This is a genomic window from Blautia faecis (assembly GCF_020554845.1).
GTDB lineage: Bacteria > Bacillota > Clostridia > Lachnospirales > Lachnospiraceae > Blautia_A > Blautia_A faecis.
Window position 1 is genome coordinate 1 of sequence record NZ_JAJCIA010000008.1, and the last position, 115,343, is coordinate 115,343.

General features: G+C 42.2%; 91 protein-coding genes and 5 pseudogenes (1 of these 96 running past the window's edge). 77 read left to right on the forward strand and 19 right to left on the reverse strand.

Annotation, left to right across the window (positions count from 1 at the left end):
• Positions 1–41: 41 nt before the first annotated feature.
• The 19 genes from LIZ66_RS19090 (at position 42) to LIZ66_RS05875 (ending at position 33,307) form a co-directional block, all read left to right on the forward strand.
• On the forward strand, positions 42–128 hold the full coding sequence (locus LIZ66_RS19090) for a Maff2 family mobile element protein (RefSeq protein WP_264467156.1): 87 nt from the start codon (positions 42–44) through the stop codon (positions 126–128).
• 3 nt (positions 129–131) lie between these two features.
• Positions 132–1,004 carry a VirB6/TrbL-like conjugal transfer protein, CD1112 family gene (locus LIZ66_RS05785; protein ID WP_227200665.1) on the forward strand — a complete coding sequence of 291 codons (873 nt, stop codon included), beginning with the start codon at positions 132–134 and terminating at the stop codon, positions 1,002–1,004.
• 63 nt (positions 1,005–1,067) lie between these two features.
• A complete protein-coding gene (locus LIZ66_RS05790) occupies positions 1,068–1,463 on the forward strand; it encodes a PrgI family protein (protein ID WP_227200664.1) in 396 nt (131 codons plus the stop codon).
• Positions 1,423–3,873, forward strand: coding sequence for a VirB4-like conjugal transfer ATPase, CD1110 family (locus LIZ66_RS05795; protein WP_227200663.1), 2,451 nt, complete (start codon positions 1,423–1,425; stop codon positions 3,871–3,873). The genes LIZ66_RS05790 and LIZ66_RS05795 overlap by 41 nt, the downstream gene beginning before the upstream one ends.
• Positions 3,873–6,461, forward strand: a complete 2,589-nt coding sequence (locus LIZ66_RS05800) for a CD1108 family mobile element protein (RefSeq protein WP_227200662.1) — start codon at positions 3,873–3,875, stop codon at positions 6,459–6,461. The genes LIZ66_RS05795 and LIZ66_RS05800 overlap by 1 nt, the downstream gene beginning before the upstream one ends.
• A gap of 21 nt (positions 6,462–6,482) precedes the next feature.
• A complete protein-coding gene (locus LIZ66_RS05805; protein WP_002596357.1) occupies positions 6,483–6,767 on the forward strand; it encodes a hypothetical protein in 285 nt (94 codons plus the stop codon).
• Entirely contained in the window at positions 6,742–8,454 is a 1,713-nt protein-coding gene (locus tag LIZ66_RS05810; RefSeq protein ID WP_227200661.1) for a CD1107 family mobile element protein, read from the forward strand. Before LIZ66_RS05805 ends, LIZ66_RS05810 begins: the two co-directional genes overlap by 26 nt.
• A gap of 3 nt (positions 8,455–8,457) precedes the next feature.
• On the forward strand, positions 8,458–10,557 hold the full coding sequence (locus LIZ66_RS05815) for a type IA DNA topoisomerase (RefSeq protein ID WP_227200660.1): 2,100 nt from the start codon (positions 8,458–8,460) through the stop codon (positions 10,555–10,557).
• Positions 10,558–10,572: 15 nt separating this feature from the next.
• Positions 10,573–10,935, forward strand: a complete 363-nt coding sequence (locus LIZ66_RS05820; protein ID WP_227200659.1) for a helix-turn-helix domain-containing protein — start codon at positions 10,573–10,575, stop codon at positions 10,933–10,935.
• Positions 10,936–10,977: 42 nt separating this feature from the next.
• A complete protein-coding gene (locus tag LIZ66_RS05830) occupies positions 10,978–19,671 on the forward strand; it encodes a DUF3849 domain-containing protein (RefSeq protein WP_456298626.1) in 8,694 nt (2,897 codons plus the stop codon).
• Positions 19,672–19,837: 166 nt separating this feature from the next.
• Entirely contained in the window at positions 19,838–20,866 is a 1,029-nt protein-coding gene (locus LIZ66_RS05835; RefSeq protein ID WP_002596362.1) for a PDDEXK nuclease domain-containing protein, read from the forward strand.
• 104 nt (positions 20,867–20,970) lie between these two features.
• A complete protein-coding gene (locus LIZ66_RS05840; RefSeq protein WP_227200657.1) occupies positions 20,971–24,999 on the forward strand; it encodes a YodL domain-containing protein in 4,029 nt (1,342 codons plus the stop codon).
• A complete protein-coding gene (locus tag LIZ66_RS05845; protein ID WP_227200656.1) occupies positions 25,000–25,230 on the forward strand; it encodes a transposon-transfer assisting family protein in 231 nt (76 codons plus the stop codon).
• A 185-nt stretch (positions 25,231–25,415) separates the two neighbouring features.
• Positions 25,416–27,530 carry a penicillin-binding transpeptidase domain-containing protein gene (locus LIZ66_RS05850; protein ID WP_227200655.1) on the forward strand — a complete coding sequence of 705 codons (2,115 nt, stop codon included), beginning with the start codon at positions 25,416–25,418 and terminating at the stop codon, positions 27,528–27,530.
• On the forward strand, positions 27,478–28,719 hold the full coding sequence (locus LIZ66_RS05855; protein WP_227200654.1) for a DUF6070 family protein: 1,242 nt from the start codon (positions 27,478–27,480) through the stop codon (positions 28,717–28,719). Before LIZ66_RS05850 ends, LIZ66_RS05855 begins: the two co-directional genes overlap by 53 nt.
• Entirely contained in the window at positions 28,719–29,990 is a 1,272-nt protein-coding gene (locus tag LIZ66_RS05860) for a DUF6070 family protein (RefSeq protein ID WP_227200653.1), read from the forward strand. Before LIZ66_RS05855 ends, LIZ66_RS05860 begins: the two co-directional genes overlap by 1 nt.
• Before the next feature lie 27 nt (positions 29,991–30,017).
• The gene (locus LIZ66_RS05865) at positions 30,018–31,283 is read left to right on the forward strand and encodes a DUF6070 family protein (RefSeq protein ID WP_227200652.1); all 1,266 of its coding nucleotides are present in this window, start codon (positions 30,018–30,020) and stop codon (positions 31,281–31,283) included.
• 54 nt (positions 31,284–31,337) lie between these two features.
• The gene (locus tag LIZ66_RS05870) at positions 31,338–31,778 is read left to right on the forward strand and encodes a hypothetical protein (RefSeq protein WP_118672913.1); all 441 of its coding nucleotides are present in this window, start codon (positions 31,338–31,340) and stop codon (positions 31,776–31,778) included.
• Positions 31,779–31,798: 20 nt separating this feature from the next.
• A complete protein-coding gene (locus LIZ66_RS05875) occupies positions 31,799–33,307 on the forward strand; it encodes a WD40/YVTN/BNR-like repeat-containing protein (protein ID WP_118672914.1) in 1,509 nt (502 codons plus the stop codon).
• 90 nt (positions 33,308–33,397) lie between these two features.
• Here LIZ66_RS05875 and LIZ66_RS05880 read toward each other — a convergent pair whose 3' ends face one another.
• The 5 genes from LIZ66_RS05880 to LIZ66_RS19095 form a co-directional block, all read right to left on the reverse strand.
• Positions 33,398–35,194, reverse strand: a complete 1,797-nt coding sequence (locus LIZ66_RS05880; RefSeq protein ID WP_227200651.1) for a BlaR1 family beta-lactam sensor/signal transducer — start codon at positions 35,192–35,194, stop codon at positions 33,398–33,400.
• A 1-nt stretch (position 35,195) separates the two neighbouring features.
• Entirely contained in the window at positions 35,196–35,582 is a 387-nt protein-coding gene (locus LIZ66_RS05885) for a BlaI/MecI/CopY family transcriptional regulator (protein WP_002596372.1), read from the reverse strand.
• Between the two features lie 231 nt (positions 35,583–35,813).
• Positions 35,814–36,161 (reverse strand): helix-turn-helix domain-containing protein, encoded by a 348-nt coding sequence (locus tag LIZ66_RS05890; RefSeq protein ID WP_014081116.1) that lies wholly within the window; start codon positions 36,159–36,161, stop codon positions 35,814–35,816.
• Positions 36,162–36,378: 217 nt separating this feature from the next.
• Entirely contained in the window at positions 36,379–37,782 is a 1,404-nt protein-coding gene (locus LIZ66_RS05895) for a relaxase/mobilization nuclease domain-containing protein (RefSeq protein ID WP_118672916.1), read from the reverse strand.
• On the reverse strand, positions 37,731–38,072 hold the full coding sequence (locus LIZ66_RS19095; RefSeq protein WP_227200666.1) for a MobC family plasmid mobilization relaxosome protein: 342 nt from the start codon (positions 38,070–38,072) through the stop codon (positions 37,731–37,733). Before LIZ66_RS19095 ends, LIZ66_RS05895 begins: the two co-directional genes overlap by 52 nt.
• Positions 38,073–38,458: 386 nt before the next feature.
• Between LIZ66_RS19095 and LIZ66_RS05905 the strand changes: the two genes are divergently transcribed.
• Together LIZ66_RS05905 and LIZ66_RS05910 are read left to right on the forward strand one after the other, a co-directional pair.
• Entirely contained in the window at positions 38,459–38,620 is a 162-nt protein-coding gene (locus LIZ66_RS05905) for a hypothetical protein (RefSeq protein WP_014081113.1), read from the forward strand.
• 3 nt (positions 38,621–38,623) lie between these two features.
• Positions 38,624–38,953 carry a helix-turn-helix transcriptional regulator gene (locus LIZ66_RS05910; RefSeq protein WP_002596376.1) on the forward strand — a complete coding sequence of 110 codons (330 nt, stop codon included), beginning with the start codon at positions 38,624–38,626 and terminating at the stop codon, positions 38,951–38,953.
• 267 nt (positions 38,954–39,220) lie between these two features.
• Here LIZ66_RS05910 and LIZ66_RS05915 read toward each other — a convergent pair whose 3' ends face one another.
• Positions 39,221–39,406 (reverse strand): hypothetical protein, encoded by a 186-nt coding sequence (locus LIZ66_RS05915; RefSeq protein WP_136017837.1) that lies wholly within the window; start codon positions 39,404–39,406, stop codon positions 39,221–39,223.
• A gap of 88 nt (positions 39,407–39,494) precedes the next feature.
• Here LIZ66_RS05915 and LIZ66_RS05920 point away from each other — a divergent pair, with 88 nt between their 5' ends.
• The 10 genes and pseudogenes from LIZ66_RS05920 to LIZ66_RS05965 all read left to right on the forward strand — a co-directional run bounded on the left by LIZ66_RS05920 (position 39,495) and on the right by LIZ66_RS05965 (position 47,397).
• Positions 39,495–39,677: a DUF6462 family protein gene (locus LIZ66_RS05920; protein WP_002596377.1), complete on the forward strand. Its 183-nt coding sequence runs from the start codon at positions 39,495–39,497 to the stop codon at positions 39,675–39,677.
• Positions 39,678–39,784: 107 nt separating this feature from the next.
• Positions 39,785–39,967, forward strand: coding sequence for a hypothetical protein (locus LIZ66_RS05925; RefSeq protein ID WP_002596378.1), 183 nt, complete (start codon positions 39,785–39,787; stop codon positions 39,965–39,967).
• A 46-nt stretch (positions 39,968–40,013) separates the two neighbouring features.
• Positions 40,014–41,246 carry a site-specific integrase gene (locus LIZ66_RS05930; RefSeq protein WP_002596379.1) on the forward strand — a complete coding sequence of 411 codons (1,233 nt, stop codon included), beginning with the start codon at positions 40,014–40,016 and terminating at the stop codon, positions 41,244–41,246.
• A gap of 311 nt (positions 41,247–41,557) precedes the next feature.
• Positions 41,558–41,950, forward strand: a pseudogene (locus LIZ66_RS19100) (methionine--tRNA ligase subunit beta); the annotation flags it as partial.
• 125 nt (positions 41,951–42,075) lie between these two features.
• A complete protein-coding gene (locus LIZ66_RS05940) occupies positions 42,076–42,516 on the forward strand; it encodes a DUF4869 domain-containing protein (RefSeq protein ID WP_195478644.1) in 441 nt (146 codons plus the stop codon).
• A gap of 665 nt (positions 42,517–43,181) precedes the next feature.
• Positions 43,182–44,171: a helix-turn-helix transcriptional regulator gene (locus tag LIZ66_RS05945; protein WP_227200649.1), complete on the forward strand. Its 990-nt coding sequence runs from the start codon at positions 43,182–43,184 to the stop codon at positions 44,169–44,171.
• 97 nt (positions 44,172–44,268) lie between these two features.
• The gene (locus LIZ66_RS05950) at positions 44,269–45,423 is read left to right on the forward strand and encodes an AAA family ATPase (protein ID WP_227200648.1); all 1,155 of its coding nucleotides are present in this window, start codon (positions 44,269–44,271) and stop codon (positions 45,421–45,423) included.
• Between the two features lie 8 nt (positions 45,424–45,431).
• A complete protein-coding gene (locus LIZ66_RS05955; RefSeq protein WP_227227635.1) occupies positions 45,432–46,766 on the forward strand; it encodes an IS1634 family transposase in 1,335 nt (444 codons plus the stop codon).
• 23 nt (positions 46,767–46,789) lie between these two features.
• Positions 46,790–47,044: an ErpK protein gene (locus LIZ66_RS05960; protein WP_117688670.1), complete on the forward strand. Its 255-nt coding sequence runs from the start codon at positions 46,790–46,792 to the stop codon at positions 47,042–47,044.
• A 92-nt stretch (positions 47,045–47,136) separates the two neighbouring features.
• The gene (locus LIZ66_RS05965) at positions 47,137–47,397 is read left to right on the forward strand and encodes a hypothetical protein (RefSeq protein ID WP_227200645.1); all 261 of its coding nucleotides are present in this window, start codon (positions 47,137–47,139) and stop codon (positions 47,395–47,397) included.
• A 124-nt stretch (positions 47,398–47,521) separates the two neighbouring features.
• Here the strand turns inward: LIZ66_RS05965 and LIZ66_RS05970 are convergent, their stop codons facing one another.
• Positions 47,522–47,842, reverse strand: a complete 321-nt coding sequence (locus LIZ66_RS05970; RefSeq protein ID WP_227200644.1) for a winged helix-turn-helix transcriptional regulator — start codon at positions 47,840–47,842, stop codon at positions 47,522–47,524.
• A 362-nt stretch (positions 47,843–48,204) separates the two neighbouring features.
• Between LIZ66_RS05970 and acgA the strand changes: the two genes are divergently transcribed.
• The 9 genes from acgA (at position 48,205) to LIZ66_RS06015 (ending at position 56,838) form a co-directional block, all read left to right on the forward strand.
• Positions 48,205–48,498 (forward strand): ACGX-repeat peptide, encoded by a 294-nt coding sequence (gene acgA / locus LIZ66_RS05975; RefSeq protein ID WP_227200642.1) that lies wholly within the window; start codon positions 48,205–48,207, stop codon positions 48,496–48,498.
• Between the two features lie 27 nt (positions 48,499–48,525).
• Positions 48,526–49,590: a radical SAM/SPASM domain protein, ACGX system gene (gene acgM, locus LIZ66_RS05980; protein ID WP_227200641.1), complete on the forward strand. Its 1,065-nt coding sequence runs from the start codon at positions 48,526–48,528 to the stop codon at positions 49,588–49,590.
• Position 49,591: 1 nt separating this feature from the next.
• Positions 49,592–50,203, forward strand: coding sequence for a 4Fe-4S binding protein (locus LIZ66_RS05985; protein ID WP_227200639.1), 612 nt, complete (start codon positions 49,592–49,594; stop codon positions 50,201–50,203).
• Positions 50,200–50,973 carry a protein-ADP-ribose hydrolase gene (locus LIZ66_RS05990; protein ID WP_227200637.1) on the forward strand — a complete coding sequence of 258 codons (774 nt, stop codon included), beginning with the start codon at positions 50,200–50,202 and terminating at the stop codon, positions 50,971–50,973. Before LIZ66_RS05985 ends, LIZ66_RS05990 begins: the two co-directional genes overlap by 4 nt.
• Entirely contained in the window at positions 50,924–51,838 is a 915-nt protein-coding gene (locus LIZ66_RS05995; RefSeq protein ID WP_334301198.1) for an SIR2 family NAD-dependent protein deacylase, read from the forward strand. The genes LIZ66_RS05990 and LIZ66_RS05995 overlap by 50 nt, the downstream gene beginning before the upstream one ends.
• Before the next feature lie 174 nt (positions 51,839–52,012).
• Positions 52,013–52,984: an alpha/beta hydrolase gene (locus LIZ66_RS06000; RefSeq protein ID WP_227200635.1), complete on the forward strand. Its 972-nt coding sequence runs from the start codon at positions 52,013–52,015 to the stop codon at positions 52,982–52,984.
• A 396-nt stretch (positions 52,985–53,380) separates the two neighbouring features.
• Complete coding sequence (locus tag LIZ66_RS06005) at positions 53,381–54,769, forward strand: condensation domain-containing protein (RefSeq protein ID WP_173718648.1); 1,389 nt, start codon at positions 53,381–53,383, stop codon at positions 54,767–54,769.
• A gap of 248 nt (positions 54,770–55,017) precedes the next feature.
• A complete protein-coding gene (locus tag LIZ66_RS06010; RefSeq protein WP_118577685.1) occupies positions 55,018–55,248 on the forward strand; it encodes an acyl carrier protein in 231 nt (76 codons plus the stop codon).
• 45 nt (positions 55,249–55,293) lie between these two features.
• Positions 55,294–56,838 carry an AMP-binding protein gene (locus tag LIZ66_RS06015; protein ID WP_173718647.1) on the forward strand — a complete coding sequence of 515 codons (1,545 nt, stop codon included), beginning with the start codon at positions 55,294–55,296 and terminating at the stop codon, positions 56,836–56,838.
• Here LIZ66_RS06015 and LIZ66_RS19855 read toward each other — a convergent pair.
• The 4 genes from LIZ66_RS19855 to LIZ66_RS06030 all read right to left on the reverse strand — a co-directional run bounded on the left by LIZ66_RS19855 (position 56,798) and on the right by LIZ66_RS06030 (position 59,749).
• Entirely contained in the window at positions 56,798–56,935 is a 138-nt protein-coding gene (locus tag LIZ66_RS19855; protein ID WP_408611506.1) for a DUF6783 domain-containing protein, read from the reverse strand. The genes LIZ66_RS06015 and LIZ66_RS19855 overlap by 41 nt on opposite strands.
• A 12-nt stretch (positions 56,936–56,947) precedes the next feature.
• Positions 56,948–57,526 (reverse strand): TetR/AcrR family transcriptional regulator, encoded by a 579-nt coding sequence (locus LIZ66_RS06020; RefSeq protein WP_158432696.1) that lies wholly within the window; start codon positions 57,524–57,526, stop codon positions 56,948–56,950.
• A gap of 101 nt (positions 57,527–57,627) precedes the next feature.
• Positions 57,628–58,329 carry a hypothetical protein gene (locus LIZ66_RS06025; protein WP_173718646.1) on the reverse strand — a complete coding sequence of 234 codons (702 nt, stop codon included), beginning with the start codon at positions 58,327–58,329 and terminating at the stop codon, positions 57,628–57,630.
• Positions 58,330–58,741: 412 nt separating this feature from the next.
• A complete protein-coding gene (locus LIZ66_RS06030; protein WP_173769386.1) occupies positions 58,742–59,749 on the reverse strand; it encodes a LacI family DNA-binding transcriptional regulator in 1,008 nt (335 codons plus the stop codon).
• 348 nt (positions 59,750–60,097) lie between these two features.
• On the opposite strand from LIZ66_RS06030, the gene LIZ66_RS06035 reads away from it, so the two are divergent.
• The 11 genes from LIZ66_RS06035 (at position 60,098) to LIZ66_RS06085 (ending at position 73,493) form a co-directional block, all read left to right on the forward strand.
• On the forward strand, positions 60,098–61,498 hold the full coding sequence (locus tag LIZ66_RS06035; protein ID WP_195392104.1) for an L-fucose/L-arabinose isomerase family protein: 1,401 nt from the start codon (positions 60,098–60,100) through the stop codon (positions 61,496–61,498).
• A 2-nt stretch (positions 61,499–61,500) separates the two neighbouring features.
• Positions 61,501–62,334, forward strand: coding sequence for a transketolase (locus LIZ66_RS06040; protein ID WP_173715704.1), 834 nt, complete (start codon positions 61,501–61,503; stop codon positions 62,332–62,334).
• Complete coding sequence (locus LIZ66_RS06045; protein ID WP_195392105.1) at positions 62,327–63,259, forward strand: transketolase family protein; 933 nt, start codon at positions 62,327–62,329, stop codon at positions 63,257–63,259. The genes LIZ66_RS06040 and LIZ66_RS06045 overlap by 8 nt, the downstream gene beginning before the upstream one ends.
• A 199-nt stretch (positions 63,260–63,458) precedes the next feature.
• Entirely contained in the window at positions 63,459–64,934 is a 1,476-nt protein-coding gene (locus tag LIZ66_RS06050) for an FGGY-family carbohydrate kinase (protein WP_173770811.1), read from the forward strand.
• A gap of 109 nt (positions 64,935–65,043) precedes the next feature.
• Entirely contained in the window at positions 65,044–66,507 is a 1,464-nt protein-coding gene (locus tag LIZ66_RS06055; RefSeq protein WP_173715707.1) for a sialate O-acetylesterase, read from the forward strand.
• A gap of 135 nt (positions 66,508–66,642) precedes the next feature.
• Positions 66,643–67,308, forward strand: coding sequence for an aspartate/glutamate racemase family protein (locus LIZ66_RS06060; RefSeq protein ID WP_173715708.1), 666 nt, complete (start codon positions 66,643–66,645; stop codon positions 67,306–67,308).
• Positions 67,309–67,559: 251 nt separating this feature from the next.
• Positions 67,560–68,840 carry an ABC transporter substrate-binding protein gene (locus LIZ66_RS06065; protein WP_173770810.1) on the forward strand — a complete coding sequence of 427 codons (1,281 nt, stop codon included), beginning with the start codon at positions 67,560–67,562 and terminating at the stop codon, positions 68,838–68,840.
• Positions 68,841–68,945: 105 nt separating this feature from the next.
• Complete coding sequence (locus LIZ66_RS06070; protein WP_173715710.1) at positions 68,946–69,830, forward strand: carbohydrate ABC transporter permease; 885 nt, start codon at positions 68,946–68,948, stop codon at positions 69,828–69,830.
• A gap of 91 nt (positions 69,831–69,921) precedes the next feature.
• Entirely contained in the window at positions 69,922–70,638 is a 717-nt protein-coding gene (locus tag LIZ66_RS06075; RefSeq protein ID WP_306797069.1) for a carbohydrate ABC transporter permease, read from the forward strand.
• A 21-nt stretch (positions 70,639–70,659) separates the two neighbouring features.
• The gene (locus LIZ66_RS06080; protein ID WP_227200634.1) at positions 70,660–72,663 is read left to right on the forward strand and encodes a beta-galactosidase; all 2,004 of its coding nucleotides are present in this window, start codon (positions 70,660–70,662) and stop codon (positions 72,661–72,663) included.
• Between the two features lie 113 nt (positions 72,664–72,776).
• The gene (locus LIZ66_RS06085) at positions 72,777–73,493 is read left to right on the forward strand and encodes a FadR/GntR family transcriptional regulator (protein WP_227200632.1); all 717 of its coding nucleotides are present in this window, start codon (positions 72,777–72,779) and stop codon (positions 73,491–73,493) included.
• Here LIZ66_RS06085 and LIZ66_RS19105 read toward each other — a convergent pair.
• Positions 73,414–73,584 (reverse strand): annotated as a pseudogene (locus LIZ66_RS19105) (DUF6783 domain-containing protein); the annotation flags it as partial. The gene LIZ66_RS06085 and the pseudogene LIZ66_RS19105 sit on opposite strands and share 80 nt — an antisense overlap.
• Between LIZ66_RS19105 and LIZ66_RS19110 the strand changes: the two are divergent.
• The 14 genes and pseudogenes from LIZ66_RS19110 to LIZ66_RS06150 all read left to right on the forward strand — a co-directional run bounded on the left by LIZ66_RS19110 (position 73,522) and on the right by LIZ66_RS06150 (position 93,931).
• A pseudogene (locus tag LIZ66_RS19110) lies at positions 73,522–73,680 on the forward strand (DUF6783 domain-containing protein). The pseudogenes LIZ66_RS19105 and LIZ66_RS19110 sit on opposite strands and share 63 nt — an antisense overlap.
• Before the next feature lie 112 nt (positions 73,681–73,792).
• Entirely contained in the window at positions 73,793–75,754 is a 1,962-nt protein-coding gene (locus LIZ66_RS06090) for a glycoside hydrolase family 127 protein (protein ID WP_173770807.1), read from the forward strand.
• Positions 75,755–75,887: 133 nt separating this feature from the next.
• Complete coding sequence (locus LIZ66_RS06095; RefSeq protein WP_195392106.1) at positions 75,888–77,315, forward strand: four-carbon acid sugar kinase family protein; 1,428 nt, start codon at positions 75,888–75,890, stop codon at positions 77,313–77,315.
• Positions 77,316–77,330: 15 nt separating this feature from the next.
• Positions 77,331–78,131: a beta-keto acid cleavage family enzyme gene (locus LIZ66_RS06100; RefSeq protein ID WP_195392107.1), complete on the forward strand. Its 801-nt coding sequence runs from the start codon at positions 77,331–77,333 to the stop codon at positions 78,129–78,131.
• Between the two features lie 160 nt (positions 78,132–78,291).
• Positions 78,292–80,937, forward strand: coding sequence for an alpha-L-rhamnosidase (locus LIZ66_RS06105; RefSeq protein ID WP_227227636.1), 2,646 nt, complete (start codon positions 78,292–78,294; stop codon positions 80,935–80,937).
• A gap of 33 nt (positions 80,938–80,970) precedes the next feature.
• Complete coding sequence (locus LIZ66_RS06110) at positions 80,971–82,704, forward strand: sensor histidine kinase (protein WP_227227637.1); 1,734 nt, start codon at positions 80,971–80,973, stop codon at positions 82,702–82,704.
• 34 nt (positions 82,705–82,738) lie between these two features.
• On the forward strand, positions 82,739–83,809 hold the full coding sequence (locus tag LIZ66_RS06115; protein WP_173715718.1) for a response regulator: 1,071 nt from the start codon (positions 82,739–82,741) through the stop codon (positions 83,807–83,809).
• Between the two features lie 298 nt (positions 83,810–84,107).
• Positions 84,108–85,412: an ABC transporter substrate-binding protein gene (locus LIZ66_RS06120; protein ID WP_118577669.1), complete on the forward strand. Its 1,305-nt coding sequence runs from the start codon at positions 84,108–84,110 to the stop codon at positions 85,410–85,412.
• A 122-nt stretch (positions 85,413–85,534) separates the two neighbouring features.
• The gene (locus LIZ66_RS06125; protein WP_173734799.1) at positions 85,535–86,413 is read left to right on the forward strand and encodes a carbohydrate ABC transporter permease; all 879 of its coding nucleotides are present in this window, start codon (positions 85,535–85,537) and stop codon (positions 86,411–86,413) included.
• Positions 86,414–86,427: 14 nt separating this feature from the next.
• Entirely contained in the window at positions 86,428–87,255 is an 828-nt protein-coding gene (locus LIZ66_RS06130; RefSeq protein ID WP_227200628.1) for a carbohydrate ABC transporter permease, read from the forward strand.
• Between the two features lie 4 nt (positions 87,256–87,259).
• Positions 87,260–88,570, forward strand: a complete 1,311-nt coding sequence (locus tag LIZ66_RS06135) for an MGH1-like glycoside hydrolase domain-containing protein (RefSeq protein WP_204454624.1) — start codon at positions 87,260–87,262, stop codon at positions 88,568–88,570.
• 197 nt (positions 88,571–88,767) lie between these two features.
• A complete protein-coding gene (locus tag LIZ66_RS06140; protein WP_204454623.1) occupies positions 88,768–90,513 on the forward strand; it encodes a glycoside hydrolase family 43 protein in 1,746 nt (581 codons plus the stop codon).
• 281 nt (positions 90,514–90,794) lie between these two features.
• Entirely contained in the window at positions 90,795–92,411 is a 1,617-nt protein-coding gene (locus LIZ66_RS06145) for a DUF5605 domain-containing protein (RefSeq protein WP_226837473.1), read from the forward strand.
• 149 nt (positions 92,412–92,560) lie between these two features.
• Positions 92,561–93,931, forward strand: coding sequence for an MATE family efflux transporter (locus tag LIZ66_RS06150; RefSeq protein WP_226837471.1), 1,371 nt, complete (start codon positions 92,561–92,563; stop codon positions 93,929–93,931).
• A 63-nt stretch (positions 93,932–93,994) separates the two neighbouring features.
• Here LIZ66_RS06150 and LIZ66_RS19860 read toward each other — a convergent pair whose 3' ends face one another.
• From LIZ66_RS19860 to LIZ66_RS06165, 4 genes are all read right to left on the reverse strand, one after another.
• A complete protein-coding gene (locus tag LIZ66_RS19860; RefSeq protein WP_408611507.1) occupies positions 93,995–94,093 on the reverse strand; it encodes a DUF6783 domain-containing protein in 99 nt (32 codons plus the stop codon).
• Positions 94,081–96,024, reverse strand: coding sequence for a GGDEF domain-containing phosphodiesterase (locus LIZ66_RS06155; protein ID WP_173715724.1), 1,944 nt, complete (start codon positions 96,022–96,024; stop codon positions 94,081–94,083). The genes LIZ66_RS19860 and LIZ66_RS06155 overlap by 13 nt, the downstream gene beginning before the upstream one ends.
• A gap of 111 nt (positions 96,025–96,135) precedes the next feature.
• A complete protein-coding gene (locus LIZ66_RS06160) occupies positions 96,136–96,354 on the reverse strand; it encodes a FeoA family protein (RefSeq protein WP_118577646.1) in 219 nt (72 codons plus the stop codon).
• Positions 96,355–96,829: 475 nt separating this feature from the next.
• Positions 96,830–97,672, reverse strand: a complete 843-nt coding sequence (locus LIZ66_RS06165; protein WP_173715725.1) for a DUF134 domain-containing protein — start codon at positions 97,670–97,672, stop codon at positions 96,830–96,832.
• Positions 97,673–97,868: 196 nt separating this feature from the next.
• Here LIZ66_RS06165 and LIZ66_RS06170 point away from each other — a divergent pair, with 196 nt between their 5' ends.
• On the forward strand, positions 97,869–98,600 hold the full coding sequence (locus LIZ66_RS06170) for an ABC transporter ATP-binding protein (RefSeq protein WP_173718622.1): 732 nt from the start codon (positions 97,869–97,871) through the stop codon (positions 98,598–98,600).
• Positions 98,600–99,523: a SufB/SufD family protein gene (locus tag LIZ66_RS06175; protein WP_173715727.1), complete on the forward strand. Its 924-nt coding sequence runs from the start codon at positions 98,600–98,602 to the stop codon at positions 99,521–99,523. The genes LIZ66_RS06170 and LIZ66_RS06175 overlap by 1 nt, the downstream gene beginning before the upstream one ends.
• 174 nt (positions 99,524–99,697) lie before the next feature.
• Here the strand turns inward: LIZ66_RS06175 and LIZ66_RS06180 are convergent, their stop codons facing one another.
• The gene (locus LIZ66_RS06180; RefSeq protein ID WP_227200625.1) at positions 99,698–103,813 is read right to left on the reverse strand and encodes a fibronectin type III domain-containing protein; all 4,116 of its coding nucleotides are present in this window, start codon (positions 103,811–103,813) and stop codon (positions 99,698–99,700) included.
• Positions 103,814–103,880: 67 nt separating this feature from the next.
• On the opposite strand from LIZ66_RS06180, the gene LIZ66_RS06185 reads away from it, so the two are divergent.
• The 5 genes and pseudogenes from LIZ66_RS06185 to LIZ66_RS19870 all read left to right on the forward strand — a co-directional run.
• On the forward strand, positions 103,881–104,093 hold the full coding sequence (locus tag LIZ66_RS06185) for a hypothetical protein (protein ID WP_173715729.1): 213 nt from the start codon (positions 103,881–103,883) through the stop codon (positions 104,091–104,093).
• A 239-nt stretch (positions 104,094–104,332) separates the two neighbouring features.
• The gene (locus LIZ66_RS06190) at positions 104,333–104,692 is read left to right on the forward strand and encodes a TnpV protein (RefSeq protein ID WP_173715781.1); all 360 of its coding nucleotides are present in this window, start codon (positions 104,333–104,335) and stop codon (positions 104,690–104,692) included.
• 156 nt (positions 104,693–104,848) lie between these two features.
• Entirely contained in the window at positions 104,849–105,898 is a 1,050-nt protein-coding gene (locus LIZ66_RS06195) for a PDDEXK nuclease domain-containing protein (RefSeq protein WP_173718620.1), read from the forward strand.
• A 93-nt stretch (positions 105,899–105,991) separates the two neighbouring features.
• A pseudogene (locus tag LIZ66_RS19865) lies at positions 105,992–106,171 on the forward strand (helix-turn-helix domain-containing protein); the annotation flags it as partial.
• A gap of 159 nt (positions 106,172–106,330) precedes the next feature.
• A pseudogene (locus tag LIZ66_RS19870) lies at positions 106,331–106,720 on the forward strand (conjugal transfer protein); the annotation flags it as partial.
• A 48-nt stretch (positions 106,721–106,768) separates the two neighbouring features.
• On the opposite strand, the gene LIZ66_RS06205 reads toward LIZ66_RS19870, so the two are convergent.
• Positions 106,769–107,074, reverse strand: a complete 306-nt coding sequence (locus LIZ66_RS06205; RefSeq protein ID WP_173715731.1) for a winged helix-turn-helix transcriptional regulator — start codon at positions 107,072–107,074, stop codon at positions 106,769–106,771.
• A 134-nt stretch (positions 107,075–107,208) separates the two neighbouring features.
• On the opposite strand from LIZ66_RS06205, the gene LIZ66_RS06210 reads away from it, so the two are divergent.
• The 4 genes from LIZ66_RS06210 (at position 107,209) to LIZ66_RS06220 (ending at position 110,637) form a co-directional block, all read left to right on the forward strand.
• A complete protein-coding gene (locus LIZ66_RS06210; protein ID WP_173734793.1) occupies positions 107,209–107,643 on the forward strand; it encodes an Hsp20/alpha crystallin family protein in 435 nt (144 codons plus the stop codon).
• Between the two features lie 455 nt (positions 107,644–108,098).
• Positions 108,099–108,182, forward strand: coding sequence for a DUF6783 domain-containing protein (locus LIZ66_RS19875; RefSeq protein WP_368356867.1), 84 nt, complete (start codon positions 108,099–108,101; stop codon positions 108,180–108,182).
• A gap of 96 nt (positions 108,183–108,278) precedes the next feature.
• Complete coding sequence (locus LIZ66_RS06215) at positions 108,279–109,229, forward strand: 3'-5' exonuclease (RefSeq protein ID WP_173715733.1); 951 nt, start codon at positions 108,279–108,281, stop codon at positions 109,227–109,229.
• A 124-nt stretch (positions 109,230–109,353) separates the two neighbouring features.
• A complete protein-coding gene (locus LIZ66_RS06220; protein ID WP_227200624.1) occupies positions 109,354–110,637 on the forward strand; it encodes a hypothetical protein in 1,284 nt (427 codons plus the stop codon).
• A 131-nt stretch (positions 110,638–110,768) separates the two neighbouring features.
• Here the strand turns inward: LIZ66_RS06220 and LIZ66_RS06225 are convergent, their stop codons facing one another.
• Positions 110,769–112,001, reverse strand: a complete 1,233-nt coding sequence (locus LIZ66_RS06225; protein WP_227200623.1) for a D-alanyl-D-alanine carboxypeptidase family protein — start codon at positions 111,999–112,001, stop codon at positions 110,769–110,771.
• A gap of 617 nt (positions 112,002–112,618) precedes the next feature.
• Here LIZ66_RS06225 and ileS point away from each other — a divergent pair.
• Positions 112,619–115,343: the 5' portion of an isoleucine--tRNA ligase gene (ileS, locus tag LIZ66_RS06230; RefSeq protein WP_195379570.1), read on the forward strand. Its footprint extends 428 nt past the window's final position; only the first 2,725 of its 3,153 coding nucleotides appear in the window; its start codon is at positions 112,619–112,621; the stop codon falls past the right edge of the window.

The window sequence follows — 115,343 nt, forward strand, 5'->3', positions numbered from 1 at the left end:
TGTACGCCGCCGCCCGCCATCGAGCAGAGTTTTACACCTAATTGGGGATAAAACAACTTATGAGTGGAGGTGGCATTGTCATTGTGGCACAGACGGTAATTCCACAGCTTACAAGCCTGTTCTCATAATTCATGGGTGCGATTCTTGACAAGATAACTGAATTTATAAAGGAAATGCTGCAAGGGTGGGTTTTGGACAACCTCTCCACGATGTTTACGGACGTGAATGATAAGGTCGGGACAATCGCCGGAGAGGTTGGGAAAACACCCAGCACATGGAACTCCGGCATTTTTTCTATGGTGGAGAGCCTGTCGGAAAATGTGATGATACCCATAGCCGGCATGATTATCAGTGCCATACTCTGCTATGAGCTGATCACGATGGTCATGGATAAGAACAATATGCATGAAGTAGGAAGCGAGTTCTTTTTTCGTTACCTTATCAAAGCCTGTATCGCTGTGCTGCTTCTTAGCTACACCTTTGACATCACAATGGCGATTTTTGATGTGGGAAACCATATCGTGACCAGAGCAGGCGGTATTGTTTCGGGTTCCACTACCATTGATGTGACGGATACCCTTAAAACCATGTTTGACAGTCAGATTGATACAATGGGCATTGGCGAGCTGATCGGGCTTGGTATCGAAACCATGATTGTCAGCTTATGTATGAAAATCATCTCCCTGCTCATTACCGTCATGCTTTTCGGGAGAATGATTGAAATCTACCTTTATATTTCAGTAGCTCCGGTTCCCTTTGCCACATTCAGCAACCGGGAATGGGGCGGTATCGGAAACAATTATATCAAGGGGTTGTGTTCACTGGCGTTTCAGGGATTTTTCATTATGGTATGCGTGGCAATCTATGCGGTGCTGGTATCCGGCATTGCGGTTGCAGACAATCTGCACACAGCACTGTGGTCGGTGGCAGCTTATACCGTTGTCCTGTGCTTCAGCCTGTTCAAGACAGGTTCCCTTGCGAAATCAATCTGGAATGCCCATTAGAACACATTTCAAGGAAAGGAGGGAACAGCCGGGGCTTGCAGTATCAGTTCCGGCTGTGATGTTATGGCAATATCCGTAGCAGTGCCAAAGAATTTAAGCGGCATAAAGACAAAAGTAGCATTAAATCTGACGAAACGCCAGCTTATCTGCTTCAGCGGTGCAGGTGCGGTGGGGATTCCCTTTTACATATTTACAAAGGGGATCATCGGCACACAGGCATCGGCACTTTTGATGGTAGCGGTCATGCTGCCTTTTTTCTTTCTGGCAATGTATGAAAGGGACGGATTTCCGGCAGAGAAGATTCTGTATTTTATGATAAGGCAGAAATTCCTCACACCGGGGATTCGTCCCTACAAATCAGAAAATATTTACAGAAGATTAGAAGAAACAGAGCGTATAAAAGAGGAGGTGCGTGAACTTGAAGAAAAAGCAGGCGGCAGAAAAGCCGGACAGACATAAGAAAAAAGGGAAATCGAAGCCGGGGCTGACATTTGCGGAGCGGAGAAGTCTTGCGGAGTTAAAGCACAGACTTGCCGGAACGAATAAAAACGCAGAAAAGCCCACCACAGCACAGAAGACCATTACATTTCAGAAAATGTACCGGGACGGTATCTGTCAGGTCACTTCTGGCTTTTATACAAAAATGGTGGAGTTTTACGATATAAACTATGATCTGCTGGAAGTTGAGGACAAAGGGGAAATACTGGAGGAATACAGCAGGCTGATTAACTATTTTGACCCGTCCATTAAATTTGAATTGTTTTTGTTTAACAGACAGGTCAACGAGCAGACCTTAATCGACCAGTTTGATATTCCCCTGCAGGGCGATGATTTTGATGATATTCGTGAGGAATACACGCAGATGTTAAAGAAACAGGCTGCAAAGGGAAACAACGGTATTATCAAATCCAAATATCTGATTTTCGGGATTGAGAGCAAAGGCTTTAAGGAAGCGAGGTCAAAACTTACCAACATCGAAGCCGATGTGATTAAAAACTTCACAAATCTTGGCACATATGCCAAGAGCCTTGACGGAAAGGAACGTCTGCGTATCCTGCATGAGTATTTTAACCAGGATACAATGGAGCCTTTCCGTTTTTCATTTAAAGAACTGGCGGAGTCCGGCAAAAGCGTGAAAGATTATGTTGCCCCACCGGGTTTTGATTTCCGCTATCCCAGCCGATTTAAGGCAGGGAAGATGTATGGCAGCGTTCATTATCTGGATATTATTGCCCCTAAATTTGATGATGAGCTGTTAAAAAAGCTTCTTGATCTGGATGCGAACCTTACCATTACCATGCATATGCAGACAATGGACCCGGTCAAGGCTATCAAGATGTTAAAGGGAGCATTGACGAATATCCAGAAAATGAAGATTGAGGAGCAGAAAAAGGCGGTAAGGTCAGGGTACGACATGGATATTCTTCCCACGGACATTATCACTTATGAAAAAGATACCCTCGACCTTTTGGACGATTTAAACAGCAGCAATCAGAAAATGGTCAAAATGACATTTCTCCTGACCTGCTATGGCAGAAACAAGCGGGAGCTGGAAAATATCACACAGAGGGTGTCCGGCATTATCCAACAGGCAAACTGCAATCTCAGATGTATGCAGTATTTACAGGAGCAGGGACTGATGGCATCGGCACCAATCGGATGCAACGATACGGGAATTGAACGGGATTTGACAACAAAGAGTACCGCTATCTTAGTACCGTTCTGTACGCAGGAATTATTTATGCCAGCTCCGGCTATTTATTATGGTTTAAATGCCCTTTCCAACAACATGATTATGGCAGACCGGAAGCGGCTTCGTACACCAAATGGTGTGATTCTTGGTACGCCGGGAAGTGGTAAATCTTTTAGTGCAAAGCGTGAGATTCTATCCTGCTTCCTGATGACAAAGGATGATATTGTGGTCTGCGATCCGGAGGGCGAATATTTTGCCCTTGTGGGAGCGTTGCACGGACAGGTGGTAAGGCTGGCAACCAATTCCAAAGATTATCTGAATCCGATGGATATTCAGTTGAGCCATAAGGGGGATAAGGAAGCCTTGAAGCTGAAATCCGATTTTGTCATTACCCTTTGTGATTTGATTGCCGGAGGAAAAGACGGTCTGGAAAACGATGAAAAAGGTATCATTGATGAGTGTATCCGCCATATTTATGAAGCCTATTTTGAAAATCCGGTGCCGGAGAATATGCCGATTCTGGAAGATTTGTATAATGCCCTGTTGAAGCACAAGAACAAAAAGGCGGAGCGTATTGCAAACTCCCTTGTCCTGTATGTGCATGGTTCGCAGAATTATTTTAACCACAGGACAAATGTGGACAGTAAAAACCGGATTATGTGTTTTGATATTCGGGATTTGGGAAATCAGCTAAAGGAACTTGGAATGTTAATCGTGCAGGATGCGGTGTGGAATCGGGTATCACAGAACCGGGAACGTAAGATTGCTACCCGCTATTATTGTGATGAGTTCCACCTTTTGCTGAAGGAGAAGCAGACCGCTATTTATTCGGTGGAAATCTGGAAGCGTTTCCGTAAGTGGGGCGGTATTCCTACGGGACTGACGCAGAACGTAGGCGATTTTTTGAAGTCAGAGGAAATCGAGGGAATCCTCGGCAATTCCGATTTTGTATATCTCCTGAATCAAAATGCAAAGGATCAGGCAATCCTTGCGGATAAGCTGGGATTATCAGAAAAACAGCTTGCCCATGTAACCAATTCCGAGCCGGGGTGCGGACTGATTCTGTTTGATAACGTGGTTATTCCGTTCGTGGATAAATATCCGGCAGATACCAAGACCTTTGCGGTTATGAATACCAAACCGGAGGAAAGTGTAAGGCAGGAGGTAAATGAGTAGTGGCGGAGAAAAAGAAGCAGAAATCGGCTGGATTTGCACAGGAAAAAAACACCTTTACCGGAGAAATTCCAAAGAAAGCAAGTGAGGGTAAAAATAAAAAATCCGTAGCATATCAGCCGAGAGATGCAGATACCACTTCTGGACACGATGTCCAGAGGTCGAAAAATACAAAGAAGTATCAGAAAGCAGATGCTTCTGGACAGAATGTCCAAAAGTCCAAGGGAGCAGAAGCCGGAGAGAAGTCCAAACGTGATTTTACACAGCCGGACAGCACTTTTTCGGAGGAAGCAGGAGAGGAACAGGGCAAAAAATATTCCAGCGACGATTACCGCCACAGGGACACCTATCATCCGTCACAGAAAAAGGGCAGGTATCAAAGGCGGGAGATAAAGAGCCGGGAACGAGTGAAGCAATCTGATTTTGAACAGGATTTCCAGACAAAGGACACTACCTTTACCGGAGAGGCGGAACCGGAATTTCATGGGAGTAAAAAGTTAGACCGACTGCAAAAGAAAGCGGAGAAAGCCGGAAAAAAGACGGAAGCTGCAAGGAAGAAGATTCCTAAGAAAACGGAGTATTCTCTGGAGCGTGTTTTTGATGAAAAGACGGGCAGAACAAAATATGTATTGACTTCTGTAAAAAAAGAAAAACCATTCAAATCGGACAGTCCTGTAAAAAGAGCTGCTGGCAAGGTGGGAATGGAATCTTCTAATTTTGCCCACAGTAAGGTTGCCGAAGTGGAGAAAGAAAATTCCGGTGTGGAGGCTGCCCATAAGACGGAGCAGAGCGGGGAAGATGTTTACCGCTTTTTCAAAGGGCATTACAAAGGGAAAACGGAAAGACGGAGAGCGAAAGCTGCAAAGCTGGAGAAAAAGCAGATGCAGAAAGAGGTCAATTTCCGTTATCAGAAGTTCTTGGAAGAAAATCCGGAAATGCAGGAAAAGACCATTCAGAAGCAGTTGCAGAAAAGACTGCAAAAGCAGCGTATCAAACGGGAATATGCAAAAGCAAGACGGGCGGGACAGACAGCGAAAGCCGCAAAGGAAACAGCGGCGAAGTCCGGGAATCTTTTTACAGCGGCAGCCAGAAAGATACAGGAGATTGCATCAAAAAATGTTTCGCTTCTGCTTGCCATAGGAGCCTTTGCGGTGCTTCTTGTGATGATTATGACAGCAGTATCTTCCTGTGGGGCGATGTTTGCCGGAGGAATCAGTACCACGCTGGCAGGAAGTTATATGAGCGTTCCGGCAGAAATAGATGCGGCAGATTTAGCTTTTTCTGAACTGGAAAAAGAATTGCAGGCAGAGATTGATGCCATAGAAACCACTTATCCGGATTATGATGAGTACCGTTATAATCTGGCATCTATCGGGCATGACCCATTTGCACTGATCAGCTATCTGTCGGCAGTCCATACGGAATTTACTGCAAGTGAGGTACAGGCAGAAATAGAATATCTGTTTGATGAAATGTATGAGCTGACACTAAATCCTACAGAGGAAACGAGGACAAGGACGGTAACAAAAACAGGCACTCATACGGTAACAGACCCGGTTACGGGGGAAACAACAGAAGAGGAATACGAGTATGAAGTGGAAGAGGAATATACCGTAACCATTCTGGAAGTGACCTTGACAGCAAAAGATTTAAACGTAGTAGTTGCCGGACGCATGAATGAGGAGCAGAGAGAAATCTATGCTTTTTATAACCAGACCCACGGGCTGACACAGCAGTTTTATAAGCCCCTTGATTTATATTGGTACAACTATGTGAGCAGTTATTATGGCTGGCGTATCAATCCAGTCACAGGGCAGGAACAGTTACATCGGGGCGTAGATATTGCAGTACCTACCGGAACAACCGTATATGCGGCGATGGACGGGACAGTAACTACCGCAACTTATGACAGCTATTACGGAAATTATGTAGTGATTGAAGATGAAAAAGGCTACTGCACAAAATATGCCCACATGGATACCTTAAATGTCCGGGCAGGGCAGAGCGTGACGCATGGAGATGTGATCGGAACAACAGGGAATACGGGAAGCAGTACCGGAAGTCATTTACATATCGAATGTCTGTATCAGGGGGAATATTATAACCCTCTTTTTTATTTTGAAGCAGGCACGGATACGCTGTATGGCGAAACGCCGGGCAGCGGAAGCGGCGGAGGAAATGTGATACCGCCGGATTCCTATGACGATGCAACCGTGCAGGCACTTATGGAAGAAGCGGCGAGATATTTAGGCTATCCCTATGTATGGGGAGGCTCCAGTCCGTCCACCAGCTTTGACTGTTCCGGTTTTGTCTGCTGGGTATTTACAAACAGCGGTGTCCATAACCTGCCACGAACCACAGCACAGGGCATTTATAACCAGTGTACGCCTGTGTCGGCGGCAGATGCAAAGGCGGGGGATATTATCTTTTTTACAGGTACATACAATTCGGGCGTACCAGTCAGCCATGTGGGGATTTACTGCGGAAACGGGGTCATGATTCATTGCGGAGATCCAATCAGTTACGCTTCAATCAATTCGTCCTATTGGCAGAGCCATTTTTATGCGTTTGGAAGATTATCAGGAAATTAAAATAACGGGAAGTGAGGAACGATGACGAAAGAGAGAATTGTAAAGGAGCTTTCCAAAGTCCGGGAACAGCTTGCGGGATTGCAGGCGAGGGAGAGGGACTTGGCGGAACAGCTTCAGATGGCGGAGGATGCGGAGAAGATGAAATTCATTGAAAAGAATAAAATCTCTCTGGATCGGCTGATTCTGTTAAATAAGGTCAGCGAAGAAGAAATTATGCGTCTGCTGAAAGAAAAAGAGCAGAAAGAAGCAGCACAATCAGAAGAAAGGGAGGCTTACAGCCATGAAGAACAGGAAGTTATCATCTAGGGCGGTCATATCTCTTGTATTATCCGCTGTGTTATTTACCATGCCTGCGATGGCATTTTCCGTGAATGGAAACTACGCACTCAGTGCTTTTGCAGAAGAAACAAAAGAAACCGAAGAATCCAAACCGGAGGAGAGTATGGAGCAGACACCCGGCGAAAGTGAAACCGAGGGCAGTACGGAGGAAAATACAGAAAATAGCACCGAGAGAAGCACCGAAGAAACTACGGAAGGTAGTACGGAGGGAAGCACCGAAGAAAATACAGAAGGCAGTACCGACGAAAGCACCGGGGATGGCACTGTATCGGGAAATGATAAGCCGGAGCCTGTATGCAACTGCGAAGATCAATGCGGTGCGTATGAGTATGATAAAAACTGTCCGGTCTGTGTTACAGATTATAAGCTCTGTGCCTATAAAAAACCGAATGTCAGTATCAAGATCAGACAGCCGGAGGAGTGGCATAATGACGCTGTTTCCGTTTCTTTCAGTGTAAAAGATACCGCAGATACGGGAAATTTTGAAATCGCAAAAATAGAGGCAAAGGTAGGGCAGAATGGAAGCTGGACAGATGTTACGGAGGAAAAGAAATTAAGGATTTCCGAGAACTGTACCGTGTATGTGCTTGTCACAGACCAGAAAGGCAATACCTATGAGAAGAACCGTGCCATAAAGTGCTTTGATACCGTAAAACCGACTTTAAATGCGGCAGTCAGTGACGGACTTTTAAGCATACAGGTACATGATACGGATTCCGGTGCAAAGGCGGTATATGTCAATGGATATGAGTTTACAGATCTGACGGGCGGCACGTTGAATATCCGCCTCCAGCAGTTTGACGCAGGGTATGAATATTTTACCATTTCTGCAATGGACAATGCCGGAAATATGTCAGAGGTTTATAAGACGAAAAATCCGTACTATAAAGACCCTGCCGATACCAGTGACGGGAATCCGGCGGAGCAGCTCCCGGAGAGTGCGAACCCGACGAAACCGGGGAGTGCTACGGGAACCGTGACGGAGCATACCAAAACAGACAGTAACGGAAATACCACATCACATACAAGTCCTGCCGAACAGAAAAAGCAGGCAATGAAAGAAGCTGCGGAGGCAGAAAGCGGGAAAACAGAAAGTACGGAAAAATCCGGTCAGGGCAAGGAGTTTTATACTATTCAGACCGCCACGGAGAAAGTTTTCTATCTGATTATTGACCGGGACGGAGAGGAAGAAATGGTATATTTTTTGACTGAGGTTACGGAAAATGACCTGTTAAATGCAACTTCCGATAACAGTGAAACCTTGCCGAAAAATTCCGCTGCGTTGGAATCTGCAATTCCGAATGGGGAGAGTGCATTGCCAAACAACAACGGAGAGCAGGCAGATACAGAGGGAAAGGAAACGGAAACAGAAAAAGGTACGGAAGGTGCAGAGAGTACGGAAAATACAGAGGAAACCGAACCGGAGCCGGAAGTGAAAGAAGCACCGAATCCGATGATTTCGTATGTGCTGATTGGTGGTCTTGCCTTAATCGTTATCGGAGCTGCTTATTATTTTAAGGTTGTCCGCAAGAAAAAAGAGGACTTTATCGAGGACGAAGATGAAGATGAGGAAGATAACGAGGAGTATGAAAACGAAGATGAGGAATCGGAGGAAGATACGGAAGAAGATTTCTTTGACGAACAGGAGGAATAAGGTATGCAGTTGGTGGTTACAGAGAAGCCCAGCGTAGCACAGGCAATTTCCCATGTGATCGGGGCGAAAGAGAGAAAAGACGGTTACATGGAGGGAAACGGATTTCTCGTTTCATGGTGTGTAGGACATCTGGTAGAGCTGGCACAGCCGGAGATGTATTCAGAAGCGTGGAAAAAATGGAGCTATGAGAGCCTGCCCATGATACCGGAGCAGTGGCAGCATGAAGTGAAAAAGGAAACAGCAACGCAGTATAAAATCTTGAAAAATCTGATGCACGATACAAGAGTTGAAAGTGTGGTGTGTGCCACCGATGCCGGACGGGAGGGAGAACTTATCTTTCGTCTGGTATATGAACAGGCAGGCTGCTGGAAACCGATGAAACGCCTGTGGATCTCATCAATGGAGGAAAGTGCGATTCGTGACGGATTTGAAAACTTAAAGCCGGGAAGCGATTATGACAGTCTGTATCAGTCTGCACTTTGCAGACAGCAGGCGGACTGGCTGGTGGGATTAAATGGTACGAGATTATTTACCGTACTGTATGGTGGCAAGGTATTAAAGGTAGGCAGGGTACAGACACCCACCCTTACCATGCTGGTAGACCGTGAAGTGAAGATTATGAATTTTGAAAAAGAACAGTATTACATGGCTCATATTCTGATGGATGGGATAGATGCCATGACAGAACGGATTGACGATAAGGCAAGGGCAGAAAGTATTGCTGCAGCGTGTGAAAGTCAGAGTGGAGTGGTTCGTTCCGTTATAAAGGAAAATAAAAGCGTTGCACCACCAAAACTTTATGACCTTACCACGCTTCAGCGGGATGCCAACCGTATCTTTGGTTTTACTGCAAAGCAGACATTGGAGTACACCCAGAGCCTTTATGAGAAAAAGCTGGTCACTTATCCGAGAACGGACAGCCAGTATTTATCCGATGATATGGAAGAAACTGCAAAAGCGGTAATCGGGGCAGTTTATCAGGCGATTCTCTTTGAGGAACAGACCGGAGCAGAGCCGGATATAAAAAGAGTGCTGAACAGTAAAAAAGTGACCGATCACCATGCAATCATTCCTACCATAGAGATTGCAAAGACAGAACTTTCTACTGTGCCGGAGGGAGAAATGAAAATCTTGTCCCTTACTGCTAACCGTCTGTTATGTGCAACCGGGGAAAAGCAGTTGTATGAAACGGTAAAAGCAGAGTTTTCCTGCGGTGGTTACAGCTTTCATTTATCCGGAAAAACGGTTCTGCAGAACGGGTGGAAAGAATTTGAAGCAGCATTGAAACGTACCTACCGGGTAGAAAAAACAGATGAGGATAAGGAAGAGAAGAAACTGCCGGAGCTTTCTGAAGGCATGACGTTTCCAGTTATCCAGACAAAGGTAACAGAGCATTTCACGCAGCCTCCCAAACATTTTACCGAGGACAGCCTGCTTTCTGCGATGGAACGTGCCGGAGCAGAGGATATGGGCGATGAGGTGGAACGCAAAGGACTTGGCACACCTGCCACCAGAGCTGACATTATTGAAAAGCTGGTCAAAGACGGTTTTGTGAAACGGGAGAAAAAGCAGATGCTTCCCACCGAGGACGGGATGAAGCTCATTACTGTTCTGCCGGATTTGGTAAAATCCCCGAAGCTTACAGCAGATTGGGAGAATACGCTGACTTTGGTAGCAAAAGGCGAATACACCATGCAGGAGTTTATGGATGGCATTGAAGGTATGGTGCGGGAGCTGGTGCAGACCTATCACAGTATCAGTGACGATCAGAAGTCTTTGTTTGGAACGATGCAGGAAGTGCTTGGAAAATGCCCGAAATGCGGCAGCGATGTAGTAAAAGGAAAATTCGGTGCTTCCTGCAAACAAAAATGCGGCATGAATGTGGGTAGGGCAATGGGAGCAACGCTTTCCGATACACAGATGAAAAGTCTGCTTGAAGGGAAAAAGACCCTTGTGAGAGGATTAAAAGGGAAAAAGGGAAGCTACGATGCGTACCTGATTCCGGAGGGAATTGAGGATTATTCTTATATCAAAGACGGAAAGGAAATCAAAGGTTCGCAGTACAAATTCAAGATGGAATTTCCACCGAGAAAAAGCAAGTGAAAAGGAGACAGAAAAATGAATACAGAAATGAAAAAGACCGTTGTTTACAGCACCGGAGATAAAATTTTAAACATTATGAAAGAGCAGGATATGGATATTCCAGAACTTTCTTTGCGGTGCGGTGTCAGGGAAGATGTATTGATGGATATTCTGGCAGGTATCCGGGAAGCAGATATAAGTACGCTCTGCAAAATTGCAGACGGACTGGAGATTTGTGTACGGGAGCTTTGCCCTGATGAAGAAAGCTATGTCGTTCCGGTGGAAAAAGATACCCTTGCAAAGCTCATTGTGATCAGCGAGCTGAAGGAGATGGAATTGGAGGAGCTGATTGGCACAATTCTGGAAAACGGTATCGAAGAACACGGTTTTTATGAATAAGGCGGCGGGGGTTATCCCCTCCGTCATTTTGGAGGAATGCTTATGGTAACAAAATATCAGATGATTTCCTATCTGGCGGAGGATACCGCAAAAGAGATAGCGAAAAACGGGCAGGAGTGGACAAGGTATCTGACTACCGCTGCAAGGCTTTATAAATATCCGTTCAATGAACAGATACTTATTTTTGCACAACGACCGGATGCAACAGCCTGTGCGTCCCTTGAACTATGGAATGAGAAGATGAATTGCTGGGTAAACCGTGGAGCAAAGGGAATTGCCCTGCTGGATACGGAAAATTCCTATACAAGATTGAAATATGTTTTCGATGTGTCCGACGTACATAAGGCAAGGCGGATAGGACGTGATCCGAATTTGTGGGAGTTGCGTGAGGAGCATAAAGAAACAGTCCTGGCACAGCTTGAAAAGACATACGGGGAAACAGATAAAAACAGCTCCTTTGAACAGCGGATAATGGAAATATCCAATCGGATTGCTTTGGATTATTATGAAGAACTTCTGCCGGAAATCGAATATGTGAAAGAGGGCAGCTTTTTAGAGGAACTGGACGAGTTAAATGTAGGTGTCAGGCTTCGTGATACGCTTTCTTCCAGTATTGCTTACACCATACTGTCACGATGCGGTGCAGATATGGAACTGTGGAACGACGAGCTGGGATTTGAATATATCAGCGACTTTAATACGATGAAAACCCTGTCTGTTGTTGGTACAGCCACCACAGATATGTGCAAGCCGCTTTTAATGGAGATAGGCAGAACCATAGGAGCGTATGACCGCCAGATTGCCCGCAGGAAGGCACAGGAAAAAGCTAATGCAGGACGCACACAAACTTCTTTGGAAAATACGGAGAAAGTGCTTGCAAATGAAGCAGATACATACTATAATGCTTTAAAGCGTGAAAGCGAAAAGGAACTACAAAACAATCAGGAGATAGAAATACAGAGCAAAAAGGAGGATGCGGCACATGAAACTGACATACGAAAAGAACGGGGATTATCTGATTCCGAACCTGACAGCGAACGAGGAACCGGAGGGAACGCTGACGAAGTACGGTCTGATGCGGAAGAACTTCTTACAGGAACACCGGAAAGGGATTTATCAGGGCATGATACTGGCGGGCGAGCTGAAAGCACACTGTCTGGAGATACAGGAGCAGGCAGAGCAGAGAATGGAAGCCCTGAGCGAACAGATGGCGAAAGCAGAGGGAGTGAACGAGGAACTGAAAGCAGCCGATCAGATGAAGTGGGTAGCGAAGATGAACAACATCAGACATTCAGCGGAGGAGATCGTGCTGACGGAACTGATTTACAGTTAGAAAATGACATACAGGAAGAAGAAATACCAGAACCGGATAGTGGAGAACATTCATTATCCGGTTCTTTTTTTCCGAAGCTGTCTGAAACAGAGCAGGGGGAGGACTTACAGCGTGGTATTTTATGCAGTGATGAGTTCCTGAAGCATAAAAGACCGGAAATAGCTGGGTATTTTCAGATAGAGCAGGATGCAAAGATTCAGGCGGATTATCTGAGAAATTCGTTCCGCATGGAAGAATACACCGAGTTCAATATCGGGGAAATGCGGGGCGGCTACCGTGCCGATGAGGACGGTATTACCTTATGGAAAGACAATTATCTGACCCGTGAAGCGGAAAGCAGGCTGTCATGGGAGGAAGCACGTTTTCTTGTCAATTCCTATATGGAGGACGGAGTATATCTTCTTCCAGGAGAAACCGCAGAGCGGATTGAAACAGCGGGAATGTACCAGCAGCTTGACTTATTTTCCATGTTTACGGAGCAGGCTGGCAATCTTGCCATGAAACAGGCGGAAACAGTGACACCGATACGGTCAGAAACAAAGATACCGCCGGAGCAGATAGCGGATATTCTGCGGAGCGGCGGAGGCAGGGATAACAGCAGAAAGCGTATCTACATCAAATATCAGCAGGGAAAGACACCGGAGGAGATGGCTGCTTTCTTACAGAAAGAGTATGGAACAACCGGAAAGGGCTTTGAATTTGACGGAAAGCAGTTAGCGGTATGGTTCAATGAGGATGGGATGCGTGTCGGATATGGCACATCGACAGAGCGTCCGGTGCTTCAGATGAACTGGCAGGAGGTGGAAGCAAAAATCCGCTCACAGGTAGTAAACGGTACCTATATGGGAGCAAATGAAGCTTATCTGACTGACGAAGCAGAACGTGACCGGATTGCAGGGCATCTCTTTTTCTTTTTCCGGGATGGCATGGGAGAACTGCCGGAGGAGCTTGGGCTAAAAGCAGGAAATTATCCGGAGGCTCATGCAAGAATGATAGAATACCTTTCTACGAAAGAAGGAGTTGAGCTTGTGGCTTCCCACATGGATCAGGCACTTCATCAGCTTGAAACCGGAGAGAAAAAGCTACGTTTCCGTTCAGTTATGCCAAAAGAGGAGCTTCGGGAGGAACTTGACAATCTGCTGATAGAAAAACAAATCTTTCCAACCGCAGACCATGTGGAAATAAAAAGGGAGGATTTTATTACTCAGGACGAGATAGACCATAATCTTGGCAGGGGAAGTGGATATTCACATGGTTCTTTCCGCATCTATGATTATTTTCAGGAAAAGCATGACAGCAAAGAAGCAGCGGAATTTCTGAAAAAAGAATATGGCATTGGAGGCGGCTCTCATGCACTTGCAGGAGCAGACCATAGCTGGCAAGACCACAACTTTAAAGGGATTGAATTAAAAAAGGGAAATATCTGCGAACCTTATGCGAAAGTGCTGCTGTCTTGGAAAGTAGTCGAAAAGCGTATCCGAAAGCTGGTGGCGGAAGATAAGTATTTATCTCCGGCAGGGAAAGAAGCCTATGCCCGGTACAAAGAGGAAGAAGCACAGAAAGCGCTGGAAAAAGCACAGGCGGTAATAGAACGGAAAGCGAAGGTTGCCTGTAAAGAAGCCATTGAACGGACGATTTCGGAAAAATTTGACGGGTATCGTCTGCCGAAAGATACACCGGATGAAGTAATCCGAAAATATGGTAGCGAGCGTGTCAGCTATGTACTTGCCAATACTGTCATGCACCTGACGCACGATGGCAGATTTTCTCCCGACAATAAGGCATGGGCAAAAGAAATAGAACCGTATGCCAAGTATGAGAACCGTGATTTGATTGTTTCTTCCCACCCGGCGGTCTTAAATGGATTTATCAATCAGACAAGACGGTATATGGAGCAGGAGCTTGCAACAAAGCAGATTACCATTGACGGACAGTTATGTATGAAAGTAGATGAATGGGAAGCTGACGGAGCTGCATTTTTACTGGGCAATTCTATGGAAGATAAGAATTTCTTTTATGCGTCGGTTAATGAAAGCTTTCATTACGAGTATGATTATATGCCGGACAGAGAAGAGGTAGAGGATGACTACATAAATAGTATTGCAATGGAAGATATAGACCGACACGAAGCGGAGGTGTTTTCACGCATTGAGGGAACGGAAGATGTAGCGGAAACAGAATCACGATTCTCAGTTGAGGAAATCAGCGATGCCTTTGAGCCGGGACAGGATTTTGCAGTATGGGATCATGGCAGGGAAGATTATTATATAAAAGAGGACGGTACAATTCCCACCTTTGAAACAAAAGAGGAAGCGGAACACTATCTGCAAAGCATGGAACCGGACACTTCTGGACACGATGTCCAAAAGTCAGTGGAAGAACCTGCCATAGAAAAGCCTGTGAAGCAGTCTGCACCAAAGATTGATAAATCCAATGCGGTCAATTTCCATATCACGGACGATGCGTTAGGAGTAGGCAGTGCGAAAGAGAAATTCAGACGAAATATAGAAGCAATCCGTACTTTGGAAAAGGTGGAGAGCGAGAAGCGTATCGCCACATCGGAAGAACAGCAGATTTTATCACAGTATGTTGGCTGGGGCGGGCTTGCCGATGCCTTTGATGAAAGCAAATCTGCATGGGCGGGAGAATATCAGCAGTTAAAGGAATTGTTATCGTCGCAGGAGTACGCTTCTGCAAGGGAAAGCACCTTAAATGCCCACTATACCAGTCCTGCCATTATCCGCAGTATTTATGATACCTTAGACCGTATGGGATTTGAAAAGGGGAATGTATTAGAGCCTGCAATGGGTATCGGAAATTTCTTCGGAATGCTGCCGGAGAAGATGCAGGAAAGCCGACTTTATGGTGTGGAGCTGGATGGTATTACGGGCAGGATTGCAAGACAGCTCTATCCGAAAGCGGATATTAAAATATCCGGTTTTGAAAAAACAGACTATCCGAATGATTTTTTTGATGTAGCAGTCGGCAACGTGCCATTCGGACAGTATAAGGTAGCGGATAAACAATATGATAAAAATAATTTCCTGATTCATGATTATTTCTTTGCAAAGACATTAGATAAAGTCCGTCCCGGCGGTGTGGTTGCTTTTGTTACCAGTAAGGGAACAATGGATAAAAAAAGTCCGGAGGTCAGAAAGTATCTGGCTCAGCGAGCGGAGCTTATGGGGGCGGTCAGACTTCCGAATACAGCATTTAAGGAAAATGCAGGGACAGAAGTCACTTCGGATATTTTGTTTTTTAAGAAGCGTGACCGTGTGATGGACATAGAACCGGATTGGGTACATTTATCAGAAGATGCAAACGGTATCGCCATGAATACCTACTTTGCGGAACACCCGGAAATGATTGTTGGGAAAATGGAAATGGTCAGCGGTCCCTATGGCATGGAAAGCACCTGCCAACCGGATGCCACAAGACCGTTTGCAGAGCAGTTAATGGATGCGGTCAGCCGGATTGACGGGGAAATCGAAGCAGTGGAGACGGACGAGCTTGCGGATGAGCTGGCAGATGCCACCATTCCGGCAGACCCGGACGTAAAGAATTACAGCTACACACTGGTGGAAGATAAGGTATATTACCGTGAAAATTCCATTATGAAGCCTGTGGATATGTCAGAATCCATGCAGGAACGCATAAAAGGCATGGTAGGAATCCGAAACTGTACGCAAGAGCTTATCAATTTGCAGTTGGAAGAATATCCGGATACTGTGATTAAGGAAAAGCAGAAAGAATTGAATACCCTTTATGATACGTTCAGCAGAAAATACGGTTTAATCAATTCCCAGACCAACAAAAGAGCCTTTAATCAGGACAGCAGCTATTGTCTGTTATGTTCTCTGGAAAAGCTGGATGACGAGGGAAATTTCAAAGGCAAAGCGGATATGTTCACGAAACGTACCATTAAGAAAGCGGAAGTGGTTACAAGCGTGGATACAGCAACGGAAGCTCTGGCAGTATCTTTATCAGAAAAAGCAAAAGTTGACCTTTCTTATATGGCGGAGCTGACCGGAAAAGAGATTGATACAATCAAAGAAGAACTGACGGGCATTATCTTTCAGAATCCGGTCACAGACAGGTGGGAAGCAGCGGACGAGTATTTAAGCGGCAATGTCCGGGATAAGTTGCAAACAGCGAAGATTTACGCCGAAAACCACCCGGAATACAACATAAATGTGCAGGCACTTACACAGGTGCAGCCCACAGAACTGGATGCCAGCGAGATTGAGGTGCGTATCGGTGCCACATGGGTTGAACCGAAATATATTGAAGATTTCATGCGTGATGTTTTTGAAACACCGCAGCATCTTTTCAACCGGAATACAATGGGGATTCAGTATTCCGATGTGACAGGACAGTGGAATGTAAAAGGAAAAAGTGCGGATTACGGAAACAGTCTTGTAAATATGACTTATGGTACAAACCGGAGAAATGCTTATCAGATTTTAGAGGATTCTCTGAATTTAAAGGACAGCCGGGTGTACGATACCGTGATAGAGGACGGAAAGGAAACGAGAGTCCTGAATAAAAAGGAAACCATGATTGCCAGTCAGAAACAGGAGGCAGTCCGGGAAGCCTTTAAGAACTGGGTATTTGAAGATCAGGAACGTAGACAGGACTTGGTGGCGAAATATAACAAGCTCTTTAATTCTACCAGACCAAGAGAATATGACGGTTCCCATTTGAAATTCCCTGGCATGACACCGGACATCGACCTTAGACCGCACCAGTTAAATGCGGTGGCACACCAGCTTTACGGGGACAATACCCTGCTTGCTCATTGTGTGGGAGCAGGAAAGACCTTTGAAATGATTGCTGCAGCAATGGAAAGCAAGCGGTTAGGGTTATGCCAAAAGAGCCTGTTCGTTGTTCCCAATCATTTGACGGAACAGTGGGCGAGTGACTTTTTGCGGTTATATCCCGGAGCAAATATTTTAGCGGCAACGAAGAAAGATTTTGAGCCAGCCAACCGGAAGAAATTCTGTTCCAGAATCGCCACCGGAGATTATGATGCTGTCATTATCGGGCATAGCCAGTTTGAAAAAATCCCGTTGTCGCAGGAAAGACAGATAGGCATTATCGAAAGACAGATTGATGAGATTGAGCTTGCCATAGAGCAGGCGAAAGCAGATAACGGGGAGCGTTACACCATTAAGCAGATGGAAAAGTCCAGAAAATCCCTTATGACAAGACTGGAAAAACTCAACGATACTTCCCGGAAAGATAATGTTGTAACCTTTGAGCAGTTAGGTGTGGACAGGCTGTTTGTAGATGAAAGTCACAATTATAAGAACCTTTTTCTATACACGAAAATGCGGAATGTGGCGGGCATTGCACAGACGGAAGCACAGAAGTCCTCCGATATGTTTGCTAAGTGCCAGTACCTTGATGAGCTGACTGGCGGAAAGGGCATTACGTTTGCTACGGGTACGCCGATCAGCAACAGTATGACGGAGCTTTACACCAATATGCGGTATCTTCAGTATGGTACGCTTCAGAAGATGGGATTAGGGCATTTTGACAGTTGGGCAGCTTCTTTTGGAGAAACACAGACCGCCATTGAGCTGGCACCGGAGGGAACAGGATACCGGGCAAAGACAAGATTTGCAAAATTCTTCAATCTGCCGGAGCTGATTGCACTTTTCAAGGAGAGTGCGGATATCCAGACACCGGATATGTTAAAGCTGCCTGTGCCGGAAGCAGAATATGAGAACGTGGTGCTGAAACCCAGCGAATATCAGAAAGAGATGGTAACATCGCTGGCAGACCGGGCGGAGGCAGTGCGTAACAGACTGGTAGAGCCGCATCAGGATAATATGCTCAAGATTACCAACGATGGAAGAAAACTGGCACTCGACCAGCGTCTGATCAACGATATGCTCCCCGATGAGGAACATTCCAAAGCAAAAACCTGTGTGGATAAGGCATTTGAGATTTGGGAAGATACCAAAGGGGAGAAATCAGCACAGCTTATTTTCTGTGATTTATCGACACCGAAAGGAGATGGTACATTTAATGTCTATGAGGATATAAGAAATAAACTGATGGAAAAAGGTGTTCCCGCAGAAGAAATCGCCTTTATACATCAGGCAAATACGGAGCTTAGGAAAGCGGAGCTGTTCAGTAAGGTAAGAAGCGGACAGGTTCGTTTTTTATTGGGTTCTACTGCAAAAATGGGAGCTGGGACAAACGTGCAGGACAGACTGATTGCGCTGCACCACCTCGATGTACCGTGGCGTCCGTCTGATATTGAACAGCAGGAGGGGCGTATTTTGCGGCAGGGCAACAGGAATCCAAAGGTTAAGATTTTCCGGTATGTGACAGAGGGAACATTTGACAGCTACTCATGGCAGCTCATCGAGAATAAGCAGAAATTTATCGGTCAGATTATGACAAGCAAATCTCCGGTGCGAAGCTGTGAGGATGTGGATGAAGCGGCACTTTCCTATGCAGAGGTTAAGGCTCTGGCAACGGGGAATCCCTACATAAAAGAAAAGATGGATTTGGATATTCAGGTCAGCAAGCTGAAACTGATGAAAGCCAACCACACCAGTCAGAAATACCGTCTGGAGGACAACATTGCAAAGCATTATCCACAGCAGATAACTATTCTGAAGGAACGGATCAGCGGCTTGCAGGCAGATATTCAGACTGCAAAAGCCAATCTCCCGGCAGATAAGGAGCTTTTCTCTATGAAGGTTGGGAATAAGGTCTATACGGATAAAAAAGAAGCCGGAACTGCACTTGTGGAGATGTGCAAAGAAATCAAGAGCGTTAATGCTCCGGCAGCCATTGGAGAGTATGCAGGCTTTAAAATGGCGGTGTCCTTTGATTCCTTTAACCATAAATTCGTTATGAACATCAAAGGGCAGCTCAGTCATAATCTGGAGATTGGTGTTGACCCGTTGGGTAACATTTCCCGTATCAACCATGCGTTGGAAGCCATGACAAAGGAACTGGCAGAAGCATCCACAAAGCTGGAGAATGTGGAGCGTCAGCTTGAAACAGCGAAGGTAGAGGTTACAAAGCCATTTGCACAGGAAGCAGAGCTTTCAGAGAAGTTAGACCGCCTTTCTGCCTTAAATGCCCTGCTCAATATGGACGAAAAGGGAGATGACGGAATAGGTATGGAAGATGATAAATCGGAACTGGGTACTGAGCAGGTGGCAGATACCAGAAAACCGTATCCCATAGAAAATACCCGACATAATTATGCTGTGGAGAATGGAAATCCGCAGGGAATGAGGCTCACAGCAGCGATGGCGGATAAGCCGGCACAGAGGGTATCCTTGAAAGAAAAGCTTGAGACTATGAAAGTAAAGGCTGCGGGGAATAATATAGAAAATTCCGTGCAAAGAGATAAGGGGAAGGAGGAGTATTTGTAATTATTATATTTCTTTTTATGCAAATATGAAATATAATATTAGTTCAAGGGAAATATAGTGATAGAGCGATTTGGAAAAAGCTAAAGAGAAATGGAGACAACGTAATACATAAAAATGAAAATTGAATTTGTCAGACACTGTCTGACAAATTCGGAAAGGATATATTATGAATGATTTAGAGCAGACAAATATGCTTCAGCCATTGGTGGATGAGATTGAAACAGCAGTTTCAAATGCCAAAAAAGAGATAGCTGAAAAAGTAAACAGTGTAATTACAGAGACGTATTGGAAAATCGGAAAATATATTGTTGAGTTTGAGCAGGATGGAAATGTTAAAGCAGCATACGGTTCAAAATTATTAACAACACTCTCGCATCAATTAACTTTGCGATTGGGACGAGGATACAGCCGCCCAAACCTCAACAATATGCGGAAGTTTTATCTTTGTTATGAGAATTGTCAGACGGTGTCTGACAAATTGACATGGTCGCATATTTGTGAGCTGATAAAGATTGATGATGAATTAGAAAGAAGTTTTTACGAAAAAGAATGTTATAAGGAAAAGTGGGATGTAAGAACACTCAGGCGACAGATGGATTCCGCTTTGTTTCTTAGATTAGCTACAAGCAGAGATAAAGAAGGAATTCTGGCACTTGCCAGAGAGGGAATTACTTATGACAAGCCAGAGGATGTTATCAAGGATACTTACACATTAGAATTTTTGGGACTTCCGGAGAAAGAGCGTTATAGTGAGGAAGACTTGGAGCAGAAAATAATAGATAATCTCCAAAAATTCTTGTTGGAATTAGGAAAAGGATTTACCTTTGTGGGCAGGCAGTATCCCTTAACTGTAAACAATATTCATTACCATGTGGACTTGGTATTTTACCACAGAATTTTGAAATGCTTTGTGCTGATTGATTTAAAGAAAAATTCCGTCCAGCATATAGACATCGGTCAGATGAATATGTATATGGGGTATTTCGCAAAAGAAGAAAATATGGCAGATGATAACCCACCGATTGGCATTATCCTGAGTCATAACAAAGATGAACTGCTTGTAGAATATGCAACTTACGGTATGGACAGCAATTTATTTGTTTCAAAATATGAATTGTATCTGCCAAATCGCAATGAACTCCAAAAATTAGTGAACAATATTTTAGAGAAGGATACAGAAAAGAAAGAAGAGTAATAAAAAAGCAATCTAAGAAAGATGCAAATTGAATAGGCATATCGAAAAAGACAATCAGAGATGGTTGTCTTTTTTGCGTGGAAAAAAGAAAGGATAATCGAATTATGGCAGATAAAAATACAGTTTATATGAGTGAAAAACAAAAAGTCAAAGAGATCACGGATAAGCTGGAAGCTGGCTTGAAAGAGCTTTTTGAAAGTGAAAAATATAAAAGCTATCTCAGCACCATGTCAAAATTTCATAATTACAGTTTTAACAATACGCTGCTGATTGCCATGCAGAAGCCGGAAGCTACGCTGGTGGCAGGCTATCAGGCGTGGCAGAAGAACTTTGAGCGGCACGTCAATAAAGGAGAAAAGGCAATCCGTATTCTTGCACCAGCTCCTTATAAAATCAAAGAGGAACGTGATAAGTTAGACCCTGTAACGGGAGAAATGATGTTTGATGAAAACGGTATGCCGCAGAAAGAGGAAACAGAGGTTACCATTCCTGCCTTTCGTGCGGTATCTGTTTTTGATGTATCGCAGACGGATGGCAAGCCTATTCCGGAACTGGAAGTGAATGAGCTGTTATCTACGGTGGAGGGATATGAGGATTTTGTCCAGGCGCTTATGAATATTTCTCCTGTTCCGATTGCATTTGAAGATATTCCCGGCGATTCCAAAGGGTATTTCAGTACAGCAGAAAAACGGATTGCTGTTCAGGAAAATATGAGCGAAAGCCAGACTTTGAAAACAATGGTGCATGAGGTGGTTCATTCCATGCTGCATGATAAAGAAGTTAATCAGAGCATGGATATTCCGGTAAAGGACAGGAATACAAAGGAAGTGGAAGCGGAGAGTGTGGCTTTTACAGTGTGCCAGCATTTCGGTATAGATACATCCGATTATTCCTTTGGATATATCGCAGGCTGGAGCAGCGGCAGGAATATGAAAGAGCTGAAATCTTCCCTTGATACAATCCGAAAGACAGCTTCAGAACTGATTACAGGCATTGAGGGGGCAATGCAGGAGCTTCAGCTTAACCGGGAGATGGAGCAGGAACATGGAAAGGAAAGCATTCTGCTGGTACATAACGAGGATTTTTCAGAATACAATCTTGTCAGTGTCCGTGGAATGGACAGTGCAGAACTTATATCCGCCCTTTCTACCATGAATGAAGAGGACAAATCGAATATACCGTCTTATCTTGAAAGTAAAGGGGCATGGACTACCGAACTTGCTGATGAGCAGACAGAAGAAGCGGAGGAATATCATATTGATGTCCGCTATAACATGGATACAGACGAGCTTATTGATGTAAAGGAAAGAATGGAACAACCCATTGATACTAATTTATCTGTCATGGGGCAGGCAGAACAACTTATCAATCAGTTGGAAGCAGAAAAAAATATTTTCACGTCTGAGGAGCGAAATCTGATTGTAAATTATGCCTATAAACTTGATGATATGAATAAAACAAGGGAACTTGCAGAGAAACTGGCATATAGGGAGCAGTATGCCCAACAGGATGTGGCATTGACCATAATTGATGCAAAGGCGGAGATTGATGCCCTGCCTGATCCGATGATTGGTTTGTCGGAAATGAGGGAATATGGCTATCAATGGGATGAAATGCTGCCATTAACACAAGAGAAAGCATTGGAATTATTTGAACATGATTTGCCTGTATATTTGCTTCATACTGACGGTGCGGAATCATTGGCAGAAAGCAGGGAGCGTATAGAAGAGCATGAAGGTATCTTTGGGGTTGAAAAGGAAACATGGAATAAAGCATTGAAACAGCAGACTAAGATTACACTTATCTTAATGGACGAACAGGAGCGAGAATATACATACCCGTATCCAGTTGTGGCTGTCGATATAGAAGAAATGGGTGGGGATAGAACTGCGGTATTCAAGACCTCAGAGCCTATTTCAGATACTGATGTGGCAGAAATTCATAATGCTTTTTATGGAACTGATTTGGAATTTGAAATAGAAAAAGAATTAGGTATCACATGGGTGGAATCTATTAACTATGAGGACGGATCTGTTATTACACCTGAAATGGCAAGAAAAGAGCAGCTCCTATATGCTAGTACTGATAAATATGGAATTTATCAATTAAAGCCTAATCCGGAATTAGATTCCTTACGTTTTGAGGGGACGGAATCCTTAAAGCGTATGGGCATTACAAAAGATAATTTTGATGCAATTAAACCAGAGAATTATACACTTTTATATGTGGGCGAATTATCTGAACTGCAAAAAGAGACGCAGGGGGCAACTTTAGAGGCAATCTTTGAAAAATTCAACCTTGACCACCCAGAAGATTTCAGAGGACATTCGCTATCTGTCAGCGATATAGTGGTGCTTCATCAGAACGGACAGAATACGGCTCATTTTGTGGATTCTTTTGGATATACGGAAATACCGGATTTTTTACGGGAGCAGACACCGGAAAAGGAAGAAATGCAGGACACTTCTGGACACAATGTCCAAAAGACAGAACCGGAAATAGATGGAGATGAAATCATTGATCTTGGCGATGAAACAGAACAGGTGCTTGCGGAAATGAAAAAAACTTTGGAAAGTGAACAGGAAACAGAACTGGCATTTTCTATTGCAGACCGTTTTATCAGCATTCAGGAAGTGGATGGCGGTTATGATTATTCCATTATGGGAGCTGATTATAAGGAGATTGACGGAGGAATTTATGATAATCCTGATGTGACGATAAGGGAAGCCTTGCATGATATTTTAGAGGATTTGAAGTCACAGCCGGATTACAATGGTGCAAAAGGAAATATCCAAAGAGAAGATGAACTGATACCGATGGATTATGATGGACTGATGGAAAAAGCAGAGGAAGCAAATCGTATTATTCCGGAGAGTACACCGAGCAGTGTGGTGGCAGATTTTAAGGCAAAGACCGGGGAATTATTCCACGATATTAGTGAAATGAATCCGGAAGAAATCGAGGAAACTGTGAAATGCCATGTGCAGGCGAAGATTGAAGAGTATGATATTGATGCAACAATCGTGGATGTTGCTGTAACAGGAAGCAGATGCAGGGGATTAGAGCATGAAGGTTCTGACCTTGATGTGGTGGTGGAACTTTCCACAGCGGAACGGGAGGACGATTTATTTAATGCCTTTAATGAGGATGGACTTCATATCGGAGAAGTAAAAGTTGACATCAATCCAATTACAGCCCAACGCACAGGTACGCTGGAATCCTATCTGCCACAGGTGGAAGAATATTTGGAGGGCGTCAGACAGGTAAGAGAGCAGGAAAAGGAGAGCGCAGAAGTAACTTTAACTGTTTCGGAATGTGGAGAATTTCATAATCTTGGTGAGTGTTATGAGAATATTCCTACGGTGGATGAAGCTATAGCAATCTGGAAGCAGATACCTTCAGAGCGGATGAATGGTATTCCGGCAATCGGAATCAATATCCTAGGGAGAGGGGCGGAACCCTACGAGGATTACGAGATTGATGTTTTATCTGGAAAGAGGATTGACCTTGGGGTTTTGGACTATGTTCCTGATATTAAAAACAATCCGCAGGCAATGGAAGTCATTACGGAACTGGTGGCTAAATTGCCCGATATGGAGATAGATGGCGTGATGAGTGAAGAAATGGAAGCAAGAGTGTGGGAACTGCGTATGCCGGACTTGCCACAGGAGGAACAGCTTGCAGTAGAACTTGACCGACTTTCCTACGATTATGATACTGTACTGTATCACGATAGTACAAGAAATATGACCGAGAATGTATCAGAGCTTGCAGAATCCATAAAACAGGGCGATACCGGACATTTAACAACGTGGCTTGCAGACATTATTTCGGAGGGAGCTGTACCAGAGGAAATAAAACGAGCAACGGAGCTTCTGGAAAAACTGACAGAGTATAAGCCGCTTGCCAAGATTGAGGAGGCAGAAGAACAGAATTATAATATGATTGATAATGTGCTGAATAATGGTGTTGGGGAGAAAGCCCAAAGGGAAGAAAATAAGAGAATGGAGGAGAAGCCTCCAGCAAGGGTTTCCTTAAAAGTTCGTCTTGCAGAGAAAAAGGCACAGGTAGAAGGGAAATCGAAAGAACATGATGTTCAGGAAAATGAAAAGAAAAGTCATAGGGAGATGTAAGTGCTGAATAAGAGATTTACCGTAGAAGAAAGTAATTTAATCAGTATTTTTATGGAAGAAGGTATAGATTCAGATGTGGGCGGCAGAAAAAAGGTCATAAATGGTATTGATAAAGCACTGAAATATCTGGAGGATGATGAGATGGTTGAATTGTCATTATGTGTCCTTGTAAAATTAAAGGAATTGACGGATCATGAATTTATGAAGATGGAGTTTGTAGCGGCAGAGTAACATCAAACGTAAGGCAGAACATGGCTTTTGGTGGCTGTGTTCTGTCTTTTTGAATAAGAACTTGACTGATAAATATTACGGGTGTAATATTTATAACGAAAGGGAGTAAATTTTTTTACTTCAAAATCTTACACTTGTAATATATAAGCGTAGTACATTGATACGAATAAGAAATGGAGGTAACGATGAAGGCAAAACATAGAACCAAAAGAATACAAAGATATAGAAAAATGTTGGGCATTATAGTGTTGATGTTAACAATTACTTTGATTGGAGTAGTTGTGAGTGCAACAGTATTATATAAAAGAAAAAATGCGTGTAAAACACCAGATACTATCTTAGTAGAGTATATGATGCATATTCCAAAACAAGAATACGAAGAAATGTATGCAATGATTGATTTGGAGTCATCTGGATATATCAGTAAGGAAGATTTTCTGAAGAGAAATTCCACTATTTATGAGGGAATTGAAATGCAAAACATGTCGATAAAAAATGTCGAGTATGTGGAGGAAGATAAAAAAGTAACATATTTGACTTCGTTTGATACAGTGGCAGGAACTATCAGCTTTGAGAATGAGGCATTTTTTATAAATGGAGAAGAAGGATATAAATTGGTTTGGGATGATTCCATGATTTTTCCTAATCTGACTTCTGCAGATAAAGTAAGAGTTTCTACTACACAGGCAGAGCGAGGAGAAATTCTGGATAGGAACGGACGTGTCCTTGCAGGAAAAGGTACAGCATCTTCAGTTGGAATTGTTCCGGGCAAGTTGGAAAACAGAGAGGAAGCAATCGCACAGATTGCAGGACTATTGCAAATCACAACGGAAGCGATAGAAAAGAACCTGTCTGCAAAGTGGGTAAAGGATGATTCTTTTGTACCTATTAAAACGATTCCAAGAGTGGAAGAAATTGAGTTAATGTCTATCAGTCCAGAGGAAGAAGTTTTAAAGGAGAAAGAAAGGCATGATAAGTTGCTGGAGATTCCCGGAGTGATGATATCTGATGTTGAAGTGCGTGAATACCCATTAGGGGAAGCCGCTGCGCATTTGGTCGGGTATGTTCAAAGCGTTACTGCGGAAGATTTAGAGGAACATGCAGGAGAAGGTTATACAGCCAATAGTGTAATCGGCAGAAGCGGAATGGAGGGCTTGTTCGAGAAAGAACTGAAAGGCCAGAACGGTTGCAGGATTTACATTGTAAATTCGGAAGATAAAGAGAAGGAGGAACTGGCTTGTATCCTGGTACAGCATGGGCAGGACATCCGGCTTACGATAGATACTGATTTGCAGGTTTCCTTGTACGAACAGTTTAAGGAAGATAAAAGCTGCTCGGTAGCCATAAATCATTATACCGGAGAGGTATTGGCTTTGGTCAGCACACCGGCTTATGACAATAACGATTTTATTATGGGATTATCGAGTGAGCAGTGGACTGTACTTAACGAGGACGAGAATAAGCCAATGTATAATCGGTTCCGGCAAGTGTGGTGTCCGGGATCTACCTTCAAACCAATTATAGCTGCGATTGGTTTACAATCAGGAGCAATCGATCCAATGGAAGATTACGGGAACGTAGGATTAAGTTGGCAAAAAGATGCATCGTGGGGTTCATATCATGTAACAACGCTTCATGCGTATGAACCAGTCATTTTAGAGAATGCCTTGATTTATTCTGATAATATTTATTTCGCAAAAGCAGCATTAAAGATTGGATCGGATGAGTTGGAGAATTCTTTGATACGGCTTGGTTTCAATGAGGAACTACCATTTGAGATTAAGATGGCAGAATCTCAGTATTCCAATACAGAAGGCATTGAAACTGAAATACAGTTAGCTGACAGCGGTTACGGACAAGGACAGATTTTAGTGAATCCGTTGCATATGGCATGTATTTATTCTGCTTTCTGTAATGAGGGAAATGTAATAAAGCCTTATTTGGTATATCAGAATGAAGCGGAAGCTGAGTATTGGATTCCGGGTGCCTTTTCTAACGAGACAGCAAGTCGTGTATTGGAAGGAACAAAGAAGGTTGTGAATGATTCTAATGGAACTGGATATGCAGCCCATCGAGATGACATTCTTTTAGCAGGAAAAACAGGTACGGCAGAAATAAAGGCATCGAAGGATGATACTTCGGGTACAGAATTAGGATGGTTTGCAATTTTTACAGCAGAAGATACGGAATGTCCTATATTGATTATCAGTATGGTAGAAGATGTGAAAGGAAGAGGAGGAAGCGGATATGTTGTTAAGAAAGACAGTCTGGTTCTGGAAGAGTGGTTTAGCAGTCATTAGTTTTGTACTGATGTTTAGTATTTCGGGGTGTAGCGATACACCACCGGAAGAAGATACAGTTTCGGAAACAGTAATTGATGTTCAGGACGTTTCAGAAGAAGAACAGGAGAATGAAGAAGAAATTATAAACATCTGCATAGATCTTTATGACAAGGCAGCAGAGGAAAATAAGTTAGATGATTTGGAAATAATTCGGAGTATTGTAAATCGTCTTGGAGAAAATGAGTATCCTGCTGTTGACAGCAGAAATCAAGTGAATATGACGGAAGCGGAGCAGGTACTGGAATTTTGTGAAAAGGTGGATGCACAGGAAGAAGCAGATATAACGATTCTTGAAGTCGGCTATTTGGGCGGATTTGTAAAATACGATTTGCACACAAAAGACGGAAATGTAGATGTGGTCAGAAGCTATTATGGATACGAAAATGGAGAAATACAGAAAGAAGTTACTGGGAGGTATCAAGCAGAGTATTGGAATTATACAGAAGAAGGTTACCTGATGTTTTCTGGTGTCTGGTTTTCAGAAGAATTATACGTTCTTACATTGAGTGGAGCAGAGGAGCATACCGCATTACGAGTACAGCCATTGGATGAAACATATAGGGAACTGAGTCGGAAATATCTTCTTCCAATCAGCTTTGAACAGAATAATATGTTTATTGTGGATTGGAGTGAAGAAGATTTTGGGGATTTGAATTTCTATGATATGTATGACATTCTTTATCCAAAAGTGAATGGTCAGTATGTTCCTTATGTTGCAGATGACAATTTGTCAGTCAGTGCAGTTTATCGGATTCCAAAAGAGGAATTTGAAAGCGTTATTATGAAATATTTCAATATTGATAGTGAAACGCTGCAATCCAAAACTGTTTATGATTCGGAGAATTCGACCTATGAATACAAACCGAGAGGCTTCGAAGAAGTAGAGTATCCGGAATACCCATATTCAGAAGTAATCGGGTATACGGAGAACAGTGATGGAACAATTACACTTACTGCTAATGTGGTATTTCCTTATTCGGGAAATTCCAAAGTATATGCCCACGAGGTTGTGGTTCGTCCTTTGGAGGATGGCGGGGTACAATATGTATCCAATCGAATTATACCCTCCGAGGATAATTCTGAGGAAACATGGCATACGCCACGGTTGACGTTAGAAGAATGGGAAGAATTATACGGAGGCGAATAATGGAAGATGTGAAATGGCTGCTTAGAAGATGTGGTCTTCCGATTTTGCTGCTGTTGATTTTCGTAATAGCCGGAGTGGTCTGTTGGGGAGAACTGCATACAGAAAAGCAAAAGGTGGCAGAAGAAGTATGGGAGCCACCTGTAGAAATCGAAAATAGCGAAGCAGAAACAGAAGAAGCCGAGAATGCGGAAACTTCCATAGAGTCAGCATATTGGTTTATTCCGCAAGCCAGTGATGATCTCCTTACAGAAGAGGAGAAGGAGCAACTGCAGAGTACGGTTTTGTCAGCAGCAGAATCGGTCAGAGAAATCTATAAGGATATTGTAATTGCAGATGCACTAAGCTACTCTTCCGGTATTAGCGAATTTACCAAAGAGCAGAGGAAAGCTGTGGTGGAGCAATTGGGCAGAACCGGTCTGGTAAGTGTTGAAGAAGATACTGCTATGCAAAATCATGAAGCAATCGAAGCATTTTATGCAGATTACCTGGATGGACAAGACTCGATGGTTACGGTATTTGAAGTACAGAGAGATGGGCTGATTGGAGCAGTTACCTTTATCTATCGGAAAGGTGAGTTGCAGACCTATTACATAGGAATTCGGTGGAGAGAAGGTGGTATGCCAGAAATACAGGGAACTTCGGTAAGTAATGTGGCTGAGATTAAACTGACCGAAAAAGGATATTTTATCTACGCATATGAATATGTGATTGCACATGCAAGTTTGAGACAGTATTGGAGAATAGAACCGCTACCAGAAGACTGCCAGGAATTAACGGAGAAATACATATCAGGACTAAGTTATGTGAATTACAATCTGCTCGTTACAGATTGGGATAGCAGCAATGTGGAGGACATTCTGATGCCTTGTATGTACGAAGATGTTTATAGGATTTCTACGGGGGAAAATCTGAAAACTGAGGGTTGGAAGATTCCGGCAGAGGAATATGAAAGGATAATGACTACTTATTTTCCGGTATCGGTAGAACAGTTGAGAGAGCATTGTGGATATGATGAGGGCAGCAATAGCTATGAATATGAGATGATTTATGCCAGTCCATACCCACCTTTCGGAGAAGTAGTTGACTATACAAAAAATGCGGATGGAACGATTACACTTATCGTGGATGGAGTATGGCCGGATTATAATTCTGATCTCGCTTTTCGGAATACGGTTGTGGTCCAGCCATTTGAAGACGGAACTTTCAGGTATCTTTCCAATTCTATAGAACAAATAGAGTTGGAACTGCCGCCAATAGCAAAAGCACATTAAATTTGCTTTGAAAGAAAGGATGATATTATGGCATTAAAGAAAAAAAGCATTTTGCTGATTATGGCATTTCTGATTGGATGCTTCGTATGTGCCTGTGGAAAAGAAGATAGTATTGTGGATGAATCTCTTGTGGAAGATACGGAAGATGTATCTTCCACGGAGGAGATAAAAAGTGCCGAGGAAGAGGCTGCAGAACAATGGGAAAAGGGCTACGACCTTCCAGTAGATGAACAGGAAAGGGAAGAAGCTGAGACTGACTGTAAAAAGCAGATGGAACTTTATCTTGACATTTATGAAACTGCAGATAAAGGGATAGCATCTAATGTTGCTTTGGATGATCAAACGGTTTTGGAAATGCAGAGGAAGCTAAAGGATGCAGGATGTCCGGTTACAACAATGGTAACATATTCTAACATGGAGAATTATGAAAGTGTTGACAGTTTTCTGAAAGAATGTATGGAAGGGAAAAGTGGTTCTGCAGTAATTTATGAAGTCCACAACGATGGTGGATTGGGCAGAATGAAATTCATTTTTGATGGAACAGATATGTATGTTGTAAGTACAATAGGAATCTGGAATGCTGATAATAATCCGGGGATTTCATACATTTCCTATACAAGACTAAAAGAGTGGAAATATACAGATAAGGGATGGTTCTGCTACGAGTTGTGTGTGCCGGAGCCACCGGAGGTCAGTGAAATTGTGGATGGAAGCTGCGTGATTAGAATAAAACCTATGACAGAGGAACAGCGAGAGATGTCTGAGCGCCTCGTCTTGGGACTTGGATATCAGGGACAGAACCTTTTGTGTTCCAACTGGAATACGGAAAATATGAGAGAATTGGATTATAACGGAATGTTTGAATATCTGTATGGAATGAAATATGGAGAAAAGTTCAATTCCGAAGATTATCCAAATGGTATTCCAAAAGAAGAATTCGAAAGTCTGATTATGGAATATCTTCCGATAACAGCGGAGCAGATACAAGAGTACGCAGTATTTGACGAGGAAAACCACACATATGATTGGGCTCGATTAGGATGTGGAAATTATGCACCTACTTTCTTTGGAACTTCTCTGCCGGAGGTTATCGACATCAAAGAAAATGAGGATGGGACAATCACATTAACAGTTGAGGCGGTTTGTGATATGGTTATTTGCGATGATGCAGTCATAACCCATGAACTTACGGTAAGGTTTGCAGAGGATGGCAGTTTTCAGTATTTGGGGAATAAAATCCTAAATGACGGAATTATGCATATACCTGATTACCAATACCGTATTAAAGATTGATTTGATAATTGTGGTGTTCTATGGTAATCTTACAGGTGTAAGAAAGGGGGACACATGAAGAAACTAAAATTAGTTGGAATATTGGCAGCAGTTGTATTAATAGGAGGAGTTGTTTCAATTCCGCTTATAAATAACCACACTGCCTATAAAGTGGAAAAAGCATTATGTGAAATCCCGCTGCCAGAGGAAACGGAATTGATAGAGTCGCTGTCGCAGGCAGGGAAGCTGACGGGTAACGGAAATGGAATGCAGTATTTCGGAGCAATTCTAATTCGAAGTGACTTGTCTTTGGAAGAATTGGATGCTTACTATTCAAGGTACAGAAGTAATGAGTGGGAATGTTTGGTGAAAATTCAGGAAGGGCAGTCCATTGAGGGGATTGATCACGGGACACTACAATTTGCGGAAGAAATAAAGGACAGGGGTTATTACATTGTATATTCTTGGGGAAGTGAAAATTCTCTATTGGATGAATTGGATATACGTGGACACTAAAAACGAGATGGAGACAAATTATGAAGAAAATTTCTAATATATGTGGTTTTATTGGAATTGCTATATATGCGGTGCTGATGATTCGCATTTCAAATCTATGTCAATACGGTGGGACGAAAGTGGACTTGATTCCAATATTGATTTTGGGTGTTGTTCTTATAGCAACAATCATTTTTGGAATTGTTAGCAGTAGAAAAGAAGAAAAAATTGAAAAAGGTAAACTGTTCTGGGGGAAATGTATTGTAGTTGTTGCCCTGACCATTTTGTTTGGAGGCAGGATTATTTATTCGGCAATCCCTTATAATGGTGCATTGTCATGGAAGATTGACGAATGGCGTAACCAAAAGAAAATTGAACTTACTCATACCAACTTCTTTGAGACAGGTGTAGAAGGAATCTTGGAAGACATTGAGACAGAGTTGGATTTACCGGATGAACTTTATGTTCAAAATAAGTTCCAGCTTTCCTTTGACAAAGATGGTGAAATTCAGAGTATTTATACTTATATGTATGGAAGATATGAAAATGGAGACGAAAATACATTCCTTATTGACTATGATGTGGATGCAGATTCAAAAATGACTGTGTGTATTAATGGAGTTGCGAGCAAATCTTACGATGATGACATGAGATTACAGCCGATGCTTGAAATTTTGAAAAACGCTGATTACAAAACAAGAGTAAATAACTGGGCTGTGGAAGGATATGCAGACGATTATGAAATTCTCTATTATGGCAAGCGGGAATTTAACACAATGGAAGGATTTGTATATCTTCAAGGTGATGTGGATGGTGACGGAGTGGACAACACAGACAATGCCATTTATTCGGAACTGAATGGTGGAGCTGTTTATGGATATGAAGTCTCGCTTCATATTCCAAGTGAATCTGAGGTGACTCCGGTACGTTATTTTATGGAACCGGAAGTGATTCCATTAGAAACTATCATCGACAGGGAGGAAGAGCAGACTATTGATGATGCTAAAGAAACAGAATCCTGGTATGTAGATAATTCCAACGGTTCTGTATATTACTGGTTGTCTGAGAATAAAGAAATTGGATGGAGATTAGTAGTTACTGATGCGGCAGCAGGAAGCCGTTATTATGAATTGGAAAAGTCATCAGATGGTGGTGAAACATGGAATGTGATAAATGCCAATCCGTTTAACAACAAGATTGGCGTGGCACTGGGAATAGAATTTTACGATGAAAATCTTGGTGTGATTGGTATGACAGGCGCTTCACAGGATGCCTCAACTTTATATGTGACATCAGATGGTGGAGTTACTTTTACACAGATGGAATTTCCAATGGAAGAGGTTACGGAACTGCCGGATATTGCTGATGAACTAGGATACACAATCGCAGATTATGATTACGCAGAGATGCCACAAGTATCCGATGGACAATGGACTGTAATCATCAAGGCAGAATACAGCAGTTACGAAGGCTTGAGATTTACATCTAACGACAATGGAAAGACATGGATGTATGAGGGATTAAGTACAGGCGAAGGTGATTTACAATAAGAAATAAAAGATACGAATAGTGTTAAAACACAAAAAATCGGGTAAAAGATTGTACGACTGACTATGACCTTTACCCGATTTTATTATGTTTTATTTCCAGATATTCATGTCTGACAAGATAGACATGGTTATTTCAGTTGCGTTGCCTCCGGTAGCATCGCTGTCTGCACTAATGTTGGTGGCAAAAAAGTATGTATTATCTGCAGTTTCGATATAACCGATGAACCATCCGTTTACATCCTGTCCATTCACACGTCCGGTTCCGGTCTTTCCGTAGAATGTTCCGGCATTGGAAGCTGAAAGGCAGATGGCATCTTTTACGGCATTGATATTTTCAGGGGCGAAGCCGAAACTGTTATTCTGCAGCTTGGTTAAAAGTTCGACCTGTTCTATTGGAGAGATTTCCAAGGAGGATTCCATCCAATAAGAGGAGAAATCGCCACTCATGTTTTCGTTACCATATCCGATTTCTTGAACATAGCTGTAAACGTCAGAGGTTCCAAGCTGTTCGTCTACTGCTTGAAAATACCAATTCACAGAGGAGTTCATTGCAGACTGTAAGGTCTGATCTGCGTTCCATGCTTCAAATGGATAGGTTTCTCCATTCCATGCAATGAACGAATTTTCTGGTGTAATGACGCCTTCTTCCAATCCGAACAAAGCATCGTATATCTTGTAGGTGGAGTTTGGAGCAACCCGTAAGGTGGCATGCTCCATGTCATGTATACTCCATGCATCGTTTTCCAAATCGTATAAAACAAAGCTGCCTTCGTATTCTCCGAAGTATGTGGAGAGGTCTACATAGGAAATATTCTCAGAAGAGGAATCCCATTGGTAGTGGCTTCCATCTGCTGCGTATGTAGAAATAAAAGGTGCGAATCCAAGGAGAAGGACAGCAGTCAACATGAATGCAGTCATACCTTTTACTCTTTTTATAAATGTCGGCTTCTCATAAGATGCAATGTTGATAATTCTCCGTTTCATCTGCTTCATGTTTCCACCAAGACCGGCGGCAAACGGAAATGGAGTAAGTGAAATCTTTTCCGCAAAATTGATCAGTGTATTACCATAATCTGCATAATCATCCTCCTCAAGCATCTTTAAAACAGAGGTGTCACAGGCAACCTCTCTGTCATTACGCATTTCTTTCAGAGCATACCAGACAAGAGGATTGAACCAATATATTACTCCGGCAAAGTTCATTAGATAGTTGGCAATAGCATCTTTGTGCTTATAGTGCTGTAGCTCGTGTAACAGCATGTATCGCATGTCCGATTCGTTATAATCTGAGATGAGATGAATCGGCAGATAAATACAAGGTTTCAAAAGCCCCACAATAATCGGAGATTTCAAAAATGCAGTACTGTAAACATGGATATTTCTGTTAATTCCCATTTCTTTCATACATCGATGATATAGTTTTCGAACTTCCGGGTTCTGAAGGGGAAGTGCAGATTTTTTCAAGTTCTGTAAGCGGATAGAGGACTTGATTACCAATATAATCATTGCAAGGATGCCTACAAGCCATATTCCAAATAGTATGTATCCGATGCTGGATGGAGTCTCACTATTTACCGAAATGGCAAAGTCATTCATCCAGTCTGCATTTCCGGCTGGATTGATCCCAACAGCTTCTCCTATGGCGGTTCTGGTGCCAGAAGTAGGAGAACTTTTCAGGCTACTGAGCCACGAGAGGATTTGCGGAAACCCAATTAAACGGAACGGTATAAAAGGAACTACCAACAATCCAAGTAGCAGGAACCACAGATTATACTGCATCCGGCTGGATAGGTTGCCTTTGAATATCCGCTTGGCTATCAAAAGAATTCCGATGATACCGCTGATAAATACATTGCATATTAAAAAGCGTATCATAAAATCAGCCATGTTAATTACCTCCTTTTTTTGACCTCTTGGAAAGAAGAGAGCGGAGAGTGTCTATTTCCGTTTCGGACAGTCTGTCATTTTCTATATATGCAGACAGCATGGCAGTGATGTCTCCATCGTAGTATCGTTCTAGAAAAGAGTTACTTTCCTGACCGATGTATTCACTTTCTTTCACAACTGGAGTGTAAACAAACACCCGACTTTGTTTTTCATAAGTCAGAACGCCCTTGTTCACTAGACGTTTAATTAGAGTTTGTATTGTTTTTGGACTCCAGCTCGTAGTCTGTAATAATTTATCAGTTATTTCATTGGTGCTGATCGGCGCATGTTTCCATACGATTTTCATAACTTCAAATTCAGCTTCAGAAATCTGTGGTAAATCGCTCATTTCAAATCCCTCCTTAAATCTTACGGCTGTAATAAAAATATTATAGATGTTATTTGTGTAGTTGTCAATTTAAGAGAAAATAGATTGACTTGAAATCTTACTTATGTAATAATTCAAATATTACATAAGTAAGAATTAAAAAAAGGAGTGGAATCAGGATGATTGAAATTGTAAATAAAGTGCTTTGAAAATAAGAAAACCAATAGAGTCACAAGGAGTCTATTGGCATTCTTACAGAGTTGGATGGTCTTGCTTGTGCAGCAGATCAAGCAGATAACGAACCATAGGCAATAAATCCGCAGCCTCCTGTTCCGTGCAGTCATTCAGCAGGGTCAGGAGTTTTTGGAGATTTGGCTGTTGGTTTGCGTTGGCTGGGTAGAAAATCTTATCGGCGGGTATCTTCAGATATGTAATCAAAGGATACAGCTTATCATATTTGGGGTTACCACGTCCGGCTTCAATATTTAGTATGGTGCGGGTATCCATATTAAGAGTTTCAGCCAGCTTTTCTTGTGAAAGTCCGAGTTCGGTACGGGCTTCACGCACTGCAATGGCAAGAATTTGTTTTATGTCATGCATTATAATTCACCTCGATAGTAGTTTACAATACCTATTAAAACGAGTGAATTGCAATAGAATACAGTGTAGATATGGAGTGTAATACATGAATGTAAAGTATGGGAAAATACATAGAAAAAGAATAGTGAAAAGTTTTGAGATAGCAGCATATTACACACTAAGGTGTATCGCAAAGAAGTATAAAACTTCAACGCGATACACCTTTTTTGTGGGGAAATCAGAGCGATGTAAAGTCTTTTTCGGGTTTGCGGTTTGTGGTCTGTTCCTGTCCCGGAGTCCGGTCAAGATACTGGTTCAGATTATCCAGTTTTCGGTTGAGAGCCTGTATGTCTTTTTCAGCAGATTTATAGGTTTTCTGCAAGGCTTCTTTCTTGGCATACAGAGCATTGTAATCATTACGAAACTTATCAATATCAAAATGTTTTAAGCTGATTCCAAAGCGTTTCAGCATATTTTCTGCACCGTCATGGAGCAGGAGTTCTGTTTCATGGTGGCGGAGATAAGCGTCAGGGTCTTTCGATTTCCGGTAACGGATGTGATAGATATGATTGCTCTGATATTGTTCAGCGTATTTCAATATCTGTCCTAAATCCTTTAGCTGACGTTCTGTTTCCACAAGACTGTTCCGTGCGGTTTTTGCAAGAACAGACTTACTTTCAATCTGTTTTTCAAGCTCGATGATAGAACCTGCTTTACTGTAACTGCTGGCAGCGATTTTGAGATTTTCAATCGCTGCCCAATGCTGCAGACCGGGGCTTTGCGTGAACTTTTCTTCCGAGGTGTCAATGAGCGTTCGGGAAGAATAATCCTTGATAAGAGGTTTCTTTCGGGCAGGGAATGGGACACGTTTTTGTGTCTGTGCTAAAGCCTTTGTTTCTACCCGTTCCTTAATCCGTTCTTTGGCGTATTCTGCACCCAAAGACTTTAAGCTGCCACGGACAAAATGCTCCCGGTCAAGGGGGCGGAAGGAAATGTACTTTAAGGCGTTTTCTCCAATGGTTTCGCCTTTGATTTCATAACCTTTTGCCCGTATCAGCTCCATGCACTGTTCATATGTATCAGCGTTTTGAATTGCTTCATCAATGTCCTGCTTGAGCTTGATTTTCCACGAGGTGCCATTTCTGCCGGATGTCCATTCTTTATAACTTTTACCACGCTGGTTTGTGGGAGAAATGACGGATAACTGATGCTTGGAACACAGCTCATCATTCAGGCGGCGAATGTGGTAGTAGGTCTGTTTACAGTCATGATATTTTTCGTGATTCACATTATCTGCGGCACAGAAAATGATGTGGTTGTGAACGTGACCTTTATCAATATGAGTGGAAACGATATAAGAAAATTTCCCCTCTAACAGCTTGTCGGCAAGCTCCACACCGATCTGATGTGCTTTCTTATAAGATACCTCTCCCGGAGCGAAAGCCTGTATCAGATGAAAGGCTTTGTTGGGGTCTGCCTGATTTGTTTTTGACAGAGCAAATTTGAAGTCAAAGGCAGCGGTTTCAGGACTGCATCCGAAGGAAGAAATGAGAATACTTTCATCTGTTTTTTGGGAATTACAGATATAGTTTACTGCCTTATGGACGGTTGCCTGGATAGCATGGATTTTTGTGATTGCCATACCTGTTTCATCAGCTCCTTTACTTCGTATACATCGGCTTTATAGACATTGCCAGTAGCATTCATCCGCTTGGCAATCTGGTTCAGATTATTGCCGATACGGGCGAGCGTGGTGTTGTATTCCCGCAGGTGTTCGTAGTTTACATCGTAGACATAGCCATACAAAATCAGATGCCGAATAAATGCGGATTTGCTCTTCATGCCGGAGGCTTTCCATTTCTGATCTAAGATGTATTGCTCGTCATCGCTGAGATAGATTTTAAGTTCATTTTGTCTTTCTCGGTTTGCCATTGCAGTATCAGTCCTTTCCTTATTTGTATAAAAGATTTTCAAATATGCCGTAGCCGGCGGTTGTTTTTTGCTTTTAGGGGGACAGGTGGATATGCCCCATGCAAGCCAATTTCTGCAAGTTTTCACTTGGTAGAAACTTGCGGAAATGGTGCCTGTGAGGGAACACAGGCAGTGCTTGCTATTCTTCTGCAAATTACCCGTAGGGAATTTGCGTGTTGCGTGAGTATAGGCGAGCGGTTTGCAACACAGTAGGGCGTTACCGCCCTTGTTATGGATAGCGTTGATAATTCGACTTTGCAGTTGGGCAGAAGCAATAAAAAAACTGCCACGGTTCATAAGGGCATTGATTGCCCGTAAAAACTCCATAGCAGTTTGTGTGACTTTTTATGATTTTTGATTCTATCCATAATGATTTTATCAATGGGAAAGGGGAAAGTCAATGGCTGGAGAGAGATAAAAGATTTACAGAGAAATTTAGGGGAATAAGCAAAGATACTGCATATTCTGCATTTAAAATTAGAATTGGAAAACCAGAAGAGAGGGGGTGAAGCATGAATACCGTACATCGTAGAACGGAAATAATCAATATTCTTATTATCAGACGACATACAACAGCGAATGAATTGGCACAGGAATTTGGCGTTTCCATTCGCACGATACAGTATGATATTCAGGCTTTAACTCCGGTTTATCCGATTTATACAAAACAGGGAGAGAACGGAGGAATTTTTATAAGAGAGGATTACAAGCCTTATGCCAATTCGCTGACACCTATGGAAGTAGCTGCCTTGCATGAATTATATGATTGGACGGAGGGCATACATAAAAAAGTTTTATTTCAAGTCCTAAGAAAATATGGACCGGATAAATTACAACTTTGATCTTGTCATTCTGATAAAGCACATAATTTTTACAGAACCGTTCATAGCAGACGGAAGTGTGCTTATGTGCTTTTTAGGCTGACAATTTCAGCTTTGATTTTATCCAAAATGCAGACGATGTCTGCGATTGTACCTTGACAATTTCATAAACCAATGCGTACAGGACGTGTGGAATATGTGGAGCCGCTTTGAGGATACGCCATAAGACACCTGCTTTTGCCTTTGGCAGAGGTGGATACGAAGGAATATTGAAAGCAGATATTGAAGTTAAGGTGTGGAGCGGGAAATATCCGGCATAAATGTGTAGCAGTTACACGGAGGCGTTGATACATATTTTTGATAATGATACTTCCGGCTTAGTCCGGTCAGATAAGATGACGGTGCGATACCGATGTGGGTAGTGTAATGAGCTGCCACCTGTACGGATTTTTTAATATCTTCCAATAAAAGCATATTTGTTTGCTAAGTATGTTTTTATTGGCAGATATGCCATAACCATAGCAAGAGAAAAAGAACACACTTTGAAAAGGTAGGTGGAAGAATGCAGGCAAAAGTGAACACAAAAAATTTTATAAGGTATGACGAGGGTGCGGAGAGGTATTCTATGAGTAAACACAGCTTTATGAAATTGGCACAGGATGCTCGTGCTGTTTATAAAATTAACCGTATCACATTGGTAAACGTGAAGATTTTTGAGGAGTATTTGGAATCTTTTCGAGCGTAGACATGATAAGAAAGAGGAAAACGAATTATTGTATATCAAAAAGTATTTGACTTTTTGATATACAAGTAGTAAAATGAAGTCAGGTTATGAAAGGCAGGTGTTGACGGATGGCAAGAATGGGTAGACCTAAGTTAGAAAATCCGAGAAGTGAAGGTGTATTCATCCGTCTTACAAAAGATGAGCATACAGATATAACAGAGTATGCCAGCTCTCATGATCTGACCATAACACAGACGCTTGTTCAAGGATTTAGAAAGCTGCAAGAGCAGGATAATACCGAGAATGAGTAATGGCATTTGTGACCTCTTTCTTATATTGAGAGGAAGGTGGTACATAATGTCAATGTCGAGAAAAGATTCAAAAGGCAGAGTATTAAGGAAAGGCGAAAGTCAGAGGAAAAACGACGGAAGGTATATCTACCAGTACACCGATTCGACAGGTAAAAGGCGGGTCGTTTATTCAAATGACCTGTTGGAGTTAAGGGAAAAGGAAAAAGAACTTGTTCGCAATCAGTTGGACGGTCTTGAAAGCTATTGCAGTGGAAAGACAACTTTGAACTATGCATTTGACAGGTATATTTCAACGAAGTATGATTTGAAAGAACACACACGGGTAAATTATAAGTATATGTATAACCGTTTTGTCAGAGATACTTTTGGAAAAAGAATCATCAATGATATAAAGTATTCTGATGTGAAATTCTTTTATTGTTCGTTGATGAACATATTGGGGTTACAGGCGAATACATTGGATAATATTCATACGATTCTGCACCCAACCTTTCAGATGGCAGTTAGGGACAATGTGATACGCAATAATCCGGCAAGCGGTGTAATGGCAGAAATCAAAAAGGCGAATGGAAAGAATAAGGGCATAAGACACGCACTTACATTGGAACAGCAGAGAGCATTTTTGAATTATGTATCGAACAGTCCTGTGTATTGCCATTGGTTGCCACTGTTTACAGCACTTTTTGGAACGGGATGTCGCATAGGAGAAATGATAGGGCTGCGTTGGGAAGATTTGGATTATGAGAATAAAACCATTAGTATAAACCATGCGGCTATCTATCGAGTAATGGAGAATGGAAAGAGTGAATTTCATATTTCTTCGCCAAAGACAGAAGCCGGGATTCGTACTATTCCGATGATGCAGGCTGTAGAACAGGCATTTAAGGATGAATACGAAGCACAGAAAGAAACCGGTTTTAATGTGCAAGTGGTTGATGGTATGAGTGGGTTTATCTTTTGCAATAAAGACGGAATTATCCATAAACCCAGCGTAATCAACAGTGCAATCAAAAGAATTTACGAAGCCTACAATGCCGAAGAAATTATTAAGGCAAAACGGGAGAGCAGACGCCCGGTATTGATTCCTCATTTTTCGTGTCATCATATCCGACACACATTTTGCACCAGATTTTGTGAAAATGAAAGAAATCTGAAAGTGATTCAAAGTATTATGGGTCATGCAAATATTGAAACAACGATGGATATTTATGCGGAAGCAACAGATGTGAAGAAAAAGGAAGCAATTAAAGCTCTGGAAAATAATAGTGATATATTTTAGGAAGAAGTCCTTGCAAGGGGACGATTTCCAAGACAAACCTGACATCAAAAAAGTCAGAATACATCAAAATGACATTAGTTTGTTGGATTTTGGTGGACAAATATGGACTGGCGATATATAATGAAAATCGTGTAAAAAAGCGTTTATCAACTTATTTGGACTGTGGTGGATTAGCTTCGGTTATATTCCCGACAATGAAATCCCAGGGTGCTGCAAAGAACGAAGCAAACAATGCTGCACAGTCTGGTGCTGCTGCTTCCGCAGAGAGCGCAGAAGCTGCTGCACCAGCTGGTGACAACAATGGCTTCTTTACTGCAAACGAGAAGATTGACTTCTCCAAAGTACAGATTGAGCCGCTGTTCGAAGAGCAGGTAGACTTCGATACTTTCAGCGAGTCTGATTTCCGTGCTGTTAAGGTAAAAGCCTGCGAGGCTGTTAAGAAGTCCAAGAAACTTCTCCAGTTCACCCTGGACGACGGAACCGGCACAGACCGTACCATCCTTTCCGGAATCCACGCTTACTACGAGCCGGAAGAACTGGTCGGCAAGACCCTGATCGCCATCACCAACCTGCCGCCAAGAGCCATGATGGGAATTGAATCCTGTGGAATGCTGCTTAGCGCTATTCACGAGGAAGAGGGAGAAGAGAAGCTTCATCTTCTGATGGTGGATAACCATATTCCGGCAGGTGCGAAGTTGTATTAATTTATACAAGAGAATAATAAAAATAAAAGAGACTGGAACTGGTAATCCGGTCTCTTTGTGTATATAATAAAAGAAGATGATGAATTATGGACTTCACAGACTGTATTGATTATATGGGGTGCTAAATGTTAAACATTTATTTAGGTGATATGAAAGAGGCTGTTTATCATCCTCCCACATACTTTGATAATATGTATGAGGATGAATGGATTACAAATCCGTTATCTGTTGAGATGATTTTTGATGTAGATAAATCGAAAGTAGTAGGGGCACATTTAATTGAGAGCCCTGTGTTAGGTCCGATATCTCCTAAAGACTTATCGGGTGGAGTAAAAACATTGATGCTCATGGCATTTGATGAAAATGATCGGGTGTTTAATGCCTCTGTGTGCGGTGACAACTGTGCAAAATGGATATTGCAAATTGCGGAAAATAAAGACCTGACGATAAATCTTCGACATATTATGGACTTTGGAGAGGGAAAATTCGAAGCTAAGGTGTTAAATACAAATCAGATCGTTCATAATATGCAGGAATTTTTGGCTATTGCTGGAGAGTATGTTTAGGGGATAATGAATGAAAGGTAAACATAAAGTAGTTGTAAAAAATAATAAATTGCATTATGAGTTTGAAATAAAGCGTAATATTACAATTATCAAAGGTGATAGTGCTACTGGGAAAGCAAACTGAATCCGGTGTACCTGCATGAGCGAAATCGGAAAGCTATAGTAGATAGTATTGAAGGTATAAAGCTGACAAGATAGCTTCAGAAAGTGGAAGGGGAAGAATTAAAACGGTTTAAATGAAAATGCTTCAAAGTAAAATGAAGATTGTTTGAAGTAACTTTGAAGTGGACATTGAAGTGAGTTTGAAGTGTTATAGAAGCGAAAGATTTTAAAGTTTATTGGAGACAGTCCTTAGGGCTGTCTCTATTTTGTATATAAGAATAAGTTTATCTGGGATTTTTATACCCCACCTATTGCTGTAAACTGTAACCATTAAAGAAGGTTAAATCAGAAATTTAAAGAAATGGAGAAGCTGGCAATGAAGGGATTTAATACAGGTAATGGTTACATGGGTTTGGTAAATGGTAAATATATCTTGTTTGCCAGCGAATCCGATTACTATGATTATATGAATGATTAAAGGCGATGCTGCAAAGAATGGGCCAATTACAATAGCAAAACTATGGTATACTTGACTTATCACTTGATAAAAGGAGATGGGTCAGATGCCAAAAGGAAGTAACCAGAAATTCAAATTATACAGGCTTGCTCAGATCATGCAGGAACAAACGGATGAAGAGCATTATATTACCATGCCTGAAATCATGAAAGAACTGGCCAAATATGATATCACGGCAGACCGGAAAAGTATATATAATGATCTGAGAGATTTGAGTGTTCTTGGTATTGAGGTAGAGGGAGAACCAGACGGAAACCGCTATCATTATCATGTTGTAGATCGTGCCTTTGAACTCCCGGAATTAAAACTTTTGGTTGATGCAATCCAGTCTTCGAAATTTATCACAGAGAAAAAATCAAATGCATTGATCAAAAAACTGGAAACCCTGGTAAGTAAATATGATGCCCAGAAACTGCAACGCCAGGTATTTGTATCTGGAAGAATTAAAACCATGAATGAGAGTATCTATTACACAGTAGATGCGATTCACAATGCAATTTCAGCGGATAAAAAGATCAAGTTCCAGTATTATCAGTGGAATGAGAAAAAAGAAATGGAACTTCGCCACAGTGGTGCCTGGTATCACATTAGTCCCTGGGGCTTATCCTGGAATAATGAAAATTATTATCTGGTCGGATATGACTCAGAAGAAGAAAAGATTAAGCATTTCCGCGTGGACAAGATGTTGCATATAAAACTATCAAAAGAAAGCAGAGAAGGAAAAGAACATTTTAAAAAGCTGGATATGGCAGACTATGCGAAGAAAAGTTTTGGAATGTTCGGCGGAAAAGAACGGACAGTTAAATTGTTGGTAAAGAATAATCTGGCAGGCGTAATCATTGATCGTTTTGGCAAAGATGTAATGATGATTCCAGTGGACAACGAACACTTCACCGTGAGTGTAGATATACACGTCAGCAAACAGTTCCTGGGGTGGGTGTTTTCACTGGGAGAAAATATAAAAATTCTTGGACCGGATGATGTGGTGGAGATGATGAAAGGGGAGATTGGGAGGTTGGTTGGACAGTATAAATAAAAACGAATTATACGTTGATAAATTATGAAGATATGGATATAATAGTAATAAATATAAAATATCAACGCAAAAAACGTTTTTAAATTTGGAGGACTAAATGAAATTATTAAGAGTCACAGCACAAGGGTTGCCATTGTTTAAAGAAAAATTGGATTTGCCTTTTTATGCGCAGCAAAGAGTGGCAGAGGAAGATAAAATAAATTTATATTCGTTGTTTTCCAATATATATTTAAATCCATCTAATGCATTTATAGGAATCAATGCCTCTGGAAAGACCTCTGTATTGAAGGTTCTTATTCTTGCATTGGGAATCATAAATAACGAACCAATCAATCATATCAATACAAAAGATATATTAGGGAATACGGAAAAAGCGGTCTTGAATATATATTTTTATTCAGAAGTTAATGAAGAAATTTGTAGATTAGAGACAGTTATTACATCTAAGAACGTTAAAGTAGAAGGGGTAGTATATCAGATTGATTCGGAATCGTTGTGGACGAAGAATATTGAAGAAGTAACAACGCGTAAAGCTATGCTGGATTTTGATGGGAGAGAACCAATTATAGTTCGAAATGAGCAGGAAAGTTTTTTGTCTGATGATGTGAGCATTATGATCGCTTACAATAAGAAAAACGGTGAACATATCAAGGTAGTCAGTTTGCTGTTCTTTACTAATATGAATGTATTACCATTTTCCGAATGTATTCCAACGGAGATTATTTCTTATTTGGATCCGACAATTGAATATTTATATTTTGAAGAAAAAAATGAGAAACCAATAATTCATTTGAAATTTAAGGAGAAAGAAGAGATTATTTTAAATAGTTCTATAGAACTGAATAATTATCTTTCGTCCGGAACGATAAAAGGCATGATTACTTTTACACTTGCACAGGAGGTTCTGAAAGAGGGGGGCTGCCTGGTTGTGGATGAGATTGAGAATCATTTCAACAAGGAAATCGTAAGCACTTTAATCCGGTTCTTCCTGGATGGAAAGCTGAACAAAAATGGAGGAATGCTGATTTTTTCTACTCATTATTCAGAGCTTTTAGATGAATATGATCGTAACGATAGTATATTTATTACCAGAAACCGAAATGGCATTACAGCCGAAAATCTTTCCAATATTTTAAAAAGGAATGATATTAAAAAAAGTGATGCTTACCAGAGCGGATTCCTGGAAGGAACGACGCCTACTTATGAAGCATATATGCAGTTGAAGAAAAGTATAGCTGCATCTCTGAAATAAATGGAGGTGTGCTATGGAGTTGGCAAAATATAAATATTGAAGAGAATAATGCTGGGCAGTATTATCCGGATTATGCATATGAACACGCTCTTTTTACACCAGATATGAAGATATATACAGACTCGAAAGTATCCGATTTTTTTCAAAAATTAAAGCCGGAACAGTCGGTTGGTTTTCTAAATAGTTGGAATAAATCGAAGAATAAAAGACAGAAAATTTATCTGTCCTATGATTCTACAAATAAAAACTGCCAGGCAGGGGACATAGATCTTTTAGAGCACGGAAACGCAAAAACAGATGTAAGTCTGCCTATTTTTAATTACTCAGTTGCATGTGATTCTGCGAACCGTGAACCTCTTTTTTATGAACTATATCCGGGAAGTATTAATGATATTTCCCAGCTGACTTGTATGATTGACAAGGCACATGGATATGGCTACAGGAACATTGGATTTATTCTGGACAGAGGGTATTTCAGTAAAGCAAATCTGGAATATATGGAAAAAAACGGTTACAGTTTTTTGATCATGGTAAAGGGGATGAAGGACTTTATCCGTGAGATTGTGATAGAAAACCAGGGCAGTTTTGAGAACAGTAGAGGAAAATATATTGATCGTTATGATTTGTACGGAACAACTGTCAGGCGCCTATTATACGAAGGTGATACGAAAAAAAGAAATATCCATATTTACTACAGTGATGGAAAAGCATATGGTGAAAAACAGGAAATCAAGCAGAAGATACGCCGGCTGAAAAAATATCTGGACGGATGTGTTGGGAAAGAATGTGTAGCATTTGGCCCGGAGATCATGAAGTATTTTTACCTGAATTTTGAGCAGGATGGGAAGACGCTGAAGCTTGCAGAAGAGAACGCTTCAGCAGTAGAAAAGGAACTGTCCCTGGCAGGATATTTTGCCATTGTTTCATCAGAAAATATGACGGAACGGGAAGCAATTGAGCTATATAAAAGCAGAGATGTATCAGAAAAACTGTTCCGCAGTGACAAATCTTATCTTGGAAATAAAAGCATGCGCGTATACAGTGATGAAGCATTGTCATCAAAGGTATTTATCCAGTTTATTGCCCTGATTTTGCGTAGCAGGATCTATATAGCATTAAAAGAAAAAAGCGAAAAAATGTTGAAAAGGCCGAATTATCTAACAGTCCCGGCAGCATTAAAAGAGCTGGAAAAGATAGTAATGATACGTCAGCTTGACGGTGTTTATCGTCTGGATCATGCTGTCACCGCAACCCAGAAAACCATACTGGATGCCTTTGGTTTAAACGAAGGAAATGTACGGTATCAAGCGAAAGAAATCGAAAAAATCTTACAGCACCAGTAAGAAAAACAAAGGAGAAAAAAGATATGGCAAGAATGAGAAGAAGCAGCGAACAGACCCTGGAATACAAGATTGAACAGGCAGAAGCAAAGGTTGCAAAAACCAGAGAAGCACATGAAAAAGCGGTTGATGAATTAAAAAAACTGTACGATATAAGAAAGGCATATCAGAGAGATGAACTGCTAAAAGCGATGAAAAACAGCAGTCGTTCTTATGAAGAGATCCTGGCATTTATTACCTCGGGAGAGACATCAGAGGATGAGCAAAACAGGACTGAATAAGCCTGTAAACAGGCAGGACAAGTAAATTTAGCATAGTTGTTTGGGTGAAATCCTGCATTTAGGGGATTTATTTTCGGAAGTTCACAATAAAAGTGGACATTCATGACCAAAAAGTGGATATTGAAAGCGTACTTTCCAAAAAAGGTAGTGATTTCTCAGTAAAAACGACGGTTCATATCCATAGACTCTTTGAGAAGTTTGGTTTTGATGAAATATTTGGAAGAAGTGCAGTTATGGAACTTCTTGAACTGAAAGGTTCAGGTGCTTCAAAACTTCTTTCCAATTTGGTGCAGACAGATATTATTGAACCGGTATCCGGTCACGGAAAAGGAAAATATAAATTTAAGAAGTAGTTTATATCGTATCTGAATGAACAGGTGCAGGAACTGATTTATGCATAGCTGATAAAAAGTAAGACCTATTGTGGAGCCATTATCCACGATAGGTCTTTCAACTTCAATCTATTAGAAAATCTTCCTACATTTTTTTATAAGCGTTACCCCATTCGACCATTGAATCGAGAATAGGTTTCAGAGTAAGGACCAATTCGCTGAGGCTGTACTCAACTCTTGGTGGAACCTCCGGGTAAACTGTGCGAATAATGAGACCATCATTTTCCATGGAGCGCAAACTATCGGTGAGAACTTTCTGACTGATCCCCTCAAGATTTTTCTTTAATTCATTGAATCGCCAAGGGCGTTCCAGCAGATTTCGGATAATCAGCAATTTCCATTTACTGCCGATGAGCGAAACTGTGGTTGCAACCGGACATTCCGGCAATTCTTCTTTTGTTAACATATGATCGCCTCCTCATATAACATCCTTTTTTATTGTTATATTTAATTTTAATGTAATAGACCAAAAGAAGCAATAGGTTACAAAAAAGTAACCAGGGTGTTACTGTTCACTGGTAACATTCCGCGAGGTGTTTTTTGTGAACAAAGTTCAAAGAAAACCCGAGAATTGCGGCGCGAAATCATGCGAATGCATGATTTCTGTGCATCGCGGAGCGGTTACTGGTCACGGAGTGAACAGTAACACCATGGTCACCTTTTTATGCCTATGTAATAAAAAAGTGCGTACTTTTGCCGGTTAAGTACTTTTGATATTATAATCTTGCAACAAAGATAACAATAAACAAAATATCAGGAGGTAACAAAATGGCATTATCAAATCTTTTCGGATGGAAGAAGGCAGAAACAGAAGTCAGTGCAGCATGCGGAACAGCGTGTGGAGCAGCAGACAAACCAGCGGAGAAACCGGCAGCATGCGGAACAGCGTGCGGAGCAGCAGACAAGCCAGAAGAGAAACCAGCAGCATGCGGAACAGCGTGTGGAGCAGCAGACAAGCCGGAAGAGAAACTGGCAGCATGCGGAACAGCGTGTGGAGCAGCAGACAAGCCGGAAGAAAAACCAGTAGCATGCGGAACAGCATGTGGAGCATCTGACAAGTAAAATAAGTTAAGGAAGGAGTTGGATAGGATGAGTCAGTATTTTTCTTTTCAGTGGCATATTACAGATGAATGTGATCAGCGATGCAAGCATTGCTATATTTTCTCAGGAGAGGGCTGTAAGGAATTAAAGTCCATGACTTGGGACCAGATGACAGAGGTAGTGGCAAGCTGTGAGGATTTTTGTAAGGTATATGGCAGAGTACCATATTTCTATATTACTGGCGGAGATCCTATCCTTCATCCGGATTTTTGGAAATTAATGGTATTGCTGAAGTCAAAAAAGATACCTTTTACATTAATGGGAAATCCATTTCATTTGAACGACGAAATTTGCAGAATGCTAAAGGTGTGTGGTTGTGAGAAATACCAGATGTCTTTGGATGGAATGAGAGAAACACATGACTGGTTCAGAAAGCCGGGAAGTTTTGACCTGACGATTGAGAAAATCGGATGTCTGAACAGAGCAGGAATAAAAAGTGTAATTATGAGTACGGTATCCAAAACAAATATGGAAGAGATACCGGATATTATTGATGAAGTTGTAAAAGCGAAAGTAAAGGTTTTTGCATTTTCCCGCTATGTGCCTACAGGTGGTGAAGTTGATACAAGCATGACACCGGAAGAATACAGAAAACTTCTTGAAGTCTGTGATGCAAAGTATAAGGCATATGAAAAGGCAGGATGCGAGACCTATTTTAATAAAAAGGATCATTTGTGGACGCTGTATGAATATGAAACGGGACAGTTTAAGCTTCCTGAGAGTACAGAGGCAGGAATGATCTATGGCGGCTGTAACTGCGGAAACTGTCATATTACCATATCTTCCAATGGAGATATTATGGCATGCAGAAGGGTGACAGACAGTAAAGTGGCTAACATTTTTGAAGACCGACTGGCAGACGTCTGGATCTGTCAGATGGAAAAATACAGAGATTATGATAAATTTGTAAAATGCAGCAAATGTGAACTTAAGGCATGGTGTCGTGGATGTCCGGCAGTTGCCAATGGAACAAGCGGTAACTTTTATGGGGCAGATCCGCAGTGCTGGAAGACAAGAAATGAGATTACCGGGGAGATATTGGAGGAGCGATAAAATGGATTTACAAACATGTCTGAAAAAAATGGAATTGGTGGGAGTGCTTGCATTCGCAACAGTAGACAGCGAAGGAGCACCACAGATACGAAATATCAGTGCGATTCATTATGAGCCGGATGCGCTCTATTTTTTCACCGCCAGAGGTAAAAATTTTTGTAAAGAATTAATGGAAGATGGCAGGGTTCAGATTCTTGCTTATACCAAATACAAAGAAATGATTCGTTTGTCAGGAAAGGCTTACGCTGTAGCAGAGAATGAACAGAAAAAATGGATGGATATCATTTTTGAAGAACAGCCATATCTTGCTAATGTATATCCAGGGGATACAAGAGAAATCGGAATTATTTTCTGTATTGATAAGGCAGAAGTGGAGTATTTTAATCTTGGCGTAAATCCAATTTTCCGGGAGACATATATTCTGGGAAATGTTAGTATAAAAGAAAAAGGATATTACATAACGGAATCCTGTATCGGCTGTGGGAAATGTGTGAAACATTGTCCGCAAAAATGTATTGAGAAGGGGACACCTTTTGTCATCCGGCAGGAGCACTGTCTGCACTGTGGAAACTGTTATGAAAACTGTCCGGTGAAAGCGGTGGTCAGGAAATGAATCAGAATGACAGAAGAAGATATTTAATTGAAGGATTGTTAAAAGAACGACCGGAATATGAGAACATGCAGATTCCAGCAGACGTAAGTGAGCAGAAAATGCTGCTCAGATCGCTTATGAATATAAGAATGCCGGGAGAAATGGATGATGCGTTTTTGCATGTTCAGGACGCCTATCTCATAGAAGAAAATAGGAAGAAAGGGATTGTCACTCTTGCAGATATGGAGGAGGTACAGCCTGATCTTTATATCTGGAAGGGTGATATTACAAGACTTGGAGTGGGAGCAATCGTAAATGCGGCAAACAGCGGTATGACAGGATGCTATCATCCCTGTCATAACTGTATTGATAATTGCATTCATACTTATGCAGGAATTCAGCTTCGAAACTATTGCAATGATATGATGATGAAGCAGGGTCATGAAGAACCGACAGGGCAGGCAAAGATCACCCCAGCGTTTAATCTGCCCTGTGATCATGTGATTCATACGGTTGGCCCGATTGTACAGGGAAAGCTGACAAAGGAACATGAGTATTTACTGACATCCTGCTATGAATCGTGCCTCAGGATAGCTGATGAGCATGAGGTAAGGAGCATCGCTTTCTGTTGTATCTCAACCGGTGTGTTTATGTTTCCAAATAAAAGAGCTGTCGAACTTGCAGTACAGACAGTAAAGCAATATAAAGAAAAGACAAAATCAAAGATAAAGGTGATATTTAATGTTTTTAAAGAGGAAGATGAACGACTCTACAAACAGTTACTCGGATAAGATCTTGCAGATAAAAGAAAAAATTGGGGAAGCAGATGCTGTTGTAATAGGGGCTGGTGCGGGATTTTCCACATCAGCTGGTTTTGTGTATAACGGTGAAAGATTTGATAAATATTTTTCGGATTTTAGAAAGAAATATGGATTTTCTGATATGTATTCGGGCGGCTTCTATCCATATAAAACATTGGAAAAACACTGGGGATACTGGTGCAGATATATTTATATCAACCGTTATATGGATGCTCCCAGACCGGTATATCAGAACCTGTATGATCTGGTGAAAGAGAAGGATTATTTTGTTCTGACAACAAATGTGGATCATTGCTTTCAGAAGGCAGGATTCGCTAAAAACAGAATCTTTTATACACAGGGAGATTATGGTCTGTTTCAATGTAGTGAGCCTTGCCATAAGGAAACTTATGACAATGAAGACGCGATTAAAAAAATGGTACTGAGCCAGGGATTCCAGATTATAGACGGGGAACTGCAAAAACCGGAAGCCGGGGAAATAAAGCTTACGGTTCCCTTCAGCCTGATTCCATATTGCCCACGCTGCGGCAAGCCGATGAGTATGAATCTCAGATCGGATCAGACATTTGTTGAGGATGAAGGATGGCACCAGGCAGCAGAAAGATACGAGAAATTTATACAGAATCATAAAAAGCAGAAAATAGTGTTCCTTGAACTTGGAGTAGGATATAATACTCCTGGTATTATAAAATATCCGTTCTGGCAGATGACAAACACATTTCAACATGCATTTTATGTGTGTCTGAACCAGGGTGAAGCATATGCACCGGAAGAAATAATGAGAAAGTCTGTCTGCATGAATGAAGATATTGGAGAGATTCTGAAAGAACTGTAGACTTGTGGTTACCAGTGAACGGTAACAGTTAATGTTTTGCTAAAAAAATCTCATTGCCTATTTAGCGACAATATGCTTATAATGAGTCTATGATGAAAGACCTTAAAGCTGTCTGATACAACTGAAGTTTTACGGGCTGGATTTTTATTCAAAATGTGAACTGCGGAGGAAATCATGACGAAGAAAAAAATTATTAAGCTGTTCGCAATACTGGCGGCTGTTTTTCTGGGATCACTGGAGATGGGATGGCGCTTTTTTAACATGGTGGTCTGCTGCAAAAGGGGAGAGCAGAAAAAGGAAAGAAGGAAATGGTTTGAACTGTCTCATATCAGGGAAAATCATCCACAGAATGGTTATGCCAGAGAATATAATGAGAGTAAGGCATGGTGCTTTGAACAGAATATGCAGGACTGTTATATCAAAAGTATTGACGGATTAAAACTGCATGCATTATATCTTCCTGCAGAAGCTGCGAAGCGGATCGTCATATTAAGTCATGGATATCGTGGCAGCCGGTTTGGCACGTTGTCGTTTATGGCGAAATATCTGCATGAGCATCAGTGTGATGTCCTGTTTATAGAGCATCGCTGCTGCGGTGACAGCGAGGGAAACTATATTACTTTTGGAGCAAAGGAACAATGGGATGTGCAGCAATGGGCAGTATATATGGCTGAACGAAACAAAGAGAAGCTTCCGATTTACCTGTACGGACAGTCCATGGGTGCAGCTTCTGTGCTGATGGCATCAGGACATACACTTCCACCGGAGGTGAAAGGCCTGATTGCGGACTGTGGTTTTCAGTCTATGGAACGGCAGATGCGTGATATGGCCGCTAACTGGTTCCATCTGCATCATATTCCGTTGCTTCTGATGGAACTGGACTGGTTCTGTTCTCTTCTGGCTGGATTTCATATGAAAGATGCAGACACTACAGAAGCCATGAAAAAAAATAAAAGACCGGTTCTCTTTTTCCATGGAGAGAAGGACACCTATGTGTATCCCAATAACTCTTTTCAGAATTATATGCTCTGCAGGGCAGAGAAGGAACTGGTGATCATACCAGGAGCTCGGCATCTGTGCAGTGCCTATGCAGATCCGGAACTGTATCAGCATAAGATGATGGAATTTTTTGAAAAATACGATTAAATGAAAAAATCCTGACCGGGATTTATCAGACATAGTATATAGCAGGAAATATACCTTTGAACTGCTAGTACATCGAAAATTAAGTTTCTGCCATATTGACGTAGGATGATTTCTTCATATGCAAGGCGGAGGAAGGAGGCGTAGCGGTGGCTACGGCGACTGACGACAACGCAGCAGATGAAAAATCAGACAAGTCAATATGGCAGTTACTTAATATTCGATGTACTATGTTAAATGTATGATAAGTCCCGGTCAATTTTTTATAAAGTGTTCATTAAGTCTTCAGGGTACTGGTATTTCCTGAGAAGGTATGATATTTTTTCACCTGAAGCATACATACAATGTTTTCTGTTCCGGATAAAGAGGAAAACCGGGACAATGGAGGTTATCTATTATATGAGAAATTATTATCCTTTGACAGCAGCTCAGAAAATGCATCACAACTGGATACTGGATTATGGTACACAGCAGGTATCTGGCGTAAGCGTTGTGGCTTCTGTACAGGCAGAACTGGATTTTGGATTATTAAAAAAATGTATTCAGATGGAAACAGAGCGTTCCGGTTGTACCAGAGTCCGTTTTACAAAGCCGGATAAAGAGGGAAATGTAAAACAGTATATCGAAAAACAGGACCCGCGTGATATTGAGCTGAAGGATCTGTCAGGAATGGAAAGTCTGGCAAAGGCAGATGAGCTGATGCAGCAGTGGGCATATGAAACATTTGACGGAAATAATATTCCCATGTGTGAATTTACCATGCTGAAGCTTCCAGAAGGATACAATGGTTTCTTTTTACATATGGATCACAGACTGATCGATTCCTGTGGACTTGTAGTTATGATCGAAGATCTGTTCCAATTATATACGCATTACAGATATGGAACCGCCTGCCCTCAGGAACTGGTAGATTTTGAAACGGTTCTGAAAAAAGACCTGGCAAAGGCGGGCAATGAAAAGCGTTTTGCAAAAGATAAAAAATTCTGGGATGACCAGCTGGATGCACTGGGTGAGCCGTTATATTCTGATATTCAGGGCCCATCTGTATTGGAGGAAGCAAGAAAGCGTCATGGAAATCCGAAGCTTCGTGCTTCTGACATTGAGATGAACGAGCTGTTTGTTGCAGTAAAGGATTATCATCTGGAACCGTATGCGACACAGAACCTGATGGATTTCTGTATGAATCATCAGCTCTCTATGACAAATTTGCTTCTGCTTGGTATCCGTACTTATTTGTCAAAAGTAAATAATGGACAGGAAGATATTACAATTCAGAATTTTATATCCAGACGTTCTACCCATGACGAATGGACTTCCGGAGGAAGCCGAACCATTATGTTTCCATGCAGAACAGTGATCTCACCAGAGACAGATTTTCTTTCGGCAGCTTATGAAATCCAGAATATGCAGAATCGAATTTATATGCACAGCAATTATGACCCGGCATTTATTGTGGATGAGATGAGAAAAAGATATCATATACCGGAGCATACCAGCTATGAAAGCTGCTATCTGACCTATCAGCCAATGCCGGTGAGGGTGGAGAATGAAATGCTTGGAACTATCCGCCAGCATGCCAAATGGTTTGCAAACGGCGCTGCAACCAAGAAAATGTATCTGACCGTATCTCATACCGAGGATGGGGGAATGAACTTTTCCTATCATTATCAGACTGCGCATCTGGAGGAGCATGACATGGAATTGTTGTATTATTATATGATGCGTATTCTTTTTAAAGGAATTGCAGAGCCGGATATGAGCATTGGAGAGATTATGGAACAGGTATAAAGCGTAACAGGTTCCAAAAAGCTTGAAGGAGTAAGAACGGTTAAAGAGAACTTGTCGGCATTGTTTTTATAGAAATCAAGTAACTATTCAGAAGGTAGTATCCCGCGAGGCGTTTTGGCATGTTTTTTGCCAAAATCCCGAGCCATACAAGACAAAATGCCATCACCGAAGGTGATTTGGAATGCATTTTGACTCGTAACTGTGAGGGTACTGAACAGTTACGAAATCAAAAATCAGGAGGAAATGGAATGAGTCAGGAAATAGAATTTAAAAATATCGTAGCACAGTACAGTAAAGTGAAACCGGAAGAGATGACAGGTGAGATGAGATTCCGTGAAGATCTGGGATTTACTTCCCTGGATTTTATGTCTTTTCTGGGTGAGCTCGAGGATACCTTTGATATTGAACTGGATGAAAACGAAGTGACAAAAATTACAACTCTTGAGGAGGCGCTTAAGCTTCTTGAGGAGCTTCAGTAAGAATCAACAGAGTGTCAGTTCACAGAACAGTGAAGGAGGAAAAATATGCTGATCAGGAATATATTAGAAGAAAGTGTACAGAAATTTGGCGAAGTCAAAGCAGTAAAATGGCTTAACCGAAAAGAAGTTCTGGAGAAAAGTTACAGCGAAATAATGAAAAACGTGATTTCTACCAGAAAAGGACTTCTTGCAGAAGGGTTTGAGGGAAAACATATTGCATTAATCGGAACCAGTTCTGTAGAATGGATCGAAAGCTATCTGGGAATTATTACAGGATGCGCTACAGCGGTGCCGCTGGATGCTGCACTCCCGTGTGAAGAACTGATCGACCTGATAAATCGCTCCGATTCCGAAGCACTCTTCTTAAGTCCGAAACACAGACCATATCTGGAAGCATTTCTTGCAAACTGTCCGAAGCTTCAGAAGGTGTGGATGCTCCAGAAAGAGGTGGAGGATCTGCCTTCAGGAGTGTACAGTATCAATGAGCTGAGAGATATGGGAAAGAGTGCAGCAGAAGATGCTTCCTGTCCGGATGCAGAAGCTATTGCGACTATTATCTTTACTTCCGGAACCACAGGCAAGAGCAAAGGGGTTATGCTGACACAGAATAATCTGGCATCCAACGTTGAGGCAGTTAAGATTTCAGCAGAGCCTGGAACTGCCATGCTCAGTGTACTTCCAATCCATCATGCATTCTGCCTTATCATGGACTGGCTGAAGGGATTTTCTCAGGGGGCAACTATCTGTATCAATGACTCCCTGCTTCATATGGTCAGAAATATGAGCATTTTTAAACCAGATATCATGCTCATGGTTCCGATGATGATTGAGACAATTTATAAGAGACTGGCGGCTGCTGATCCGGAAATCCCGAAGGCGGTTCTTGCAGAAAAAGTATTCGGCGGAAAACTGCAGACGATTTTTACCGGCGGGGCACATCTGGATCCGTACTATATTGACCGTTTTGCAGAATATGGCGTTCAGATACTGGAAGGATATGGCATGTCGGAATGTTCTCCTGTTATCAGTAATAATACACCGGAAAATCATAAACCGGGTTCTATCGGAAAACCACTTGAGAATGTGGAGATAAAGTTTGAAAACGGGGAGATTCTGGTAAAGGGTACAAGTGTTATGAAAGGGTACTATCAGATGCCGGATGAAACAGCAGAAACGCTGAAGGATGGCTGGCTGCATACTGGAGACAAGGGGTATATGGATGAAGATGGATACCTTTTTATTAACGGTCGTGTGAAAAATCTGATCATTCTCTCCAATGGGGAAAATGTATCACCGGAAGAAATCGAGAATAAGCTTGCGCTGAATCCACTTGTTGCGGAAGTGATTGTAACAGGTGAAGAGAATGGTCTGACAGCACGTATCTATCCGGAACAGGCAGTTGTGGAGGCAAAGGCACTGGATACTGAGATGATTCGTTTACAGCTTCAGGCATTTCTGGATGAATACAATAAAAATCAGCCGACCTACCGTCGTATTACAGGTCTGGTGATCCGGAAAAATCCGTTTATACGCAGTACAACAAAGAAAATCAGGAGACAGGATGTCCTGATTGATGAGCCACAGGCATAAGAAAAACCCGTCTGAGTGAATTGCTTAGATGGGTTTTTCTTATGCCTGTTTGAAAGAGCATTCCCGCAATCTGCACGCCCCACTTTGCGGGAATGATTTTACAAACACGTCAGGATAAAAGTGGCAGCATGCCAGTCAGAAAAACCTGAGTCAGAATCTCTGCAATGACTTCTGGTTCAAGATCAAAATGATCCCGGGTCCATTTGTGAAGAACACCGATTGTGCTGCCGATCGCACAGGTGATCACATAAGATATTTCCTCTTTTGTGTGTCTGCCGGGTCTGGCACTGGAGGTAGTAGCTGTGACATAGTGATGAAGCATAGTCAGCATTTTTTCAAAGAGATCATTCCCATGGGGTGTGCTCAGAAGACTGGACAGGAAAGGATTTTCCATTGTATAGCGGCAAAGTGTCAGAAAATAGGACTGACAGATATCCCGGTCATTTTCAGGATGAAATTTTTCCATTATAGAAAAAACATCCTGGATCGTCTTTTCCTCAACTGCGGATACAAGAGAAGGAATGTCTTGATAATGATTATAAAAAGTGCTTCTCGCGATACCGGCTGTCTTAGTGATATCGGATACTGTGATCTGATCAGGAGTTTTTTTCTTTAGAAGTTTAAAAAAAGCACCCAGGATGGCTTCATCCGCCACAGAATATCTTTCGTCAGGAACTGGATTTTGCATAGTCGATTCCCTCCCAATATTTTATCAATAAATATAAGGATATGAGTGGCAAAAGACCTTTTAACTCTCATATCATGTATATATGGAAATCTGGAAAATGTTTATTTCTCTATTTCATAGGCAGGAATCAATATACATGCGCAGAAGTTTTCCAATGGCTGGAAACATTTGATAATAAGTTCACGATGAATCCTGGCACTGTAAGTCTTGAGACGACAGCTTCCGCCATTCACGGCAACATCTGTATATGCGGCAAGGAGCTTCTTATCTCCGTTGGGAAATGCCTGATAAAAAGATTGGTCGAGTATTTCCTGCAAATCCATGCCTTCCAGAAGAAGCATTTCTTTATTGCAATAGCGGAAAACGAAGTCAATTCCAGTTCCGTTTTTATTAAAAATCATTTCGATTACACAAAAAGCAAGGGGCATATCATCTACTACAGAAAAACGCGTACGAATATTTGGAGATAAAGTCTTGGTAGGATCCTGATGCAAAGATTTGTTCAGAAATTTGTGAGTGGCCGCGCCACGCTTACGTCCTTCCAGACGTACGCCATCCTTCATATGATAGGTGCAGTTTTCAATATGATCAATCTGTCCTCTGGAAACCACGGTGCCTTTATTTATGGAAATATAATCATAAGGTATAAGAATTTCATATAAATCTTTGACTGTGATAAAAGTTTTCACAACTCGTCCATCGGTCATATAAATGCAGGTCTTATTCGCCTGTCTGAGCAGATATTTAATATTACTGATATGGATATTGTTTTTCCTTAAAAATTTCATGATTTTTTCATCCATATAAATATCCCTCCGGTTATTAGTGTAAGGTAGAAGATGTCAGGTTACTATATTTCTGACATTGCTATCTGCAGATAATGAAATAAATATACCATAAACGTAAAGATTTTACCAGTGTAATTGGGTAAAATATAAGGCTGCATGATCTGTATGCATCGTGATTTGTTTTGGGTGAAAAGAGCGCAGAAAATCCGTTTTTTTCAGATGAAAAATGTGCGGATATTATAAATGAAAAGTAAATTTTGTGATAATTTCACAATAAAATATGATATTTTCGAAAATAATTTCGGAACAAATAAATATATCATAAATACTGTAAAAAGACAGGGATTTTCGCATTAAACGTCTTTGCAATAAGTAATTAAAAAAGGTATCACAACCGGAAGTGAAAGGTTGCGATACCTTTTTTGCGTCAAACTGAAAATCGTTTTACCAGATTTGCCGAAACTTCAATTTTACAGGTATGCTGCCGGGGTTCGTTTATTTGAGAGAGAAGCTCTCTGGCGGCAACCTGTCCCATATAATGACGGGGGATGCTGATACTGGTAAGGGAGGGGTCGATAATACGTCCTTCAGAGATATTGTCGAAGCCTACAATTGCCACCTGCTCCGGCACCTTGTAGCCTCTGAGCCGCAAGGCCTTGATAGTTCCGATTGCAATCAGGTCATTGTCCGCAAAATAACAGTCTGCCAGAGCATCCCCTCTGTCAATAATTGCAAGCATATCTGCCATTGCACCATCAATGGTTGGAGAAAGCTGGTGGATGATACAGCGGGAACGGGACATTCCGTTATCATGGACAGCATGATAAAATCCCTCCAGACGCTCTGAAAAGTTGCGGAGAGGGTAAGCAGACTGCAGGTAACCAGGCTGCTTCATTCTCCGGCTGATCAGATAATCGGTAGCCAGATAAGCTCCCTGACGATTATTGGGAACGACATAATTGCAGTCAAGGTTTTCAAAATAGGCGTCCAGGATCACCACCGGAAAAGGAAGTTTCAGGAAAGGACGGACCATTTCCTCCCGCATTTCAGTACCAAACAAAATGATTCCCACACAGTCAGTAGTTCTTAAATCCCCCAGATAATGTTCCAGATTATCACGCTTTTCATAAAATGTGATTACTTTCAGCTTATAATTATCCTTTTGCACTACGGATTCCATACCCTCAACCATAGCATCAAAAATAGGAGAATAGGACATGATGGCATTATGGGAACGATAGCTTACCGCGTAAATGCTTCCAGCTTTATTTTTCTTTAGAGAAAGTCTGGTAAAGTCATAGCCGTATTTTTCAGCAGCTTCTACCACCATCCGGCGGGTTTCCGTGCTGACTCCGGGCTTATTGTTCAGCGCCATGGAGACGGCAGTCTGTGAAAGATTCAGTTTTTCAGCTAGTTCTTTTGCGGTAATGGACATTTGCGGCACCTCCCAGGGTAATAATTGTAAAGCAAAAAGATAAAGTTTCACCTGTTTTTAGACGTAAAAGGATTTCCTGTGGAAACTGTTCATATTTCTTTGGCAGAAGTTTTTTCTGTTGTATATATTGTACTTCTTAATTGAAAAATAAACAATATATTTGCGAAAAATAAAGCAAAAATAAAGTCAGAAATACTTTATTTTTTATTGGAATAAAGCTGGAGGAGACCTATACTAAAGCTATAAAGAAAAGCAAACAGAATATCTGGGTAAGTAATAAAGAAAAAGATTTTACAGCTAAGAAAAACCAAAAGAAAATAATAAATATAAACAAGGAGGAATACCAGAATGGCAAAGATCAAAATCGGCTATGCGCCAACCAGACGAAGTATTTTCAGTGCACCGGATGCAGTTAAGTATCGTGGACTTACTGCAGACAGATTAAAAGAATTAGGAATCGATTTTGTAGACATCACAGACGTAAATGACGAGGGTCTTCTTTATGACGAGGAAGGCCGCATCAAGATTGCAGAGAAATTCAAAAAAGAGAAAATCGACGGACTTTTCCTTCCGCACTGTAACTTCGGAACTGAGTTTGAATGCGCAAGACTTGCAAAAGAGTTAAATGTACCGGTTCTTCTGTGGGGACCTCTTGATGAGAGACCAGACGAGAACGGTGTTCGTCTTCGTGATACACAGTGCGGACTTTTTGCAACAGGTAAAGTCCTCAGAAGATTTCGCGTTCCATTTACATACATGACAAACTGCAGACTGAATGATCCGGTATTCGAGCGTGGCCTTCGTGATTTCATGGCTGTCTGTAATGTAGTAAAAACCTTCCGCAACATGAGAATTCTTCAGATTTCTACAAGACCGTACGAGTTCTGGTCCACCATGTGCAACGAGGGTGAACTTCTTGAGAAATTCAACATTCAGCTGACCCCAATCCCAATGCCAGAGCTGACAGATGAGATGAAGAAAGTAAAAGCAGAAGGAACAGAGGTTGCAAAGGTTGTTGAGTACTGCCGCCAGAACATGGAAATCTGCATTAAAGATAATGAACTTGAGAATGTAGCAGCCCTGAAAGTTGCCATGAAGAACCTGATTAAGAAATACGGCTGCCAGGCAGCTGCAATCCAGTGCTGGAACCAGCTGCAGAGCGAAATCGGAATTATGCCATGTGCAGCAAACGCACTTCTCAATGAAGAGGGAATTCCGGTTGTATGTGAGACAGATATTCACGGTGCAATTACCGCTCTTCTTGTTGAGGCAGCAGCACTTGATGACACAAGAAGCTTCTTTGCAGACTGGACCATCCGCCATCCTGACATTGAAAACGGCGAGCTCCTTCAGCACTGCGGACCATGGCCGATCTCTGTTGCAAGAGAGACACCGAAGCTTACTTATCCGCTGGCATTCAGCCATCCGGGAAGCATTACAGCAGAAGCAAAGCATGGCGAAGTGACATTGGCACGTTTCGACGGTGATAACGGAGAATACTCCATGCTCCTTGGAAAAGCAAAAGGCGTTGACGGACCGAAAGGTATGGGAACTTATCTCTGGGTTGAGGTTGAGAACATCAAACGTCTGGAAGCCAAGATTGTAGAAGGACCATACATCCATCACTGTGTAGGTATCCATAAAGATGTAGTTCCGGTACTTTACGAGGCATGCAAATACATGGGAATCACTCCTGATTTATATGATCCTATTGAAGAAGATGTGAAAGCATATTTAAGAGGTGAATGAGAATGGAAAATTTAAAGGCAAAATCTTTTGACTTGAGAAAAGATACTGTAGATATTATCGTTGCCGGAAAGGGCGGACATATCGGCGGCGACATGAGTGTGATCGATACTCTGATGAGCCTGTATTTCTGCCAGATGAACATTTCTCCGGAAAACATGGATGATCCGAATCGCGACCGTTTCGTACTCAGCAAAGGTCATTCTGTAGAGGCTTACTACGCTGTACTTGCAGCAAAGGGCTTTCTGGATCTGGAAGATATTAAAGCACATTTTTCAAAATTTGGCTCCAAATATATCGGACATCCGAACAATAAGCTTCCTGGAATCGAGATGAACTCCGGTTCTCTGGGACATGGACTTCCTGTATGCGTAGGCATGGCTCTTGCAGGAAAAAAAGATAACAGAGATTACCGTGTTTACACCGTAATGGGTGACGGTGAGCTGGCAGAGGGTTCTGTATGGGAGGGCTTCATGGCAGGACATCAGTACAAGCTGGACAATCTTTGCGCAGTAATCGACCGTAACCGTCTTCAGATTTCCGGAAATACAGAGGATGTTATGGGACATGACGATCTCCATGAGCGTATCCGTTCTTTCGGATGGCATGTGATCGATGTAAAAGACGGAAACGATATTGACCAGTTAAATGCTGCTTTTGAAGAAGCAAAAACTGTAAAAGGCAAACCAACAGCTGTAATTGCCAACACTGTAAAAGGCTGTGGATCTTCCGTAATGGAGAACAAGGCAAACTGGCATCACAAGGTTCCAACACAGGAAGAATATGATCAGATCATCGCGGATTTTGCAGCAAGAAAGGAGGCCGCTCTTCATGAATAAGATTCCAAACAGACAGGCCATCTGTGAAGTTTTGATGGACAAGGCAAAAGAGGATAAAGATATTATGGTGCTTTGCAGTGATTCCAGAGGATCTGCTTCCATGACACCATTTGCAGATAATTTCCCGGATCAGTTTGTTGAGACCGGTATTGCAGAGCAGAATCTGGTAAGTATTTCCGCAGGTCTTGCAAAATGCGGAAAGAAACCATTTGCATGCTCACCGGCCTGCTTCTTATCCACAAGAAGCTACGAGCAGGCCAAGGTTGATGTGGCATACTCTAATACAAATGTTACGCTGATCGGTATCAGCGGCGGCATCAGCTACGGTGCACTTGGAATGAGCCATCATTCTGCACAGGATATCGCAGCTATGTCCGCAATCCCGAATATGAGAGTTTACCTTCCAAGTGACCGTCATCAGACAAAGCATCTGATCGAGGCTCTGTTGAAGGATGAGAAACCATCTTACATCCGTGTTGGAAGAAATCCGGTTGAGGATATTTATACAGAAGACAACTGCCCATTTGAAATGGACAAGGCAACTGTTCTGAAAGAGGGAACAGATGTGGCAATCATTGCCTGTGGCGAGATGGTGCGCCCAGCATTTGCAGCTGCCAAGTTACTGGAAGAGCAGGGCATTTCCGCAACTGTACTGGATATGTACTGCGTGAAACCGCTTGACGCTGAAGGTGTTGTAAAAGCTGCCAAGAATGCAAAGGCAGTGATCACGGTAGAAGAGCACGCACCATTTGGCGGACTTGGCTCCATGGTTGCACAGGTTGTTGGTGCAGAATGCCCGAGAAAAGTGCTGAACATGGCTCTTCCGGATGCTCCGGTTATCACAGGTACCTCACAGGAAGTATTTGATTACTATGGATTAAATGCTGAGGGTATTGCGAAGAAGGCTGTGGAAGCTCTGAAATAAAAATCAAATAAGAAACAAATTTAAGCGTGACTGACAGACTGCGTGGATGCAGAACCAGGATGCTGCTTAGAAGTGCTGCCCGATTGGGCGTGCTTCTGAGCAGTCTGGTCAGGCACGCTTATTATTTAGTTACAAAACAGACTTAAGGTACAGAGATATTGATTTTAGAGAATATAAAAGTTTTAAGAGGATAGTAAACATGGCAAAATATATTATTAGTATTGATCAGAGTACCCAGGGTACCAAGGCGCTCCTTTTCGATGAGACAGGAAGCATTATGCGCCGTACTGACCGCCCTCACAGGCAGATCATCAATGAAAAGGGCTGGGTTTCCCATGATCCAGAGGAAATTTACAGCAATGTTCTGGAGGTTGTGAAAGAACTTCTGGAGGGGGTAGAGAAGGAATATGTAGTTGGGCTGGGAATCAGTAACCAGCGTGAAACTTCTCTTGCATGGAATCGCGTCACCGGTAAGCCTTACGGAAATGCAGTTGTATGGCAGTGCGCCCGTGCCGTGGATATCTGTGCACGTGTGGAAAAGGCTGGGGCAGCAGAGCTGATCCGCCAGAAAACAGGAATGAATCTTTCCCCTTATTTTCCGGCTTCCAAGATCGCATGGCTTCTGGAAAATGAAGCGGGTGCAAAAGCGGCGGCAGAGCGTCATGAAATCTGCCATGGCACTATTGACAGCTGGCTGGTTTACAAGCTGACAGGGGGCAAAGAATACAGAACAGATTATTCCAATGCTTCCAGAACACAGCTTTTCAATATTTTTGATCTGAAATGGGATGAAGAAATTTGCGGATTATTTGGTATTGATCCGGCAAATATGGCAGAGGTTACGGATTCCGATGCCTGCTTCGGCGAAACGGATTTCGAGGGACTTCTTCCTCATAAGATTCCAATCCATGGCGTAATGGGCGATTCCCATGGCTCTCTTTTTGGACAGGGATGTTTGCAGCCTGGTATGATCAAATCCACTTATGGAACCGGTTCTTCTATTATGATGAATATTGGGGAGAAGCCGATTCTCAGTACTCATGGGGTTGTTACTTCTCTTGCGTGGAAAATCGGCGGCAAGGTTAACTATGTGCTTGAAGGCAATCTGAACTATACAGGCGCTGTGATTACCTGGCTGAAGGACGATCTTCAGATCATTTCTTCTCCTGGAGAAACCGGTAAATTGGCGAAAGAAGCCATTCAGGAGGACAGCCTGTATCTGGTTCCTGCATTCAGCGGTCTTGGCGCTCCTTACTGGGACAGCGAGGCGAGAGCTTCTGTTGTAGGCATGAGCCGTACTACCCGCAAGGCTGAGTTTGTAAGAGCGGCACTTGAATGTATTGCCTATCAGATTACAGATGTTGTACAGGCTATGTCTGAGGACGCTGGTGTTCCGGTGAAGGAGCTTCGCGTAGATGGCGGTCCGACCCGAAACGACTATCTGATGCAGTTCCAGAGCAATATTGCAGATGCCGGAGTACTGGTTCCGGATTCCGAGGAGCTTTCCGCTATCGGACCGGCCTATGCGGCAGGATTGCAGCTTGGTGTCTGGGATGAAAGTATTTTTGGAAAATTAAACCGCGTGTCCTATAAACCGGACATGGATGCCAAGAAACGGGAGCAGAAGTATGCTGGCTGGAAGAAGGCTGTGGCTTCGGTGATTACAAACAAATAATTCAGATTCATGGTAAAGTGTTTTTTTTAAGTTCTAAAATAGGCCCCATAATCAGTTGTTCCTGGCGAGCAAGGTTTATGGGGCTGAAATTTATGTGGAGGAAACAGTTATGTATGGCATTACACTTATGTCAAGACCATCAGATTGGGAAATTATACAGCAAAAAGAAGGCAAGGGGAGCGTCTTTCTAAATGGAAAATTTTCGGTACATCCGGCAGCTCTGGAGGTTGGAGTTGAACGTGTAATACCGCTGGTAAGAGTAATGAGTGAAGATGATAATATGGCGGTGATTCCGTGGACGAATGCAGATCATTTTACTTATAATGAAAATTTTCAGGGAGAATTCGATGTAACGTTAGACATTCCGGCTGGGGGACCATATAGAATTGACACTGGGCTTGAAACCAAAAGTACTACCCCGGATCTGACATGGGTCTACCGGGGGGATTGTGTGCTTCACATCGGAGTTGGAAATCTGTTTATTATTGCAGGCCAGTCAAATTCAGCTGGATATAGCCGGGATTTTTGTCTGGATCCTCCAAGTATGGATGTACATTTATACAGAAACAGGAGTCAGTGGGATATAGCCAGTCATCCAATGAATGAGAATACATATGCGGAGACATGTGCGAATGAAGAAATGGGAGTATCAGGAGTTTCACCCTATCTTGCATTTGGAAAAAAATATGCGCAAATATCTAATATGCCGGTTGGATTGGTTCAGACGTCTCTTGGTGGCTCCCCTATGGCTCGCTGGAACCCGGAAAATGGAGATTTGTATCAAAATATGATAGATAAAATCCATGAAACAGGGGACCGTTGTGCAGGAATTTTGTGGTATCAGGGGTGTTCAGATACAGATCCGGAACCGGCAAAAAAATATTTTGAGCATTTTTACAGCTTTGTAATGGCAGTGCGCAAAGAACTGGACTACCAGGTTCCATTTTTTACCATGCAGTTAAACCGGCAAATTAATGGAAGGAATGATGACTGCTGGGGTATGGTTCGTGATGCACAGGCGAGAGCTGCAAGAGAGATTCCTGGCGTATCTGTTTTGACAACATCTAATTTAAGTTTATGTGATGATATTCATAATACGGCACATGCGAATGTGGCTTTAGGAGAAAAACTGGCAAAACAGTGTGCATTTGTATTAAACGGACTGGAAGAATACCAGCCGCCGGAAGTGATCAAAGTTGAAAGAGTAAATGAGGATGAAAAAGAAAAATTTCAGCTGGAGGGAAACAGAATCTGGCTGAAGCTTACGTGTGTACATGTGAAAAATTGTTTTTTACTGTATTCGACAGCAGGAAAGGACAGTGGATTTACGCTTACGGATAGTAAAGGAAATGTGGAAATTCTTCATATACGCGGTAATAGAGAAAATAAAAATCATTTGTATCTTGAATTAGCCCGTGAAGTGGAAGATGAGGCAGAACTTTCATTTGCCTGGCAGGCAGATCCAATAAAACACCCACCTGTTGATGAAGTGACGTTTTTACCACTTCTGTCATTTTATAAAAGCCATATAAATCTGACAATAAACAAAGAATTTAGACTTGACGTTAAATGAATATAATCGTATGATTTTAAAATATATCTGAGAAGCGGATTATGAATAACCGCTTGACTTGATAACGTGGAAGTTTAACTGTTAAAATATTTGAGTTATATAAATTTATAGAAGCGGTGAAGGGAGAAATATAGAATGAAATTAGGAATTGTTTATACCAGCACAACACCAGAACTTATTGAGTGCGTAAATGAAGAAATCAGAAAGAACCTTGGAGATACACCGGAGATCCTCAACTATCAAGATCCATCCATTCTTGCTGAAGTAAGAGAGCATGGTTATGTAACAGCAGGAGCTGCAGCACGCCTTGTCGGAATGTACATGCAGGCTGTTTCTGACGGAGCGGATGTAATTTTAAACTGCTGCTCTTCTGTTGGAGAAGTTGCAGATGCCGCACAGAATATCGGACGCTACACAGGTATCCCGATTGTTCGAATTGATGAGGAAATGTGCCGCGAGGCTGTCCGCCTTGGGAAGAGAGTAGGAGTTCTGGCCACTCTTCCTACCACACTGGAGCCTACTAAGAATACAGTTTCACGCGTGGCAAGAGAAATGAACAGCCATGTAGAATTGGTTGACGGACTTGTAGACGCATTCGGTGCAGACCAGAATAAATTTAAAGCACTTCTTTGTGCAAAGGCAGAAGAAATCGCAGATCAGGTAGATGTGATTCTTTTGGCTCAGGGATCTATGGCATATGCAGAAGATGCAATTCATGAGAAAATCGGTAAGCCGGTACTTTCCAGCCCTCGCTTCGGAGCTCAGGCACTTGCGAAAGCACTGCAGGAAAAAGGAATGTAAATAAGGTTTATAATAAGATATCCTGGGGTCTGTATCAAAGAAATAAGGTCTTTGATACAGGCTCTTTGAGTTGTTTGAGCATGACAATTTAGTGGATATATTTTGTACAAATATTATGCAAAATTAACAAAAATATATGCGAAAAATCAGTTGGTATTCAGAGTTTACAAACTCTATTCAGGATGTTAATATAATGGCAACAAGTTAAACATCCTACGTTATACGTAATAGAAAGGACAAAGGTGAAAAAAATGAGAAAGAAAGTATCTCGTGTAGCAATTAGTATGTGTGCAGTAGCAAGCATGGTATTGAGTGTAGCTGCACCGGCAATGACAGTAGCAGCAGAGACAACAGATGAGCCGACAGAGATTACTGTGTGGGCATGGGATAAGAACATGAATGGTACAGCAATGGAGGTTGCAGACAGCCTGGATGACAACGTAAAAGTTAATTTCGTTGAAATGGCGAAAGCAGACTGCCTCCAGAAGATTCATACTGTACTGGCTTCTGGTGTAACAGACGATTTACCAGATATTGTTCTCATCAGTGATTTAAATGCGCAGGGTTATCTGATGTCTTATCCAGATGCATTTTTACCAATGGATGACTACATTTCTTATGATGATTTTGCCGCTTATAAAAAAGATATGCTTTCCTACGACGGTGCCGGATACGGAGTGCCTTTTGATACAGGCGTTGCCGGATTATTCTACCGTACAGACTATATGGAAGAAATCGGCGTAACAGACGAGGACATGCAGGACCTTACATGGGACGAGTACCTTGCACTTGGGGAGAAACTGAAAGAGAAAGGTCATATGCTTCAGACCTACAATCCGAACGATATCGCCGAATTCCAGATCATGCTTCAGTCTACTGGAAAATGGTTCACAGACAATGACGGAAATGCTGATTTCACAAATAACGATGCATTAAAAGAATGCTATGATGTATTCAAAAAACTGAACGAATCTGATTTCTGCCAGGTAGTAAGTGACTGGACCGGATTTGCAGGAGCAATCAATAATGGTGATGTTGCCTGTGTTATGAGAGGAAGCTGGATCACATCTACTATTATGAGCGCTGATGATCAGAGCGGAAAATGGAAAATGGCTCCTATCCCGAAGATGAGCACAGATGGTGCTACACATTATTCCAACCAGGGTGGTTCAAGCTGGTTTGTACTGAAGAACTCCAAGAACGCAGATGCTGCAGCAAAATTCCTTGCTGATACATTTGGCGGAAGCACAGAGCTTTATGATTCTCTTATGAAGAGCAATAATATTATCGGAACCTACCTTCCGGCGGCTGATATTGAAGCAGTTAATACTGAATCTGAATTCTTCAGTGGACAGCAGATCAATAAAACACTGGTCGATTGGGAAGCTCAGATTCCATCTGTAAATACTGGCGCATTTAGCGCAGAAGCCCAGAGCGCATTACTTGCAGTGACTCCTAACATCCTTAATGGCAGCGATCTGGATACTGAATTAGCAGCAGCAGAAGAGCAGTTTAACCAGACTATTCAGTAAATAAACGTAAAGAAGATAGTTAAAATAAAGAAATTAAGGGGGCGGAGTGATTCGCCCCTTTTCTAAAATAAAAAGATAATGGATATAGAACGGAAAGGAGATTCCATGAAAGGTAGCACATTGGAAAAAAAGAATTCCCGTATTGGCTGGACAATGGTAATTATTGCTTCTGTGCTGATTCTGGCATTTAGTTATATCCCTATGGTGCAGGCATTTCTTTTATCCTTAAAAACAGGAAAAGGAAATAATCTGACCTTTGGCGGCGTAGCCAACTATGTAAGAATGCTTAATGATACCGGGTTTAAAACAACGATTGGTAATACATTATTTTATGCAGTGATCCAGATCCCGATCATGTTGCTTCTTGCATTATTAGTTGCTGTCTTATTGAATTCTGAAACCTTAAAACTGAAAGGCTTTTACAGAACCTGCATCTTTCTGCCATGCGTAACTTCTCCTATTTCTTACGCAATTCTGTTTAAGAATATTTTTGCAACAGATGGAGTTGTGAACCATGTTCTGTTATCACTTGGACTGATTAATTCCCCAATTGCATTTATTTTGGATCCTGTCTGGGCAAAATTTGTTATCATCATTGCTCTGATCTGGCGTTATTCCGGATACTATATGATCTTCTTTTTATCTGCATTGCAAAATACAGATAAGTCAGTATATGAAGCTGCCAAAATTGATGGTGCTAATTTCAGACAGTCCTTCTTCAAGATCACAATGCCGATCTTGAAGCCAATTATTTTCCTTACCAGCATTATGGCAGTAACCAACACACTTCAGCTGTTTGACGAGGTTGTAAATCTGACTGGAGGCGGTCCTGGAAATGCAACCAGAACTATTTCCGAGTACATTTACGATCTGTCCTTTAACTATGTTCCGAATTATGGATATGCAGCTGCTGTTTCTTATGTGGTCCTGGTGATCATTGTACTTATTACAATCGTTCAGAAGAAAGTGACAGGTGATCATGATGAATAAAAAACATTTAATTGGTGAAGGTTTTAAACATGTATTTTTGATGACATTGTCATTACTTTGTGTATTCCCATTTTACTGGATGATTGTAGGAATGACAAATAGCTCTGCTGACATTACCATGGGAAAACTCACCTTTGGAAATAAACTGGCAGAAAATGTTACAAATGCTTTTAACTATTCCAATCTGTGGAGAGCATTTGGAAACTCCCTTTTACTGGCGGTAATCGTTACCGGTATAGGTCTTTTAATCTGCTCCATTGCAGGTTATGCCTTTGTTGTATTTCCAAGCCGCGGAAAGGAAATTCTTTTTCTTGCGCTGATCGCATCCATGATGGTACCTTTTGCAGCAAAGATTATTCCAATGTTCCGTATGTTTTCCAAAATGGGACTTTTAAACAATTATCTGGCAATTATTCTTCCGGCAATCGGTTCTCCGTTTTTGATTTTCTTCTTTAAGCAGAATGCCTATTCCTTCCCGAAGGATACGCTGGAAGCAGCCAGAATGGACGGACTGAATGAATATCAGATCTTTTTCAAAATTTTTATGCCAATGATGAAGTCCACATATGCAGCAGCCGGAATATTCATGTTCATGGCAAGCTGGAACAACTACATGTGGCCTCTGATCGCACTGCAGAGTGATACGAAATTTACACTGCCGCTGGTTGTAGCAAACCTTGCCTCCGGATTTACACCGGATTACGGTATGACAATGGTTGGTATTGTGCTTTCCACATTGCCTACAATTATTGTATTCTTTACCTTACAGAAATCCTTCGTTGAAGGTATGACAGGATCTGTTAAATAAAAATGTGAAGGAGATGCAGGCATGAAAGGTCAAAAAATAAAAGAACTCTATTTTGGTGGAGATTATAACCCGGACCAGTGGGATGAAGCTACAATCCGCCAGGACATGGAATATTTTAAGAAATGTCATATCAACTATGTAGCACTTCCAGTTTTTTCCTGGGCTAAGCTAGAGCCACAGGAAGGAGTTTATAACTTTGAATGGCTGGACAAGATTCTGGACATTCTCTGGGAAAATAGAATTTATGTATGCCTTGCTACTTCTACTGCTGCACAGCCGGAATGGATGAGCAAGAAATATCCGGAAATCATGCCTGTAGACAACAACGGGCTGAAACGTACTCATGGAATGAGAAATTTTTACTGCGTAAACAGTGAAAAATACAGAGAAAGAGCAGCAGCTCTGGCAGAGCAGATGGCACTTCGTTACAAAGATTATCCGGGGCTTGTTGCATGGCATGTGGCAAATGAATACAGCACATTCTGTCACTGTGAGAACTGCGAAAAGAAGTTCCGTGTATGGCTGAAAAAGAAATACGGAACCACAGAAGAACTGAATAAGAGATGGAATACTTCTTTCTGGGGAAGAACGGTTTATGATTTTGACACGATCATGCTTCCTACAGAACGCAATGATGATGACAGGTTTTTCCCGGCAAAACAGCTGGATTACCAGCGCTTTGTTACAGATACAACAGAGGAGTGTTTTTTGAATGAGGCAAACGTGCTTCGCAGAATTACTCCTGATATTCCGGTGTTCAGCAATATTTCCGGATTTATTAAAAAACTGAATCAGTTCCAGCTGACCAGAAATATGGACATTGTAGGATGGGATAACTATCCGTCCCCAAAAGATGATGCAGCATTTCCGGCATTAAAGCATGATATTATGAGAGGACTGAAGGACGGTGCTTCTTACATGGTCGCGGAGCAGTCCCCGAACCAGCAAAATTGGCAGCCATGTAACAAGCTGAAGCGACCGGGAGAGGTAAGACTTCTGGCATATCAGGGAATTGCCCATGGCGCTGACAGCTCCTTATATTTTCAAATGCGTCAGTCCGTTGGAGGACAGGAAAAGTTCCATGGCGCAGTTATTTCCCATGCAGGAACTGATGACACCAGAATTTTCAGGGAGTTTGAGCAGTTGGGAGCTGAGCTTCATCAGCTTGGTGGACAGATTCTGGATGCGAGAACAAATGCCGATGTAGGAATTCTCTTTGACTGGGACAACTGGTGGGCACTGGAGCTTTGCAGCGGCCCAACTAAGGATATGGATTACCTGCTTCAGGTGGCTCATTATTATCGTGCATTCCACAAGCAGAACATAGCTGTGGACATTGTGAAATTCACAAGTAATCTGGATTCCTATAAGGTTGTAGTTGCACCTCTTGCATACATGATAAAGCCTGGATTTGCAGAGCGATTGACTAAATTTGTGGAAAACGGCGGAACACTGATTGGAACCTATATGACAGGCCTTGCAGATGAAACAGACCGCTGCATCTTTGGAGCATATCCGGGTCCGCTTCGCAATGTATTTGGGCTGTGGGTGGAAGAGACAGATGCACTTTATCCGGAAGAAACCAATCAGATTATTTTGAACGAAAATAAGGAAGCCTACAGCTGCAGCTTCCTGTGCGACCGTCTCAGACTGGAAAATGCAAAGGCATTTGGAACTTATGGAAGTGATTTCTATGCAGGAGAGCCTTGTGTCACAGTAAACGAATACGGAAAAGGAAAAGCATATTATCTTGGAACACAGCCGGATGAGGCATTCTTGAAGATATTTGTTCATAAGGTATGCGAGGAGACGAATGTGCATCCGGTACTTCAGGTGGAAGAAGGTATTGAGGTAACCAGCAGAGAAAATGAAAACGGCAAATTCTATTTTGTCATGAATCATAACGCGGCAGAGAAACAGATAGTGCTTCCGGAAGGAAAATGGGAAAATCTGATTGGGGCACAGCCGGAAAATGAAAAACTAATTTTGAAAGCAAGAGATGTAGCTGTTTTAAAACGCCGATAAAGTAGTGTATAATAATACCAGAGTTAAAATACCGAAAATCGCAGGCTCCTGTGCAGTGCGATTTCCGGTGCTTATAATGCGGTATATATTATAAAAAGTCAGGGGGAGCAAATATGTCTGATAAGAAAAATTTTCTGAAAAAGCGGCTTCATAAAGACAGCGTTGTAAATCAGGTAGTGGAACAGATTACAGATTCGATTATTGCCGGAAACCTGCAACCAGGTGATAAACTTCCTACTGAGCCGGAGCTGTGTGAAAATTTTGGTATTGGAAGAAATTCTGTGCGTGAAGCCATTAAAATTCTGGAAGCGTATGGGGTGGTTTACATAAAAAGAGCGGAAGGAACCTTTGTAAACGATACCTATAATCATAAAATGTTAGACCCGATGCTGTACGGAATTCTTCTGGATAAGAATATGAGAATAGACATTATTCAGGTTCGTAAAGTTCTGGATACCGGAATGCTGTATCAGATTATAGGCGGAATCACCGATGAAAAGATGGACCATATTTTGAAGAAATTTGATAATCTGAAAACAGTTGTTTTGAGAGAAAATGTTACTGCCAAGCAGGTGTTGCAGGCTGATGTTGATTTTCATCTGACTCTTGTAGAAAGCACGGAAAATCCTATTTTATGCAACATACATGAGTATGTAGACCGAATTACCACTCCGTCCAGGGAAAAAACGGTGGAGCTGGTTCTGGAGAAGAATCAGAAAGAGACATTCATTCTGCTTCATCAAAAGATAATCAATCTTCTTCTGGAAAAAAATTATCAGAAGATCGAAAGCGTTCTGGAAGAGCATTATAAGTTCTGGGTAGAAGGCTAGAGCATGTTTGAAAAAGGCTTTCTGCAAGATGTGCGTCACAATTTGTGGGAGATTTTGTCCGGATGAGGGCGCCGTAGCGGGCTACGGCAACTGAATTCGGGCGAAATATACCGCAAAGTGGGGCGTGCAGATTGCGGGAATGCTTTTTCAAACACGCTCTAAGCCATGCGAAGAAAACATGACATAAAATAAAGAATGTGGACTTGAGATTTCCAAAAAAGAACTGTAAAATTTTTTATATCGTATAATGTGCAAGCAGTGTATTTATAACAAAACTGCACAATTAAAGGAGAAAAATCATGCTGACAGATACAACCAGATCCCCTTACGCGAAGGTACATGCGTTGGACGGGATGAAAGTAAAATGGACCGGCGGCCTTTGGAAGGAACGCTTTGACACCTGCGCCAACAGTACAGTGCCTCAGCTGAAGCACATGTTTGACAGCAAGGATATTAGCCATGTAGTAGAGAATTTCAAAATCTGCGCCGGAGATGCGCAGGGAGATTTTGACGGAACTGTTTTCGGAGACGGAGACTTTTATAAATGGATGGAATCTGCCATTTATACGGCTTATCAGACAGATAACCAGCTTCTGAAGGATGAGATTGAAAAATACATTGATCTCATCGGAAGAGCACAGCAGCCGGACGGTTATCTTTCCACCAAGCAGATCATTGGAGAAAGAAGCGGGAATGGCGTTTCCAGAATGGGAGATATTAACGATTTCGAGGTATACAACTTCGGACATATGTTTACAGCGGCCTGTGTACATAAAAGAATTACAGGTAAGGACAGCTTTCTTGCAATTGCAGCCAGAACAGCAGATTATCTGGAGCATCTGTATGAAGAGGCAGAACGCACAGGAGAGGTTCAGACTGCAGTTTGCCCTTCCCATTATATGGGACTTGTGGAAATGTATCGTACCACTGGCGAGGAACGTTATCTAAAGCTTGCAAAGCAGGCGATTGCGCTTCGTGACAGCGTAAAGAATGGCTTGGATGACAACCAGGATAAGATTCCGCTGAAGCAGCATGAGAAAATTCTTGGACATGCAGTTCGTGCCAATTATCTCTATGCAGGTGTGGCGGATCTTTGCCTGGAAGAGGAAGATTCGGATTATATTAAGGTTCTCCACAAAGTATGGAGAAGCCTTGTGGATAAAAAGCTTTATATAACAGGCGGATGTGGAGCATTGTATAACGGTGCCTCCCCCTATGGATACTTTTTTGATCATCAGCTTGTTCATCAGGCATATGGCTATGAATACCAGCTTCCGAATATCACAGCATACAATGAGACCTGCGCATCTCTTGGCGGTGTTTTCTGGGCATACCGCATGTTCCAGCTGGAGCCAAAGGCAGAGTACTTTGATATTCTGGAACGAATGATGCTGAATACCAACCTGGCTGCACTGAGCCTGGACGGAAAAAGATTTTTCTATGAAAATATGTTAAGACGCGCCAAGAAGCTTGATTATAAGCTGATCTGGCCACTTACAAGAAGTGAATATATTCTTAGCTACTGCTGTCCTCCAAATCTGGCGAGAACCATTGCCCAGTCCAGTGAATATGCATATCTTACATCTGATAACAGCGTATGGACCGGTATGTACGGTGCAAGTGAAGCTCAGGTGAAGCTGGAAAATGGAGGAGAATTCACACTGGTGCAGTCCACAGATTATCCGTTCGATGGAGCAATCCGCTTTACAGCAAAGAATGTGAAGGTAAATGCTCCTGTTCATTTGAGACTGCGTGTTCCGGGATGGGCTGCAGGCGGCTCTATTAAGGGCGCTGGCGCAGACCGTGAGCTGACAGCAGCTGATGCAGGAACCTATTTGGATATTCTTGTGGAGGATCTGCAAAACATGGATGTACAGCTGAATCTGGATATGAAGATTCGCTATACCGTTGCAAACAATATGGTAGAGGAAACAGTTGGACAGGCTGCCATTGAACGTGGACCGCTGGTATATTGCTGCGAGAGTGCAGATACCCATGCATCGACTTTGGATGATATTTATCTGGATCTGAATGCAGAGTTTGTTCCTGTTGAATTTGAAATCGAGGGAAGAAAAATGACAGCCCTTGAGACAGAGGAATATTCTATTGATCGTTCTGAATTTGACAGAAATGCACTGTATCAGCCGCTGAAATACCACGGTATGAGCAAAAAGCATGTACGCCTGATCCCATATTATGCGTGGGATAACCGTGACTATGGAGAAATGAGGATCTGGTTCCCTGTCGCATATGCCGTATAATAAATTGAGTTATCAAAACTGAGATATGAATGTAAAAAATCCTGCCGCGCAGAATTCGATGGCGGTGGAACGGTAAATGTCGCTCAATTTCTTATTATATTTTGAACGAACAGAATGGAGAGTTATAGAAACTATGGAATGCAAAATAATTCCTTTTTGGACTGCCGAGGAAAGAGACAGAACAGATACCGACAAAGCAGAAGCACTTCTTTCCCAGGCAATGGAAGGTTTTCATAAAAAACTGGTAGTACTGGATGATGATCCGACTGGTGTACAGACCGTTCATGATGTGTCTGTTTATACTGACTGGGAAGAAGAATCTATCCGCAAGGGCTTTGAGGAAAAAGAAGCTATGTTTTTTATCCTTACCAATTCACGAAGCTTTTCTGTGGAGGAAACTACAAAAGTTCATCAGGATATTGCCGCAAGAGTGGCGAAGGTTGCCAGAGAGCTGGGACAGGACTTCATGATCATTTCCCGTGGAGATTCCACACTGAGAGGTCACTATCCGCTGGAAACACAGCTTCTGGCAGATGGCCTGACAAAGAACGAGGGCGTTGTTATTGACGGGGAGATTATCTGTCCGTTTTTCCCGGAAGGCGGGCGCTATACAATGGATAATATCCATTACGTAAAAGAACAGGAAAATCTGGTTCCTGCCGGAATGACAGAGTTTGCAAAGGACAAGACCTTCGGCTACAAATCCTCCGACCTTACAGAATATGTGGAGGAAAAAACAGAAGGAAAGTACCATAAAGAGGACTGTATCACCATTTCCCTGGACGAGCTGAATGCTCTGGATGTGCAGGGAATTAAAGACAAGCTTATGTCTGCACAGAATATGGCGAAGATCATTGTGAACGCAGTATCCTATGCAGACCTGAAAGTTTTTTGCGCCGCACTTGTACTTGCAATGAAAGCTGGAAAGCATTATATGGCAAGAACTGCCGCTGCTTTTACCAAGGTGATGGGACGTATTTCAGATCAGCCCCTTCTGGGAAGAGCACAGCTGGAGGGCGATACAAAGAACGGAGGAATCGTTCTGATCGGTTCCCATGTAAAGAAGACCACAGACCAGCTGAACTGTTTGAAGAAACTAGACGGACAGGCTGATTTTATGGAATTTCAGGTAAATACCGTGTTCGAAGAAAATGGTCTGGAGAAAGAGGTAGAGAGAACGGTGAAGGCAGCAGAGGAGAAAATCCTGTCTGGAAGAACCGTTGTAATTTATACAAGCAGACAGCTTCTTGCGCCGGAGAATATGACTCCGGAAGAGAAACTGCATATTTCTGTAAAAATTTCCAATGCAGTGACCAGTATTATCGGAAAGCTTTCTGTGAAGCCGAAATTCATCATTGCAAAAGGCGGAATCACTTCATCTGACGTAGGAACCAAAGCTCTTCGCGTAAAGAAAGCCCGTGTTATGGGACAGGTGAAGAAAGGGATCCCGGTATGGATGACAGGAGAAGAAAGCAAATTCCCTGGAATGCCATACATTATTTTTCCGGGAAATGTGGGTGAAGTAAGTACGTTGAAGGAAATTGTAGAGGAATTGATCTGATTGGAGGTTTACATAATGAAAAAAGTAATTATATCTCTGGCACCTGTACAGGCAGGAACCAGTGTGGATGCAGTAAAACTTGCAGAGGATGTAGAGAAAAGCGTAAAACTTGGTGCTGCTATGTGTCACCTTCACTGTCGTAAACCAGACGGAAGCCTTACACCTGACATTTCTTATATGTCTGAGTGCTTTGACGAGATTCTGAAACGGACAGATGTGGTAGTTCAGGCGTCTACAGGCGGTGTTTCAGATATGAATATCCAGGATCGCTGCAATCCGCTTGACTACCCGAAGGTAGAGAGTGCGTCTCTTAACGGCGGAAGCACAAATCTTGGTGAGGCAGTATATATCAATTCCTTTGATGATATCCGTTATTGTGCAGATGCAGTTTATAAAAGAGGAATCCTTCCGGAAACAGAAGTTTTTGATATTGGAATGTTACATAACATGGCAGTGGTAAAATCTGAGCAGCCATTTGCGGACCCAATGCTGTTTAATCTGGTATTTGGTCACAAAGGCGGCATGCAGCCTACTCCGGAGATGCTGGCAGCTTTCCGTTCCTTTGTTCCATCTGATGCACTTTGGGGCGTTACACACTTTGGACGTGATAACTGGACATTTCTGGCTGCTGCAATTGCTATGGGAGCAACGGTAGTACGTGTTGGTTTTGAAGACAGCCACTATCTGGCAGAAGGTGTAGAGGCCGAGTACAACTGGCAGGTGGTTGAGAAACTGGTAAATCTGATCTGCGCTATGGGTCTGGAGCCAGCGACTCCGGATGAGGCAAGACAGATGTTGAATCTGAGAAAACGCTAAAATACGATTTAAAAATATAAAGTGTTGGATTGTAATTATTCAGTAGATGTTATTCTGCGAAGTGTGTGACCATGAAGGTACTGAACAGTTACGATATACTAAAGAAATATATGTCAGAAAGGATGGGTTAAAACAAATGTTGGCAATCAAGAAAATATATATGGATTATGAAACAGCCCCGGTTGGTGTTTCCCATATGCCCCAGTTTGCCTGGGAGCTTGTAAGCGATAAGAAAAATGTAAAACAGAAATCCTACGAATTTCAGATTGCAAAAGACGCTGATTTTACAGATCTGATCTATAACAGCGGAAAAACAGAGTCTGAGGAATCTGCACATGTTTATGCAGAAGATGCTTCACTGGAGAGCGGCAAGCGCTATTTTGTCCGCGCAAAAGCCAGTGATGGTCAGGAAGAAACGGACTGGAGCGAAACCGCATCTTTTGTAACTGCCCTTGCAGGAAAAAATGGTGAGTGGGAGGAAGGCGCACCAGCATGGAAAGCTCCTTTTGTATCCGCCGAAACTGACGATTCCTATAAGAACGTTTCCAAAGGAACCTATGTAAGAGGAACCTTTGAAATCAAAAAAGATATAAAAGAAGCCTATGCCTTTACTACAGCCCTTGGCCTGTATCAGTTTTACCTGAATGGCAAAAAAGTTGGTGAGGACGAGATGACACCGGGCTGGACATCCTATAGAAGACATCTCCTCTATCAGACCTATGATGTAACGGAATATCTGCAGAAGGGCATTAACGGTGCTGGAGCAATGCTGGCTCCAGGCTGGTATAAAGGTGTTATGGGGCTGACAAAAGCCCGTAACAACTATGGTGATCAGACGGCTTTTACTATGGAACTTCTGATTCGCTACACCGATGGAACAACAGAATCTGTTTATACGGATCCATCATGGAAAGGCTGCGATTCACCGGTGGTATTTGCAGAAATCTATGATGGTGAGACTTATGATGCAGCCCTTGAGATTCCGGACTGGTCAAAGGCAGAAACCACAAAAGGCGACTGGAAGCCGGTTCAGCTTGTATTCTTTGATACACAGGTTATGCGCGCGCAGTACGCTGCGAAGGTTCGTGTAATGGATCGTATTCCAGCGAAACGTATTTTCAAAACACCGGCAGGAGATACAGTTATTGATTTTGCCCAGAATATGGCAGGACGAATTGAAGTAACTGCAGCCGGAAAACCAGGCGATGTGATCGAACTTCACTGCTTCGAAGTTCTGGACAAAGATGGAAATGTATATCTGGACAATCTTCGTGCAGCCAAAGCAACGATGAAATATACTTTTGCAAGGGAAGAGACAGTTACCTGGCATCCGACTTTCACTTACATGGGATTTCAGTATGCGCTGATTGTTTCCTATCCAGGCGAGCCGAAAGCTGAGAATTTCACAGCCTGCACCCTTCACTCCAACATGGCTTCAAACGGAAGTCTGGAGTGTTCGAATCCGCTGCTGAACCAGTTGCATCACAATTTCCTGTGGGGGCTGAAGAGTAATTTCCTTGATGTACCTACAGACTGCCCGCAGCGTGATGAGCGTCTGGGATGGACTGGAGATGCGCAGATCTTCTGCCGTACCGCCACTTATCTGATGAATACATATACGTTCTATAAGAAATGGCTCCATGATCTGGAGGTTGATCAGACACCAGAGGGCGGTGTACCGCATGTTGTTCCGAACATTGAGGAAGGCCGTACAGATGGAAACTGGCTTCTCCGCCAGGGACCTCATTCCGCAGCAGCCTGGGCTGATGCAGCCATCATCAATCCATGGACCATGTATCTGATGTATGGTGATAAAGATATTCTGAAAAAACAGTACAACAGTATGAAGGGATGGATTGACTTCATGCGTGCCCATGCTGTTGATTATATCTGGAACTACAAGCTGCAGTTTGGTGACTGGGTTGCTCTTGATGCAGAGGAGGGCAGCTATTTCGGTGCAACACCAAATGACCTGACCTGTACTGCCTATTATGCATACTCTACCGGACTTTTTGTCCAGATGGCGAAAGCCCTTGGAAAAGAGGATGTGGCAGCAGAGTATGAGAAGCTTTATCATAAGATCGTAAAGAAATTCCAGGAGACCTTCTTCGATGCAGAAGGAAATATGACAGCACAGACACAGACCGCACATATTGTGGCACTGTATTTCCAGCTGACTCCTGAGAAATATATCACAAAAACCGTAGAAGGTCTGAAGCGCCTTCTGGACAAAGAAAACGGACATCTGGTTACCGGATTTGTGGGAACTCCGTATTTCTGTCATGCACTAAGCCAGAACCACGCTCTGAAGGAAGCCTATGACCTGCTTCTGAAGGAAGACTTCCCATCCTGGCTGTATCAGGTGAAAAAAGGTGCCACCACGATCTGGGAGCACTGGGATGGAATGAAGGATGACGGAAGCATGTGGAGTGCAGATATGAACTCCTTCAACCATTATGCTTATGGTGCTATTGGTGAGTGGATGTACCGTGCAATGGCCGGAATTGAAGCTGATCCGGAACATCCGGGCTTTAAACATGCGATACTCTATCCGCGTATTGGTGGAAATCTGAAGTACACTGCCGGAAAATATCATAGCATTTATGGTGATGTTGGTGTAAAATGGGAAGTCCAGGGGAAACAGATTACTTTAACTGTTCAGGTTCCGGTGAATACAACAGCAGAGATCCGTCTGGATCAGGCAAAAGCTGTTCTGGAAAGCGATGGACTGACATTTGCTAGGGAAGCAGACTATATGGCTGCCGAAGCGGGAAGCGGTACATACCATATCGCATTTGAACAGTAATCATAACGCAGAATGCGAAAGGGTGATGAGAATATGGAAAAGAAAAAGAAACTTTCGGGAATACAGAAAGCGTGGAGACAGCTGAGTATTCAGAATCAGATTTTTTTATCCATGTTTCTTATCACCCTTTTGGGTGTGGGCGTTTTGATGAATATTGTATACAAAACCTCTATTGATGCGATTGAACAGAATTACAGGGCATCTTATCAGTCTACGCTGAAGAATTCCAGCCGCGTTATGGATATGAATCTAAAGAACATTGTAGACGTAGGCCGAAATTTTCTGAATGATGAAGCTCTTCAGCAGATTCTGAAAAAAGGCAATGAATACGGAGGAAGCAAGTTTACGTCCACAGACCGTGTGAAGCTTCGTGCGATTGCAAATGAAATGGCTAGTCAGCAGGTGTGGGTGAATTATATAGTATTTACGGATCTTTATGGTCATGTTTATCAGCTGAACAATGTGAACCAGGGTACTTATGATTTCTATAATTATTATAATGATAAGGATATTCTGGAAGAAAGCTGGGTGAAACAGGCAAAGGCTGCGCAGGGAAAGGAAATTTTTTTCCGTGACAGTATTTTAAAAGCAGGAACAAAGAAAGGATTTTCTTATGCGAAATATATGATCAATCCCTCTGATGGACAGGGAATGGGCTATATGGTGGTGGGACTGAGCCAGAAGTTGTTGGGAAAATCCTTTGTTATGGGCAATGAAAGCTTTGATTCCAGTAACTTTATGGTTGTAGATGAGGATGATCAGCTGGTTTATTTTGTGGGAAATGAGGAAAGGGAGAATGCAATTATGCAATCCTATTCTAATCCGGGAGAGAACCATCTGTATCTGTTTTCTTCTGTCACCAATTCTACTACGGGCTGGCATATTGTAAACGTAGTGGAGAAAAATGAGATCAGTGAAGAGAGCAAAAATATCCGTCTGACCTCGTTTCTGGTAGCCGGTTGTGTTCTTGTAGTGGGTTTTCTCATGGCACGAATCATTTCCAGAACCATCAGCCATCCTCTGAAGCAGCTGGAAAATACCATTGCACAGGTTGGGGAAGGAGAGCGCCACATTACAGAAGAGTTTGACTACAGTGAAGTTGGCCGGATTGGACGGAAATTCAAGGAAATGGTCAATACGAACCTGGAGCTTTCCGAGCATCTTATGGCGGTGAAGCTGAATGAACGGGAAGCAGAGCTGCTTTTGCTTCAGTCCCAGATCAATCCCCATTTTCTTTATAATACACTGGATTCTCTGTACTTTGTTGCAATCATGCATGGGGATGACCAGATGGCAGAAATGGTAGAAGCACTTTCTGATAACTTTAAGCTGGCGCTGAATAATGGAAGCAAATATATTAAAGTTGCGGATTCTGTGAAATGGATGCAGGGCTATATGAAGCTTCAGAATATGCGCTACAATAATCGTTTTGAACTGTTCGTGGATATCAGCAGAGAAATTCTTCAGCGTGAAACGATTACCTTTATTTTTCAGCCATTTATTGAAAATGCCATGTATCACGGTCTGGAGCCGAAGATTGGAAAAGGAAAGATTTCCCTTCGCGGCTGGCAGGAGCAGAATAATATGATTTTCACTATTGAAGATGATGGTGTGGGAATTGACGATATGTCCAGACTGGAGAATGGTTATGGAGTGCGCAATGTAATAGAGCGTATAAAGTTGAATTACGGGGAAAAATACGGCGTAACATTTGAAAGCAGTCCAGGCAATGGAACGAAGGTAACGATTGTGGTTCCGGTAAGATAAGGGATAGGGAAATGCAGATACAAGGAGGATTTTCATGTATCGCTTAGTGGTAATTGATGATGAATATATAGTTGTGCAGGGAATTAAGGCTTTAATTTCCCGCCTGAAGCTGGATTATGAGGTAGTAGGGGCTGCTTATGACGGAATCCAGGGACTGGAAGTGATCCGAAGTGAGAAACCGGATGTAGTAATTACGGATATCCGAATTCCGGGGCTGGATGGTCTGTCTGTGATCGAGGCGGCGAAGGAAGAATGTCCGGATACATATTTTATTGTGATCAGTGGCTATTCTGAATTTGTGTATGCGCAGAGGGCGCTTACTCTTGGTGTAAAAGATTATATTGATAAGCCGGTTACAGCAGATAAACTGAAAAATGCCCTTACCAGAATTGAAGATGAATGGGCGAAGACTCGTCATGAGGATAATCGTAAGGCACAGGCTAATCGCGAGAAATTTCAGGAATTGGAAAGAACTTTTGAGAGCAGTGTAAAATGTATTACAGACTGTGATGCTGCAGCATTTAGGGAAGAATGCCGGCAGGCAATCAGATGCCTGCAGGAACTTTACCCGGAGTTGCAGGATTTTCGCAGGGAATTTTACAAGCATCTCTGTGTGCTCAGCGATGTACTGATCGAAAGTCAGAAGCAGGTGGAACGAGGGTCCCTTGTCTCTTTTCAGGAGATGGAAAAATGTCAGAGCATAGAAGCAGTACAGGCCTATGGAAAAAGCGTTCTGTCTGATATCAGCAAGCATCTGACCGCAGACCAGACCGGAAGCAAACACAGAGTTATCCTGGAACTTCTTACTTATCTGGATGAGCATTATGATCAGGATATCGGACTTAGTGAGCTTGCAGACAGGGCTGGAATGAGCACGGCTTACTTAAGTGTTCTTTTTAAAACAGAGGTTGGCACATCTTATGTGAAATATCTGACGGACCTTCGCATAAAAAAGGCGAAGAAGCTGTTGCAGGATGGATATAAGGTTAATGAAGTCAGTGAAATGGTGGGATATAATAATTACAGATATTTCTGTGATATTTTTAAAAAACACGAGGGCATGACTCCCAATGAGTATAAGGGAAACGTGTGGAAAGCAGAATGATAAAAACAGGATTTGCAAAAAATGCACATATTCGCTTTACTGAATATGTGCATTTTATATATTTGGCACAATTGAATGCCTGAATAGGTAGAATTTTTTATAAAAAACAGTCTAAAAAAACTGTACATTACCAAAAAAATTAGGCACTGGTAAAAAAACAGAACAATGGTATTATATAACCATAAGATATTTCCCGGGGATACAAAGAAACAAATTAAACGTGACCGAAAAGTAAATGGCTATCAAGAGTAAATTATAACAAAGTTCAATAATTTTGAAAATTCTGGAGGAATTTATAATGAAAAAGAGAGCATTAGCTATTTTAATGGCAGCATTAACAGCAAGCACCATGTTTGCAGTTCCTACATTTGCAGCAGATTACTCAGGAGAGGATCCGCAGCTTGAGAAAAACATCAAAATCCTTACCATCTGGGCAGAAGATAATGACAATGGTATGCTGTTAAACAAAATCTGCGAAGACTATCAGAAAAATGTAAACCCGAATTTTACATGGGAATATGAGATGGTTGCTTCTGACAACCTTCAGCAGAAAATTGCTACACTTGCAGCATCCAATGATCTTCCGGATCTGTTCGCTTACGAAGCAGGTGCTCCGCTCAGCGTTCTCATCGATTCCGGAAAGGTTAAAAATATTACAGAAGCTGTTGACGAGATCGGAACAGCAGATTATTTAAACAGCGGTGCTGTTGAGCTTTTGAAAGGATTATCCGGAACAGATGATCTTTATGATCTTCCTCTTGGACTGAACGTAGAAGGCTTCTGGTACAACAAAGCTCTGTTCGAGCAGGCAGGATGCGAAGTTCCTACTACATGGGATGAGTTTGAAGAGGTTCTTCAGAAACTTTCCGATGCAGGTATCCAGCCTCTTACAACCGGCGGATCTGACAAATGGGGTGCAACCCGTCTGATCAATGCATACGCAGTAAGAACCGCAGGAAACGACATTATGACAAAAGCAGCTGACGGCGAAGTTCCTTATACAGATGAGAAACTTGTTGCAGCAGCTGATAAGATTGCAGAGTGGGCAGAGAAAGGATACTTCGGAGAAGGTATCACAACAGTTGATATGAACACAGCTGGTTCCATGCTGATGAGTGGAAAAGCAGCCATCTTCTACAATGGTTCCTGGTTTACACAGAACCTGACTGATGATTCCCAGAACCCGGCAGGCGAGGACGGAATCGGATTCTTCAACATTCCGGTTGCAGATGAGTCCATCAGCTCCGCTACTTCTTACTCTATGAACTGTGGTAACATTCTTGCACTTGACAATGACAAATATGATGAGGCTACTGGCTGGTTCCTGAAATACTTCATGGAGAACATCGGAAACGTAGCTATGGAAGATCAGGGAACTGTTAAAGGTTACACATATGATGTTGCAGCAGATGATATGGATAACTACACCAAGCTTGTTCTTGACGAGATTGACAAATCCACAGAAGGATTTGCATGGTGGGAAGCAAAAATGCCTAGCGAAATCTCCAAGACAGCTCAGGAAAATGTACAGCCTCTGTTAAACGGCGAAATGACTGGCGAAGAATATATGCAGTCCATCCAGGATGTATATGACATGCAGTAAGTAACAGCTTTGGCAATATAAGCTTTGAACTTCAAATGGGAGTGTTTGCCAGCAGACACTCCCGTTTTTGTTGAAAAAATTCGAAATTTTAATGGTTTTTGACACAGAAAGGAAGGAATTTTATGAACAAGGTATTAGGTAATAAGAAAGCGATATCCCTTTTCGTAGTTCCGGCACTGATTATTTACACCATTATTGTAATGGTACCGGTTATCTGGTCGTTGTATTATTCATTCTTCAGCGGCAGCCCGGGACTTCAGTGGGAATTTGCCGGATTTGACAATTATGCAAGACTTTTCAGAGACAAGAACTTCTTAAATGCATTGACAGTAAACTGTAAATATGTATTGGTAGTAACCGTTGGCCAGGTTGGAATGGGACTTTTACTTTCCCTGATGTTTAAATTCTGGCTGAGAAGATGCAAAACCATCGTAAGAACTCTGGTTTTCTTCCCGGTAGTACTTCCTACTGTTGCAGTAGGCCAGCTGTTTGCAAAGATCTATGAGATCCAGCCAAACTATGGTCTGTTAAACTCATTGCTTGACTCTCTTGGTTTTACAAACCTTGTTCAGCCATGGATCGGCCAGTCCAGCACAGCTCTCTGGGCATTGTGCGTAATGGATATCTGGGTTGCCATGGGCTTCTATTCTGTAATTTTTTATGGTGCACTTCTTGATATCTCTGATGATATCCTGGAAGCTGCCAGAATCGACGGCTGCGGCGGATGGCAGTTATTCAAAAACATCCTTCTTCCGCTTCTTCGTCCAATGGTGATCACCAGCCTTGTATTCAGTTTCTCCGGAACTGTAAAGATGTTCGAGTCTGCTATGGCTCTTACCAAGGGTGGTCCTGGAAGCGCAACAAAATCACTTTCCATGTATATGTATGATGTTGCATTTACCTATAACAAGGTAGGTTATGCCAGTGTTATCGCTATCGTAATCTTCCTGATCTGTGTTGTGGGATCTCTTGTTATCAATAAATTTGATGTAAAAGACTGAAAGGAGGAAATATTATGAAAAAAGTAAAAGCAGTTTTTCGGGGAATTGTAATTTTCCTTCTTTGCATAATTGAGATTTACCCATTATTCTGGATGCTTACCGCATCCTTCAAGAAACAGGCTGAGTGGAGTGAAAAGCCAGCTTATGCATTAAATGATGGTTTCTATTTCCAGAACTACTCTGATGCATGGACAAGAGGACATATGTCCACTTTCTTTAAGAACAGTTTGATCACTACATTAGTGGCACTTGTATTTATTGTATTTTTCTCAGTAACTGTTGGTTTTGCTGTAACAAAGATGAAATGGAAATTCAGAAATGCAGTTGCACAGTATTTCCGTTTCGGTATCATGATTCCGGTGGCAATCGCTTTGATCCCGCTGTTCCAGATTTACAGCAGATCAAACCTGTTAAATACCAGAACATGTCTGATCATTACGTACATAGCATTTGGCCTGTCGTTGTCCATTTATCTGGTTCAGGGATATCTTCGTTCCTTCCCGGATGACATTATGGAGGCTGCCGTTATCGATGGCTGTGGTATTTACAGACTGATGTGGCACATTGTAACACCACTGATGAAGAACTCTATTGTAACCGTATTGGTTCTTCAGTTTTTCTTCAAATGGAACGACCTTCTGTTTTCCATGACATTCATCAGTGATTCTGCACTGAAGACTGTTCAGACAGGACTTCTGTACTTCTCTGATGAGTTCGGATCCAAGAACTGGGGTGCAATCTTCGCTTCTGTATCCATGAGTGTATTCCCACTTCTGATCCTGTATATGGCACTGAATAAGAAACTGATGGAAGGTATGACAGCCGGAGCTGTAAAGGGTTGATTTTATGGAAGATAAAAGGACAGAGCAGTATAGACAGGAACTGAAAGAATTTGTAATGTCTCATACGGAGGATGTGCTTAAGAATCCGCGAAGCTTTATCCGTTACCCGTTTATTGATCCGGGCTCTGTTTACGATGGAAATGTATGGGACTGGGATACCTACTGGTCCGTATATGGCTTTCTGAATCTGGCGGATTCCTACCAGGATCCGTCTGTGAAGCCAAGAATTATAGAGCATGCACAGGGAAATATCCGCAATTTCTTCGACCATCAGTTGGAAGATGGATATATTCCCATGATGATCGAGGTGGCAGACTGGCCGGAGCCTTATCTGAATATGAGGCATAAGGAAGGCAAGATTATGAATATGCATAAGCCCTTTCTTTGCAGTCAGATGTGCCTGATCAGTGATTATACTGGTGATTATGCCTGGACGGAAGAATTTCTTTCAGGCGTGGCGAAGTATTTTGAATGTTATGATCACTATTATTTTCATGAAAACAGCGGACTGTATGTATGGCAGGATGATATTATGATCGGCATGGACAATGATCCGGCTACTTTTGGCCGTCCGTCATTTTCCACTGCCAATATTTATCTGAACAGCTTTATGTGTGTAGAACTGGAAGCTGGTGCCAGATTATACAGACAGTTTGGCAAGGAGGAAGCGGCAAAGAGACTTCTGGATAAGCGTGAGGCACTGATTGGTGCTATTCAGCAGGAATGCTGGGACAAACGTGATCGTTTCTTCTACTCGGTTGATGTGGATATTAAGACAAGGAAATACGACTGGTTCCACCAGGGACTGGGAGTCTTCTGGAAGACATTGCCCATCAAAGTACGTGTATGGTCTGGCTTTATTCCCATGTATGCAGGAATTGCTACAAAAGAGCAGGCGGCAGACATGGTGAAACATATTTTTGATCCCGATACCTTTGGTTCTGACTTTGGTCTGACCACGCTTTCAAAGGATGAAAAAATGTTTGACCTGTCTGTTACCAATAATCCGTCCAACTGGCTTGGCCCGATCTGGCTGGTTGCAAACTATGTGGTATTCCGCGGACTTTTGAACTACGGATACCGCATGGAGGCGGAAATTATGTATAAGCGCACCATGCGCCTTCTGGGAGAGGACCTGGCGAAAACAGGATGTCTTCATGAGTATTACAATCCATTTAATGGAGAACCAGTTATGAATGGTGGCTTTATTAACTGGAATATACTAGCATTGAATATGGCAGATGAGCTGGAAGGAAAGAAACCAATGTGTCTGCCAGAGCTGCTGGAAAAACAGGCAGAAAAGCAATCGTTATAATAAGATTTTTCTGCTGTGAGGTAAGTAAATACAGGAAAAGGATTGCAGAATACGTGGAATTTTGCAGTCCTTTTTTGGTTTGACCGGTAAAAAACATCTTTCTGAAATAAAGTGTGTACAAAAAAATTCAGAAAGCTTATACTTAGAATGTGTTTTAAGTTTATTTTGTAAAATGAAACAGATAAAGGAGCAAAAACATGATTCAGAACCCGATTCTTCCGGGATTTTGCCCGGATCCAAGTATTATACGTGTTGGAGAAGATTATTATATTGCAAATTCAAGCTTTGAATGGTGGCCTGGTGTGAAAATCTATCATTCTAAAGATCTGAAGCATTATGAACAGCTGCCATCGCCGCTGAACAGAATGAGCCAGCTTAATATGGTTGGTGAGGGTGATTCCTGTGGCGTATGGGCACCGGATATTTCCTGGGACGGGGAATACTTCTGGCTGATTTATACGGACGTGAAAACCCGTACCGGAGGACTTTTTAATACCCATAATTATCTTGTAAAATCAAAGGACATCCGTGGCGGCTGGTCTGAGCCGGTTTATCTGAACAGCTCAGGTTTTGACCCATCTGTATTTCATGATACAGATGGCAAAATGTATATTGTGAATATGATTAATAATTTCAAGGGAATTCTGGTGCAGCAGTATGACCCTGAGAAGGAATGTCTGGTGGGAGAGGCGAAGAATGTTTTCCCGGGAACCGGACGCGGCTATACAGAAGGTCCACATATTTACCATATTGGAGAATATTATTATCTGCTGATGGCAGAAGGCGGAACCGGATATGAGCATATGGTAACTATGGCGAGATCCCGTTCCATCTGGGGACCATACGAGGAAGATCCAGGCAATCCGGTACTTACCTCTGATGTGGATAATCCAGAGAAACTGCAGAAATGCGGACATGCAGATCTTGTATGCACTCAAAACGGGGAGTGGTATATGGTACATCTTTGTGCAAGACCGCCGAAGGGGAGCAGACAGTGTGTGCTTGGTCGTGAGACTGCAATTCAGAAAATGGTATGGAACAAAGAGGGTTGGTTAAGACTGGTCTGCGGTGGAAGATTTGGACAGTGGGAGACAGAGGAGCCAGCTGGAATCCCGGAGTGTCTTTTCCCGGAGGAAGAGGGGAAGGATTATGGAAAAGAAGACTTTGATTTAGAAATTGCAGACAGTGCTGGAAATAATGAAACTGCAAAGAATGCGGACATTGCTGAAATTCTTTCGAAAACAAAAGAGTATCTGAATGAGAAGAATGCTGTGGACGAAGAATGTGATAAAAAGTTAAGTATGCCAGTGAAGAAGACCTCTGCGCTTTTAGATGTGCGTTATACTTCCCTGCGCCAGCCCTATGACAGCTACACCAGCCTGACAGAACGTCCTGGCTATCTCCGCCTCTACGGTCAGGAATCCCTGAATTCCTGCTATAACGTAAGTCTGGTGGCGCGGCGGCAGCAGGACCGCTATGTTCAGGTGGAAACCTGTGTAGAGTTTGCCCCGACCTGCAGAGAGCAGATGGCAGGACTTGCCTATATGTATGATACTGGCAATTTCTACCTTTTGGTAAAGACCAGAGAGGAAGAGTTTGGCTCCCAGACACTTGATTTGAAAAAGCCTGCAAAGCTGCGCTTGATAAAGAGCAATCACTTTGATGTAGAAGATGTGATTCCGGCAATCTCCATCCCGGAAGAAGGCCCCGTATACCTGCGCGTGACCACCACCCAGGAAGGACTTTACGCAAAATTCTTCTACTCCCTGGATGGAAAAGACTATCAGGAACTGGCTGAAGTCCCCACCAACATTCTCACCGACGAGCAAAGCGATGGATTCACCGGCGCTCACTTCGGAATGTACTGTCACGATATGACAGGGGGGAGACGGTATGCGGATTTTGATTATTTTGAGATTGTCAAAACGCGTAAAGAACAATAGGAAAGGCATTTAGCCACTTTTTCAAATACGCTCTGGACAGATTAAAAATTCATACATTTTCTTAATAAAGTAACGTTGCAAACCCCATGTTTTCTGACGTATTATGATAGTAGAAAGCATGGGGGATTTTTATTTATACGGGCAGTAAATCAAAGTTCATATCCTCACAAGATGTCAGATTCGGCAGTGATATCGAGACAAATCCGCAGCGCGTATTTGGAATTTTGAAAGAGAGATATATAAAATATAAGAGATCTAAAATGGAGAAGGAGACAAGAAAAATGAAATTAAATTATGCAAAAACAATAGAAAAATGGGGCATTTTTGAAGTGACCATAAGCGGTCCAAAGGAGGGAAATCCATTTTGTGACCAGTGGATTAAAGGTACTTTTTGTTGTAAAAATGAGAAGAAAACGGTAGATGGTTTTTATGATGGAGATGGTGCTTATAAAGTAAGATTTATGCCGTCTTTTACAGACAAGTATACTTTTGAAATTGAGGCTTCCTTTGATATTAACGCGGGGGAAGAATTGCCGAATGAAGAAGCGCTTGAACATAAGCGTGGAATTGCTGATGGTGGGAAGAACGCAGAAAAATGTGCTGTCAGAAATATGCTGACTGGTAGTTTCACCGTAACTCCCCCTTCCGCAGACAACCATGGACCGGTTCGTGTTGCAGGTACCTATTATCTTGCCTATGAGGATGGAACACCCTATCACTGCATTGGAACTACCTGTTATGTATGGAATCTGCAGAACGAAGAATTGCAGAAGCAGACACTGAAAACTCTGGAAGAAAATGCTTTTAATAAGATCCGCTTCTGTATTTTTCCCAAGCACTATGACTACAACCTTCATGAGCCAATTACCTATCCTTATGAGGGAACACCCTGCGACAGCTCTGTGTTAAATGAGAATAATTTCGCGGAATATAATGGCTGTGCTCCGGGCAATGACTGGGACTTTACCAGATTCAATCCAGCCCATTTCCAGCATATTGAAAAGTGTATTCAGGCACTTATGAATCTGGGAATTGAGGCTGATCTGATTGTTATGCATCCATACGACAGATGGGGATTCTCCATGATGAAAGCAGAGGATGATAATCGCTACTGGAAGTATGTGCTGGCACGTTTTTCCGCATACCGAAATGTATGGTGGTCCCTGGCTAATGAGTATGATCTGATGCATGAGAAGACTCTTTCTGACTGGGAAAGATATGCCAGCATTATCTGTGAGAAGGATCCTTACCATCATCTCAGATCCATTCATAACTGTAAGGCATATTACGATTATAACCTGCCCTGGATTACTCATTGCAGTATCCAGAGAACTGAGACATACCGTTCCTCCGAGCTGGTAAATGAGTGGCGTGAAAAATATCATAAGCCTGTAATTCTGGACGAAATCTGCTATGAGGGCAACATTCAATTTGGCTGGGGAAATATCAGCGGTGAGGAAATGACAAGAAGATTCTGGGAGGCATTCTGCCGCGGAGGATATCCGGGACACGGTGAAACCTATCTCAGCCCGGATCGTATTCTCTGGTGGTCTCATGGCGGCGTTCTTCACGGAACCTCACCGGATCGTATCAGATTTCTTGCAAAAATCATGGAAGAAACACCGGGACTTGGTGTGGAACCTATGCCCTGCAAATGGGATGAGGTTGTCTGCCGTGCTGCCGGTTTCCCGGCAAGGAAAGATTATTTTATTTACTATTATTCCTTCATGCGACCAGGCTTCCGGGATTTTTACTTTGATGATACTACAGAGTATCAGGTGGAAATTATTGATACCTGGGAAATGACTATTACAAATGGAGGTATCCACAAAGGTAAATTCCGCGTGCAGCTGCCGGGGAAAGAGTATATGGCAGTGCGCCTGCAGATAGCGAAATAATAACCATATTCATACAAAAAGCCCAGTTGTGTATGCAGCTGGGCTTTTTGAGCATAAAAATCTTGAATCGGTTTTCAGAATTTGTTATGATTCATATCAGAATTTATGAGAGATAAACAGAAATATTTTTAAACGGGGGAGGAGATTTTTTGGAAGAAACAAACATCAGTCAGGAGCAAAATCCATTGGGAACGGCTCCGGTAGGTGGTTTGATCGGGAAATTTGCAATTCCGGCTATTATCAGCATGCTGGTCAGTGCTTTGTACAATATAGTGGACCAGATTTTTATTGGCCAGGGCGTGGGGATGCTGGGAAATGCGGCTACAAATGTTGCATTTCCTGTAACAACTATTGCAACGGCGTTGGCACTGCTTCTGGGAATTGGAGGCGCGTCTAACTATAACCTGGAAATGGGCGCCGGAAGAGAGAAGAAGGCAAGCTCTATAGCTGGAACGGCGCTTTCCACACTGGTGATTACAGGGGTGATTCTGGCAGTTGCAGTACTTCTGTTTTTGCGTCCGCTTCTAAGCTTATTTGGTGCAACGACAGATGTTATGCCCTATGCGGTGGATTATCTTGGGATCACAGCTGTGGGACTTCCTTTTTATGCATTATCCATTGGAGGCAATCATATTGTCCGCGCAGACAGAAGTCCCACATATTCTATGACCTGTGTTCTTACAGGTGCCATCATCAACACAATTCTGGATCCCCTTTTCATCTTTGGGTTTGGTTGGGGAATCAAGGGTGCTGCCTGGGCAACGGTGATCGGACAGGTTGTTTCCGGAATTTTGGTGGTTATTTATTTTGGAAAATTTCGTAAAATGTATCTGGAGATGAGCATGTTAAAGCCTTCTTCAGAGTGCCTGAAAGCTATTATTTCTCTCGGAATGGCGTCCTGTATTAATCAGATCGCTATGGCGGTTGTTCAGATTGTACTGAATAATATTTTACGTTATTATGGCGGTTTATCTGTCTATGGAAGTGATATTCCAATCGCCTGTGTAGGAGTTATTTCAAAAGTAAATCAGGTGTTTATGGCGATTTGTATTGGAATTTCCCAGGGCTGTCAGCCAATCTGGGGCTTTAATTATGGAGCAAAAAAATACGACAGAGTAAGGCTTGCATACCGTTATTCTGTGACTGCATGTACGGTGATTGCCACCATATTTTTCCTTTGTTTCCAGCTATTTCCCCATCAGATTGTGAGCATTTTCGGAACAGGAAGTGACCTTTATTTCCAGTTCGCAGAACGCTATCTGAAGATTTTTATGTTTATGACATTTGCAAATGGGATTCAGCCAATGTCCTCAGGATTTTTTACATCTATCGGAAAAGCAAAGCTTGGAATCGTCATGTCCCTGACCAGACAGGTGCTGTTTCTTTTGCCTCTGATTATTATTTTCTCATTGATACTGGGAATTGACGGAGTTATGTATGCAGGACCGATCGCAGATGCAGCGGCGTTTGTATTGGCAATATTGTTCGCAAGAAGAGAGCTTGTGGCTATGAAGAAATAAAGATGTTTTACTATGAAGGTTCCGGACAGCAGCCATGAATGAGCCATGTTTGCATGAACAAATTTATGGCTCATCTATGGCTGTCGTCCGGGTTGGAGCGTGTAAAAAAATCATTCCCGCAAGCTGCACGCTCCACTTTTGTGGATATTTTACCCGATTAATTGCTCAAATTTTGCCATTTCCATGGGCTTATAATAATAATATCCCTGCAGTTCATCGCATCCCTCAACTACCAGGAAGTCTACCATTTCTTTGGTTTCTACCCCTTCACATACAATAAACTTATTAGTCCTTTTCAGCAGATGGAAAATCTCCTGCAGCACGATTTTTCCATTCTCTGTGAGCTTATCTGACAGGAATTTCTTGTCGATTTTTACCTCGTCAAACAGGATATCCTTTAATGTATTTAAGGAAGAATATCCAGAGCCGAAATCATCCATAGAGATTCGAATGTTTTTTTCATGGAAGAAGCGGATCATGTGATTAACCGCTTCAATATTATGAATATAAGTAGTTTCCGTAATCTCAAAAATTAAATATTGAGAGGGAATTTCATATTTCTGAATTAAATGCGAAACCTTTTCTGTGAATGTGTGGATTTTCCGAAAATGAACCGGAGATACATTCAGGGACAGAGACAACAGCTTAAGCCCTTTTTCCCGTCTGTCTGCCAGCCATTGAAATGCTGTTTCATAAACATAATAATCCAGAGCTTCAATCTCCCCGGTTTCTTCCAAAATAGGAAGAAAACTGTCTGGAAACCACAGGTCTCCATTTGCTCTCTGCCAACGGACAAGTACTTCTGCACTGGCAATTTTCTGCTCCCTTCCGCTGATTTTTGGTTGGAAATAAATTTGAAATTCTTTCTTCCCAAGTGCTTCCTTAAAGGAGTGAATAGTGTCTGCACGTTTCTGTTCAGCAAGAGCAATTTCTCTTGTATATTCGCACACACCGCAAAGCTTATCCTTCGCCTTTATGCGGACGATATTGGAGTGCGAAATAATTTCTTCGCCTGGAATTTCCATGTTTTCCAGATAATAAATACCAGTGTTCAGGGAAAGATAATTTACAGGATAAGCAGCCAGAACTTCTTTTGTAGTCTGCTTGTTAGACTCAATAATTCGGTTTTTAACAGCTGTATGCTCCTCTCCGGTAATGTCAATAACAGCTACAAAGATATCTGAATGATACCTGTTTACAAACAAGGTTTGTGGAAAAAGTTCCATCTTTTTCAGAATAAAATTCAGAATATTAGTCCCGGTTTCATACCCCCAATAGTCATTAATAAGGTGAAAATTGCTTACATCTGTCATTAGAAAAGCATACTTTTTTTCACCGTTGCTATTATTTAAAATAGTAAATAGTTTCTCTTTCAAAGACTCTGTAGAGATACTTTCTGCCAGTGGATTCCGGCAAAACTCCTGTGGCTTTTTTGCCATTTGTTCCTTTTTATAACGCTTGTCCTGATACATTTTCTGATCGGCAATCTGTAGAAGATCCATGATCAGGTAGTAGTGATTTTTGCAGCTGATATCGTATCCGACTGCATAGCTGATAGGATGGTCAGCTGTTTGATTATACACATCCAGCATGGATTGGAGCTGAATATTCATCTGCTCCAGCTGAGACCAGGTGGCGTGATTTTGCACGATCACGAACTCATCGCCGCCGAATCTGGCGAGAAAACTATCCTCAGTGAGTATTCGTGTCAGGTAAGAAGCAAAGGTCTGAATAAACACATCCCCCTGTTCATGACCATATGTATCGTTGATCTTTTTCAGATTGTTCAGGTCGAACATCATGACACCTACATTCAAGGTGTCGTCTGCATTCTGAAGCTGCTGCAGCTTCTTTTCCAAGGATTTTTTATCGTGGACACCTGCTACGTCAAAGCCGGAACTTCGGATCATATTTCTGATATAATCCCCTAAAGTAAGGGAAACAGCACATCCTACAAGGGATAAAATAATCAGAAAAGCAAAGGTTTTCTGACTTATTCCGCGTCTGTGACGGGTAATTAATGCAGTCAAAAATACAATATAAAATGTTGTCTGCAGGTAGCAGAGTTTCATAATTGTTTTGTTTCTTTCCATACATTTCTCCAGTATATAGTGCCTGATATTTCACTTGTAACTATTTGGAAGACAGCATTTTGCGGAGGGCGTAACTGTGAAGATACTGAACAGTTACTCTCTGTTTTTTAATTAGCCTGCGTATACAATAATTTTCTTGGCAAGCTCCTTATCCAGGCCGATTTTGCTGCCCTTTACCATAACCACATAATACCCGTGTAATTCTGATAAAATCGTAACCTGCGTTCCTGGGACAAAGCCCAGGGATTCCAGATAATGCCGCTGTTTTTCCAGTCCGCACACCTTATTAATGATATAAAAATGGTTAAACTCAGTTAAACTTAAAGGCATTGTGACGACCTCCTTTAAATAACGTTAGCAAAGACTAACATAGTATAACACGCATTTCATACAGATGGTATAGAAAATACATTTTTGAGAAATTTTTTCAGTTGATATCTACAGAAAAAGGAGTGAGTAATACTGGAAATAAGTATTTTCAGAAGTAAGGAAAATCAGACGTTTATTTTACGTGAGTCATCAATCATTGGTTCTGTTCTGATCTTTGCGGGATTGGTAGTCTCACAGAAGAAGACGAGAGAGAAGATGCAGACTGTGGGAACACCACAGGCGCGGAACAGCTGATTTCCATATATGGCAATGTCACCGGTAGGCGACATATCCGCTTGGTGAACCAAGCTCACAAAAAAGACTGATATAAACAATACTGTACTTCAGGAGGTTGTTGTTGGAGTCCGGTATGTTATATCAGTCTTTTTTTATAAATACAGCCGATTAACCGTTTAGGTTAAATCTGTGTCTGCGATTAATGGCAGGAATGGCTTCCACAGCCATGATCGCCGCAGCTGTGTCCCTCTCCATGATGGTCGTGATGATCACAATGCACATCAGGATCATAGCCAAGATTTCCTGCAAGCAGTGCGTTTACAGCTTCGTCTGCATTTCCTGAGACTCCGCCGAAAAGACGGATTCCAGCCTGGGCAAGTGCATTCTGGGCACCGCCGCCAATACCGCCGCAGATCAGGGTATCTACGCCATGTGCAACCAGGAATCCAGCCAGTGCGCCGTGACCGCTTCCATTGGTATCGACTACTTCGGCACTTACAACCTTGCCATCTGCAATGTCATAGATCTTGAATGCTTCTGTGTGTCCAAAGTGCTGAAAAATTTCTCCATTTTCATAAGTAACTGCAATCTTCATAATGATATCTCCTTCATTTTGTAAATTTGATTTGGGAAGTGAACTATTAAATCGGTCAGCGGCTGGCAGTTCCTGTGAAAGGTCTAAGCTGGTAAGCGGAGTCTGTTTAGATCCCTTTCGGCAACAGCATTTCCCGCAGCGCGTATGCTCCCGTCCTTCGCAGAGCCGGTAATTTCCCCCGGCTATGACAAGGCGCTGTCCAAGGACGATACATCGGGCAATTTTTCCCCGGGCAGTTTCATAAATTTCTGTGACAGTTGTCCGGGAAATATCCATCTGGGCAGCACATTGCTCGTGAGTTTTCTTCTCCAGATCTACCAGACGGATGACTTCATATTCATCCAGAGTCAGAGTGACAGCTTCCGACTCTCTGGGACATTCTTCCGGAGAAAAAGATTCATATTGGGGTGCCTGGCAGATTCTGCGGCATCTGGGCGGTCTTGGCATATACGTCACCTCCTTGTTTTCGACATATGTCGATTATAAACCAGAAGAAGAGAAAATTCAATACTAGTTGACAATTTTTTTTATTTGGAGTACAGTCCAAGAAGAGATAAAATCGTTATTGCTCAAAAGCAATTTTTTTCTGGAATTTCGGGCACAATTGGAGCAGTAATGTAAAATTAACAGAAGAGGTACGAATATGCTGAAAGTAAAGAACCTGACTTTTGAAGTGAATGAAGAAGGGAAAAAGCGCTGTCTGGTAAATCACATCAGTTTTGATGTTCAGGATGGGGAAATGCTGGTAATCACCGGACCTAATGGAGGTGGAAAATCCACCCTGGCCAAGGTACTGGCTGGCATTGAGAAAGCAAACAGCGGAGAAATTTATCTAGATGATGAGAACATTACAGGATACGATATTGATCATCGTGCAAATGCGGGAATTGGCTATGCATTTCAGCAGCCACCCCGCTTTAAAGGTATGACCGTGGCAAGAATGTTATCTCTTGCAGCAGGAAAGAATTTAACGGAAAAAGAGAGCTGTGACCTTCTCTCAGCTGTAGGACTTTGTTCCGAAGATTACCTGAACCGTCAGCTGGATGGAACCCTTTCCGGCGGTGAAATGAAGCGAATTGAGATTGCCACAGTTTTGGCGAAGTCTCATAAAGTAAGCATTTTTGATGAACCTGAAGCAGGAATCGACCTGTGGAGCTTTTCCATGCTGATCAAGCGCTTTGAGGAGATTCATCGTGAGAAAAAGGAGTGCCTGATCCTGATTTCCCATCAGGAAAAAATCATCAATATGGCAGATAAGATCATGGTAATTGAAGACGGTGAAGTAAAGAAATATGGTACGAAAGAAGACGTTTTCCCAACCTTATTTCAGCAGGAAAAATGTCAGAAATGTCTGAATGAAGGAGGAAAATGTTGATGGTTAAAGTAGAAGAAACAACCCAGGGTGTGCTTGATAAGATCAGCGAAGGCTTTGCACAGAAAGGTGCTTTTAATCTCCGTCAGAATGGTATTTCCATCTGTCACGGTGACAGCGAACATATCAAAATAAAGAAAAAAGAGGACAAGCCGGGAATCGATATTTTCATTGACGGGGAGACAAAGGGAGAGAAGGTTTTCATCCCGGTAGTGGTAAGTGTATCTGGAATGACCGATCTGGTTTACAATGATTTTTATGTGGCAGACGGTGCAGATGTTGACATTGTTGCAGGCTGCGGAATCCACAATAGTGGCTGTAATGACAGTCGTCACGATGGTATTCATACCTTCCATGTGGGTAAAAATGCCAATGTACATTATGAGGAAAAACACTACGGAGAAGGGAATGGAACCGGAAGCAGAGTGCTGAATCCGGTAACCAATATTGAGCTTGGAGAGAACTCCGTATTTACGCTGGATACCGTTCAGATCAAAGGTGTTGATTCCACAGTCCGTACCACAAATGTGTCAATGGATGCAGATTCCAAGTTGTTTGTTCTGGAACGTCTGATGACAGACGGGGAGCAGAAAGCGGAGTCTGATATTGAAGTCTGTATGAACGGAGCGGGATCTTCTGCACAGATTATTTCCCGTTCTGTTGGAAAGGGAAATTCTTCCCAGGTTTTCCATCCGAAGGCTGTTGGAAAGAACAAATGTCACGCACATATCCAGTGTGATTCCATTATTATGGATCATGCAGAGGTGGGTTCTATCCCGGAAATCCAGGCGAAGCATGTGGATGCTGCAATTGTTCATGAGGCCGCTATTGGAAGAATTAACGATGAGCAGCTTCTGAAGCTAAGAACTCTTGGAATGACGGAAGCTGAGGCGGAAAATGTGATCATTGAGAATTTCCTGAGTTGAGAAAAACTTAAACAGAAAAATAACCATTCAGTAGGTATGTACTATTTCGCGGAGGGTGTAACTGTGAAGGTGCTGAATAGTTATACAGAGAATATAGAATCTTCTGGTTGGTTTGGAAGATTTATGAAAAATGCCAGGCTGCATCGTTCAAAGACGCTGACCTGGCATTTGGCATTATCTAATTTTTACGGATTTTTTGGAACTCCATTTGGAATAATATTTTTTGCCGCTTACAACTTTGTAGGTGCGGATCCGTACATAATATTTTTTCTTTGAAACCAGTTTCTTTAAGGTTGCGCGTGTAGCAGAACCTTTTACGGTAAGGGCTTTCGCCTTTTTCATGCTGCTGTTCTGACTGTAGCTGATCTGATAGCCGCTGATGGATTTGGCCTTTTTCCAGGTAACAGTGGCTTGTTTTGCTGTTTTTGATTTTACAGAACGCAGGCTTGTTTTTGCAGGAATTACAGTTATGGTAACTGTTTTCGATGCAGCAGCGTACCGGGTTCCGGCTGCCACGGTAATGGTAACATTGGCTTTACCTGGGTTAACTGGAATTACTTTTGTTCCGGAAATCTTTACTACTTTTGTGTTAGAAGACTTCAGGGAAACTTTTCCATCTGATTCAATGCTGGTGATAATGTTTGCTTTCTTTTTGCTTTTTGTAAGCGTTATGTCAGAGGCATTGATTACAGCTGGAACAGGGGTGATTGCAGTGTCATTGTTCGCTTCATTGTTGGAGCTGTTGTTCTGATTATTGTTGTTATTATTGGTGTTGTTATTGTTTTGACCGTTATTGTTCTGGTCATTATTACCGGATGTATTTCCGTTGTTATTATTGTTGTTGTTTCCTGGTGTGCTGCTGTTCTGGTTGCCTTTATCGGAATCATTTTTACCGGAGTTATCTTTGCCGGAATCATCTTTACCAGAGTTATCTTTACCAGAATCGTCTTTACCGGAATCGTTTTTACCGGAGTCATCTTTACCGGAATCATCTTTACCAGAATCGCCTTTACCAGAATCATCTTTACCGGAATCATCTTTACCAGAATCATCTTTACCGGAGTCATCTTTACCAGAATCATCTTTACCAGGATTATCTTTTCCTGCGTCCGAGTCATCCTTGTCAGGAGCTGCTGTGATCGTAAAGGTTGTGTTAATAATGCCGGTGTAATTTCCAGCTCCAGTAATAGTTACAGTAGCAGTACCTTCCTTCACATTATCTTTATAAGAAACTGTGAAATCAGTGCCTGCTGCAAGCGTCTTGTCTCCGTATGTAACGGTAACATCCGGGCATTTCTCTGTTCCGTCACTGGTGTAGGAATACTGGGAAAGTGAAGCGGAATAGCGGCTGATATCCAATGGTTTAATGGTAAAGTCTTTCGTAACGGAACCAGTATAATTTCCAGTTCCAGTGAGGATTGCGGAAGCAGTACCTGCATTCACGTTGTTTGCATAAGTGACTGTGAAATCGGTATCTTCGCTAAGCCAGCGGGTTCCTGAATAAAGACGGACATACCGTTGTTCTTTGGCAGTTCCATCGTAATCAAAGGAATCATTGTATAATGTAACTTCATAATTACTGATATCAGCGGGAACAATCTGGAAATCTTTTGTAACAGAACCAGTGTAATTTCCACTGCCGTTTACGATAACAGAAGCAGTACCTGCATCCCAGTTGTTTCGGTAGGAAACGTAATAATCCTGGTTCAGAGTTAATTCTTTGTCCCCGCTTTTTACCGTGACGGTTGGGCGCAAAGAGGAGCCTGTGTAGGTAAGGCTTTCATCGGAAAGTGTAACCGTGCAGCTGCTGATGTCAGCTCTGTTTATGGTAAAGGATTTGGTTACATATCCCTGGTAATTTCCAATTCCGTCAATTCCAACCCACGGAGAATTGTAATAGCTGCTTGGTTCAATGTTGTTGTGGTATGTTACGATGAAATCCCTGTCTTTTACCAGGGTTTTACCGCTGTGGGTAACTGTCACTTCAGGAGTTACTTCAGAACCAGTGTAGTATGCAGGGGCAACGGAGAAGCTGGCATTGGACATACTGAGCTTCTGGATGTTATAAGTGGTTTCCACAGAACCTGTATAAACACCAATTCCGGTAACCGTGAGTTTTACAGTGCCGGCATTGATAAGATCGCCATCATAGGTGATCTCGTAATCAGTACCTTCTGTAAGCAGTTTATTGTTTACTTTCAAATGAACAGATGGTTTATGTTCCGTTCCGTCGAATACAAAATAACTGGAAGGAAGGTACCAGCTGGCTGTATCATCGCTGATCATATTTACATAAATCTTGGCAGTAAATACAGCGGATGGATTGGTCTTCTCCTGAATGGTAAAGGTGGCAAATCCTGGTTTTAATGCTGTAATGGTACACGTATTCTTGCCGGTTTGCTCTACCGAGACAATGCTTTCATCTGAACTGCTAATCTTCCAGTTGGTGATTTGGTCATAGTCCTTATTTGCGCTGGCAAAATAGGAATACCAGAGAATATCAGCAGTTCCGCCAGGCTCCATCTGATAGATTTCTTTCATTTCCTGATAGAAAGTATTGGAGGCGTCCTTTTTCTGAACGTCTAATTCAACTGGGACAGAGAACTGCTTCTGATAACCACAGACGCGGCATGTTCCAGTGAGCAGTGCATTTTCAGCTTTGTCAGCGTAATTATATTTATGTCCATTTTCAATTCTGGCTGCATGGTTGCTGGAAAGATCATTCAGGCTGATTTCGTAGAAGGTATTAAACTGATTTTTCCAGGTGTACCAGATTGCTTTGCCGTTGCTGACAATTGGAGCACAATCAGAAAGGTTTCCAGCCATTTTGTGGGTTGTACCAACCTGCTGGCCAGTTCCATCTACAGCTGTGTAATAAACATAACCCTGGTTTGACCACAGCAGGATGAAACTGTTGTTTCCGGTTTTGACTAGGTGTGGTGTAAGCGCGCTGTCATCGGTGCCCGCGTAATTGGAATAAAAGTGCGTGAAGGTTTCCCCGCTGGATTTATCCATAGAAGTAATGAAAACATCTCTGGTGGTGGCGGTACTGTCCGTGTCTTTGGTGCCTGCAATTAAGTAGGCAGAATCGGAGTATTCGAAAGCACCCAGGGAAGCTCCTGTGTAATTGTAGTGAATACTGGTGTCGTTTACCAGAGACATAAAAGTAAGGCTTTTACATGGAGTGGCAATTCCGGACTGGAAGTTACCGCTGCTGATATCAGATACATATTTGGAAAGAACCAATGCAGTTGGGTAACCTTCTCCATGATCCACGCCAAGGAGAGTTCCATTGTCTACCTGTATAAACTGATTGAAAGAATGGCTTACATAACCATTGGAGGTATTCCATACACCAGTGAATTTGTCAACAATATTCATGCTTGACGTATCTACTGAAAATGTAACATTTGCCTGGTGTCCATTGTACATTTTGTGGCAGGTTCTTACAAAAAGGTAATTTCCGTTTATAACCATCCGCGCGGAACCGGCATCAAAGGGATAAGCTGTGTTGGCACCAAAAAGACCACAGGATCCAAGTGCTTTCCAGTCCTTCGTATATTTTGTTACATGATAAACCTCTACAGAATCATCGTGGTCCGTATTATTTTGTCCGGACAGAACATAGTAATTATCAGCGCTTTCATAGAATGCTCCAAAAACTGGTAGTGACAGTGGCACAGTCACTGTACGCTGATAATTATAGGATGAATCATAATATTCAACTAAAAGAGTTCCGTCCAGAGCTCCGGCTTGAACTCGCATCAAACCGCCATCCGGGCTTGTAGTTAAATAAGAGCTGACAGTGGAAGACCAGACCGTATAGTTCTGATATTCCAGGTTACGTCCTGAGTAGGAGTTGCATGTTGCAGTAATAGATGGATCAATTTCAATATCTGCTTCTACAATAGAAGCTCTGGGGGCTGCATTCGCGTAGTCAATAATGGAAGTCTCGTCCTCTATCTCCGTATCCGCAATTTCTTCCTCCGACACCTCCCCATCTGAAAATCCCTGCTCATTGATATCGGATTCATCAGATGCAAAATCACTTGTGGTTTCCGCCTCTGCATTGGAAAAGAAGCTGCTGTCTTCGTTGGCAGAATCCGGATCTTCTATCTGGAAGCTGTCTTGTGAAGTATCGTCTGAAGAAACGGATACTTCTGGGTCTGCTTCATCTGATGCGACTAAATTGTCGGAGAAATCTGAGAAATCCTCGCCATAAACAGGAGCGGTTCCCAACATGGACAGAGAAAGCAGGATAGACAAAAGCTTTGCTTTTTTGTTTTTCATACATTTCCTCCTTAAAGTGTGACCTATTTCTGGAATAATTTTACTATAAAGACATAGCGATTTCTATATGAAAATATTACGGAAATCCATTTATTCCGTGCTGAAAAATATAAGTCTGGCATTTACCAGGATCTACAATGCAATCACTGGAAATGCAGATGCAGTAGAGGAAAATGGCGAGGCAGTCCGTCTGTACCAGAATTTCTGGAGCTCCACAAGGGAAAATGTGAAAAGGGGCACAAATTTAGTTTTTCATTTAAGAAAATGTGAAAAAATGTGAAATTAGCACTCACCTCTTGACAATGGAAGTCGATTTTTGTCCTGGCTTGTGTATCCCGAAAGTGGCTATTTTACAGGCTTTCCGGGGCATCAGTCATTTTGTCTGGTATTGTAAAGCAGTGTCAGATTTGTCGTAAATGTCGTAAATTTGTGGTCAAAAAATGATGAGAAATGGAGAGTGCTAATAAAATGAACGCAGGTAGCGAAGCAACTGCGTTCATGAGCAAGTAGCGAAAGCGGATTGCGAATGTCCTATTTGTAACGTACACGAATGTAAATGGGCATCTGATTCCGAATCTTACCTATAAATCCGGTGAACAGATGGAGCGGATTGGCAAGTATGGGTTCTTACGCAGAGATTATCTGAAGAACCATAAAAATTCTCTGTATCAGGTCATGCTTCTGCAGGACACCATTGGAGAACATCTTCTGGAAGTGGATAAGGCAGCCAGAGAACGGGAAGAGGTAATTCTGAAGCAGTTAGAAGAAAAAGAACCATTGCCGGACAAAGAAGCAGATCAGATGGCATGGGTGAGAGCTGCCAACCAGCACAGAGCGATTGCAGAAGAGATTATTTTCAAGGAATTGATTTATATTTAAATGGGGGGATGAGGTCGTGGATTGCGACCTCATTATTATGTGAGAACATGAAATAGCAGTAGGCATAATGAGAAAAATAGGGTAATATAACAGTAAGCAATTGGTGTAGTTTTGAAATGCCGATTTGGCATTTCAAGTTATAGAAGGGAATTGATAATGAAAAAAGAGATATTAATAGCAGATAATATTGACAACATTTATGATGAAATAAATGCGTTGATCAGGGAAAAGAAAACTAATGTAAAAAAAGTTGTGAATGATGCCATTATTTCTCTTAATTGGGGAATTGGAAAAAGACTTAGTGTGGAGTTAACTGGAAATAATAAGCCTGAGTATGGAAAAAAAGTTGTTACAGAAGTCAGTAAAAGGCTGGAACAGGAGTATGGTTCGGGATTTGATAAAACATCAATTTCAAGAATGATTAAGTTTTATCAGGAATTTCCTGACTTCGAAAAAGTTGCGACACTGTCGCAACAATTGACCTGGTCGCATTTTGTAGAGATTCTGCCAATACAAGATGAGTTAAAAAGAGATTTTTATGCCGCAATGTGTATGCAGGAAAACTGGTCAGTGCGAACACTGCGTGAAAGAAAAAAATCCATGCTTTATGAACGAACTGCAATATCGAAGAAACCAGAAGAAACGATTAAAAATGAAATTGCAGAATTACGAGATGATGGAAAAATGAGTCTGGATCTTTTTTACAGAGATCCATATATGCTTGATTTTCTCGGTTTACGTGATACTTATAGTGAAAAAGATTTAGAAAATGCTATTCTTGCAGAATTAGAAAAATTTATTCTGGAAATGGGATCGGATTTTGCATTTTTAGCAAGACAGAAACATTTTGTACTGGATGGCAAGGACTACTATATGGATTTATTATTCTATCATAGAGGCTTGAGAAGGTTGGTTCTTGTTGAACTAAAGCTTGGAGAATTTGAACCGCAGGATAAAGGACAAGTCGAACTGTATTTGCGATGGCTGGAAAAGAATGAAAGAGTGGAAGGTGAAGAAAGTCCGGTTGCACTTATATTATGTGCAGAAAAATCACAGGAAACCATAGAATTAATGCAATTGGATCATGGAAATATCCATGTGGGACAGTATATGACCCAAATGCCCCCAAAAGAACTTCTGGAACAGAAGCTATCCCTTGCTATTGCAAATGCGAGAGAATTGTTAGAACAGAGGAAAGAAGAATAAAAATTTTGAATTTAATAATGAAATACAGAGAAAGGCGTGAGTCATAGAAATATGGCTTGCGTCTTTTTCTGTCTGGAAAGGAAGTGGGGTAGAATGGCACAAGTCTTTCGTGTAGAACGAAACAAGAATTTTACTGTAATGTGCAACCCTCATTTCAAGAACAAAAATTTGTCATTAAAGGCAAAGGGACTGTTATCCCTGATGTTAAGTCTGCCAGAGGACTGGAATTACAATATGCAGGGACTGGCAACATTGAGCAGAGATGGGATTGATCATGGGTATGGAAACATGAAAACAGCCACCAGATGCTTTCCATCCGGTGTAGCCAGATATGACAAGGAGCCAATCTTTCAGAATAATCTTCTTTTTTACAATGGTATGTATTATCAGATTGGAGAAGAACACAAGGAGTTCTGTGCAGAGAAAACGCAGGATGAGGACGGTGCAATGGTCATAACACAGAATCCTACCCTTGCTCCGGCGGTACAGAAATCAAAGTATGAACCGAAAGCACAGGAAGCCGATGTCAGTGTCAGCTCCGATACAGTCAAGGACGCTACCGCTTTCTTGGAAACATTCTTTAAGCTCTATCCGATAGCTACGGAAAAGGAACTTGCCTACTATGTCAAAGACGGCGTGCTTGCTCCTGTATCCGGCGATTATGTATTTTCGAAACTGGTAAATCCTGTCTTTACCAAAGATGGCGATAACCTCAAGGTCAGTGTGTCTGTGAAATATCTGGATAACAAATCGAAAATGACACAAATCTCACAGTATGAGCTTGTGCTTCATAAGGACGATAACTGGAAGATTGTAGGATAAAATCAAAAGGCTTGCTTTCGTATAAACTACGGACAGCAGGCCTAAATATTACATTAAATGTATATCACTCCATTTTTTCATATCTTGAAGAATCGGTACAAAACTTTTCCCTAAATCAGTTAAAGAATATTCTACTTTCGGTGGGACTTCTTGATATACATATCGTGAGATAAACCCATCTTGCTCTAATTCTCTAAGCTGTTTCGTCAAAGTAGACTGTGTAATATCGCCTAATCTTCGGCGTAGTTCCCCGAATCTTTGGATTTCATATTCTGAAATATACCACAAAATAGTTATTTTCCACTTTCCACTTAAAATATTTTGGAAAATGTGAAAAATATGTGAAATTAGCACTCGCCTCTTGACAGTGCTAACAATGCGTGTTATATTACATGCAGAACAAAGGAAGAGAGAAAAAGAAATCTTCCAGTTTCAACAACGATGTTAATTAAACACGCAAGTGTTCACAATATAAGGAGGAATGGATTATGTTAATGCCTAGTATTTTTGGAGAAGATTTATTTGATGACTGGATGAGATTACCTGTAGAAAGAGAGAATCACAGAGGTTACAGAGCTGCTGAATTGATGAAGACAGATATTAAGGATGTGGATGGAAATTATGAGCTGAGCATTGATCTTCCAGGATTCCATAAAGAGGATGTGAAGATTCAGCTGAAGGATGGCTATCTGAACATTCAGGCTTCCAGAACCGAGAATAAAGATGAGAAAGACAATAACGGCAAATACGTTCACAGAGAGCGTTACACCGGACAGTGCTCCAGAAGCTTTTATGTAGGTAAGGAACTGGAGCATGAGGACATCCATGCGAAATATGACAATGGTGTTCTGACTGTTACTTTCCCGAAGGAAGCGAAGAAGAAAGTGCCGGAAGAGAAGAAGTTTATTTCTATTGAAGGCTGATTTCCGGGGAAAGAGCTGTTTTAACAGATAAGAATTCCCACAGGAAACTGATAACAGATAATAACTGGCGCGGAGCAGTTCACCTGCTTCGTGCCGATGAAATAAATGATTGAAATAGATAATTGAATTAGATAATACAGAGTGTGCATTAGCCGTAAATCAGAAGCGGCGGCTGATATTGCCGACTTACATAAGTAACAAGTGAAAGCGGCAGAGCATGTTTTATTTGATGTGCTTGCAGTGTATGGATTATTCAGCGATATTGAAATAATGGTAAACAGCTTCTTTTATATAGATTGTGTTTTAGATTGTGTTTCATTTTAAGACGATTTTCTAATTTACATAGATTTTGTTTCATACCCCCTCATTTCCTGCCGGCTACCCACCGGCAGGTTTTTTCTTATGTCTTTACATCATTTCACCTGTCTGCTATACTTGTCTGGAATTGTTGATGACTGCGAAAGACAGAACAAAAATCTCTCACAAATTGTGATGCATATCTTGCAGAAAGCCTTTTTCAAACAGGCTTCAGAGCGTGAAAACAAGATGCTGCTGCAGTAATCGTGGATGGCAAAAACATGTTACTGTTACTCCGTTCACAGTAACAAAAACATTTTCAGAGAAGGAATTTACTCATGAATTATATTGTATTTGACCTGGAATGGAATCAGAGTCCAGGGGGAAAAAGGTGGTCTAACAGCCGTCTGCCTTTTGAAATCATAGAAATCGGCGCCATAAAACTAAATGAAGAGAAAGAAATTGTGGATAGCTTTCAGCGTCTGATCAAGCCCCAGGTGTACAATTGGATTCATGACAGCATCCATGAAGTGATTCACATGAATTATAAGGATCTGCAGAAAGGAACTCTTTTCCCACAGGCCATCACGGAATTTTTGGAATGGTGTGGCGAAGAATATATTTTCTTTACCTGGGGAAATCAGGATGTAATGGAACTGCAGCGGAACATGAAATATTATGGAAAACTTTCCCTGCTCAAAGGTCCGGTGACTTATTATGATGTGCAGAAATTATTTGCTATTCGTTATGAAGAAAATGACGAGCGCCGTGCTCTGGAATTTGCTGCTGATAAAATGGGCGTGGAGAAGAAAATGGATTTTCACCGCGCTCTGGGAGATGCTTATTATACTGCATGTATTCTCCAGAAAATAGAAGATAAATACATTTTTCCAAACTCATCCCTGGACGTGTATCAGAATCCCAAGAGCAAGCGTGAAGAGATTCACATATCCTATCCAACCTATGATAAATATGTATCCCGGGAGTTCTATTCCCGCGAAAAAGCCATGAAGGACCGGGAAGTAACCAGCACGAAATGTCCATTGTGCCATAATCCTGCCAAGCGTAAGATCCGTTGGTTTATGAATAATTCCAAGGTTTACTACAGTGTGTCCCTCTGTCAGGAGCATGGCTTTGTACTGGGAAAAATCAGGATTCGCCGAACGGAAGATAATAAGTACTATGTAATTAAGAAGCTCACCAATGTAACCGATGAAGAAGCCGATGAAATCCGCCAGAAACGTGATGCGCATCGTGCCAAACGGAGACTGAAGAAAGAAGAGCAGTAAATCCGTGAAACTACTTCTTGTAACGAATGAAAAACTAACATTTGGTTAATAGAAAAATCCCCTCCAATCACATATGCTGATTATAAGTAATACAACAACAGCGTATAAAAAAGGAGGGGTTTTTATGAGTTTAAGAAATTATTTTTACAGGTTTGGGAAATACATTCTGACATTTTTCTTTGTAACACTGCTGCTGGTTCTCTTTGGTCCGCTGCGGGCGCAGGCTGCTATCACCAAGGAAGTTACCTCGGATGGTTTTAAACTCAGCGGAACGGGCAGCATGAATGTGTGGGATGGAGACGAATTCCGCTACTATATCGGCTATCAGATCCCTCATGAAGACTCCATGGATTACAAGGTAGATGTGACTATGACTTTTCAAAGCTCCAGTCTGACGCCAGGCAGGGCAAGCGTGTATCTGGATGACGACAGCATACCCTTATATTCAAACGGAGGTACGGTGCTGCAGGGCTCAGCCACGTTCTCCAAATCTGATGAAATGGAATTGATGGAAATATTTGTAAATTATGATAGTTTTCCAAGTGAGCAGAACGTAGATTTTTCCATCACTGTAAATGTGCGGGAAAATCGCAAAAACGCAGATATTGCCATTTATCCGCCGGAAAACAATTACGATAAAACCACAGGAATGTTCCTGGTAACGGTTGATGATCCTTATGTTTTTTATTCAAATAAGGATTCGTCCAAATATTCTGTAAGTATTTCGGATTCATCAGTGGCACAGGTTACAGGCATTACTCCAAAATCCAATGACAGCTTTGAGGTGAGCGTATATTTTGCAAAAGCAGGTTCGGCGGATTTCGTTTTTAAATATGGAAATCAGACGAAAAAGGTGACCTTCACAGTAGCGAAAACAGTCATAACTGTTTCCAGCTCCATCTCCCTGAAGGTGGGGGATACCACCATGTTTTCCAATTATGTTTTCAAAACCGGCGGTGGAAGCATCACCATCAAGAAAGTGAAATCCAGCAATAAAAAGATCGTTGATGCAGCCGGAGGATTCCTGATCGCAAAGAAGCCTGGCACTGCCAAGGTAAGTGCCCTGGTAAATGGCAAGCGGAGAACCATAACCGTGATCGTCGGCAAAAAGCCTGCCCCCAAGCCAAAACTGAAACAGCTTCAGGTAAAAGTGAAAGGCTATAAATATTATCCGGATTCCGGCAAAACCATTTACACAACCCGCTTCACCAATAAATCCAAAAGCACCATCACAAAAGTGAAGCTGAAATTTACCATGACCATTAATGAAGAAATGACCCGCACCAAAACCTTTAAGGTCAATATAAAACCGGGAAAGACAAAAACCATGAAGCTGAATATAGGAAAACTAATAGCAGATCCTTCAAATATTACGGTGAAATGTCTGAAATTCTGGTATAAGAGTTGAGAAATGAAATTGTAGTAATAGGAGCATTTCGAATAAAGAGATAAAAGAATATTGTGTAAAGTAGAGGAACTACAATAATACAGGGCTAAGAACGAAAATGCGTAATGCAGTTTTCATTCTTAGCCCTTATTCTATAAAGTCGGTGTTGTCAGCAGACTGGTCATGATCGACCGTTCATACTGCATTCCCCATCCAACCATCTGGCCATTGAAATAATACTTGCTCTTTAATCTCAATGGTCCCACAGCGTTGGAAAGAATGGCCTGTTTCTTGGTAAGAACACTGAGGTCTGTTCCTGTGGGGACGGTCACGTATACATTTTTTGTGTAGTAGAATGGATAAGTATTTCCGCAATTATTCAGCAGATACTGTTCACTTGGAAGATTTTTCTTCGGGACAGGATTCTTGCTGATTTTCATTTTTTTACATTCGAAATTGTCGAAACCGTAATCTAGAAGGCTCTTTGTGTCAGCCCAGGCGCCATTTACGGAATTCATCACAACTGCAACCAGGGTCATATTGCCGCGCTTGGCATAGGTGATCAGAGTCGCACCGGCAGCATCTGTGTAGCCTGTTTTTCCACCCAGAACACCATCGTAGGCGTAATCCCTGCCAGCCATCATCTTGTGATGATTGAGCAGATAGCGGGTTTCTGTAAAAATATTGGTAGGCGGAATTTCATAAAGATCTGTGGTGAAAAATTTCCTGCAAAGTGGATTCTGCCATGCAGCCTTGGCTATCTTTGCCATGTCGCCTGCGGTGGTTACATGAGTCTCATCAGGAAGTCCGTTAGGGTTATTAAAATGGGTGTTTTTGCATCCAAGCTGCTGGGCTCTGGTGTTCATCAGTTCTACAAACTTCTTCACAGAACCGGAAACCTCTTCCCCAATACCAAGTGCCATTTCATTGGCTGATTCCAGCATCAGTGCCATAAGACATTGTTCAACTGTAAAAACCTCTCCGGCATCACCATAAATGGTGGAGCTTCCCGCTTCAATTCCGTAAGCCGCCTGCTGGGAAAGGGTAAGCTGTGCGTTCACGTCCAGGTTCTCACATCCAAGAAGACAGGTGAGAAGCTTGGTAATACTGGCCGGGTAAAGCTGAGTATTAGCATTCTTGGAATACAGGACCGCCTCTGTGTTTAAGTCCATGAGAACTGCTGACTGCGCCTCAATCTTAGGACCCTCCGGCCAACCCTCAATGGAATCGGTATCAGCTGCCTGTGCATAATATTCGGTATGCGGATCCGGAGTAGGAGTGGGAGATTCGCTGGCAGTGTCTGTAGCTTCTGCCCAGACAGCGCCCGTCTGCCCAAGCAGCATTGCTGCTGTCAGGATTCCACAGAAAATCCGCTTTATTTTCATATGAAGATTTTTCCTGATCATATAAAATCCTTTCTTAAAATAGTACATAAAATTCCCAATACGTAATTGCATTATACCACTTTTCTTTATGTAAAACTATTAAAAGAGTGTGAATTGTTCACAGCACCCCGGAAAATCCACAAATTCAGCATTATTTTCCCCTATTCTCCCCATTTTTTCAGCGGAAAAACACTTGACATATAGAAATTCAGACCCTTATAATAGACAGGAAACAGAATAGTTAAAGACTGTGATGGAGACAGTAAGCTGATTTTGAACGTTTAAGGTTGTGCAGACACAGACAGCAGCAATCTTTTCAGCGAGACGGGGATGGTGTAAGCCCGCCGCAAGTAGATTCAGCCGAAGATCACTCCGGAGTTTTATCTCTGAAGGAACAAGTAGGAGATAACGGAATTCCCCCGTTACAGGGAGCGTGTATCGGCTGCGTGTGCAAGCCTGTACAATGTAACAGGTGGTATAACGAGTGCTGACAGCTTTCGTCCTTTTGCAGGATGAGAGCTTTTTTTATGCAGACGGAGAATCCTGCAGGCAGGATTCTTTATGTAACAGGAAATCCCAACAGCAATCGACTGATAATTTTAAAGGAGGAAAAAGCTTTGTACCAGAAAGTAGACACGAATCTGAATTTCGTAGATCGCGAGAAAAAAGTAGAAGAATTCTGGAAAGAAAACCATATTTTCGAAAAAAGTATGGAAAACCGTAAAGAAGGCCCGACTTACACATTCTATGACGGACCGCCAACAGCAAACGGCAAGCCGCATATCGGCCATGTGCTGACACGTGTTATCAAGGATATGATCCCAAGATACCGTGCAATGAAGGGTTACATGGTTCCGCGTAAGGCTGGATGGGATACCCATGGTCTTCCGGTAGAGCTTGAAGTAGAGAAGAAGCTTGGTCTGGATGGAAAAGAGCAGATCGAGGAATACGGTATGGAGCCGTTCATCCAGCAGTGTAAAGAGAGTGTCTGGAAATACAAAGGAATGTGGGAGGATTTCTCCTCAACAGTTGGTTTCTGGGCTGATATGGAGCATCCATATGTAACTTACGAGGACAATTATATTGAGTCCGAGTGGTGGGCACTGAAAGAAATCTGGAACAAAGGCCTCTTATACAAAGGCTTCAAGATCGTTCCTTACTGTCCACGCTGCGGAACCCCGCTTTCATCCCAGGAGGTTTCCCAGGGCTATAAATTAGTAAAAGAGCGTTCTGCAATCGCACGTTTCAAAGTGGTTGGAGAGGATGCATATTTCCTGGCATGGACCACAACACCGTGGACACTGCCTTCTAACGTTGCACTTTGCGTAAATCCGGATGAGACTTACTGTAAAGTAAAAGCAGCAGACGGATACACTTATTATATGGCAGAAGCACTTCTTGACAAAGTACTTGGCAAGCTTGCAAAGGAAGAAGAGCCTGCATATGAGGTCCTGGAAACCTATAAAGGAAAAGACCTGGAATACAAGGAATATGAGCCACTGTTTAAATGCACAGGTGACTATGTAGCATCCAAGGGCAAGAAAGCGCATTATCTCGTATGTGATAACTACGTTACCATGAGTGATGGTACCGGTATCGTTCATATCGCTCCTGCATTTGGTGAAGACGACAGCCGTGTAGGACGTGAATATGACCTTCCGTTTGTACAGTTTGTAGATGGCAAGGGTGATCTTACTGCTGAGACACCATATGCCGGTGTATTTGTTAAGAAAGCAGACCCAATGGTACTGGCTGATCTTGAAAAAGAAGGCAAGCTGTTCGATGCTCCGAAATTTGAGCATGATTACCCACACTGCTGGCGTTGCGATACACCACTGATCTACTACGCAAGAGAATCCTGGTTTATTAAAATGACAGCTGTTAAAGATGACCTGATCCGCAATAACAACACCATTAACTGGATCCCGGAGAGTATCGGTAAAGGACGTTTCGGCGACTGGCTTGAGAACGTTCAGGACTGGGGAATCAGCCGTAACCGTTACTGGGGAACTCCACTGAATATCTGGGAGTGCAGCTGCGGTCATATGGAATCTGTTGGAAGCCGTCAGGATCTCTATGAGAAAACTGGTGACGAGCGCGCCAAGACAGTAGAGCTTCACCGCCCATACATTGACGAGCTTACCATGAAGTGTCCGGAGTGCGGCGGCACTATGCACCGTGTACCGGAGGTTATTGACTGCTGGTTCGATTCAGGAGCAATGCCATTTGCACAGCATCATTATCCATTTGAGAATCAGGAATTGTTCAAACAGCAGTTCCCGGCAAACTTTATTTCTGAGGCTGTTGACCAGACAAGAGGATGGTTCTACTCCCTTCTTGCTGAGTCTACTCTTCTGTTTAATCAGGCTCCATATAAGAACGTTATCGTTCTTGGACATGTTCAGGATGAGAATGGCCAGAAGATGAGCAAGTCCAAGGGAAATGCAGTTGATCCGTTTGATGCACTTCAGACATACGGTGCAGATGCCATCCGCTGGTACTTCTACATCAACAGTGCACCATGGCTGCCGAACCGTTTCCATGGCAAGGCTGTTCAGGAAGGTCAGCGTAAATTCATGGGTACTCTGTGGAATACCTATGCATTCTTTGTACTTTATGCAAATATTGATAACTTCGATGCTACCAAATATACACTTGACTATGACAAGCTTCCGGTTATGGACAAATGGCTCCTCAGCAAGCTGAATACACTTGTAAAGACTGTTGACGAGGATCTGAACGACTATAAGATTCCGGAGACTGCAAGAGCACTTCAGGGCTTTGTAGACGAGATGAGTAACTGGTATGTAAGACGCTGCCGTGAGCGTTTCTGGGCAAAAGGCATGGAGCAGGATAAGATCAATGCGTACATGACTCTTTACACAGCACTGGTAACGGTTGCCAAGGCTGCAGCTCCGATGATCCCGTTCATGACAGAGGATATTTACCAGAATCTTGTAAGATCTCTGGACAAAACAGCTCCTGAGAGTATCCATCTCTGCGACTTCCCGGAAGTAAAGGAAGAGTGGATCAACAAGGATCTGGAAGAAAACATGGAAGAAGTTCTGGATGTTGTTGTTCTTGGCCGTGCATGCCGTAACACAGCAAACATCAAGAACCGTCAGCCAATCGGAACCATGTATGTAAAAGCTCCGAAGGTGATGGATAAATATTTCACAGACATTATTGCAGACGAGCTGAATGTAAAGGAAGTGAAATTTGCAGATGACGTGGAATCCTTCATTTCCTACAGCTTCAAGCCACAGCTTCGTACAGTGGGACCGAAATACGGCAAGCTTCTTGGCGGAATCCGTGCTGCACTTGCAGAAATCAACGGCAACA

Bases quoted from the DNA above. Each gene is read 5' to 3' on its own strand.
- LIZ66_RS05945 (WP_227200649.1), top strand. From the start codon at position 43,182: ATGCCAAAAGGAAGTAACCAGAAATTCAAATTATACAGGCTTGCTCAG.
- LIZ66_RS05930 (WP_002596379.1), top strand. From the start codon at position 40,014: ATGTCAATGTCGAGAAAAGATTCAAAAGGCAGAGTATTAAGGAAAGGC.
- LIZ66_RS06055 (WP_173715707.1), top strand. From the start codon at position 65,044: ATGTATGGCATTACACTTATGTCAAGACCATCAGATTGGGAAATTATA.
- LIZ66_RS06145 (WP_226837473.1), top strand. From the start codon at position 90,795: ATGAAATTAAATTATGCAAAAACAATAGAAAAATGGGGCATTTTTGAA.
- LIZ66_RS05880 (WP_227200651.1), bottom strand. From the start codon at position 35,194: ATGGCTGATTTTATGATACGCTTTTTAATATGCAATGTATTTATCAGC.
- LIZ66_RS05940 (WP_195478644.1), top strand. From the start codon at position 42,076: ATGTTAAACATTTATTTAGGTGATATGAAAGAGGCTGTTTATCATCCT.
- acgA (WP_227200642.1), top strand. From the start codon at position 48,205: ATGGCATTATCAAATCTTTTCGGATGGAAGAAGGCAGAAACAGAAGTC.
- LIZ66_RS05990 (WP_227200637.1), top strand. From the start codon at position 50,200: ATGAATCAGAATGACAGAAGAAGATATTTAATTGAAGGATTGTTAAAA.
- LIZ66_RS06095 (WP_195392106.1), top strand. From the start codon at position 75,888: ATGGAATGCAAAATAATTCCTTTTTGGACTGCCGAGGAAAGAGACAGA.
- LIZ66_RS05960 (WP_117688670.1), top strand. From the start codon at position 46,790: ATGGCAAGAATGAGAAGAAGCAGCGAACAGACCCTGGAATACAAGATT.
- LIZ66_RS06050 (WP_173770811.1), top strand. From the start codon at position 63,459: ATGGCAAAATATATTATTAGTATTGATCAGAGTACCCAGGGTACCAAG.
- LIZ66_RS05875 (WP_118672914.1), top strand. From the start codon at position 31,799: ATGAAGAAAATTTCTAATATATGTGGTTTTATTGGAATTGCTATATAT.
- LIZ66_RS05815 (WP_227200660.1), top strand. From the start codon at position 8,458: ATGCAGTTGGTGGTTACAGAGAAGCCCAGCGTAGCACAGGCAATTTCC.
- LIZ66_RS05995 (WP_334301198.1), top strand. From the start codon at position 50,924: ATGTTTTTAAAGAGGAAGATGAACGACTCTACAAACAGTTACTCGGAT.
- LIZ66_RS05950 (WP_227200648.1), top strand. From the start codon at position 44,269: ATGAAATTATTAAGAGTCACAGCACAAGGGTTGCCATTGTTTAAAGAA.
- LIZ66_RS06135 (WP_204454624.1), top strand. From the start codon at position 87,260: ATGGAAGATAAAAGGACAGAGCAGTATAGACAGGAACTGAAAGAATTT.
- LIZ66_RS05915 (WP_136017837.1), bottom strand. From the start codon at position 39,406: ATGCTTTTATTGGAAGATATTAAAAAATCCGTACAGGTGGCAGCTCAT.
- LIZ66_RS06030 (WP_173769386.1), bottom strand. From the start codon at position 59,749: ATGTCCATTACCGCAAAAGAACTAGCTGAAAAACTGAATCTTTCACAG.
- LIZ66_RS19095 (WP_227200666.1), bottom strand. From the start codon at position 38,072: ATGGCAAACCGAGAAAGACAAAATGAACTTAAAATCTATCTCAGCGAT.
- LIZ66_RS05970 (WP_227200644.1), bottom strand. From the start codon at position 47,842: ATGTTAACAAAAGAAGAATTGCCGGAATGTCCGGTTGCAACCACAGTT.
- LIZ66_RS06060 (WP_173715708.1), top strand. From the start codon at position 66,643: ATGAAATTAGGAATTGTTTATACCAGCACAACACCAGAACTTATTGAG.
- LIZ66_RS05820 (WP_227200659.1), top strand. From the start codon at position 10,573: ATGAATACAGAAATGAAAAAGACCGTTGTTTACAGCACCGGAGATAAA.
- LIZ66_RS06085 (WP_227200632.1), top strand. From the start codon at position 72,777: ATGTCTGATAAGAAAAATTTTCTGAAAAAGCGGCTTCATAAAGACAGC.
- LIZ66_RS06225 (WP_227200623.1), bottom strand. From the start codon at position 112,001: ATGAAAATAAAGCGGATTTTCTGTGGAATCCTGACAGCAGCAATGCTG.
- LIZ66_RS06185 (WP_173715729.1), top strand. From the start codon at position 103,881: ATGAAAATATTACGGAAATCCATTTATTCCGTGCTGAAAAATATAAGT.
- LIZ66_RS05905 (WP_014081113.1), top strand. From the start codon at position 38,459: ATGATTTTTGATTCTATCCATAATGATTTTATCAATGGGAAAGGGGAA.
- LIZ66_RS05790 (WP_227200664.1), top strand. From the start codon at position 1,068: ATGGCAATATCCGTAGCAGTGCCAAAGAATTTAAGCGGCATAAAGACA.
- LIZ66_RS05870 (WP_118672913.1), top strand. From the start codon at position 31,338: ATGAAGAAACTAAAATTAGTTGGAATATTGGCAGCAGTTGTATTAATA.
- LIZ66_RS06020 (WP_158432696.1), bottom strand. From the start codon at position 57,526: ATGCAAAATCCAGTTCCTGACGAAAGATATTCTGTGGCGGATGAAGCC.
- LIZ66_RS05835 (WP_002596362.1), top strand. From the start codon at position 19,838: ATGAATGATTTAGAGCAGACAAATATGCTTCAGCCATTGGTGGATGAG.
- LIZ66_RS06160 (WP_118577646.1), bottom strand. From the start codon at position 96,354: ATGCCTTTAAGTTTAACTGAGTTTAACCATTTTTATATCATTAATAAG.
- LIZ66_RS06165 (WP_173715725.1), bottom strand. From the start codon at position 97,672: ATGCCAAGACCGCCCAGATGCCGCAGAATCTGCCAGGCACCCCAATAT.
- LIZ66_RS05920 (WP_002596377.1), top strand. From the start codon at position 39,495: ATGCAGGCAAAAGTGAACACAAAAAATTTTATAAGGTATGACGAGGGT.
- LIZ66_RS06130 (WP_227200628.1), top strand. From the start codon at position 86,428: ATGAAAAAAGTAAAAGCAGTTTTTCGGGGAATTGTAATTTTCCTTCTT.
- LIZ66_RS06070 (WP_173715710.1), top strand. From the start codon at position 68,946: ATGAAAGGTAGCACATTGGAAAAAAAGAATTCCCGTATTGGCTGGACA.
- LIZ66_RS06025 (WP_173718646.1), bottom strand. From the start codon at position 58,329: ATGGATGAAAAAATCATGAAATTTTTAAGGAAAAACAATATCCATATC.
- LIZ66_RS05895 (WP_118672916.1), bottom strand. From the start codon at position 37,782: ATGGCAATCACAAAAATCCATGCTATCCAGGCAACCGTCCATAAGGCA.
- LIZ66_RS06210 (WP_173734793.1), top strand. From the start codon at position 107,209: ATGTTAATGCCTAGTATTTTTGGAGAAGATTTATTTGATGACTGGATG.
- LIZ66_RS05810 (WP_227200661.1), top strand. From the start codon at position 6,742: ATGAAGAACAGGAAGTTATCATCTAGGGCGGTCATATCTCTTGTATTA.
- LIZ66_RS05910 (WP_002596376.1), top strand. From the start codon at position 38,624: ATGAATACCGTACATCGTAGAACGGAAATAATCAATATTCTTATTATC.
- LIZ66_RS06170 (WP_173718622.1), top strand. From the start codon at position 97,869: ATGCTGAAAGTAAAGAACCTGACTTTTGAAGTGAATGAAGAAGGGAAA.
- LIZ66_RS05885 (WP_002596372.1), bottom strand. From the start codon at position 35,582: ATGAGCGATTTACCACAGATTTCTGAAGCTGAATTTGAAGTTATGAAA.
- LIZ66_RS06065 (WP_173770810.1), top strand. From the start codon at position 67,560: ATGAGAAAGAAAGTATCTCGTGTAGCAATTAGTATGTGTGCAGTAGCA.
- LIZ66_RS06075 (WP_306797069.1), top strand. From the start codon at position 69,922: ATGACAAATAGCTCTGCTGACATTACCATGGGAAAACTCACCTTTGGA.
- LIZ66_RS06010 (WP_118577685.1), top strand. From the start codon at position 55,018: ATGAGTCAGGAAATAGAATTTAAAAATATCGTAGCACAGTACAGTAAA.
- LIZ66_RS05860 (WP_227200653.1), top strand. From the start codon at position 28,719: ATGGAAGATGTGAAATGGCTGCTTAGAAGATGTGGTCTTCCGATTTTG.
- acgM (WP_227200641.1), top strand. From the start codon at position 48,526: ATGAGTCAGTATTTTTCTTTTCAGTGGCATATTACAGATGAATGTGAT.
- LIZ66_RS05785 (WP_227200665.1), top strand. From the start codon at position 132: ATGGGTGCGATTCTTGACAAGATAACTGAATTTATAAAGGAAATGCTG.
- LIZ66_RS06110 (WP_227227637.1), top strand. From the start codon at position 80,971: ATGGAAAAGAAAAAGAAACTTTCGGGAATACAGAAAGCGTGGAGACAG.
- LIZ66_RS06000 (WP_227200635.1), top strand. From the start codon at position 52,013: ATGACGAAGAAAAAAATTATTAAGCTGTTCGCAATACTGGCGGCTGTT.
- LIZ66_RS06100 (WP_195392107.1), top strand. From the start codon at position 77,331: ATGAAAAAAGTAATTATATCTCTGGCACCTGTACAGGCAGGAACCAGT.
- LIZ66_RS05925 (WP_002596378.1), top strand. From the start codon at position 39,785: ATGGCAAGAATGGGTAGACCTAAGTTAGAAAATCCGAGAAGTGAAGGT.
- LIZ66_RS06155 (WP_173715724.1), bottom strand. From the start codon at position 96,024: ATGGAAAGAAACAAAACAATTATGAAACTCTGCTACCTGCAGACAACA.
- LIZ66_RS06215 (WP_173715733.1), top strand. From the start codon at position 108,279: ATGAATTATATTGTATTTGACCTGGAATGGAATCAGAGTCCAGGGGGA.
- LIZ66_RS06175 (WP_173715727.1), top strand. From the start codon at position 98,600: ATGGTTAAAGTAGAAGAAACAACCCAGGGTGTGCTTGATAAGATCAGC.
- LIZ66_RS06105 (WP_227227636.1), top strand. From the start codon at position 78,292: ATGGATTATGAAACAGCCCCGGTTGGTGTTTCCCATATGCCCCAGTTT.
- LIZ66_RS06005 (WP_173718648.1), top strand. From the start codon at position 53,381: ATGAGAAATTATTATCCTTTGACAGCAGCTCAGAAAATGCATCACAAC.
- LIZ66_RS06120 (WP_118577669.1), top strand. From the start codon at position 84,108: ATGAAAAAGAGAGCATTAGCTATTTTAATGGCAGCATTAACAGCAAGC.
- LIZ66_RS06045 (WP_195392105.1), top strand. From the start codon at position 62,327: ATGAATAAGATTCCAAACAGACAGGCCATCTGTGAAGTTTTGATGGAC.
- LIZ66_RS06195 (WP_173718620.1), top strand. From the start codon at position 104,849: ATGAAAAAAGAGATATTAATAGCAGATAATATTGACAACATTTATGAT.
- LIZ66_RS06040 (WP_173715704.1), top strand. From the start codon at position 61,501: ATGGAAAATTTAAAGGCAAAATCTTTTGACTTGAGAAAAGATACTGTA.
- LIZ66_RS05985 (WP_227200639.1), top strand. From the start codon at position 49,592: ATGGATTTACAAACATGTCTGAAAAAAATGGAATTGGTGGGAGTGCTT.
- LIZ66_RS06180 (WP_227200625.1), bottom strand. From the start codon at position 103,813: ATGAAAAACAAAAAAGCAAAGCTTTTGTCTATCCTGCTTTCTCTGTCC.
- LIZ66_RS05855 (WP_227200654.1), top strand. From the start codon at position 27,478: ATGTTGTTAAGAAAGACAGTCTGGTTCTGGAAGAGTGGTTTAGCAGTC.
- LIZ66_RS06080 (WP_227200634.1), top strand. From the start codon at position 70,660: ATGAAAGGTCAAAAAATAAAAGAACTCTATTTTGGTGGAGATTATAAC.
- LIZ66_RS05865 (WP_227200652.1), top strand. From the start codon at position 30,018: ATGGCATTAAAGAAAAAAAGCATTTTGCTGATTATGGCATTTCTGATT.
- LIZ66_RS06015 (WP_173718647.1), top strand. From the start codon at position 55,294: ATGCTGATCAGGAATATATTAGAAGAAAGTGTACAGAAATTTGGCGAA.
- LIZ66_RS06090 (WP_173770807.1), top strand. From the start codon at position 73,793: ATGCTGACAGATACAACCAGATCCCCTTACGCGAAGGTACATGCGTTG.
- LIZ66_RS06125 (WP_173734799.1), top strand. From the start codon at position 85,535: ATGAACAAGGTATTAGGTAATAAGAAAGCGATATCCCTTTTCGTAGTT.
- LIZ66_RS05805 (WP_002596357.1), top strand. From the start codon at position 6,483: ATGACGAAAGAGAGAATTGTAAAGGAGCTTTCCAAAGTCCGGGAACAG.
- LIZ66_RS06220 (WP_227200624.1), top strand. From the start codon at position 109,354: ATGAGTTTAAGAAATTATTTTTACAGGTTTGGGAAATACATTCTGACA.
- LIZ66_RS05890 (WP_014081116.1), bottom strand. From the start codon at position 36,161: ATGCATGACATAAAACAAATTCTTGCCATTGCAGTGCGTGAAGCCCGT.
- LIZ66_RS05840 (WP_227200657.1), top strand. From the start codon at position 20,971: ATGGCAGATAAAAATACAGTTTATATGAGTGAAAAACAAAAAGTCAAA.
- LIZ66_RS06140 (WP_204454623.1), top strand. From the start codon at position 88,768: ATGATTCAGAACCCGATTCTTCCGGGATTTTGCCCGGATCCAAGTATT.
- LIZ66_RS06035 (WP_195392104.1), top strand. From the start codon at position 60,098: ATGGCAAAGATCAAAATCGGCTATGCGCCAACCAGACGAAGTATTTTC.
- LIZ66_RS05830 (WP_456298626.1), top strand. From the start codon at position 10,978: ATGGTAACAAAATATCAGATGATTTCCTATCTGGCGGAGGATACCGCA.
- LIZ66_RS05850 (WP_227200655.1), top strand. From the start codon at position 25,416: ATGAAGGCAAAACATAGAACCAAAAGAATACAAAGATATAGAAAAATG.
- LIZ66_RS06115 (WP_173715718.1), top strand. From the start codon at position 82,739: ATGTATCGCTTAGTGGTAATTGATGATGAATATATAGTTGTGCAGGGA.